General features: G+C 68.1%; 109 protein-coding genes, 5 tRNA genes and 2 pseudogenes (1 of these 116 running past the window's edge). 49 read left to right on the top strand and 67 right to left on the bottom strand.

The genetic code is table 11. From position 1 onward, the window contains the following. The 9 genes from ACWGKS_RS21555 to ACWGKS_RS21515 all read right to left on the bottom strand — a co-directional run. Positions 1-665, bottom strand: partial view of a PP2C family protein-serine/threonine phosphatase gene (locus tag ACWGKS_RS21555; RefSeq protein WP_358507122.1) — the 5' portion only. 562 nt of this gene lie to the left of the window's left edge; 665 of the gene's 1,227 nt are visible here — the first part of the coding sequence; the start codon lies at positions 663-665; the stop codon falls past the left edge of the window. 17 nt (positions 666-682) lie between these two features. Then, positions 683-3,004: a serine/threonine-protein kinase gene (locus ACWGKS_RS21550; protein WP_358507124.1), complete on the bottom strand. Its 2,322-nt coding sequence runs from the start codon at positions 3,002-3,004 to the stop codon at positions 683-685. Then, positions 3,001-4,227: a hypothetical protein gene (locus ACWGKS_RS21545; RefSeq protein WP_358507265.1), complete on the bottom strand. Its 1,227-nt coding sequence runs from the start codon at positions 4,225-4,227 to the stop codon at positions 3,001-3,003. The genes ACWGKS_RS21550 and ACWGKS_RS21545 overlap by 4 nt, the downstream gene beginning before the upstream one ends. Before the next feature lie 156 nt (positions 4,228-4,383). Then, the gene (locus tag ACWGKS_RS21540; protein ID WP_358507126.1) at positions 4,384-4,941 is read right to left on the bottom strand and encodes an AAA family ATPase; all 558 of its coding nucleotides are present in this window, start codon (positions 4,939-4,941) and stop codon (positions 4,384-4,386) included. A 97-nt stretch (positions 4,942-5,038) separates the two neighbouring features. Beyond that, positions 5,039-6,211 (bottom strand): macrolide family glycosyltransferase, encoded by a 1,173-nt coding sequence (locus tag ACWGKS_RS21535; RefSeq protein ID WP_358507128.1) that lies wholly within the window; start codon positions 6,209-6,211, stop codon positions 5,039-5,041. Positions 6,212-6,491: 280 nt separating this feature from the next. Continuing rightward, positions 6,492-7,349, bottom strand: coding sequence for an HdeD family acid-resistance protein (locus ACWGKS_RS21530; RefSeq protein ID WP_358507130.1), 858 nt, complete (start codon positions 7,347-7,349; stop codon positions 6,492-6,494). Positions 7,350-7,553: 204 nt separating this feature from the next. Continuing rightward, positions 7,554-8,840 (bottom strand): citrate synthase, encoded by a 1,287-nt coding sequence (locus ACWGKS_RS21525; RefSeq protein ID WP_358507132.1) that lies wholly within the window; start codon positions 8,838-8,840, stop codon positions 7,554-7,556. Between the two features lie 795 nt (positions 8,841-9,635). Next, positions 9,636-11,258: a peptide chain release factor 3 gene (locus ACWGKS_RS21520; RefSeq protein ID WP_358507134.1), complete on the bottom strand. Its 1,623-nt coding sequence runs from the start codon at positions 11,256-11,258 to the stop codon at positions 9,636-9,638. Positions 11,259-11,360: 102 nt separating this feature from the next. Beyond that, positions 11,361-12,053 (bottom strand): TetR/AcrR family transcriptional regulator, encoded by a 693-nt coding sequence (locus tag ACWGKS_RS21515; RefSeq protein ID WP_358507136.1) that lies wholly within the window; start codon positions 12,051-12,053, stop codon positions 11,361-11,363. A 135-nt stretch (positions 12,054-12,188) separates the two neighbouring features. Between ACWGKS_RS21515 and ACWGKS_RS21510 the strand changes: the two genes are divergently transcribed. Further along, complete coding sequence (locus tag ACWGKS_RS21510; protein WP_358507138.1) at positions 12,189-13,343, top strand: acyl-CoA dehydrogenase family protein; 1,155 nt, start codon at positions 12,189-12,191, stop codon at positions 13,341-13,343. Positions 13,344-13,396: 53 nt separating this feature from the next. On the opposite strand, the gene ACWGKS_RS21505 is transcribed toward ACWGKS_RS21510, so the two are convergent. Next, positions 13,397-14,212, bottom strand: a complete 816-nt coding sequence (locus ACWGKS_RS21505) for an SDR family oxidoreductase (protein WP_358507140.1) — start codon at positions 14,210-14,212, stop codon at positions 13,397-13,399. A gap of 96 nt (positions 14,213-14,308) precedes the next feature. Further along, positions 14,309-14,551, bottom strand: a complete 243-nt coding sequence (locus ACWGKS_RS21500; protein WP_358507142.1) for a hypothetical protein — start codon at positions 14,549-14,551, stop codon at positions 14,309-14,311. Between the two features lie 179 nt (positions 14,552-14,730). On the opposite strand from ACWGKS_RS21500, the gene ACWGKS_RS21495 reads away from it, so the two are divergent. Both ACWGKS_RS21495 and ACWGKS_RS21490 read left to right on the top strand, forming a co-directional pair. Then, positions 14,731-15,906 carry a sensor histidine kinase gene (locus ACWGKS_RS21495; protein ID WP_358507144.1) on the top strand — a complete coding sequence of 392 codons (1,176 nt, stop codon included), beginning with the start codon at positions 14,731-14,733 and terminating at the stop codon, positions 15,904-15,906. Then, entirely contained in the window at positions 15,903-16,604 is a 702-nt protein-coding gene (locus tag ACWGKS_RS21490) for a response regulator transcription factor (RefSeq protein WP_358507146.1), read from the top strand. Before ACWGKS_RS21495 ends, ACWGKS_RS21490 begins: the two co-directional genes overlap by 4 nt. A 9-nt stretch (positions 16,605-16,613) precedes the next feature. Here the strand turns inward: ACWGKS_RS21490 and ACWGKS_RS21485 are convergent, their stop codons facing one another. The 13 genes from ACWGKS_RS21485 to ACWGKS_RS21425 form a co-directional block, all read right to left on the bottom strand. After that, on the bottom strand, positions 16,614-18,377 hold the full coding sequence (locus ACWGKS_RS21485; protein ID WP_358507148.1) for a serine/threonine-protein kinase: 1,764 nt from the start codon (positions 18,375-18,377) through the stop codon (positions 16,614-16,616). Positions 18,378-18,614: 237 nt separating this feature from the next. Beyond that, positions 18,615-19,742: a cytochrome P450 family protein gene (locus ACWGKS_RS21480; protein ID WP_358507150.1), complete on the bottom strand. Its 1,128-nt coding sequence runs from the start codon at positions 19,740-19,742 to the stop codon at positions 18,615-18,617. Beyond that, a complete protein-coding gene (locus ACWGKS_RS21475) occupies positions 19,739-21,022 on the bottom strand; it encodes a cytochrome P450 family protein (RefSeq protein WP_358507267.1) in 1,284 nt (427 codons plus the stop codon). The genes ACWGKS_RS21480 and ACWGKS_RS21475 overlap by 4 nt, the downstream gene beginning before the upstream one ends. 198 nt (positions 21,023-21,220) lie before the next feature. Next, entirely contained in the window at positions 21,221-23,524 is a 2,304-nt protein-coding gene (locus tag ACWGKS_RS21470) for a heavy metal translocating P-type ATPase (RefSeq protein WP_358507151.1), read from the bottom strand. Positions 23,525-23,537: 13 nt separating this feature from the next. Beyond that, positions 23,538-23,720, bottom strand: a complete 183-nt coding sequence (locus ACWGKS_RS21465) for a hypothetical protein (RefSeq protein WP_358507153.1) — start codon at positions 23,718-23,720, stop codon at positions 23,538-23,540. Between the two features lies 1 nt (position 23,721). Beyond that, a complete protein-coding gene (locus tag ACWGKS_RS21460; RefSeq protein WP_358507155.1) occupies positions 23,722-23,931 on the bottom strand; it encodes a heavy-metal-associated domain-containing protein in 210 nt (69 codons plus the stop codon). A 268-nt stretch (positions 23,932-24,199) separates the two neighbouring features. After that, positions 24,200-24,799: a GNAT family N-acetyltransferase gene (locus ACWGKS_RS21455; protein ID WP_358507157.1), complete on the bottom strand. Its 600-nt coding sequence runs from the start codon at positions 24,797-24,799 to the stop codon at positions 24,200-24,202. A 226-nt stretch (positions 24,800-25,025) separates the two neighbouring features. Beyond that, positions 25,026-26,525: an alanine/glycine:cation symporter family protein gene (locus tag ACWGKS_RS21450; protein WP_358507159.1), complete on the bottom strand. Its 1,500-nt coding sequence runs from the start codon at positions 26,523-26,525 to the stop codon at positions 25,026-25,028. 132 nt (positions 26,526-26,657) lie between these two features. After that, entirely contained in the window at positions 26,658-26,945 is a 288-nt protein-coding gene (locus tag ACWGKS_RS21445) for a GNAT family N-acetyltransferase (protein WP_358507269.1), read from the bottom strand. A gap of 197 nt (positions 26,946-27,142) precedes the next feature. After that, positions 27,143-27,889, bottom strand: a complete 747-nt coding sequence (gene narI / locus ACWGKS_RS21440) for a respiratory nitrate reductase subunit gamma (RefSeq protein WP_358507161.1) — start codon at positions 27,887-27,889, stop codon at positions 27,143-27,145. Continuing rightward, positions 27,886-28,611 carry a nitrate reductase molybdenum cofactor assembly chaperone gene (gene narJ / locus ACWGKS_RS21435; protein WP_358507163.1) on the bottom strand — a complete coding sequence of 242 codons (726 nt, stop codon included), beginning with the start codon at positions 28,609-28,611 and terminating at the stop codon, positions 27,886-27,888. Before narJ ends, narI begins: the two co-directional genes overlap by 4 nt. A gap of 10 nt (positions 28,612-28,621) precedes the next feature. Continuing rightward, on the bottom strand, positions 28,622-30,307 hold the full coding sequence (gene narH / locus ACWGKS_RS21430) for a nitrate reductase subunit beta (RefSeq protein ID WP_358507271.1): 1,686 nt from the start codon (positions 30,305-30,307) through the stop codon (positions 28,622-28,624). 86 nt (positions 30,308-30,393) lie between these two features. Further along, the gene (locus ACWGKS_RS21425) at positions 30,394-34,077 is read right to left on the bottom strand and encodes a nitrate reductase subunit alpha (RefSeq protein ID WP_358507165.1); all 3,684 of its coding nucleotides are present in this window, start codon (positions 34,075-34,077) and stop codon (positions 30,394-30,396) included. A 173-nt stretch (positions 34,078-34,250) separates the two neighbouring features. On the opposite strand from ACWGKS_RS21425, the gene ACWGKS_RS21420 reads away from it, so the two are divergent. Continuing rightward, a complete protein-coding gene (locus ACWGKS_RS21420) occupies positions 34,251-35,444 on the top strand; it encodes an MFS transporter (RefSeq protein WP_358507167.1) in 1,194 nt (397 codons plus the stop codon). 25 nt (positions 35,445-35,469) lie between these two features. Here ACWGKS_RS21420 and ACWGKS_RS21415 read toward each other — a convergent pair whose 3' ends face one another. Both ACWGKS_RS21415 and ACWGKS_RS21410 read right to left on the bottom strand, forming a co-directional pair. Next, positions 35,470-36,195, bottom strand: a complete 726-nt coding sequence (locus ACWGKS_RS21415) for an rRNA methyltransferase (RefSeq protein ID WP_358507169.1) — start codon at positions 36,193-36,195, stop codon at positions 35,470-35,472. A gap of 79 nt (positions 36,196-36,274) precedes the next feature. After that, positions 36,275-36,349: transfer RNA gene (locus ACWGKS_RS21410), tRNA-Asp, on the bottom strand. Between the two features lie 98 nt (positions 36,350-36,447). On the opposite strand from ACWGKS_RS21410, the gene ACWGKS_RS21405 reads away from it, so the two are divergent. Continuing rightward, positions 36,448-36,855: an RNA-binding S4 domain-containing protein gene (locus tag ACWGKS_RS21405; RefSeq protein WP_358507171.1), complete on the top strand. Its 408-nt coding sequence runs from the start codon at positions 36,448-36,450 to the stop codon at positions 36,853-36,855. 77 nt (positions 36,856-36,932) lie between these two features. Here the strand turns inward: ACWGKS_RS21405 and ACWGKS_RS21400 are convergent, their stop codons facing one another. Continuing rightward, complete coding sequence (locus tag ACWGKS_RS21400; protein WP_358507172.1) at positions 36,933-37,748, bottom strand: alpha/beta fold hydrolase; 816 nt, start codon at positions 37,746-37,748, stop codon at positions 36,933-36,935. Between the two features lie 30 nt (positions 37,749-37,778). Then, a complete protein-coding gene (locus ACWGKS_RS21395) occupies positions 37,779-38,351 on the bottom strand; it encodes a hypothetical protein (RefSeq protein ID WP_358507174.1) in 573 nt (190 codons plus the stop codon). 119 nt (positions 38,352-38,470) lie between these two features. Between ACWGKS_RS21395 and ACWGKS_RS21390 the strand changes: the two genes are divergently transcribed. Then, positions 38,471-39,376 carry a PP2C family protein-serine/threonine phosphatase gene (locus ACWGKS_RS21390; RefSeq protein ID WP_358507176.1) on the top strand — a complete coding sequence of 302 codons (906 nt, stop codon included), beginning with the start codon at positions 38,471-38,473 and terminating at the stop codon, positions 39,374-39,376. On the opposite strand, the gene ACWGKS_RS21385 is transcribed toward ACWGKS_RS21390, so the two are convergent. The 7 genes from ACWGKS_RS21385 to ACWGKS_RS21355 form a co-directional block, all read right to left on the bottom strand. Then, positions 39,373-39,924 (bottom strand): hypothetical protein, encoded by a 552-nt coding sequence (locus ACWGKS_RS21385; RefSeq protein ID WP_358507178.1) that lies wholly within the window; start codon positions 39,922-39,924, stop codon positions 39,373-39,375. The two genes, ACWGKS_RS21390 and ACWGKS_RS21385, sit on opposite strands and share 4 nt — an antisense overlap. Positions 39,925-40,004: 80 nt before the next feature. After that, positions 40,005-40,841 (bottom strand): phosphoribosylaminoimidazolesuccinocarboxamide synthase, encoded by an 837-nt coding sequence (locus ACWGKS_RS21380; RefSeq protein WP_358507179.1) that lies wholly within the window; start codon positions 40,839-40,841, stop codon positions 40,005-40,007. A 7-nt stretch (positions 40,842-40,848) separates the two neighbouring features. Further along, positions 40,849-41,589, bottom strand: coding sequence for a GntR family transcriptional regulator (locus tag ACWGKS_RS21375; RefSeq protein ID WP_358507181.1), 741 nt, complete (start codon positions 41,587-41,589; stop codon positions 40,849-40,851). A gap of 147 nt (positions 41,590-41,736) precedes the next feature. Beyond that, positions 41,737-41,810: transfer RNA gene (locus ACWGKS_RS21370), tRNA-Phe, on the bottom strand. A gap of 23 nt (positions 41,811-41,833) precedes the next feature. Then, a tRNA-Asp gene (locus tag ACWGKS_RS21365) sits at positions 41,834-41,908 on the bottom strand. Positions 41,909-41,998: 90 nt separating this feature from the next. Further along, positions 41,999-42,071 (bottom strand) — tRNA-Glu (locus ACWGKS_RS21360). A 93-nt stretch (positions 42,072-42,164) separates the two neighbouring features. Next, positions 42,165-43,709 carry a metallophosphoesterase family protein gene (locus ACWGKS_RS21355; RefSeq protein ID WP_358507182.1) on the bottom strand — a complete coding sequence of 515 codons (1,545 nt, stop codon included), beginning with the start codon at positions 43,707-43,709 and terminating at the stop codon, positions 42,165-42,167. 93 nt (positions 43,710-43,802) lie between these two features. Here ACWGKS_RS21355 and ACWGKS_RS21350 point away from each other — a divergent pair, with 93 nt between their 5' ends. Continuing rightward, the gene (locus ACWGKS_RS21350) at positions 43,803-44,153 is read left to right on the top strand and encodes a metallopeptidase family protein (protein ID WP_358507184.1); all 351 of its coding nucleotides are present in this window, start codon (positions 43,803-43,805) and stop codon (positions 44,151-44,153) included. A gap of 336 nt (positions 44,154-44,489) precedes the next feature. Continuing rightward, positions 44,490-45,830, top strand: coding sequence for an MFS transporter (locus ACWGKS_RS21345; protein ID WP_358507186.1), 1,341 nt, complete (start codon positions 44,490-44,492; stop codon positions 45,828-45,830). 37 nt (positions 45,831-45,867) lie between these two features. Here ACWGKS_RS21345 and ACWGKS_RS21340 read toward each other — a convergent pair whose 3' ends face one another. From ACWGKS_RS21340 to ACWGKS_RS21310, 7 genes are all read right to left on the bottom strand, one after another. Next, positions 45,868-45,990 carry a hypothetical protein gene (locus ACWGKS_RS21340; RefSeq protein ID WP_263363335.1) on the bottom strand — a complete coding sequence of 41 codons (123 nt, stop codon included), beginning with the start codon at positions 45,988-45,990 and terminating at the stop codon, positions 45,868-45,870. Continuing rightward, complete coding sequence (locus ACWGKS_RS21335; protein ID WP_358507188.1) at positions 45,990-46,250, bottom strand: PspC domain-containing protein; 261 nt, start codon at positions 46,248-46,250, stop codon at positions 45,990-45,992. The genes ACWGKS_RS21340 and ACWGKS_RS21335 overlap by 1 nt, the downstream gene beginning before the upstream one ends. A 185-nt stretch (positions 46,251-46,435) precedes the next feature. Next, positions 46,436-47,041, bottom strand: coding sequence for a TetR/AcrR family transcriptional regulator (locus ACWGKS_RS21330; protein WP_358507190.1), 606 nt, complete (start codon positions 47,039-47,041; stop codon positions 46,436-46,438). Positions 47,042-47,277: 236 nt separating this feature from the next. Then, entirely contained in the window at positions 47,278-47,919 is a 642-nt protein-coding gene (locus ACWGKS_RS21325; RefSeq protein WP_358507192.1) for a response regulator transcription factor, read from the bottom strand. Further along, on the bottom strand, positions 47,916-49,181 hold the full coding sequence (locus tag ACWGKS_RS21320; RefSeq protein WP_358507194.1) for a sensor histidine kinase: 1,266 nt from the start codon (positions 49,179-49,181) through the stop codon (positions 47,916-47,918). The genes ACWGKS_RS21325 and ACWGKS_RS21320 overlap by 4 nt, the downstream gene beginning before the upstream one ends. A gap of 2 nt (positions 49,182-49,183) precedes the next feature. After that, positions 49,184-49,885: an ABC transporter permease gene (locus tag ACWGKS_RS21315; protein ID WP_358507195.1), complete on the bottom strand. Its 702-nt coding sequence runs from the start codon at positions 49,883-49,885 to the stop codon at positions 49,184-49,186. Continuing rightward, positions 49,882-50,838, bottom strand: a complete 957-nt coding sequence (locus ACWGKS_RS21310) for an ABC transporter ATP-binding protein (RefSeq protein ID WP_358507197.1) — start codon at positions 50,836-50,838, stop codon at positions 49,882-49,884. Before ACWGKS_RS21310 ends, ACWGKS_RS21315 begins: the two co-directional genes overlap by 4 nt. 180 nt (positions 50,839-51,018) lie before the next feature. On the opposite strand from ACWGKS_RS21310, the gene ACWGKS_RS21305 reads away from it, so the two are divergent. The 7 genes from ACWGKS_RS21305 (at position 51,019) to ACWGKS_RS21275 (ending at position 56,459) form a co-directional block, all read left to right on the top strand. Then, the gene (locus ACWGKS_RS21305; protein ID WP_452523652.1) at positions 51,019-51,318 is read left to right on the top strand and encodes a hypothetical protein; all 300 of its coding nucleotides are present in this window, start codon (positions 51,019-51,021) and stop codon (positions 51,316-51,318) included. A 6-nt stretch (positions 51,319-51,324) separates the two neighbouring features. Continuing rightward, a complete protein-coding gene (locus ACWGKS_RS21300; RefSeq protein WP_452523650.1) occupies positions 51,325-51,660 on the top strand; it encodes a GyrI-like domain-containing protein in 336 nt (111 codons plus the stop codon). A 194-nt stretch (positions 51,661-51,854) separates the two neighbouring features. Then, a complete protein-coding gene (locus ACWGKS_RS21295) occupies positions 51,855-52,679 on the top strand; it encodes a peptidoglycan recognition protein family protein (protein ID WP_358507199.1) in 825 nt (274 codons plus the stop codon). Between the two features lie 282 nt (positions 52,680-52,961). After that, positions 52,962-53,792, top strand: coding sequence for a CPBP family intramembrane glutamic endopeptidase (locus ACWGKS_RS21290; RefSeq protein ID WP_452456278.1), 831 nt, complete (start codon positions 52,962-52,964; stop codon positions 53,790-53,792). Continuing rightward, positions 53,789-54,955, top strand: a complete 1,167-nt coding sequence (locus tag ACWGKS_RS21285) for a sensor histidine kinase (protein WP_358507205.1) — start codon at positions 53,789-53,791, stop codon at positions 54,953-54,955. The genes ACWGKS_RS21290 and ACWGKS_RS21285 overlap by 4 nt, the downstream gene beginning before the upstream one ends. Further along, the gene (locus ACWGKS_RS21280; RefSeq protein ID WP_358507207.1) at positions 54,952-55,611 is read left to right on the top strand and encodes a response regulator transcription factor; all 660 of its coding nucleotides are present in this window, start codon (positions 54,952-54,954) and stop codon (positions 55,609-55,611) included. The genes ACWGKS_RS21285 and ACWGKS_RS21280 overlap by 4 nt, the downstream gene beginning before the upstream one ends. A gap of 104 nt (positions 55,612-55,715) precedes the next feature. Continuing rightward, on the top strand, positions 55,716-56,459 hold the full coding sequence (locus ACWGKS_RS21275) for an MBL fold metallo-hydrolase (protein WP_358507208.1): 744 nt from the start codon (positions 55,716-55,718) through the stop codon (positions 56,457-56,459). Here the strand turns inward: ACWGKS_RS21275 and ACWGKS_RS21270 are convergent, their stop codons facing one another. Next, positions 56,460-56,915, bottom strand: a complete 456-nt coding sequence (locus ACWGKS_RS21270; RefSeq protein WP_358507210.1) for an ester cyclase — start codon at positions 56,913-56,915, stop codon at positions 56,460-56,462. A gap of 131 nt (positions 56,916-57,046) precedes the next feature. On the opposite strand from ACWGKS_RS21270, the gene ACWGKS_RS21265 reads away from it, so the two are divergent. Further along, positions 57,047-57,958: a LysR family transcriptional regulator gene (locus ACWGKS_RS21265; protein WP_358507212.1), complete on the top strand. Its 912-nt coding sequence runs from the start codon at positions 57,047-57,049 to the stop codon at positions 57,956-57,958. Between the two features lie 26 nt (positions 57,959-57,984). On the opposite strand, the gene ACWGKS_RS21260 is transcribed toward ACWGKS_RS21265, so the two are convergent. Then, positions 57,985-58,614 (bottom strand): isochorismatase family protein, encoded by a 630-nt coding sequence (locus ACWGKS_RS21260; RefSeq protein ID WP_358507214.1) that lies wholly within the window; start codon positions 58,612-58,614, stop codon positions 57,985-57,987. Between the two features lie 124 nt (positions 58,615-58,738). Between ACWGKS_RS21260 and ACWGKS_RS21255 the strand changes: the two genes are divergently transcribed. Together ACWGKS_RS21255 and ACWGKS_RS21250 are read left to right on the top strand one after the other, a co-directional pair. Beyond that, positions 58,739-59,713, top strand: coding sequence for a GlxA family transcriptional regulator (locus tag ACWGKS_RS21255; protein ID WP_358507216.1), 975 nt, complete (start codon positions 58,739-58,741; stop codon positions 59,711-59,713). A gap of 315 nt (positions 59,714-60,028) precedes the next feature. Beyond that, positions 60,029-61,000: a peptidoglycan DD-metalloendopeptidase family protein gene (locus ACWGKS_RS21250; RefSeq protein WP_358507218.1), complete on the top strand. Its 972-nt coding sequence runs from the start codon at positions 60,029-60,031 to the stop codon at positions 60,998-61,000. A gap of 99 nt (positions 61,001-61,099) precedes the next feature. Here the strand turns inward: ACWGKS_RS21250 and ACWGKS_RS21245 are convergent, their stop codons facing one another. The 3 genes from ACWGKS_RS21245 to ACWGKS_RS21235 all read right to left on the bottom strand — a co-directional run bounded on the left by ACWGKS_RS21245 (position 61,100) and on the right by ACWGKS_RS21235 (position 62,533). Further along, positions 61,100-61,411: a hypothetical protein gene (locus tag ACWGKS_RS21245; protein ID WP_358507220.1), complete on the bottom strand. Its 312-nt coding sequence runs from the start codon at positions 61,409-61,411 to the stop codon at positions 61,100-61,102. A gap of 334 nt (positions 61,412-61,745) precedes the next feature. After that, positions 61,746-62,276, bottom strand: a complete 531-nt coding sequence (locus ACWGKS_RS21240; RefSeq protein WP_358507222.1) for a hypothetical protein — start codon at positions 62,274-62,276, stop codon at positions 61,746-61,748. After that, positions 62,276-62,533, bottom strand: coding sequence for a hypothetical protein (locus ACWGKS_RS21235; RefSeq protein WP_358507224.1), 258 nt, complete (start codon positions 62,531-62,533; stop codon positions 62,276-62,278). Before ACWGKS_RS21235 ends, ACWGKS_RS21240 begins: the two co-directional genes overlap by 1 nt. A gap of 187 nt (positions 62,534-62,720) precedes the next feature. Between ACWGKS_RS21235 and ACWGKS_RS21230 the strand changes: the two genes are divergently transcribed. The 4 genes from ACWGKS_RS21230 (at position 62,721) to ACWGKS_RS21215 (ending at position 64,484) form a co-directional block, all read left to right on the top strand. After that, entirely contained in the window at positions 62,721-63,560 is an 840-nt protein-coding gene (locus ACWGKS_RS21230) for a helix-turn-helix domain-containing protein (RefSeq protein ID WP_358507226.1), read from the top strand. A gap of 8 nt (positions 63,561-63,568) precedes the next feature. Further along, positions 63,569-63,760: a DUF397 domain-containing protein gene (locus tag ACWGKS_RS21225; RefSeq protein ID WP_358507273.1), complete on the top strand. Its 192-nt coding sequence runs from the start codon at positions 63,569-63,571 to the stop codon at positions 63,758-63,760. 31 nt (positions 63,761-63,791) lie between these two features. Continuing rightward, positions 63,792-63,980 (top strand): DUF397 domain-containing protein, encoded by a 189-nt coding sequence (locus ACWGKS_RS21220; RefSeq protein ID WP_358507228.1) that lies wholly within the window; start codon positions 63,792-63,794, stop codon positions 63,978-63,980. 252 nt (positions 63,981-64,232) lie between these two features. After that, the gene (locus tag ACWGKS_RS21215; protein WP_358507230.1) at positions 64,233-64,484 is read left to right on the top strand and encodes a DUF397 domain-containing protein; all 252 of its coding nucleotides are present in this window, start codon (positions 64,233-64,235) and stop codon (positions 64,482-64,484) included. Positions 64,485-64,623: 139 nt separating this feature from the next. On the opposite strand, the gene ACWGKS_RS21210 is transcribed toward ACWGKS_RS21215, so the two are convergent. The 7 genes from ACWGKS_RS21210 to ACWGKS_RS21180 form a co-directional block, all read right to left on the bottom strand. After that, positions 64,624-65,346 carry a DUF3159 domain-containing protein gene (locus ACWGKS_RS21210; RefSeq protein WP_358507232.1) on the bottom strand — a complete coding sequence of 241 codons (723 nt, stop codon included), beginning with the start codon at positions 65,344-65,346 and terminating at the stop codon, positions 64,624-64,626. A gap of 279 nt (positions 65,347-65,625) precedes the next feature. Next, positions 65,626-67,428 carry a S9 family peptidase gene (locus ACWGKS_RS21205; RefSeq protein WP_452523641.1) on the bottom strand — a complete coding sequence of 601 codons (1,803 nt, stop codon included), beginning with the start codon at positions 67,426-67,428 and terminating at the stop codon, positions 65,626-65,628. Positions 67,429-68,122: 694 nt separating this feature from the next. Beyond that, positions 68,123-69,439, bottom strand: coding sequence for an MFS transporter (locus ACWGKS_RS21200; protein WP_358507235.1), 1,317 nt, complete (start codon positions 69,437-69,439; stop codon positions 68,123-68,125). Then, positions 69,436-71,034: a zinc-binding metallopeptidase family protein gene (locus ACWGKS_RS21195; protein ID WP_358507236.1), complete on the bottom strand. Its 1,599-nt coding sequence runs from the start codon at positions 71,032-71,034 to the stop codon at positions 69,436-69,438. Before ACWGKS_RS21195 ends, ACWGKS_RS21200 begins: the two co-directional genes overlap by 4 nt. Before the next feature lie 103 nt (positions 71,035-71,137). Further along, the gene (locus ACWGKS_RS21190; protein WP_452523638.1) at positions 71,138-72,031 is read right to left on the bottom strand and encodes an Lrp/AsnC family transcriptional regulator; all 894 of its coding nucleotides are present in this window, start codon (positions 72,029-72,031) and stop codon (positions 71,138-71,140) included. 1,138 nt (positions 72,032-73,169) lie between these two features. Next, positions 73,170-76,574, bottom strand: coding sequence for a hypothetical protein (locus ACWGKS_RS21185; RefSeq protein ID WP_452523636.1), 3,405 nt, complete (start codon positions 76,572-76,574; stop codon positions 73,170-73,172). 57 nt (positions 76,575-76,631) lie between these two features. Then, complete coding sequence (locus ACWGKS_RS21180) at positions 76,632-76,964, bottom strand: trypco2 family protein (protein ID WP_452523634.1); 333 nt, start codon at positions 76,962-76,964, stop codon at positions 76,632-76,634. Between the two features lie 518 nt (positions 76,965-77,482). Here ACWGKS_RS21180 and ACWGKS_RS21175 point away from each other — a divergent pair. From ACWGKS_RS21175 to ACWGKS_RS21160, 4 genes are all read left to right on the top strand, one after another. Beyond that, complete coding sequence (locus ACWGKS_RS21175; protein WP_452523697.1) at positions 77,483-77,863, top strand: tyrosine-type recombinase/integrase; 381 nt, start codon at positions 77,483-77,485, stop codon at positions 77,861-77,863. Between the two features lie 531 nt (positions 77,864-78,394). Further along, a complete protein-coding gene (locus ACWGKS_RS21170) occupies positions 78,395-79,579 on the top strand; it encodes an AlbA family DNA-binding domain-containing protein (RefSeq protein ID WP_452523632.1) in 1,185 nt (394 codons plus the stop codon). Positions 79,580-79,835: 256 nt separating this feature from the next. After that, entirely contained in the window at positions 79,836-80,351 is a 516-nt protein-coding gene (locus ACWGKS_RS21165) for an SLATT domain-containing protein (protein WP_452523630.1), read from the top strand. Then, positions 80,348-81,196, top strand: coding sequence for an SMODS domain-containing nucleotidyltransferase (locus tag ACWGKS_RS21160; RefSeq protein WP_452523628.1), 849 nt, complete (start codon positions 80,348-80,350; stop codon positions 81,194-81,196). Before ACWGKS_RS21165 ends, ACWGKS_RS21160 begins: the two co-directional genes overlap by 4 nt. A 100-nt stretch (positions 81,197-81,296) precedes the next feature. Here ACWGKS_RS21160 and ACWGKS_RS21155 read toward each other — a convergent pair whose 3' ends face one another. The 7 genes and pseudogenes from ACWGKS_RS21155 to ACWGKS_RS21125 form a co-directional block, all read right to left on the bottom strand. After that, complete coding sequence (locus ACWGKS_RS21155) at positions 81,297-82,139, bottom strand: phosphotransferase (protein ID WP_452523626.1); 843 nt, start codon at positions 82,137-82,139, stop codon at positions 81,297-81,299. Continuing rightward, on the bottom strand, positions 82,111-83,016 hold the full coding sequence (locus tag ACWGKS_RS21150; RefSeq protein WP_452523624.1) for an aldo/keto reductase: 906 nt from the start codon (positions 83,014-83,016) through the stop codon (positions 82,111-82,113). The genes ACWGKS_RS21155 and ACWGKS_RS21150 overlap by 29 nt, the downstream gene beginning before the upstream one ends. Further along, positions 83,013-83,528, bottom strand: coding sequence for a hypothetical protein (locus ACWGKS_RS21145; RefSeq protein ID WP_452523701.1), 516 nt, complete (start codon positions 83,526-83,528; stop codon positions 83,013-83,015). Before ACWGKS_RS21145 ends, ACWGKS_RS21150 begins: the two co-directional genes overlap by 4 nt. A 48-nt stretch (positions 83,529-83,576) precedes the next feature. Further along, a pseudogene (locus ACWGKS_RS21140) lies at positions 83,577-83,875 on the bottom strand (JmjC domain-containing protein); the annotation flags it as partial. Positions 83,876-84,214: 339 nt separating this feature from the next. After that, a complete protein-coding gene (locus tag ACWGKS_RS21135; protein WP_017578987.1) occupies positions 84,215-84,355 on the bottom strand; it encodes a hypothetical protein in 141 nt (46 codons plus the stop codon). A 207-nt stretch (positions 84,356-84,562) separates the two neighbouring features. After that, entirely contained in the window at positions 84,563-85,453 is an 891-nt protein-coding gene (locus ACWGKS_RS21130) for a tetratricopeptide repeat protein (RefSeq protein WP_452523623.1), read from the bottom strand. 156 nt (positions 85,454-85,609) lie between these two features. Next, positions 85,610-86,131, bottom strand: a complete 522-nt coding sequence (locus ACWGKS_RS21125) for an ATP-binding protein (RefSeq protein ID WP_452523695.1) — start codon at positions 86,129-86,131, stop codon at positions 85,610-85,612. A gap of 227 nt (positions 86,132-86,358) precedes the next feature. Between ACWGKS_RS21125 and ACWGKS_RS21120 the strand changes: the two genes are divergently transcribed. The 3 genes from ACWGKS_RS21120 to ACWGKS_RS21110 all read left to right on the top strand — a co-directional run bounded on the left by ACWGKS_RS21120 (position 86,359) and on the right by ACWGKS_RS21110 (position 87,969). Then, positions 86,359-87,180, top strand: coding sequence for a helix-turn-helix domain-containing protein (locus ACWGKS_RS21120; protein ID WP_452523621.1), 822 nt, complete (start codon positions 86,359-86,361; stop codon positions 87,178-87,180). After that, on the top strand, positions 87,177-87,365 hold the full coding sequence (locus ACWGKS_RS21115; RefSeq protein ID WP_452523619.1) for a DUF397 domain-containing protein: 189 nt from the start codon (positions 87,177-87,179) through the stop codon (positions 87,363-87,365). The genes ACWGKS_RS21120 and ACWGKS_RS21115 overlap by 4 nt, the downstream gene beginning before the upstream one ends. A 100-nt stretch (positions 87,366-87,465) precedes the next feature. Then, a complete protein-coding gene (locus tag ACWGKS_RS21110) occupies positions 87,466-87,969 on the top strand; it encodes a DUF4265 domain-containing protein (protein ID WP_452523617.1) in 504 nt (167 codons plus the stop codon). Positions 87,970-88,231: 262 nt separating this feature from the next. Here ACWGKS_RS21110 and ACWGKS_RS21105 read toward each other — a convergent pair. Then, positions 88,232-88,307, bottom strand: a tRNA-Lys gene (locus tag ACWGKS_RS21105). A 334-nt stretch (positions 88,308-88,641) separates the two neighbouring features. Here ACWGKS_RS21105 and ACWGKS_RS21100 point away from each other — a divergent pair. The 5 genes from ACWGKS_RS21100 to ACWGKS_RS21080 all read left to right on the top strand — a co-directional run bounded on the left by ACWGKS_RS21100 (position 88,642) and on the right by ACWGKS_RS21080 (position 94,602). Further along, positions 88,642-89,727 (top strand): CdaR family transcriptional regulator, encoded by a 1,086-nt coding sequence (locus ACWGKS_RS21100; RefSeq protein ID WP_358507240.1) that lies wholly within the window; start codon positions 88,642-88,644, stop codon positions 89,725-89,727. Positions 89,728-89,797: 70 nt separating this feature from the next. Next, complete coding sequence (locus tag ACWGKS_RS21095; protein ID WP_358507242.1) at positions 89,798-91,042, top strand: glycerate kinase; 1,245 nt, start codon at positions 89,798-89,800, stop codon at positions 91,040-91,042. After that, positions 91,039-92,400 carry a GntP family permease gene (locus ACWGKS_RS21090; RefSeq protein ID WP_358507245.1) on the top strand — a complete coding sequence of 454 codons (1,362 nt, stop codon included), beginning with the start codon at positions 91,039-91,041 and terminating at the stop codon, positions 92,398-92,400. Before ACWGKS_RS21095 ends, ACWGKS_RS21090 begins: the two co-directional genes overlap by 4 nt. A gap of 151 nt (positions 92,401-92,551) precedes the next feature. Continuing rightward, complete coding sequence (locus ACWGKS_RS21085) at positions 92,552-93,805, top strand: DUF418 domain-containing protein (RefSeq protein ID WP_358507246.1); 1,254 nt, start codon at positions 92,552-92,554, stop codon at positions 93,803-93,805. Positions 93,806-93,876: 71 nt separating this feature from the next. Then, positions 93,877-94,602, top strand: coding sequence for a TetR/AcrR family transcriptional regulator (locus ACWGKS_RS21080; RefSeq protein ID WP_452523614.1), 726 nt, complete (start codon positions 93,877-93,879; stop codon positions 94,600-94,602). Between the two features lie 3 nt (positions 94,603-94,605). Here the strand turns inward: ACWGKS_RS21080 and ACWGKS_RS21075 are convergent, their stop codons facing one another. Together ACWGKS_RS21075 and ACWGKS_RS21070 are read right to left on the bottom strand one after the other, a co-directional pair. After that, positions 94,606-95,130: a GNAT family N-acetyltransferase gene (locus ACWGKS_RS21075; protein WP_358507249.1), complete on the bottom strand. Its 525-nt coding sequence runs from the start codon at positions 95,128-95,130 to the stop codon at positions 94,606-94,608. 179 nt (positions 95,131-95,309) lie between these two features. Continuing rightward, positions 95,310-96,050: a hypothetical protein gene (locus ACWGKS_RS21070; RefSeq protein ID WP_358507250.1), complete on the bottom strand. Its 741-nt coding sequence runs from the start codon at positions 96,048-96,050 to the stop codon at positions 95,310-95,312. Positions 96,051-96,373: 323 nt separating this feature from the next. Between ACWGKS_RS21070 and ACWGKS_RS21065 the strand changes: the two genes are divergently transcribed. The 3 genes from ACWGKS_RS21065 to ACWGKS_RS21055 are packed head-to-tail and all read left to right on the top strand — an operon-like array spanning position 96,374 to position 98,783. Beyond that, complete coding sequence (locus tag ACWGKS_RS21065; protein WP_358507251.1) at positions 96,374-97,276, top strand: ABC transporter ATP-binding protein; 903 nt, start codon at positions 96,374-96,376, stop codon at positions 97,274-97,276. Beyond that, entirely contained in the window at positions 97,273-98,034 is a 762-nt protein-coding gene (locus ACWGKS_RS21060; protein WP_452523611.1) for an ABC transporter permease, read from the top strand. The genes ACWGKS_RS21065 and ACWGKS_RS21060 overlap by 4 nt, the downstream gene beginning before the upstream one ends. Beyond that, a complete protein-coding gene (locus ACWGKS_RS21055; RefSeq protein WP_358507255.1) occupies positions 98,031-98,783 on the top strand; it encodes an ABC transporter permease in 753 nt (250 codons plus the stop codon). The genes ACWGKS_RS21060 and ACWGKS_RS21055 overlap by 4 nt, the downstream gene beginning before the upstream one ends. Here ACWGKS_RS21055 and ACWGKS_RS21050 read toward each other — a convergent pair. Both ACWGKS_RS21050 and ACWGKS_RS21045 read right to left on the bottom strand, forming a co-directional pair. Next, the gene (locus ACWGKS_RS21050) at positions 98,725-99,480 is read right to left on the bottom strand and encodes a response regulator transcription factor (protein WP_358507257.1); all 756 of its coding nucleotides are present in this window, start codon (positions 99,478-99,480) and stop codon (positions 98,725-98,727) included. The genes ACWGKS_RS21055 and ACWGKS_RS21050 overlap by 59 nt on opposite strands. A gap of 24 nt (positions 99,481-99,504) precedes the next feature. Next, positions 99,505-100,683, bottom strand: coding sequence for a sensor histidine kinase (locus ACWGKS_RS21045; protein WP_452523608.1), 1,179 nt, complete (start codon positions 100,681-100,683; stop codon positions 99,505-99,507). Between the two features lie 83 nt (positions 100,684-100,766). Here ACWGKS_RS21045 and ACWGKS_RS21040 point away from each other — a divergent pair, with 83 nt between their 5' ends. The 11 genes from ACWGKS_RS21040 (at position 100,767) to ACWGKS_RS20990 (ending at position 110,008) form a co-directional block, all read left to right on the top strand. Then, on the top strand, positions 100,767-101,273 hold the full coding sequence (locus ACWGKS_RS21040; protein ID WP_358509724.1) for a DinB family protein: 507 nt from the start codon (positions 100,767-100,769) through the stop codon (positions 101,271-101,273). Between the two features lie 279 nt (positions 101,274-101,552). Next, a complete protein-coding gene (locus ACWGKS_RS21035) occupies positions 101,553-102,353 on the top strand; it encodes an ABC transporter ATP-binding protein (RefSeq protein WP_358509727.1) in 801 nt (266 codons plus the stop codon). Further along, complete coding sequence (locus ACWGKS_RS21030) at positions 102,350-103,273, top strand: ABC transporter permease (protein ID WP_358509730.1); 924 nt, start codon at positions 102,350-102,352, stop codon at positions 103,271-103,273. Before ACWGKS_RS21035 ends, ACWGKS_RS21030 begins: the two co-directional genes overlap by 4 nt. Positions 103,274-103,292: 19 nt before the next feature. Beyond that, positions 103,293-104,387: an ABC transporter substrate-binding protein gene (locus ACWGKS_RS21025; RefSeq protein ID WP_358509733.1), complete on the top strand. Its 1,095-nt coding sequence runs from the start codon at positions 103,293-103,295 to the stop codon at positions 104,385-104,387. A 103-nt stretch (positions 104,388-104,490) separates the two neighbouring features. After that, on the top strand, positions 104,491-104,913 hold the full coding sequence (locus ACWGKS_RS21020) for a hypothetical protein (protein ID WP_358509736.1): 423 nt from the start codon (positions 104,491-104,493) through the stop codon (positions 104,911-104,913). A gap of 196 nt (positions 104,914-105,109) precedes the next feature. Continuing rightward, positions 105,110-105,913 carry an ABC transporter ATP-binding protein gene (locus tag ACWGKS_RS21015; RefSeq protein WP_358509738.1) on the top strand — a complete coding sequence of 268 codons (804 nt, stop codon included), beginning with the start codon at positions 105,110-105,112 and terminating at the stop codon, positions 105,911-105,913. Continuing rightward, positions 105,910-106,764, top strand: coding sequence for an ABC transporter permease (locus ACWGKS_RS21010; RefSeq protein ID WP_358509741.1), 855 nt, complete (start codon positions 105,910-105,912; stop codon positions 106,762-106,764). Before ACWGKS_RS21015 ends, ACWGKS_RS21010 begins: the two co-directional genes overlap by 4 nt. 29 nt (positions 106,765-106,793) lie before the next feature. Then, positions 106,794-107,888, top strand: a complete 1,095-nt coding sequence (locus tag ACWGKS_RS21005) for an ABC transporter substrate-binding protein (RefSeq protein WP_358509743.1) — start codon at positions 106,794-106,796, stop codon at positions 107,886-107,888. A gap of 25 nt (positions 107,889-107,913) precedes the next feature. After that, on the top strand, positions 107,914-108,990 hold the full coding sequence (locus tag ACWGKS_RS21000) for an LLM class flavin-dependent oxidoreductase (protein WP_358509745.1): 1,077 nt from the start codon (positions 107,914-107,916) through the stop codon (positions 108,988-108,990). Beyond that, complete coding sequence (locus ACWGKS_RS20995) at positions 108,987-109,673, top strand: cysteine hydrolase family protein (RefSeq protein ID WP_358509748.1); 687 nt, start codon at positions 108,987-108,989, stop codon at positions 109,671-109,673. Before ACWGKS_RS21000 ends, ACWGKS_RS20995 begins: the two co-directional genes overlap by 4 nt. A gap of 80 nt (positions 109,674-109,753) precedes the next feature. Continuing rightward, complete coding sequence (locus ACWGKS_RS20990) at positions 109,754-110,008, top strand: DUF2795 domain-containing protein (RefSeq protein WP_358509904.1); 255 nt, start codon at positions 109,754-109,756, stop codon at positions 110,006-110,008. A 16-nt stretch (positions 110,009-110,024) separates the two neighbouring features. Here the strand turns inward: ACWGKS_RS20990 and ACWGKS_RS20985 are convergent, their stop codons facing one another. After that, the gene (locus ACWGKS_RS20985) at positions 110,025-110,975 is read right to left on the bottom strand and encodes a fatty acid desaturase family protein (protein ID WP_358509907.1); all 951 of its coding nucleotides are present in this window, start codon (positions 110,973-110,975) and stop codon (positions 110,025-110,027) included. 376 nt (positions 110,976-111,351) lie between these two features. Between ACWGKS_RS20985 and ACWGKS_RS20980 the strand changes: the two are divergent. Further along, positions 111,352-111,554, top strand: a pseudogene (locus tag ACWGKS_RS20980) (iron ABC transporter substrate-binding protein); the annotation flags it as partial.

Raw genomic sequence — 111,554 nt, 5'->3', positions numbered from 1 at the left:
TCACGGGGGTCTGCGCCCTGGCGCAGACGTTCGGCGAGCACGGTCGCGCCCGTCTCCGCGGTGACCCTGGAGGCCTCGTCCGAGCGGGGCGAGCTGGACACTCCGTCGCAGACCACCGCGACGACGGCGCCCGCCGCGTGCGGGGCGTCGTCCTCGATCACCCGGATGGCCATGGCGTCCTCGTTGCGCTTGTGGCGCAGCCCGCGATCGCTGACCCCGAAGACCGTCCCGGCGCGTACCTCGACGTGGTCGCGGCCGGTGGGCTGGAGGAATCCGCACTTCTCGCAGTAGCCGTCCACCACCCGCCCGGGGCACCACACGCACTGGCCGGGGTCGGCGGCCACGACCGGTTCACCGCCGGGGGTGGGAGGGCGCCACTCGGGGGCCACCTTCGGCGAGACCGGTGCCGGACCGGTCCGCGGGATCACCGCGTCGCGGCGGATGGGTTGCGTGGCCTGCGCGTCGACCTCGTCCACGTCGGTGCCCGGGGAGACCCCGGCCATGCTCTCCTGGGGCGCGGTCGGTACCGAGTCGGGTGCCGTGGCCTCCGGGTTCGGCACGGGGGTGTGCGCCTCCACGGGCAGGTTCCGGCCGCAACCCTCACAGAAGGCGTCGCTCGTCGACACCGTTTCGGCGCAGGTGGGGCAGGTCCGGACCATCGTCATCGCCGTTCCTTCTATCCTCACAGCAGGGTCACGGGACGTAGGGAGTTCGCCTTGTCGATGAGCTCGTAACGCTCCATGACGTGACCGGTCCGTTGGGCCAGGGACCGGTAGCGGCGTTCCAGGTTGGCGCGCACCCCGTCCTCGGTGAGCTCGTCTTCGAGAAGTAGGCTCCCCCGTGGTGGGGCCCCGCCGCCCCGGAGCCATTCCAGGGCGGACTCCAGGACCCGTACGGCCAGTCGGTCGACGGACTCGCTGTCCAGACCGATCCGGCCGAGCCTCTCCCCCGCCCTGACCAGGCCCATGCCGTCGCCGGTGCCCCCGGCCAGCACGGAGATCAGCGCGGTCTGGGCGTGGACGTACATGCTGGACAGTTCGGGGACGGTGTCCAGCACCTCGATGGCGCCGGTCCGGTCGTCCTGGGCGAGCCGGATCCTGGCCAGGCCGAACGCGGCGCTCACGTAGGAGTGGTCGGTGGTCCACACCGTGGCGTACCGGCGGGCGGCGACGTCGTGTTCACCGGTGCGCTCGCAGGCCAGGGCGAGCCCGAGCTTGGGCGCGGCCTCCCCGGGCAGGTGGGCGTACAGCTCGGCGAAGTGGTCTCGGGCCTCGTGGAACCGGCCGGTGCTCAGCTCGGCGACCGCGAGGTACCACATGGTGCGCCAGTCACCGGGGACCGCGAGGCTGAACCGTTCCAGTACGTCCAGCGACTCCTTGTAGCGGCCGACCGTCATCAGCGACCGGGACAGCATGAGCAGGGTCTCCGGCGAGGGTGCCCTGGCCGACCGCAGGATCGGGATGAGTTCGTTCGGGGCCATGCCCACGTGGTTGCGCAGGTGTTGGGCCGCGGGGTCGAGCTGGTCGATGAGCGGTGAGGGCAACAGCGCCGCGGCCTCGATGGGGCCGGGCGGGGACAGCATCCGGTCGGCGTCGTGTGCGCCGGACTCGGGCAGCCCGGTGAAGGTCTCTCCGCCGAAGAGCGCGGAGGCCGCCGGGTGGGGCGTCCCCTCGATCTCCGCGAGCACCTCGCGCAACACACCGGTGAGCTGGTCGGCCATGTCACCGGCGTCGTGGAAGCGCGCCTCCGGGTCGTGGTGGGTCGCCCTGCGCAGTAAGCGGTCGTAGGACTCGAACCTCCGCAGCAACGGCACCTCGTGCCGGGGCGGAAGGTCGTGCGGGTGTTTGCGGATGAAGCCGAAGTGGAAGCTGAGCACCGCCAGGGCCCGCCCCACCGAGTACAGGTCGGCGCTGACACTGGGGCCGGGGCCGCGCAGCTCTTCCTCGGGAACCCGGTACCCGGGTGTGGTGTAGACGGGGCTGAGTCCGTCGTCCATGCGTCGGACGCCGCCCAGGTCGATGAGCTTGATCTGCTCCTCGCTCTGGATGACGTTGTCCGGTTTGAAGTCGCAGTACAGCAGCCCCTTGGAGTGCAGGTAGCCGAGGGCCCTCAGGCACTCCAGCCCGTAGGCGATGACCTGTTCCAGGGGCAGGACGTCCTCGCTCGTCCCCTGCTCCCGGCGCTCGATGAGCAGCTCCCGCAGCGACTTGCCGCCCACGTACTCCATGACGATGTGGCCGCCGGGGATCCCGGTGCGCGGGTCGGGATGCTGAGAGAAGTTGATGATCTTGACGATGTTGGGGTGCTCGACCTCGGAGAGGAAGGCGCGTTCGGCCGCGGCCGCCTTGTGCGCCTCGGCGTCACCCGCGTTGAGCAGGCCCTTCAGCACCACCCAGCGGTTGTTGACGTTGCGGTCCCTGGCCAGGTAGATCCAGCCCAGCCCGCCGTGGGCCAGACAGCCGAGCACCTCGTACTGGTCGCCGACCACCTCGCGTTCGACCAGTTTGGGGGTGAAGGAGAACTGGGTGCCGCACTGGCGGCAGAAACCCTCGGTGCGGCCCGGTTGGTCGCCTCTGGTCCGACCGACCCTCTCCGAGCAGTTGCCGCAGAAGCGGTTCTTCTCCGACACGACCGGGGCGGTCATGATCGCCTCGGAGGGGTCCTTCGCCGGCACCAGCGGCACCTGGACCATGCCCAACCCGAGCATGCCGCGTCGGGAGCCGGCGCTGGAGGTGCGTCCGCTGCGCGAACCACCGCTGGAACCCGAGATGCTGCCCGGGCCGGAGCGCCCCGAGATGCGGACGTTGCCGGAGCTGATCGGGTGTGAGTGGACGGCCCCCTCGATGTCCGCGGGGCTCCCGCCCGAGGGGCCGTTCCACGGGGGAACGGAGGGCCCCGGTCCCGGGGTGCGGGTGGTCGGCGCGTCCATGGGCGCCAGACCGCACACACCGCAGAAGCCGTCCTCGATCAGCCCCGAGCAGCCGGGGGAGGCGCACTCGTTCATCTGTTCACACCGCCGTCCTGGGTTCCGACCGAGGGGGTCTCGGTCCCCACGAGTTCCTGAAGCGCCCTCTGGTAGGCGGACAGCGCCACCGTGGCGGCCCGCAGGTCGCAGGGGGCCTTCCACAACTCCCAGTGCGCACGCCCATGGGGTTCGACAAGTCGTTCGTGTTCGGCCAGGCCCAGGCGCACCGCCCGGGCGCGGAAGGCGTCCAGGCGCCCTCTCAGTTCGGCCCTGCGTTGGAGGAGGCCGCCGAGGTTGCGTTCCCGGTCGCGCGCGTCGTCCCCGGACTCGTGCACGGAGCGCTGTAGTTCCCCCAGGCGCGCGCCCAGGGCCCGCCACCGTCGCCGGGACCGCAGTTCGTCCATCTCGGCGATGGCCGCGCGCAGCTCCGGGACCGGGTCGGGGACGTCGATGGCCGCCGGGGAGGAGATCTTCGCGACCACACGGACACGCAGGTCACGGGAGCGCAGCACCACCTTCTCGACGTCGTCGATGGCCGAATCGAGCCGGCTCACGCTCTCGTCGTAGGCGTCGCGCATGCGCAGGGCGTCCCGGAGTTCACCCCGGGTCCGGTCCAGGATCGAACGCATACGGTCCAGGTCGAGGGTGTCCACGCCACCGTCGGCGACCAGCGACAACGGGTCGCGGCGCACGGTGTTCCCGACCCGTTCCAGTTCGGCGCGCAGGTCCTCGTACTCGTCGTCGGGAACCTCGACCATGTCCGCGAGCGTGCCGACCTCCCGCCACATCGCGTCGAGTTCGTCGAGCCGCGGGTGGAGGGCGTCCCAGGCGGTCTCCACCGCGGAGACGACCTCCGTGATCGCCTCGTAGTCGGCGGTCATCCGGGCGATGGCCTCGGCCAGGGTGATGTTCTCGGTGCCCGGGTCGAGCAGGCCGCGTTCGCGCAGGGGGACCTCGGCCAGGGGCAGGGTCACGGACTCGCCCATGAGCAGTCGGGTGAGCTCGGCCTGGGAGTCGGCGACTCCGGACTCGCGCAGGCGCGCGGCGTGTTCGACCACCGATTCGAAGGCGGCGTGGGTCGGCCACAACCGGTGGGCGTGTACGTCCGCGGCCTCCCAGCGACCGCGGGTCCCACCGTTCAGTTCGGCGCCACGGAGCAGGCGGTACACCGTGTGCCGGTCGAGATCGGCCAGGTTGAGGGAGATCCGATCGACCTCACCACGGACACGATTGAGCGCGTGGTCGATCCCTTCCCAGCTCATCGGCGGCATGCCGAACCCCGACGCGTGCGCCACCTGCCGAATCACCCCCACCCTGTGTATAGAAAGAGTGTGGCGGCGACCACCCCGATCCACAAGGGACTTCGCGTTATACGGCCACGTACGGCCACAACCACGGCACGGACGTCCTCACGAGCATCACAGCGGCCGACTCGCCGCGTCCGTTTCGAGGGTCTCCAGGACGAAACGGGCACGATCGACGACCGACGCGCGGGGCAACAGAACCGTCTCGTACCCGCACGAGGGGTAACCCTCCCGCATCGCGGCGAAGGTGCGTTCGGCCTCCTCCGGCGACTGGTGTCGTTCGGTGTCCCCGGCGTAGATCTCCGGCCAGGGCGGGGCGAGGAAGACGCGGTGGTGGTAGCGGAACAGTCGGGCCGCCTCACGCACGTGTTCGGGGACGCGCCGACCCCGTTGGAGGAAGTAGCCGACCATGTCGGGCACTCCCCGGTCACAGAAGACCAGGCCCTCCCGGCCGGCCGCCTCCCGGTGCGAACGCATGTCCCACGAGAGCATCAGCTCGACGAACAGGTCCTCGTCACGCCAGGACAGGCCTGGACCACCGATCGCCCGCTGGTCGCGGATGATCGCCCGCCCGGCCTCCACGGTGCGTCCGTGGCCGAGCCCGGCGAGGTGGTCGATCAGCGTCGTCTTGCCCGAACCCGGTCCTCCTGTGACGACGACGAGGTGGTCCATGGGCACTGCCCCTTTCGATGGGTACGGACACGGCCGGTGCGCCGCCCGCGAGGACGGCGCACCGGTCGGTGTGGGGTCGGGTCCGATCAGGTCGGACCTAAGGAATCGCGGCTTCGATGAGGTCGGCCGCGTAGGGGCTACCGCTGCGCTGGAGTCGGCCGCTGATGTCGGCCAGTCGGCGCGCGACCTCGGGATCGCGGGTGAGGTCGAGCAGCGCGTCGCGCAGTACCTCGGCGGTGGCCGCCTCGGTGTCGATCCGGCGGGCCACCCCCAGTTCCTGGAGGCGGTCGGCGTTGTCGAACTGGTCCACCGCCTGCGGCACCGCGATCATCGGGGTACCGGTGTGGAGACCCTCACTAGAGCCTCCCATACCCGCGTGGGTGACGAAGGCGTCCGCCTGCCGCAGGATGTCCAGTTGCGGAACCCATCGGCGGACCTCGACGGTGTCGGGGACCTCCCCCAACACGGACGGGTCGACGTACTCACCGATCTGGAGGACGGTGCGCCACCCGGGCAGGTCGCCGAAGGCCCGCACGCATTCGCGGTAGAAGTCCGGTCGTTCCGTGTAGGCCGAACCCAGCGACACCAGGACGACCTTCTCCGCGTCGGCCGGTCGGGTCCAGGTTCCCTGGTCCGCACGCTCGCCCAGGCAGGGCCCGACGAAGGTGACCGTGTCGGCCACCGTGTCGGCGAAGGGCTGCATCTCGCGTGGGATCATCGCCAACGCCCGATCGGGTTCACCCGCGAAGCCGGCGTGGTCCAGCCCCTCCACCCCGTTCTCGACCAGCCAGGCGTCGAACTTGGCGAAGTGTTCCTCGGCCCCCGGTTGTTCGCGCAGCCAGACCATGACGGTGTCGGCGTGGTCGGCCCAGCCGACGTAGGTCGGAGACAGCTGGATGGTGGGGATCCCCCACTCGATCCCCATGACGCGGGCGGTGTACCCACCGATGTCGTAGAGGAACAGGTCGGGACGGTCCTCCTCATAGGCCTTCCGAAGCACGGGCAGGCTGTTGATGGCGTCGTCGAGGAAGATGTCCATCCCCTCGATCGGATCGTCGCTCCACTCCTCGTCCCCCGTGGGCAGGGTGGTGGTGAAGGGGACGAGCTCGGCGCCGGTGGACTCGATGAGCTCACCGATCCGACCGACGGGGTCGTTGGCGTAGGTGACGCGGTGGCCCCTACGGACCAGTTCGCGGATGATCTCCAGGCTTGGCAGGACGTGGCTCACCGCGGGGACGCCGACCATGGCGATATGGGCACGACGGGTCATGGTTCTCTCCTGAGACTGTCTACGGGTAGGACTATGAGGCGCCGGTCCTCGGAAGGGGCGGCGCGGAGGCGTCGAGGACGCGGGGTCCTACTGGTAGAACAGCTGCTGGAAGGCCATGGCCCCACTGTAGGGGACTCCCCTCCGTCCCGTCCTCCCGTTTTTCCGGGCCCGCGTGGAACTGGTCGGCGGCGCGAAGGGGCCGAGTCGGTCGTCCCCGAGAATCAGGTCGGCCGACTCGGCCCTCTCCCGGCCGGCGCGGACCGACCTGGGATCCTTCACGTTACGGAGTACCGGTGTCCTCCGGCGGGTCCTTGGGCGCGCGGTGTTTGCCCACTCGCGGGGCGGCGGTCTCGTCCTCGTACACGGAGGCCTCGGTGGCGCCGGCCGGATCACCCCGGTAACCGTCGCGGTAGCCGTCCGTGTAACCGTCGTCGAAGGCGCTGACATCGTGCTCGTCCCCCTCTGCGGTGGGGCCGTCGGCGAGCAGGTCACCGCCCTCGGGCTCCCCGGCGTGCCGCGGCCCGGACTCGTAGGTGGTGTCCCCCTCGGCGAACGCCTCATCCTCCTCCGACGAAGCGGTCGCGGTGCCCGCGCCCCTGAGCCGCAGGCCCGCGATCACCAGGGCGATCCCGAACACGATCGCGTAGACGCCGACCACGGCGACCATCGCCAACGCGCCCAGCCCGGGCCAGAGCCACAGCAGCAGACCGAAGATCACCGACAGCGCCCCGGCGAAGATCAGCAGCCACTCAGAGGTCATCTGCGCGCGCAGTCGTATCGCGGTGATGATCTCGGCGATACCGGTGACGATCGCCCATGCCCCGATGACGAAGACCAGGGCGACCACCGCGACGGTCGGCCAGATCAGGGCGGCCACACCCAGCAGGATGCCGAGCACCGACTGGATCACCAACGGAAGACGGGTGCCGGAGGCCGCCCGGAAGGCTGCGAACCCCAGAACGACCCCGTCCACCAGCGCGAAGGCACCGAAGACGAAGGCCAGGGCCACCGTGGTGACCCCGGGCCAGATGAGCGCCACCAAGCCGAAGATCACGGCGGCGGCACCGCGAACGACCACGACCCACCAGCTTCGGCTCAGCTCACCGAGCATGTCACCGGCCGACTCGTACCGGACCATAGCCGGGCCCCCTCCCTCGCGCGGCCCGCGCCGTCCGGGGCCGCTTCGTTGCCACTTCTCTCAACGTCGCATACCGATGACAGAAGGTACGCAAAGCGCAAGGAAAGGGAGGTTCTACACCGTTCCTTCTTCGTGGCGCGCACATGGGAACGCCCGCCCTCGTCGGTGACGTGGGCGGGCGGTCGAGGTGCTCTCGGGCGGGTGTCAGCCCTGGCCGGGGTATCGGCGCTCGTTCGAGCCGATGTAGTGCTGGCGCGGGCGCGCGATCCGGAAGGCCGGGTCGTGCAGCTGCTCGCGGTAGTGGGCGATCCAGCCGGGCAGGCGGCCGAGGGCGAACAACACGGTGAACATGTTGGTCGGGAAGCCCATGGTGCGGTAGATGACGCCGGTGTAGAAGTCGACGTTCGGGTACAGCTTGCGCTCGGTGAAGTACGGGTCCTGCAGCGCGGCGGCCTCAAGCTTGAGGGCGAGTGCGAAGAGCTCGTCCGGGCTGTCGTGCCGGTCCAGGATCTGGCTCGCCAGAACCTTGATCTCCTTGCTGCGCGGGTCGAAGTTCTTGTAGACCCGGTGCCCGAAGCCCATGAGACGCATCTCGCGGGCCTTGACCTTCTCCAGGAAGTCCTCGATGGAGATGCCCGAGTCGCGGATCTCCTCCAGCATCTCCAGCACGGCCTGGTTGGCACCGCCGTGGGACGGGCCGGACAGGGCGTTGATGCCGGAGGCGACGCTGGCGAAGATGTCGGCCTTGGCGGAACCGACCACGCGCACGGTGGCGGTGGAGCAGTTCAGCTCGTGGTCGGCGTGCAGCACCAGCAGCATGCCGACGGCCTTGTTGAACAGGTCGCCCAGCTCACCGGTGGGGGCCTTGTCACCGAAGGTCATCCGGATGAAGTTGTCGACGTAGTCGAGCGAGTCGTCCGGGGCGATCGGGGTCTCACCGATCGAGTTGCGGTAGATGCGGGCCGCGATCGTCGGCAGCTTGGCCAACAGCCGGATCGTGGCGAGCTCTACCTGGTTCTCGTCCTCAGGGTCCGCGCTGTCCTCGTAGTACGCGGCCAGAGTGTTCACGGCGCCGGCGATCAGTGCCATGGGGTGGCCGTTGCGGGGCATCGCGTCGATGAGCGTGCCCATGTCGGCCGGGATGTCGGCGTTGTCGCGCAGCTTGTCCGAGAACTCCTTGAGCTGTCCGGGCTCCGGAAGCTCCCCGTAGATCACGAGGTAGGCGGTCTCAAGGAAGGTGCTGTGGACGGCGAGGTCCTCGATCGGGTATCCGCGGTAACGCAGGATCCCGGCGGCCCCGTCGATGTAGGTGATCTTCGAGCTACACGAAGCGGTGTTGCCGAACCCCGGGTCCAGGGTCGTCATACCGGTCGACCCCAGCAGGGTCTTCAGCTCGATGGTGCTCTCACCCTCGGTACCGGTGAAAACCGGCAGCTTCAGCACGCCGCCCTCGTAGTGGAGCTCCACCGTGCGCTCTTTGTCATCGCTCATGCCCGAGGTCAACCTTTCCAGGCGGGGGATACGTGAGGTACGTCGAACGCAGGGCGATCCGCCGCCGCGTTCTTGATTCACTCGTTATTGTTCTGTTTTGTTAAACGCCAGTTAAGCAAAATCATATAAGTTTCACCGATTCACGAACAGGTGACATGCAACACATACCCAGACGTGCACAGAATTATCAGAGAGTGAAGATTTACAGACTTTGCCGAATGTCGTTAACAGCGTGATCGCCCTGAGACCTCTACGGGAGACGGCGGGGTTCTCCCACCCGTCTTCCGTCGGCCTCCTGGACAGGTCCCCTGGGCACTCCGAAACCCACCCGAACCGGTCCAACGGGGGTGCCCTTCACAGATCCGGACAGACCCGAACAGAACTCGGTGCGGCCAGGTGTTCGAACGCGCCCTAGTGGCCTGAGATCAGGGTACCTTCGCCCTGATCACAGGGGTTGACGCGGGGTGCCTCCGACTCGGTGATCTTGGCCTCTGTCACCGACTCCGGCGGCACCGACCACCCTCCAGGGTCTGTGTCCCTACCCCTGAAGGGGTCGGAGTATGTGCCCCGGGAACGAGACTTCACAGACAGTCCGCGGCGCCCGCTCCCGACCGGGACGAACGCCCCTCGGAGAAGCCCGCCGAGGGCCCGATACGGAAAGCCGATGGAGCCGGAACACGGGACCGAAGTCAACAAAGGGTGACCAAGATTAACCCGGGGTAAACGAAACAAACGCTCTTTGTGGGAAAAGCGGCCTCCTGTTGGAAACCGGTACTCCGGCGATCGACGGTGGTCCTAACCTTCGTCGACGCCGCCGGCCAGCAAAGGCTCCATGAACAGCGACGGGTGGTCGCGCTCGATGACCTTCAATCGCCACTTGTTGTGCACCAGCACCAACAGCTCACCATCGGAGCGGCGACGCAGCACCTCGGCCCCGGAGAGCCCGTGCAGGGTCGGCCCGGACACGGCGTCGGTGCGTCGAGCCACGGAGTACTCCAGCGGCGAGGCCTCGATGGGGCTGCGGAACTCCTGCTCCATGCGGTGCTTGACCACGTCGAACTGCAGTGGTCCGACCGCCGCCAGCACCGGGGCCTGCTCACCGCGCACGTCCGAGGTGAGCACCTGCACCACGCCCTCGGCGTCGAGCTGGGCGATCCCCCGCTGGAACTGCTTGTACTTGCTCGCGTCCAAGGCCCGCGCCACCACGAAGTGCTCCGGCGCGAAGCTGGGGATCGGCGGGTAGGACACCTTGGGACCGTCGTAGAGGGTGTCCCCCACCGCCAACGCCTGGGCGTTGACCAGGGCGATCACGTCGCCCGGGTAGGCCGTGTCGATGGTGGAGCGATCCGAACCGAAGACCGCCTGGGTGTACTTGGTGGCGAAGGGACGGCCGGTGGAAGCGTGGGTGAGCACCATGCCGCGCTCGAACCGACCCGAGCTGACCCGGACGAACGCCATCCGGTCGCGGTGGTTCTTGTCCATGTTGGCCTGCATCTTGAAGACCTGGCCGGAGAAGGGACGCTCCACCTGGCGGGGCCGATCCTGGTCGTCGACCTTGGCCGACGGCGCCGGGGCCAGGCCCACGACCGCCTCCAGCAACTGACCGACACCGAAGTTGGACAGCGCCGCGCCGAACAGCACCGGGGAGGACTCGCCCGCCATGAAGGACTCGTGGTCGAAGTCGGCGCCCAGCGCCTCCAACAACTCGATCTCCTCCTTGGCCTGGACCCAGGCGTCCTGTTCGACCTCGGCGGCCCGGTCGTCGTCCATGACCTCCTCGATGGCCTTCTGAGCACCACCGGGGGTCCGGGTCAACTTGGTGTAGGTACCCGAGGCGCGGTCGATCAGGCCACGGAAGTCACCGGCGATGCCGACCGGCCAGTTCAGCGGGGTGGGGCGCAGTCCGATGCGCTGCTCGATCTCGTCGAGGAGTTCGAGGGGTTCGCGCCCGGGCCGGTCCCACTTGTTGACGAACGTGAGGACCGGCATCTTGCGGGCCCGGCACACGTCGAAGAGCTTGAGGGTCTGCGGCTCCAGGCCCTTGGCCGAGTCCAGCAGCATGATGGCGCAGTCGACGGCGGAGAGCACCCGGTAGGTGTCCTCGGAGAAGTCTGCGTGGCCGGGGGTGTCCAACAGGTTGAGGACGTGGTCCCGGTAGTCGATGCGCAGGGCGGCCGAGGTGATGGAGATCCCGCGGTCCTGCTCCATCGACATCCAGTCGGAGGTGACGCCCTTGCGGTCGCCCTTGCCGTGCACGGCTCCGGCGGACGAGATGGCCGCGGCGTGCAGCGCCAGGGCCTCGGTGGTCGTCGACTTACCGGCGTCGGGGTGGGAGATGACCGCGAAGGTCCGCCGACGTTCCGCCTCGTGTGCGACCTCGGACCCCTGTTTGTCCGTGCCCGCCGTGTCCACGCTCATTCCCGTCGTCGCCTCGCCTCGTCTGATCTCCCGTTTTTCGGCCCCATACAGCCTATGCCCGCATGGGCGTGCCGAGGACAGCGGTCGAGGTGCCCCGGGTTCCTACCCGCGCTCTCGGACCGCCTCCGTCACCCGGCGCGCCAGTTCGGCGGGATCGGTGCCCCCCGGGTAGACGGCCACCACGATCCGGTCCCGATCGGAGGTGACCTCGCCCGGCTCCTCGAAGAGGGGGGCTGCCAGGGCGCGGACCCGTTCCATGGCCTCGTCGAACCGCCGCCACGCACCCTCGTCGTCCGGATCGCGAAGCCAGCCGCGCAGGACGTGGTTGTGCGCCGCGATGACGGCGGAGGCCACCACCTCCACCTCCAACGAGGGGCGTCCGCCGCCGGTGGCCTCGGCCAGGTGACGGCTGAAGGCCGCCTGGTAGCGGGCCGTCATGGCCACCTCCCGGTCGCGCAGCCGCGGGTGGGCGCGCACCAGTCGGTAGCGGGGCACGGTGATCTCGGGGTCGCGCACGTACCCCTGGAAGACCAGGCGCGCGGCGGCCAGCACGGAGTCCGTCGGCGACTCCGGGGAGGCCTCCATGTAGCGCACCACCGTCTCGAACAGTTCGTCGTGTTCGGCGAAGAGGACGTCCTCCTTGGAGCCGAAGCGGCGGAAGAGGCTACGTCGGCTCACCCCGGTCGCCTCGGCTATCCCCGCCATCGTGGTGGCGTCGTATCCGGCTTCGGTGAACAGGCGTACCGCCGCCAGCACCACGGCCCGGGTACCGCCACCATTGCGTTCGACCATCATCCGTCTCCTCTTCGCCGAGGACGACCCCCTTCCGGAGGATCACCGCCACCGGTCGGTGTACTTCATCGCCTCTACCCCCTACTCTGGCACTGAATGCCAGACATCGGCACCTAGTGCCAGACACCGGGGAAGATCATGAGCGACTTCGACCTTTTCAAGACCAGCGAGGAGCACGAGGAGCTGCGTGAGGCGGTGCGCTCCGTCGCGGAGGACAAGATCGCTCCGCACGCCGCCGAGGTGGACGAGAAGTCGGCCTTCCCGCAGGACGCCCTCGACGCCCTCACCGCGACGGACTTCCACGCCGCGCACATCTCCGAGGACTACGAGGGCATGGGCGCCGACGCGCTGGCGACCTGCGTCATCATCGAGGAGGTCGCCCGTGTGTGCGCCTCCTCCTCGCTGATCCCCGCGGTGAACAAGCTCGGCACCATGCCGCTGATCCTGGGTGCCTCCGAGGACGTCAAGCGTCGCTACCTGACCCCCGTGGCCCGTGGCGAGGCGATGTTCTCCTACGGCCTGTCCGAGCGCGAGGCCGGTTCCGACACCGCCTCCATGCGCACCCAGGCCACCCCCAAGGGCGACGACTGGATCCTCAACGGCCAGAAGTCGTGGATCACCAACGCCGGGGTGAGCGAGTACTACACGGTGCTCGCCGTCACCGACCCCGAGGGCAAGCGCGGCAGCAACATCTCCGCGTTCGTCGTCCACGCCGACGACGCCGGCTTCACCCTGGGCGAGCCCGAGCGCAAGCTCGGCATCAAGGGCTCCCCCACCCGCGAGCTGTTCTTCGACGACGTGCACATCCCCGGTGACCGCATCGTCGGCGCGCCGGGCGAGGGCCTCAAGATCGCGCTGCGCACCCTGGACCACACCCGCGTCACCATCGGCGCACAGGCCGTCGGCATCGCCCAGGGCGCTCTGGACCACGCCGTGGCCTACGTCAAGGAGCGCAAGCAGTTCGGCAAGTCCATCGCCGACTTCCAGGGCATCCAGTTCATGCTGGCCGACATGGCCATGAAGCTGGAGACCGCCCGCCAGATGGTCTACGTGGCCGCCGCCAAGTCCGAGCGGGGCGACGAGGACCTGCCGTTCTACGGCGCGGCCGCCAAGTGCTACGCCTCCGACGCCGCCATGGAGATCACCACCGACGCCGTGCAGCTGCTGGGCGGCGCCGGCTACGTGAAGGACTTCCCGCTGGAGCGCATGATGCGCGACGCCAAGATCACCCAGATCTACGAGGGCACCAACCAGATCCAGCGCATGGTCATGGCCCGCCAGCTCCTGAAGTAGGCAGGACCCGAACCCTCGGAGCCCCGGACGGCCGACCGTCCGGGGCTCCGGTGTCAGTTGACCGCCTCGCGGACGAACTTGGCCATGGGGACGGCGTCGCGGCCCAGGGCCCGACGGACGTCCTCGGTCACCTTGGCGGCCCGGCCGTCGGCGATGGCGCGGAAGCGCTCGTTGAGGGTGTCCACGTACCGCTCCGACCAGCCCATGTCCGTCGCGCGGAAGTAGAAGCCGGCCTCGTCGACCTTCTTGTACCGCCACACCGGGCTCTCGGTTCCCTTCGTCCCCTTCACCACCTCGCGGAAGGTGACCGGGACGGGACCGGTGAGCGTGTACTCGCGCTCGTGGTGCGCGTCGTCGGTGAGGGCGGCCACGACGGTGTCGGCGACGTCCCGGGCGTCCACGAAGCTGACGGCGGCGCGCTTGGACACCGGCAGTTCCAGCCGGCCGTTACGGGAGCGTGCCAGACGGGCGAACACGCCCTCGGTGAAGTCCTGGTCCAGCCAGTTGGGACGCACGATGGTCCATCGACCGAACAGTTCGCGGACCTTGGACTCCAGGCGACGCTGCTCGGAGTCGGGCGGACCGTCCTCCACGCCCATGGCGGTGACCAGGACGGCGGTGCCCACCCCCGACTCGGACGCCTGCTGAAGGAAGGCCTCCGCCCGCTCGGTCAACCCACTGGCCATGGGCACGGACACGAACAGGCTCTCCACGTCCTCCAGCGCCGGTTTCCAGCTACCGGTGTCCGTCCAGTCCAGACGGACCTCCCCGTCCCTGGAGGCTCCCACGGCGGGCAGGCCGCGTCTGCGAAGCTCGGTCAGGACACGTCGGCCCACCTGTCCGGTGGCTCCGGTGACCAAAGTGCTCATCGGGTGTTCTCCCAGCTTCACGCGCGGGTGCTCCGCCTGTTGACGCTACCTAGTCGCGCGCGTGAAACGAGCGTGAAACCACGTGATCGATGGGATTCACGTGGCTCTTCGGGGCCGGGAGAGCGCTTCGGTCACCACGATGAGCAGGATCCCGACGGCGGACAGCCCCAGGTTGGCCAGGATCGCGTTCTCTTGGAACCCGGGAACCTGTTCCACGACGAACCGGTTGAACGCGTTGAGCACGATGCCCAGGATCGGTTGGGTCCAGAGGTGGTCGATCACCCCGCTGATCCCCATGACGGTGAGCAGGAGGCCGACGCCCTGCAGTGACTTGCGCATGGTCCGAATCTAGGCGCGGTGTCCCCGCCGGAGGATCGGGCACGGGCATGGAACCGGGGAACCAAGGTCTTGGCCGTGGCCCGAGGCGTTCGACCAAAGTATCGCTCGGCCGATCTTCGGTACCGAGTCCGCTCGGCGACGCCCGACCCGCGCTCGCGCGCTCGTAGACTCCGGAGGCGATGAACGACACGACCCCGTCCCGGCAGCGGCACCGGCGCAGCGCGCGCGACTGGATCGTGGACTCCCTGATGTTCCTGATCGCCCTGGGCTTCGGGCTGCTCGGCGCGGTGACCCTCCCCGAGGACCCGACACCGCCTTCGGTCCCGGAGCCGTTCCGGGTGGCCGACCAACTCATCGCCCTGGCGTCCTGTACGGCCCTGTGGTGGCGACGCCGGTGGCCGATCCGGCTCGCGGTGGTCCTCGTGGTGCTGTCGGCCATCTTCCCCCTGGTGGGCGGGGCCATGCTCGCGGCCCTGTTCTCCCTGTGCGTGCATCGGCCGCCCAAGGTGGGCCTGTGCGTGCTGGGCCTGAGCTTCGTGGCCTCCTTCGTCAACGTGTCCCTGCACCCCGAGCCCCACGCCCCGTTCCTGTTGATGTTCCTGCTCAGCGCGGTCTTCCAGGGAGCCGTCGCCGGGTGGGGGCTCTCCGTGCAACACCGACGTCAACTCTTCGAATCGCTGCGGGAGCGAGCCGTGCACGCCGAGGCGGAGGCGGAGCTTCGGGCCGAACACGCCCAGCACCGGGTCCGTGAGTCCATGGCCCGCGAGATCCACGACGTGCTCGGGCACCGACTGTCCCTGCTGAGCGTGCACGCCGGCGCCCTGGAGTACCGGCCGGACGCCCCCGCCGAGGAGGTCGCTCGTTCGGCCAAGGTCATCCGAGAGAGCGCCCACCAGGCCCTCCAGGACCTGCGCGAGGTGATCGGGGTGCTGCGCGCACCGGTGGGCGAGCTGCCCCAGCCCACCCTGGCGGACCTGGCGCAGCTGGTGGAGGAGGCCCGCGACGCCGGGGTCGTGGTGGAGTTCGTCGACGAGCACACCGGCCAGGTACCGGAGCGCACCGGGCGCACGGCCTACCGGATCGTCCAGGAGGCGCTCACCAACGCCCGCAAGCACGCTCCGGGGGCCGACACCTCCGTGCGGATCTCCGGGGCACCGGGAGAAGGCCTGAGCGTGTCGGTGACCAATGGACCATCCGCCCCGGCCTCCGAGGACGGAGCGTCCACCGCGGCGGGCTCCGGCCAGGGGTTGATCGGTCTGTCCGAACGGGTCTCGTTGGCGTTGGGAGACCTGGAGTACGGAACCACCGAGAACGGCGGTTGGAACCTCACCGCCTGGCTACCGTGGACGGTATGAGCGAACGGGACGAACAGCGACGGATCGGCGTGGTGATCGTCGACGACGACGCCCTGGTGCGGGTCGGACTGGTGATGATGATGGGCGGCGCCCCCGACGTGCGGGTGCTGGCCGAGGCCGAGGACGGCGGTCAGGTGGAGGAGCTGGTCCGCGAGCACTCTCCCGACGTGGTGCTCATGGACATCCGGATGCCCACCGTGGACGGGCTCACCGCCACCGAACGGCTCCGGGCCGTGCCGGACGCGCCGGAGGTGCTGGTGCTCACCACCTTCGACGCCGACGAACACGTGCTGCGGGCCCTGCGCGCGGGTGCTGCCGGGTTCCTGCTCAAGGACACCCCACCGGAGGAGATCGTGGAGTCGGTCCGTCGGGTGGCCCGTGGTATTCCGGTGCTCTCCCCCGCCGTGACGCGACGGCTCATACACCGGGTGGCGCACGGCGACCACAGCGAACGGGCGGACCGGGCCCGACGCCGCCTGGCCCTGCTGAACGCCCGCGAGACCGACGTGGCGGTGGCGGTCGGCGAGGGCCGCTCCAACGCCGACATCGCCGCGCGCCTGTTCCTGAGCGTGCCGACGGTCAAGACCCACGTGTCGAGCGTCCTCACCAAGCTGAAACTCAACAACCGGGTGCAGATCGCGCTGTTGGTGCACGAGGCGGAACTGCTGGACTCCGACGGCGAGCGAGACCGGGACTGAGGCTCGGGTTCAGCCGGCGGGTTCGAAGGTCTCGGACACGCGGTCCAAGAGCGCGTGGTTGATCGCCGGGTCCTCCGGGCTCACCAGGAACAGCGCGTAGCCCTTGTCCTCGGTGTGGAAGCCCCGGTTGATGGCGTGCATCTCCCCGTTGCGCCCCTGAAAGGTGAACTCCCAGTCGGCGGCGCTGACGTAGTCGTCGACCCAGCCGCCTTCCAGGTCCTCGATCCCGATCAGCGAGTAACCGGAGAAGTTCCGGCTACCGGTCGGCTCGAAGTCGCGCCAGTCGTCGCCGGCGTCCGGGTTGGGGTTGTCGGTCTGGTCGACCAGCAGGTACCCGCCGTCGGGGTTGCGGAAGTAGACCATGTGCCCGTCGCGGTCGATCTCCCAGTCCTCGGGGACGTCGACGGCGAATCCGCTGGAGTCCTCGTGCCGGGTGAGGAAGTCCCAATCGTCCTCTTCCCCCTCTTCGGCTTCCCCTTCCTCCGAGGCCTCCGCGTCGGCCGCCGAGGGTTCCTCCTCCGGCTCGCCCTCCTCGTCGCCCCCGGCGGCGGCCCCATCGGCCTGGTCGGAACCCGGGTCCTCCCCGGCCTCCGATCCCCCGGTGGTCGCGGCGACGTCGCCGGGCCGGTTCGCGCTGACGTAGACGGTGGTGATCGCCGCTCCGACCAGCAGGACGAACGCGAGCGCCGCGGCCACCAGCACTCCGGCGCGGGAGCGTTTCCTCCCGTCACCACGCGGCCTGTTCGACACCGCACCCGACGCGGCCGGGGCCGCGGGCTCCTTCGTGGGGGTGGACGCGGCGGCGTTGACCGTCCGGTCGACCGTGCCCGAGCTCGTCACCGGGTTCCACTCCGGCTCCTCCTCGTTGGCGGTCTCGGAGGGAGCGTCGTCCGCCGGCACGGGCGCGACCAGGGCGGTGGCGGCGAGCGAGGGAGAGGCCCTCTCTCCGTCGCGGACGCCGAGCAGCAGGGAACGGACCTCGGTGACCGTCGGGCGGTCCTCGGGTCGCTTCTCGCACAGGGCCTCCAGGATCGGCCGCAGCGCCCCCGCGTTGGGGGTCTCCGGGAGGTCCTGGGTGACGATGGCCGTCAGGGTGGCCATCGGGGTGGGCCGGTCGAAGGGCAGGGTTCCCTCCACCGCCTGGTAGAGGGTGATGCCCAGGGCCCACATGTCCGAGGCGGGGGTGGCGGAGCGACCGTGCGCGATCTCCGGCGCGAGGTAGCTCGGCGAACCGATGAGCAGGCCCGTGCTGGTCAGGTGGGTGGAGCCGTCCAGGTGCGCGATACCGAAGTCGGTCAGGACGGCCCGGTCGTTGCCCGCGATGAGCACGTTTCCGGGCTTGATGTCGCGGTGCACGATGCCGTGGCCGTGCGCCTCGGCCAGGCCGGCGGCCATCTGCTCGCCGATGCTCGCGGCCCGCTCGATCGAGATCGGCCCCCGGTCCCGGATGACGTCACCCAGGGACGGGCCGTCGACGAGTTCCATGACGATCCACGGGCGGCCGTCCTCCTCGGCCACGTCGAACACCGTGATGATGGTCGGGTGGCTGAGCTGGGCGGCGCTGCGCGCCTCGCGGAGCATGCGGGTGCGCAGGACCTCCACCTCGTGCGCGGGGAGGTTGGGCGGGGTGGTCAGCTCCTTGACCGCGACCGGTCGGTCGAGCAGGGTGTCCGTCCCACGCCAGACGCGTCCCATTCCACCCTCGCCGATGACCTCGTCCAGACGGTAGCGGTTGACCAGGACACGGCCGGGGTCGGCTTCCGAACTGTTCATGTTTCGCATTCCTCGGGAGGGTCCGTGCGGGACGGGCAGGAGCGTGAGCGGGGGTGGGGCGCGGGTGTGGGGGACCAAGACGAGTGTAGGAGCCGCAGGGCCCGTTCGTGTGCTTCCCCGAAGGTGCGAACAGTGTCCCCACCAGGCGACAGATCCGGCCAAATCACCCTTGACGTGCGAAGGACCCGCCGGGATCCACTTGGCCGAATCCCGGCGGACGAGGAGTCCTCGGACGTGTTATCGCAGGTCGTGAGCCGCCCCGGGGCGGCGGCGAAGCCGTACCGGCAGGGCCTCGACCCCGGCGCCGATGATGGACGGCGACGCGGTCAGCTCCGCCTCGTCGACCGCGAGGTCGAGTTCGGGGAAACGCTCGAACAGGCGCGGCAGGACCTCGTTGACCTCCACGCGGGCCAGGTTCGCGCCCAGGCAGTAGTGCCTCCCATGGGAAAAGGTCAGGTGCGAGGAATCCTCGCGTGTGATGTCGAACTCCCCGGCGGTGGCGCCGTAGCGTTCCTCGTCCCTACCGGCCGAGGCGTAGCCGATCAGCAGCGGTTCCCCCGCGGGGACCTGGACGCCCGCCAGGTCGATGTCCTCGGTGGTGTAGCGCATCGGCACGAACTCGCCCGGTCCGTCCCAGCGCAGGACCTCCTCGATCGCCTTGGGCCACTCGACCTCACCCTTGCGCAGTAGTTCGAGTTGGCCGCGGTGGGTGGTCAGGGCCCGCACGGCGTTGGTGATGAGGTTCATCGTGGTCTCGTAACCGGCGCTGATGAACAGCACCAGGTTCCAGATGAGCTCGTCCTCGGTGAGACGGTCCTCCTCGTCCCGGGCCGCGATCAGGGCCGTGGTGAGGTCGTCCCCGGGTTCGGTGCGCTTGGCCGCGACCAGGTCGGTGAGGACCCCCCACATCTCGAAGAAGACGCCCATCGCCTCTTCGGGGGTGACGCTCTGGTCGAAGAACACCCCGGCCAGCCGGTGCAGCTTGGGCCGGGTCTCCTCGTCCACCCCGAACAGGTCGCTGATCACGGTCAGCGGCAGGGGCCGGGAAACCAGGGACTTGAGGTCGACGGTCCCGTCCTCGGACTCGGCCGCCGCGCGTTCGAGGTCGTCGAGCAGGGACTCGACGATGCCCACGATCGCCGGTCGCAACCTCTCGACCCGGCGCGGGGTGAACGCCTTCGACACCAACCTGCGCAGCCGGGTGTGGTCCTCCCCGTCCTTGGACAGCATGTTCTCGTTGATGATCCAGGAGATCAGCGGCCAGTCGGTGGGGATCTCACCGGCGTTGAACGCCTTCCAGTACTCCTTGTTCTTCTGGACGCGCGGGTCGGCCAGTGCTTCACCGACCGCCTTGTGGGTGGTCACGACCCACGCGTCAACCTCACCAGGAAGCTCGACAGGGACGACAGGGGCGACCTTCCGGAGGTGGGCCGCCTGGGCTCGGAGGTTTCCGGGGGCGAGTCGGACTCGTTCCAAGGTGTTCCTTCCACTCGGGGGGTGAGAGGGGCTTTCGGAGGGAAACTCACGGGAAGTCGGACGGGCGCCCAGGACAGGGCGGACAGTCGCCAACGCAGATCCTCCGAGGGCACGGCCTGGCGCAGCCCGGGGAGTCGGTCGAAGAGGGTGCGCAGGGCGATCATCGTCATGGTGATCGCCTCCTCGCGGGCCGGACAGCGATGGGCGCCGGCACCCCAGGCCACGTGGGCCCGGTTGCTCGTGTCCACCATCTCCGCCGCGTTCTCCTCCACGTAGAAGCGGTTGGCGGCCGCGAAGCCCAACAGGATCGGCGATCCCTCCTCGATCACACGGCCGGCGCCCAGCGGAACGTCCACCCGTGGATAGATGACCGGGTAGTTGGTGATCGGGGGGTCCTGCCACAGGACACGGTCGATGGTGTCGGTCAGGACGGTGGGTGAGGGGGCGCGGTCGCCCGCCAGGTTGGGGTCGGCCAGGAGGGCGCGCACACCCGAGTCGATGAGGTCGGCGGTCGGCTCGTTGGCCGCGGCCACCACCAGGAGGAGCTGCATGATCACCTCCTCGTCGCTGAGCGCGGCGCGGTGCTGGATCAGCCTCGTGGTGAAGTCGTCGCCTGGTTCGCGGTGCTTGGCGGTGACCACCTCGGACAGGGCGCGCTCGGCCTCGGCGTTGGACCTCTCGGCGTCGACGCCCAGCCAGAGGTTGCGCATGGCCTCGACGAAACGCACCCCTTGGTCGTGGTCGAAGCCGAAGAGGTCGTTGATGACCAGGAGCGGCAGCATCCGCGCGTACTCGTTGAGGACGTCGGCCTCACCGCGTTCGCAGAACTCGTCGATGAGTCCGTTCGCGTACCGTTCGGTGGCCTCGGCGAACCGCCGGGAGGTGATGGCGCCGAGCCCGTCGGTGATGGCTCTCCGGTAGCGCTGGTGCTCACTGCCGTCGACGAAGAGGGCGTTGGGCCGCGGGGCCATCATGGGCAGCACCGAGGCGTCGACGCCGACGCGGCCCTCCTTGAAGTCCTTCCACAGGCGGGCGTCGTGCCCGAACCTGGTCTCGTCCCTGGACCAGGAGATGAGGGTGGCGTAGTCGGTGACCAACCACCCGTGCACACCGGGTTCCAGTTCCACCGGGACGACGGGTCCGTGGTCGTCCCGCATCGCCGCGTACACGGAGTACGGGTCCGGGTGGGGTTCGTCTTGGTACAGCTTGGCTCGTGGGCATCCGGAAGACACGGCGGACCTCTGCTGGGGGGTAGACAGCGGAGCACGACCGCGTCGTCACGCTCCAGGGTTCCGCGTGAACACTAACCTCTCTCCTCACGGGTGACGAGGAGGTGGGTGCGCCCGCCTCGGGCGCACCCCACGTCATCAGCCGTTACGCGGTCGGCTCTCGTCCGGGTCGAGCGTGTCGTCGCTCAGCGGACGGAAGCGGCGCAGCCTTCCGCTGTTGCTCACCACGAACACGCTGGACAGGGCCATCGCCGCGCCCGCGAGCATCGGGTTGAGCAGACCCGCGGCGGCCAGCGGCAGCGCGGCGGTGTTGTAGGCGAACGCCCAGAACAGGTTGCCCTTGATGATCCCGAGCGTGCGGCGGGACAACCGGACCGCGTCGGCGGCGGCCCGAAGGTCGCCACGGACCAGGGTCAGGTCACCGGCCTCGATCGCCACGTCCGTGCCGGTGCCCATCGACAGTCCCAGGTCGGCCTGGGCGAGGGCGGCGGCGTCGTTGATCCCGTCGCCGACCATCGCCACGACGCGTCCCTCCGACTGGAGTCGGCGGACCTCCGCGACCTTGTCCTCGGGCATCACCTCGGAGATGACCTCCTGGATGCCGACCTCGGCGGCGACGGTGCGGGCCACGGCCGCGTTGTCACCGGTGAGGAGGATCGGGTCCAAACCCAGGTCACGGAAGCGTCGGACCGCCTCGGCGCTGGTGGGCTTGACCGTGTCGGTCACGGTGAGGACCCCCCGTGCCCTGCCGTCCCAACCCACGGCGACGGCGGTGCGCCCCTGCGACTCGGCCTCCTTGAAGGCCTGTTCCAGCTCGTCGGGCAGCTCTTGGGACCACTCGGCCAGCAGGGCGGCCCTGCCCACCAGGACGGCGTGGCCGTCCACGGTCCCCTGGACGCCCCGGCCCTCGATGTTGGCGAAGTCCTCGGGGGTGGGCAGGTCGCCCACGCGCACGGTGGCGCCGGTGGCGATGGCCCGGGCGATGGGGTGTTCGGAGGCCGATTCCAGGGCTCCGGCCAGTCGCAGCACCTCGGCCTCGTCCTCGCCGTCGCCGACGGTGACGTCGGTCAGGGCCATCTTCCCGGTGGTGACGGTGCCGGTCTTGTCCAGCACCACGGTGTCGACCCGTCGGGTGCTCTCCAGTACCTCCGGGCCCTTGATGAGGATGCCCAGTTGGGCGCCGCGACCGGTGCCCACCATGAGGGCCATCGGGGTGGCCAGGCCCAGCGCGCACGGGCAGGCGATGATGAGCACGGCGACGGCGGCGGTGAAGGCGGCGCCCACGGAACCCCCGGTACCGAGCCAGAAGCCCAGGGTGGCGACCGCGATCATGATGGCCACCGGAACGAACACCCCGGAGACCCGGTCGGCGAGGCGCTGCACCTCGGCCTTGCCGTTCTGTGCGTCCTCGACCAGACGCGCCATCTGCGCGAGCCGGGTGTCCGAACCGACCCGCGAGGCGCGCACGACCAGTCGGCCGCCGGCGTTGACGGTGGCGCCCACGACGGCGGACCCGGGCGAGACCTCCATCGGCACGGACTCGCCGGTGAGCATGCTCATGTCGACGGCCGAGGTGCCCTCTTCGACCTCGCCGTCGGTGGCGATCTTCTCGCCGGGACGGACCACGAAGCGGTCGCCGACGGCGAGCCGGTCGACCGGGACGAGTTCCTCACGTGCCGCGGCGCCCTGGCCGCGCAGCACGGTGACCTCCTTGGCGCCCAGTTCCATCAGGGCGCGCAGGGCGGCGCCGGCGCGGCGCTTGGAGCGCGCCTCGAAGTACTTCCCGAGAAGGATGAAGGAGGTGACGCCCGCCGCGACCTCCAGATAGATGTTGGCCGCTCCGTCGGTACGGGCGATGGTGAACTCGAAGGGGTGTGTCATCCCCGGGACCCCGGCGGTACCGAGGAAGAGTGCGTACAGGGACCACAGGAAGGCGGCGGCCACACCCAGGGAGACAAGGGTGTCCATGGTCGCGGTGCCCAGCCTGAGGTTCTTCCAGGCGGCCACGTGGAAGGGCAGGGCGCCCCACACCACCACCGGGGCGGCCAGCGCGAGGGAGGCCCACTGCCAGTACGTGAACTGGAGCGCGGGGATCATCGCCATGAGGATGACCGGGACGGAGAGCAGCATGGAGACCAGCGCGCGATCGCGCAGGGCGCGCGTGGGGTCGTCCGGTTCGGCCGCTTCCCGTCCCGGTTCCGCGGTGGGCGCCGTGGCGGTGTAGCCGGCCTTCTCGACCTGGGCGACCAGGTCGTCCAGCGAGGTCGGCTCGCCCTCGAAGGTCACCCGGGCCTTCTCGGTGGCGAAGTTGACGGTGGCGGTGACGCCCTCCATCTTGTTGAGCCGCTTCTCCACCCGGTTGGCGCAGGCCGCACAGGTCATCCCACCGATGGCCAGTTCGACCGGCGCGGATCCGGTGGACGTCGTTCCACCCTTGTTCATGTCCCGCTCCAGGTCATCTCTGCTGTTCCTCGTCGACGTGGTCCCGTGCGTCGTCGGGCGCGTGCTCCACGCTCTGGCTCGGAGGGCCCTCGCCCTCGGGCAGCACGGGACCGACGATGGAGCCGGCCCCGAAGGCCGCCGCGAACACGACCACGAGGCCCACGGTGTAGAGCCCGAGTTTCGTGGTCACGCCCATGTCAGCTCGCCACCTCGTAGCCGGCCTCGTCGATCGCGGCGCGCACGGCGGCGTCGTCGATCGGCCCCTCTCCCGTGACGGTCACCTTCTTGCTCTCCAGGTCGACCTCGACACCGGTGACGCCGGGGACGGCGCCGACCTCCTCGGTGACCGAGCCGACGCAGTGTCCGCAGCTCATTCCCTCGACGGTGTAGACGGCGGTGCCGGCCATGTGTGCCTCCTCGTGTGTTCGTACGTGAGTCGCTCCAACTGAGACCAAGATACCCCCCTGGGGTATACGATTGTCAAACGTCCGTGACGTCCCCTCCGGCACGCGGTCGCCAGGTTACCCCAGGGGGGTACCAAGGAAAGGCAAAGCCCCACCTCGAAAAGGACAGGCCCCCCGGGTGGCCGGACGACACATCATCCGACACCCGAGGGGCCCGTCGCACTCGCTCGGCGCATACCCTCCCCCGGTTCCCCGAGGCGGGTCGCCGGAGCTAATCGGCCTTCAGCTCCAGGCGGGCCACCACCCGCTCGCTCAGGTGATGTGGGGCCAACGTGAACCCGGATCGACGGAACATCTCCACGGTGCCGGTGTAGACCTCGGCGCTGGGGGCGCGGCCGCCGGCGGTGTCGACCGGATAGGCCTCCAGCACTCGGGCGCCGTTGGCGCGCGCGTACTCGATGGCCCCGTCCAGAAGACGACTGCCCTGCCCACGTCTACGGCGGCGCGGCGGCAGCCAGAAGCAGACCAGGGACCACACCCCCGGCTCCTCCGGGTCGGCGGGGCGCAGGGTCCGGGAACGAGACAGTCGGATGAAGTCCTCCCGCGGGGCCACGGACACCCAGCCGCAGGGGCCGTCCTCGTCGTAGGCCAGCAGCCCGGGCACCCGCCCGTCCAAGGTGAGCCGCTGCAACTCTTCCTTGTTGTCGCGACCACGCATGGACCGCTCACAGGAGACGCTCGCCGTGTGATCCTTGGCCCGCCTCCGAAAGAACGTGCACCAGCAGTGCCCGTAGGCTCCCGTCGGACCGAACAGGTTCTCCAGGTCGTTCCACCGCTCGGCGGTGGCGGGCTCGATTGAGACGATGGACATCGGACTCCCTCGCGAGACACAACTCTGACCGCCACATGTGATGAAGCACACTAGCGGTGATCCGCTGTGACCGAAAGAACACAGATGCCCGATAACGCCTACTGTTAGGGGTTTATGCGCATTTTCAACAGAATCGAATGGCAACCAGAACGCCGTGGGGCGCATCCAAGACATCTCGGATGCGCCCCACGGAACGTCGCACCGGCGTTTCGAGGTCCGGTGGGCGTCAGGAGTCGACGGGCTCCTGTTCGCGCCGAGCCGTTCCCTCCTCGGGTGCCCAGCACTCCACGCCCCGCACGTCCGGCAACCGGTCCCGAGTGAAGACCGGGTCGATCCCCTGGCGACGCTGCTCGTTGTAGTCCTTGAGCAGGCGGCAGGCGATCACCGTCAGCGGGGTGATCGCGATCAGGTTGACCAGCGCCATCAGACCCATGGTCGTGTCCGCCAGGGTCCAGATCAGGTCGATCGAGCCCAGGCAGCCCAGGAAGGTGGCGACCAGGAAGACCACCTTGTACACGAACAGGACGGTCCTGTTCTCGCTGAGGTACTCGATGTTGGACTCGCCGTAGTAGTAGTTGCCGAGCACCGAGGTGAACGCCACCAGGAAGATGATGAGCGTCATCAGGTGCAGCGCCCACGGGCCCAGCATCGACATCAGGGCCATCTGGGTCATGTCACCCTCCAGCACACCGTCGAAGGTGCCCTGGTAGCCCAGCAGGACGATGAAGGCGGTCACCGAGCAGACCACCAGGGTGTCCACGTAGACGCCGAGGGTCTGCACCAGGCCCTGCTTGACCGGGTGGGTGACCGAGGCGCTGGCCGCGGCGTTGGGCGCCGAACCCAGACCGGCCTCGTTGGAGAACATTCCTCGCCGCACGCCTTGGATGATGACCACGCCCAGCGCCGCCGCCGCGAACTCGCCCAAGCCGAAGGCGTTCTCGATGATCGACATGAACATGCCCGGCACCAGCTGCCAGTTCATCACCATGATGATCAGGCCGATGACGACGTAGATGGCGGCGAAGACCGGGATGAGGGCCTGCGCGGTGTTCGCGATGCGGCGGACGCCACCGAAGATCACCAGGCCGGTGAGGAACACCAGCAGCACACCGATGATGGCGGAGAGGACCGGACCGGTCGCCACACCCAGTTCCCCGGCCGAGTTGGCGACAGTGTTGGTGATGGTGTTGCTCTGCACCGCGTTGAACACCATCGGGAAGGTGATGATGAGGATGACCGCGAACACGATGGCCAGCCAACGCTGTCCGAGGCCGCGTTCGATGTAGTAGGCGGGGCCACCTCGGTACCCCGCGGGGTGGCGGACCTTGTACAGCTGCGCGAGCGTGGACTCCACGAAACTGGCGCCGCACACCACGATGGCCATCGCCCACATCCAGAAGACGGCGCCGGGACCGCCCAGGGAGATGGCGATGGAGACGCCGATGATGTTGCCCGTACCGATCCGGGCGGCGGCGGAGATGAAGAAGGCCTGGAGTGAGGAGACCGCCTTCTTCCCGTCCGGCGCGACCTCGGGCTTGCTCTTCAGTACCCGGAACATCTCCGGGAACATACGGAACTGCACGAGGCCGGACCGGATGGTGATGTAGAGGCTCACCAGGATCAGGAGCGGGATGAGGATCCACGCCCAGAGGAAGTCGTCGTTGAAAACGCCGACCATCTCGGTGAGCCGAGCGTCCAGGGCGGGCGCTGCGTCTGCGAGTATCACGAGGGTGGGGCTCCTTTGCTCCAAAGAACGGACAACCGAAACCCCATGCCCGCACAGTGGGACAGAACACCGCACCACGCGCAATGACGCACGATGGTGACCGTTCCGTTACCGACGTCGGGAACCCCGGGTTCAGCCCTCGTGCACCAGGTCCGCGTAGTCCGGGTTGCGCTCGAAGAAGGTCTGAGCGAACGGGCAGATCGGCACGACCTTCAGGTGGCGCCCACGGATGTGGTCCAAGGACTCCCTCATCAGCGTGCTGGCCACGCCCCGCCCCTCGAACGCGGACTCCACCTCCACGTGCGGCAGGGCCAGCACCCCTTCGGCGATCAGGTGGTAGGCGGAGAACCCGACCACCTCGCCGTCCGCGCTCACCTCGTACCGCGAGCGCTCCGGCACGTCGACGACGGTCAGTTCCATTGCCACTACCCCAAGTTCGCGCGTTCGTCGCGCACCTGTCGTGCGCGTGATGGGTCCCACAGGAGAACACGTTCCCATACCCACCACACGCCCACACATCGGGTCACCGAACGGGTCGGTGACCTCCCGGGCCCGCCTCGGTGCCCCCACCGGGGCGGGCCGGAGCGTCGGTGCGCGCCCGTGGCGACCCTGCCCGATCACCAACCGCGTCGGGTGGCCCGCTCGGCCTGACCGGCGGCGGCCGGGTGCGGGTCCCGCGTGCGGTAGACGACGTAGGGACGGAACAGGTAGCCCACGGGTGCGCTGAAGGCGTGCACCAGGCGGGTGAAGGGCAACAGCGCGAAGAGCCCCAGCCCCACGAGCGCGTGCAACTTGTAGGGAGCGTCGGCGGCGGCCATGGCGTCCACGTTCGGCCGCAGGATCCAGATCGACCGGAACCACGGCGACACCGTTTGTCGGTAGTCACCGGTGTGCCCGCCCGAGAGCTCCACGCCCGCGAAGTACAGGGTCATCCCCAGACCGGTCACGATCGCCGACACCAGCACCACGTACATGAGCTTGTCGTTGCGGGTGGTCGCGCTGAACACCGGCCCGCTGGTGCGCCTGCGCCAGATCAACAGGGCGATCCCGGAGAGCGTGCAGAACCCGGCGATCGCCCCGAGCGACAGCGCGCTCACGTGGTAGAGCCCGTCGGAGATGCCGATCGCCCGGGTCCAGGACTCCGGGATCACCAGCCCGACCACGTGCCCGACGATCACCACCAGCAGCCCGAAGTGGAACAACGGGCTGCCGATCCGCAGCAACCGGGACTCGTACAGTTCCGAGGAGCGCGTGGTCCAGCCGAACCGGTCGTAGCGGTAGCGCCAGATCAGTCCACCCACGACGAGCACCAGCACCACGTAGGGCAGCACGCCCCACAGCAACAGGTCCACGGAATCGTTCACCGCTTCCTCCCGCTCACGTCCGTCAACGGAAGCGGGACCCGTGGCCGCGCACCGTAGGGCTCCATGCCCACGTCCTCCGCGGGCGGTCCCTCCGCGGCCAACCGGCGGGCCCGTTCGGCGTCGGCCCGGCGGGGCGCCGGGAGCGTGTGCCGGATCGCCTCCACCACACGTACGTAGGGCGTTCCGTGTTCGCGCAACGCCTCGAACAACAGGTCGAGACCGGCCCGGTGGTTCACCAACAGTTCCTGTCCCACGTCGGAGTCGCCCCTGGCCGTGAACTCCAGCATCACGGCGAGGTGGTCGGGCAGCTCACGGGCGTGCACCCGCCAGCCGCACTCCGCGTAAGCCCGTTTGATCTCCGCCAGGGCGTGGCCGCGGCGTCGGGTGTCCCCGTCGGTGTAGTAGGTCATGTGCAGGGCCCTGCGGCGGCGCAGGTCGAACACGTCCACGTAGTGCGCGCACAGGTCGAGTTCCGGCGTGCTGGAGGCGTGTTCGCAGAACTCCAGCAGTTCGGTCCGGGCGGGGCCCTTGGGCAGTTCGGCGACGGCGCGCGCCACCAGTGGGAGTCGTTCGAAGAATTCCTGGTCCGGGTAGCCGAGCAGGACCGAGGCGGACTGGTGGGTCACCGCCCGCCTGTGGGTCCGGCGCGCCTCACGTCCCGCGCCCAGCCAGCCGGCCCGCGCCCCGTCGTCGTTGTTCGTACCGTCGGTGGTGGTGCTCATGATCGACCCCTTACACGGGACCGGGGTTCCCGCCCCGCCCGTTGTCGGTACCGTCGTCCTTCTGGGGTGGAAAGAGTCCGTCGGGGCGGCCGTTGCCGTCCCAGTTCAGCAGGTTCACGCGTCCGTCGGTGACGGAGTGGTGTTCGCCGGTCTGCCGGTCCTGGAGCGCGTGGAAGGTCTCCACCGTCGCCTCGTTCGGACGTCCCGACGCCTCGCCGAAGGGCACCTCGCCCATCCCGCCCATGCCGGGGCCACCGTCGAAGTCCAGACTGCAACCGACCTCGTCGATGACGCCGCGGTCGGCCTCATTCACCCCGTAGGCGGTGGGGATGACGTAGCGCTCGTCGTACTTGGCCAGGGCCAGTAGCCGGTACATGTCCTCGATCTCGGTGCCGGTCATCCCGACCGCGGTGGCGATGGACTCGTCGCGTTCCTGACCGAGGTTGATCCTGCGCATGTAGGAACGCATGGCGGCGAGCCTGCGCAGGACCAGGTCGACCGGAGCGGTGTCTCCGGCGGTGAACAGTTCGGCGAGGTACTCGACGGGGATGCGCAACGCGTCGATGGCGCCGAACAGGTTGCCGTGCTCCTCCGCGTCGTGCCCGGTCCGGGTGAGGGTGTCCACCACCGGCGACAACGGCGGGATGTACCAGACCATCGGCATCGTGCGGTACTCCGGATGCAGCGGCAGCGCCACCCGGAACCGCTTGGCCAGCGCGTAGATGGGCGAGCGGGCCGCGGAGTCCATCCAGCGGTCCGGGATGCCGTCGCGGCGGGCCGCGGAGCGCACGGCCGGGTCGTTCGGGTCGAGGAAGACCCCCAGTTGTGCCTCGTAGAGGTCCTTCTCGTCCTCGACCGCGGCGGCCTCACCGACCCGGTCGGCGTCGTAGAGGACGACCCCCAGGTAGCGCAGCCGGCCCACACAGGTCTCGGAGCAGATGGTGGGCATACCCACCTCCACGCGCGGGTAGCAGAAGGTGCACTTCTCGGCCTTGCCCGTCTTGTGGTTGAAGTAGATCTTCTTGTACGGGCAGCCGGTCACGCACATGCGCCAGCCCCGGCAGCGGTCCTGGTCGACGAGGACGATGCCGTCCTCGGCCCGCTTGTACAGGGCGCCGCTCGGGCAGGTGGCCACGCACGTCGGGTTGAGGCAGTGCTCGCAGATGCGCGGCAGGTAGAACATGAAGGTGTCCTCGAAGGACAGCTTCACCTTGTCGCCGAGTCTGCGCACGATCGGGTCCTGCGCGGCGAGTTCGGGACCACCGCCCAGGTCGTCGTCCCAGTTGGCGCTCCACTCCACCTTCATCGGTCTGCCGGTGAGCGCCGAACGCGGGGACGCCACCGGGAAGTCGTCGCCCAGGGGCGCGTTGATCAGGGTTTCGTAGTCGTAGGTCCAGGGCTCGTAGTAGTCCTGGATCGACGGCATCAGCGGGTTGGCGAAGATCGTCGCCAGGCGCTTGATGCGCCCACCGGAGCGCGGGACCAGTTTGCCGTTGGGCCTCCGTTCCCAGCCGCCCTTCCACCGTTCCTGGTCCTGGTAGGTGCGCGGGTATCCCTGCCCGGGTCGGGTCTCGACGTTGTTGAACCACGCGTACTCGACCCCGCTCCGGTTGGTCCACGCCTGCTTGCAGGTGACCGAGCAGGTGTGACAGCCGATGCACTTGTCGAGGTTCATCACCATGGCGACCTGCGCCATGACCCGGCCGATCGGCCGCTTCCCCTCGTGTCCCGTCTCCGCCCGGGCAGAGACCCCCGCCGGTCGGGGTGGTCGGGTGTCCGCCATCAGTAACGCACCTCCGTCGTCCGTTTCCGCACGACCGTGACCTCGTCGCGCTGGTTGCCCGTCGGGCCGAGGTAGTTGAAGGCGTAGGTGAACTGCGCGTACCCGCCGATGAGGTGTGTCGGCTTCACGAGCAGTCGGGTGAGCGAGTTGTGGATGCCACCGCGCCTACCGGTGGTCTCCGTCTTGGGCACGTCGATGGTGCGTTCCTGGGCGTGGTACATGTACACCGTCCCGGTCGGCATCCGGTGCGAGACCACCAGACGTGCGGCCACCACACCGTTGCGGTTGATCGCCTCGACCCAGTCGTTGTCGACGGCCTCGATGGCCTTGGCGTCGGCCACGCTCATCCAGATGGTGGGACCACCCCGGGACAGGGTCTGCATGAGCAGGTTGTCCTGGTACTCGGAGTGGATCGACCACTTGGAGTGCGGCGTCAGGTAACGCACCACCACCCCCAACCGCCCGGTCGGGCCGATCCGTGGTTCCCCGAAGAGACGGCCGACGTCGAGCGGCGGCCGGTAGACCGGCAGGGCCTCGCCGAACTCGTGCATCCAGTCGTGGTCGAGGTAGAAGTGCTGGCGCCCGGTGAAGGTGTGCCAGGGCTTGTCGTGTTCGAGGTTGATGGTGAAGGGCGAGTAGCGGCGGTCCGACGACTCCTTGCCCGACCACTCCGGGCTGGTGCCCACCGACGTGGGCCCGCGCTTGGCGTCGTCGAAGACGACCCGGCGACCGGCGGCGTGGTCGATCAACTCGTCCATGTCGGTGCCGGTGCGCGCCGCCAGACGCTCGAAGCCCTGGGCGGCCAGACGACCGTTGCTGGTGCCCGACAGCGCCAGGATCATCTCGCAGACCTTGACGTCGGTGTCCAGGGAGGGCCGCCCGTCGGCGACACCGCCGCGCACGACGCCGTTGCGTTCGCGCAGCCACTCCACCTCCTTGTCGGGGGTGAAGAACACCCCCTTGACCGGGAGCCCCTTGCCCTCGGCGAGTGGTCCGAGCGAGGCGAGCTTCTGCGCGATCGCCGAGTAGTTGCGGCGGACCGGCACGATCCCCGGCATCGTGCTCCCCGGGACCGGGCGCTCCCCCGTGACCTTCCAGTCCCTGGGCACCCCGTGCGCCTGGGCCAGCTCGCCCGGGGTGTCGTGCTGGTGGGGCACGGCCACCAGGTCGGTGACCTCACCGAGGTGGTCGGCGGCCATCGCGCTGAAGACCTTCGCCAGGGCGTGGAAGGTGTCGAAGTCGGTGCGCGTCTCCCACGGTGGGTCGATCGCCGGGTTGAAGGCGTGCACGTAGGGGTGCATGTCCGTGGTGGACAGGTCGTGCTTCTCGTACCAGGTGGCGGCCGGCAACACGAGGTCCGACAACAGGGTGGAGCTGGTCATCCGGAAGTCCAAGGTGAGCAGCAGGTCCAGCTTGCCCTCGGGGATCTCCTCCCGCCAGGTGACGTCCGCGGGCCGGTGTTCGGGACCGGCCGGTTCCGCCTGAAGGTTGGAGTGGGTGCCGAGCAGGTGCTTGAGGAAGTACTCGTCGCCCTTGGCCGACGAACCGAACAGGTTGGAGCGCCACAGGGTGAGGGTGCGCGGCCAGTTCGCCGGGTCGTCCGGGTCTTCGACGGCGAACCGGAGGGTGCCGTCGACGAGCTGGTCGACGACGTACTCCGCGGGGTCCCTGCCGAGTTCGACGGCCTCCTTGCCGAGCTGGATCGGGTTGCGGTCGAACGTCGGGAAGGACGGCATCCACCCCATTCGGGCCGAAGCCGCCACGAGGTCCGCGGTGTGCTGTCCGCGCACCCTGCCCGGGCCTAGCGGCGACATGAGCGCGTCGGCCCGGTAGGTGTCGTAACGCCACTGGTCGGTGTGCGAGTACCAGTAGGAGGTTCCGGCCATGAACCTCGGCGGGCGCGCCCAGTCGTTCCCGGACGCGTACGTCGCCCAGCCGGTGGCGGTGCGGCACTTCTCCTGACCCACGTAGTGCGCCCAACCACCGCCGTTGACCCCCTGGCAGCCGGTGAACAGCAACAACGCCAGGAAGGCGCGGTAGGAGTTCTCACCGTGGAACCACTGGTTGGTGCCGGCGCCCAGCACGATCATGGCGCGGCCACCGCTGGCCTCGGCGGTGTCGGCGAACTCGCGTGCGATGCGCACCGCGCGTTCCGCGGGCACCGAGGTCAGTGTCTCCTGCCAGGCCGGGGTGTAGGCGGCGTCGGGATCGTCGTAGCCGGTGGGCCAGGTGCCGGGCAGCCCCGGGCGAGACACCCCGTACTGGGCCAGGACCAGGTCGAACACGGTGGTGACCAGGCGTCCGGCGACCCGACGGATCGGAACGCCCCGGATGTCGACCTCGGCCGAACCATCCGGGGTGTCGAACCGGGGCAGCGCCACCTCGGCCACCTCCTCGCCCTCGCCGTAGAAGGTGAGTTCGGGGATCCGGCCCTCCAGGTCCAGGTTCCACCTGCCCTCGCCGTCCTCGCCCCAGCGGTCACCGATCGTGCCGTTGGGGACCACCGGGGCGTCCTCGCCCTCGGGCCACAGGAGCGGCTTCCAGTCCGCGTTCGCGGTGGCGTCGCCACCCGGCAGGTCAGCGGCGGTGAGGAACTTGCCGGGTACCCAACGACCGTCGCGTTGTTCCAGGGCCACCAGGAAGGGCAGGTCCGTGTAGGCGCGCGCGTAGTCCAGGAAGCCCGGCGTGGTCCGTTCAACGAAGCGTTCGCGCAGGATGACGTGGCCCATCGCCATGGCGAGGGCGCCGTCGGTGCCGGGGTGCGGGGCCAACCACTCGTCGGCGAACTTCGCCGCGTCGTTGTAGTCCGGGGAGACCACGACGACCTTCTGCCCTCGGTAGCGGGCCTCGGCCATCCAGTGGGCGTCCGGGGTGCGGGTGACCGGGACGTTGGAACCCCACAGCATCAGGTAGGCGGCGTCCCACCAGTCCCCCGACTCGGGCACGTCGGTCTGGTCGCCGAACACCTGGGGAGAGGCGACGGGAAGGTCGGCGTACCAGTCATAGAAGGACAGCATGGAGCCGCCCAGCAGGTTCACGAAGCGCGCGCCGACACCGTGGGAGACCATCGACATCGCCGGGATGGGCGAGAAGCCGGCGATGCGGTCCGGGCCGTACTTCTTGATGGTGAGCACGTGGGCGGCGGCCGCGATCTCCAGGGCCTCTTCCCAGGTGACGCGGATCAATCCGCCCTTGCCACGCGCCCGCTGGTAGCGGCGGCGTTTCTCCGGGTCGGTGGTGATCTCCTCCCACGCGAGCACGGGATCGCCTAGGCGTCGCTTCGCCTCGCGGAACATCTCGACCAGGACACCGCGCGCGTACGGATAGCGGACCCGGGTCGGCGAATAGGTGTACCAGGAGAACGCGGCGCCGCGCGGACAACCCCGGGGTTCGTACTCGGGCCGGTCCGGACCCACCGAGGGATAATCGGTCGCCTGGGTTTCCCAAGTGATGATTCCGTCTTTGACGTACACGTCCCAAGAACAAGAACCGGTGCAGTTCACACCGTGCGTGGAACGGACCACCTTGTCGTGGCTCCAACGATCGCGGTAGAACACATCGCCTTCACGTCCACCATGCCTGACCTGCGCACGGTTTCCGTCGAGAGGCTCGGAACGGGTCAGATAGTTCCCCATCCGCAGGAGCGCGTCACCCGCCCCGCCATTTTTGCCCTGCGTCGCCATAAGGAAGACACTCCATTTGCCGGCCCGTTACCGCAGCGATGAGGAAATCCCGGAAAATCACTTCCAGCATCGACCACATTCCGTTAATAAATATGCCTGCCACGGGAGTGAAGTCACGTTTCCCACACCGATTCGGGCGACAATCGCAGAATCCGATACTTGGAGGAGCCGCAATGCGCGCGGAAGCCGATGAGACGACCGCCCGTTCCGGGACAGCGGGTACCAACCTCGCGCTGGCGACGGCGGCGTTCGCCCTGACGTTCTGGGCCTGGAACCTGATCGGCCCGCTGTCGCGGACCTACAGCGAGGAGCTGGGACTCTCGCCGACCCAGACGTCGATCCTGGTCGCCTTCCCCGTGCTGGTGGGTTCGCTCGGGCGTATCCCGGTCGGCACCCTGACCGACCGCTACGGCGGTCGGCTGATGTTCACGATCCTCTGTTTCCTGAGCATCGTTCCGACGTTCCTCGTCGGGCTCTCCTCCCACTCCTACGGCATGCTGTTGGTGTGGGGATTCTTCCTCGGTATCGCGGGAACCTCGTTCGCGGCCGGCATCCCGTTCGTCAACGCCTGGTACCGGCCGAACCGGCGCGGGTTCGCCACCGGTGTGTTCGGGGCGGGCATGGGTGGCACGGCGCTGTCCGCCTTCCTGACGCCCCGCCTGGTGGAGGCCCTGGGGCTGTTCACCACCCACCTGCTGATGTGCGTGGCTCTCGCGGCCATGGGCGTCGTGATGTGGGTCTTCGTCCGTGACGCGCCGGAATGGCGACCGCAGACCGCGCCGGCGCTACCGCGCATGCGCGAGGCCCTGAGACTGAAGGCGACCTGGCAGGCGTCCGGCCTGTACGCACTGGTCTTCGGTGGTTTCGTGGCCTTCTCCACCTACCTGCCGACCCTGCTCACCACCGCCTACGACTACGCGCAGACCGACGCGGGCATGCGCACCGCCGGATTCGCGTTGGCGGCGGTGATCGCCCGTCCCGTCGGCGGCATTCTGTCGGACCGGATCGGCCCGGTGAAGGTCTGCCTGATCTCGTTCTTCGGCACCTGCGTGTTCGCCGTGGCGCTGGCCCTGCACCCGCCCGCGGAGTTCCCGGCCGGGTTCACGTTCGTGCTGATCGCCGTGTCGTTGGGGCTGGGTACCGGTTCGGTGTTCGCCCTGGTCGCCAAACTGGTGGAGCCCACCCGGGTGGGCACGGTCACCGGCCTGGTCGGCGCGGCCGGCGGGCTGGGAGGTTACTTCCCGCCATTGCTCATGGGCGTGGTCTTCCAGGCCACCGGCGCCTACACGCTGGGTTTCGTCCTCCTGGCCGTGGTCGCGCTCCTGGTCGCCCTGTACACCACACGCGCCTTTCGCGACGTGTCTTGACGGGCCCCGCGTCATCGGGGCGGGTTCAGATCCCGGTGAGGTCGCGGGCACGGACCAGGACCGCCGAACGGTTGCCGACCTTGACCCGTTCCAGCGCGCGCACGCCCTCGGGCAACCGCACCCGGCGCGTGCGCGCGGTCAGCACGACCACGGAGCGTTCCGGCAGTACCCGCCCCATCGAGGAGAGCAGCCCGTGGACCGGGTCCTGCGGGATGTCGCCCTCCCACCGGGTCATCTCGCCGTAGGGGACGTCGGTGACCACGAGGTCGGCGTCCACCGGCTCGGTGAGGGTGAACACGTCGGCCACGGCCGACTCGTGCGGGAGGTCGCCTCCGGTGACGGCCAGTCCCGCGGCGAGGTCGCGGGCGGCCTCGGCGCGTTCCACGTAGGCGACACGGCCGAAGTCGAGGGCCGAACGGCGTAGCTCGCGCTCGCGTTCGGCCATCCCTTCGGCGGTGAGGAGTTCGAGATTGCGCGCGGCGATGGCGACGGCGTCGGGGTCCACGTCCGAGGCTCGTACGTGGACCAGCAGGTCGCGGTGGAGTAGGCCCAGGACCGTGACCAGGTAACCGCTGCCACAGCAGGGGTCCCACAGGCGGGCCCGCTCGTGGCCGAGGTGCACCATGGCGCGTTGGAGGAGTTCGCTGGCCAATCGGACGGGGAAGCCGGGGAACCCCGGCGCCGACCGCAGAACCTGTCCACTCGCCAGCGCGGAGTGGTCCGTACGCTCGATGGCGTACCGGTAACTCACAAACGTCCCCCGTCCAGACGACAACGTCCCCACAACGCCGAAGGCCCGGTGTCTGAGGGACACCGGGCCTTCGATGATGCGGTCCTGACGGGATTTGAACCCGCGGCCTCCACCTTGACAGGGTGGCGAGCACTCCTAACTGCTCCACAGGACCTCGTTGCGTTCACAACTCTAGCGCGACTTCGGAGTACTTCGTACCGCCGTCGCCCTAAAGTGGTTCGAAAGTACCCGCGACCGACGAGAGGACCTTGCGTGAGCGAGCAGTCCGCCCCGCTTCCCACCGGCCCCGACTCCACGCGGGTGGACCGTTGGCTGTGGGCGGTGCGCCTCACCAAGACCCGCTCCGATTCGGCGCAGGCCTGCCGTGGCGGGCATGTTCGTGTCAACGACCGACCGGCCAAACCGGCCACGACGGTAAAGGCGGGCGACCAGGTGCGCGTACGACTGAACGGCGTCACCCGGATCGTCGATGTGACGCACGTCATCGTCAAGAGGGTCGGGGCGTCCGTCGCGGTCCGCTGCTACGAGGACCGCACCCCGGCCCCACCGCCGGAGGCCCGAGGGCCGGTGATCCGGCGCGATCGCGGCGCCGGTCGGCCCACCAAGAAGGACCGTCGCATGCTGGATCGGTTGCGGTCCGACTTCCCCCCGCCCGCCTGAGCCCTCAGGAGCCCCCTTGTCCGGTATCTCCCCCGCCCTCTTGGCGTCCGGGCGCGACGCCGCCCTGCCCCGCGCCCTCACCCTGGTCCGTTCTCTCCGTTGAGCCAGGGGAGCGGGTGTTCGGCGAGGAAGTCGCGGACGGCGTCGGTCGCCTTGGGCGCCGCCTCGTGCAGGTAGCCGTGGCGGACGCCGGGCAGGACCAGCAGCCGGGCGTTCGGGACGCGTTCGGCGAGCAGTTCGGCGTTGGCCACGGGGGTGAGCTCGTCGTCCTCACCGTGCATCACCAGTGTGGGCGCTTGGACGCGCGGCAACAGCTCCCAGCCGTCGTGCCTCATGCTCGCCTCGTAGTGGCGGCGCTGGGCGCGCAGCGGGTTGCGCGGCACGATCCGGGACACCGTCTCGGGGTTCGCGTCGGCCCACGAGGGTGAGTAGAACAGGTGCGCGATGAGGCCACGCCCCTCCTCGGTGTTGGCCTTGCGCAGGGCGATCGACGCGTGGTGCGGGCGCTCGACCTCGTTGCTCCCACCCGGCGCGGTGGCGCCCAGGACCAGCGCACCGACCCGGTCGGGCGCGATCGCGGCGAGTGTCTGGGCGACCTTGCCGCCCATGGAGAAGCCGTAGACGTGGGCGCGCTCCACCCCTTCCCCGTCCAGGACGGCCAAGGCGTCGTGGACCAACAGCTCCATGCTGTAGGGGCGGTCGAGGGGAACGTCGCTGCCGCCGCTGCCGCGCATGTCCATCAGGATCACCCGGTGACGCTCGGCCAGATCGGCGTACACCCCCTCCCACATGGTGTGGTCGAGGGACTGTCCGTGGATGAGTAGCAGCGGCTCACCCGATCCGTGGACGTCGTACCGAATGCGGGTTCCGTCAGCGGCGGTCGCGTGGTTCACGCCAACGGACACTACCCGACAAAGCACGCCTCACGAGCGGCGTGGGGACCGAGAGACCACGTGGTCCTCGTGCCAGGAACGGTAGGCCGCCCAGCCGAGTACCGCACTGGCCACCAGCATGACGAACACTCCGGACGCCGGCGCCACATCCTCCCCCGGAACGCCCGCCCAGAACCAGGCCACGAAGGACAGGAACGGGACCAGGCCGCACAGCACCATCAGCGTCACGAGCCGGAAGCCGTTCTGCTCGAAGTGACATCCCACCGCGAACCCGATCTGGAGCAGGAGGAGGGCGAGACTCAGGAAGAAGAGGCCGTGCCCCTCGGCGAGCGCTCCCCACAGCACGTCCCAGCCCGTCGCGTAGCCGGACGGATCCAGCGCGCCCACTCCTGCGTCGTTGTAGACGCGGAACCCCCCTCCCTCACGGATCCAGGGCAGGGCCGGAGACAGGAACAGGGCGACGGTGCCACCGAGGAGCGCGGCGGCCGTCGTCCGATCCGACGGGGCGTCACCGTTCAGCCTCTGCAAACGCATCTCCAAGCGGTTGACCCGAACGCGCAGGCGCTCGGTCTCGCTCGGCTGATCCTGGCCGTTGGATCTCACGGAGGGGTCTCCTCGACTCGTCGGAAATGGTCCGTCCACGATCTCGTGTCCGGTGACCGCGAACCAAACCACCCCGGACGAGCATCTCCCCGGATCCCACCATCGGGAGAGGAGCGCGAATGCACACACCCGTCATCGCCGCCGACTCCGACCAGGGGCCTCGGGAACACCAACAGGACGCGTACGCGCACCAGGTAGCCGACGCCTCCGGCGGCTGGCGCGCGTCCCTGGCCGACGGCTTCGGCGAACACCCTCGCACCCGTGAGGCCGCCGTACTCGCCGCCGTCACCGCCATAGAGGCCGGCGGCGAGGCACTGGACGCCGTTCTCGCCGCCACGAGTGCGATCTCCGACGCCCATCCCGGAGCCGACTGTGTGATGGTGCACGCGCGCCAGGACGCCCCCGACGACCCCATCGACGTCGCCTGGGTCGGCGACTGCAGACTCTGGACCTGGTCCCCCGGCGACGGGTTGCGCCGGCACACCCACGACCACACCTTCGGGCAGCGGTTGCGGGACCGGTGGGTGGCGGACGACCTGGCGCGGGCCGGCGACAACGCGCTCACCACCTCGGTCGCCACCGCGGCCCTCGCCGACATCGGCACCGCGACCGCTCCCCCCGCGAAACTGGTGCTGTTCACCACCGACGGGGTCCACGACTACGTCGACGAACTCCTGCTGGCCGAACTGGTCACCGACCACGCGCACACCCCGGACGTCCTGGCCCAGGTGTTGGTGGACGCCGCCCGGGAGGCCGAGAGCGGCGACAACGCCACCGCTATGGTCATCCGGCTGCCGCTCCCGGAGTCGCCCTACCTGTCCCGACAAGAGGTGCTGCTGGACGGCCTGGCCCACGTCGACGGGTTCGACGACGACCAACCCATCCTGCGCCGGCTCGCCGAGGACCGCGCCGTGGGTATCGCCTGCGACCGGTTCCTGCTGCGCGACGGCACCACCTACTGGTGCACGAAGGACTCCGACCACACCGACCACCACGTCAGCTGGCACGGAGTCACCTGGAGCTAGTCGTCCGGCTTCGCGAGGGCCGCGCCCGTTCCGACCAGCAGACAGGCCAGGAAGGCCACCACCGCGCCCGGCCCGGTGACGATCGAGCTCTCGGAGTCGGTCGGCCAGAGGATCAGCAGCAGGAACGGCGTCGGGAACGCGCACACCTGAACGACGACGTGGAGGCGTCCGTCATCCATGACCAACGCGTACAGGGTCAGCGCCAGGATCAGCACGACCGCGACGAAGACGGCGAGGATCGCCCTGGTGTCGGTGATGGCGGCCCCGAACATCTCCCATCCGGTCATCAGGCCCCGGGGCTCCAGCCGCAAGGGAAGATCCTCAGAACCCAGGGTCGGTGAAACGTCGAACCCGGACCCGTCCTTGCGCGGACCGCGCAGCCACGGCAACGCGAGCGAAACGAACAGCACCACGGCACCGACCGCCATGGCGACCGTGCCCAAGCGGAGTCTGCGTTCGTCCGCGTCGAGCCGCCACGTCAGTCGTTCCAGCCGATCCAGCCGCTCGCGGAGCTCCCGGAGTTCGTCGGAGCCTTCCCGTTTCGCCATGGGACCTCCCGTAGGTCAAGGGTCTTCGATCAGGAGATCCCCCTTCGACCCGTTCGGTTCTCGGACCTGGCCTTCCGACATCACGATTCCCAGCGCTCGCCGGTGATCCGCTCGTAGACCTCGATGTACCGGGCCCGGGTCGCTTCCACGATCTCATCCGGGATCTCAGGGCCGGGCGGCGTGCGATCCCAATCGGTCACCGTGCTCGACCAGTCCCGCACGAACTGCTTGTCGAAAGCGTGCTGGGGCCCGCCCGGCGCCCAGTCGTCAGCGGGCCAGAACCGCGAGGAGTCGGAGGTCAGCACCTCGTCGGCGAGCACGAGGGTGCCGTCCGCCGCGCGGCCGAACTCCAGCTTGGTGTCGGCGATGATGATGCCGCGCTCGGCGGCGATCTCGGCGCCACGCTCGTACACGTCCAGGGTCACCGTGCGCAGGCGGTCGGCGGTCTCCTGGCCGATCTCCTCGACGACGTCCGCGAACGTGATGAACTCGTCGTGTCCTTCGGTCGCCTTGGTCGTGGGGGTGAAGATCGGCTCGGGGAGCTTGGACGCCTCCACCAGGCCCTCGGGGAGTTCGATCCCGGAGACGGTGCCCTGCTTCTCGTACTCCTTCAGTCCCAGACCGGCGAGGTAGCCGCGGGCGATCCACTCCACCGGCAGCATGGTGAGCTTTTGGCAGCGCACGGCACGGCCGGCCCATTCCTCGGGCACGTCGGTGGCGGAGACGACGTGGTTGGGCACCAGGTCGGCGAGCTGCTCGAACCACCACAACGACAACTGCGTGAGGATCTTGCCCTTGTCGGGGACGGGGGTGGGCAGCACGACGTCGTAGACGCTCACGCGGTCCGAGGCCACCAGGATGAGGTCGTCACCATCGGCGTAGACGTCTCGCACCTTGCCCGAGTGCAGCAGTTCCATGTCGCTCCTACCTGGAGATCTCGTAGTCGTAGGTGGTCCAACGGCGGGCGACGGAGACGGACCGGCCGAACTCGATCACGTCGCCCTCGGCGTCGAGCACCCAGTTCTGTTTGCGCAGTACCGGGGAGCCCTGCGGGATGTTCAGCGCCGCGGAGTCCTCTTGCGAGGCGACATCGGCACGGAGTTGGTCCTTGCCGGCGGCGGGGGCGAGCCCCGTGGTCTCCTCCACGTACTTGGGGGTTCCCTGGGCCAGCCGTTCCACCTCCAGCAGCAGTGGAGCCTTGGCCGCCAGCTCGCCCTTGAACCAGGACGTACTGACCGAAGAGGGCACGTCGTCTCGGAAGGCGACCCTCCGGCGCCGGATGACGTTGGTTCCCACCGGAACGCCCAGGGCGTCCGCGATCGCTTCAGGGGCCGGCACCAGCTCGGCCGCGTGGATCTCGGCCCGCTCGTGGTCCGCGTAGATCCTGCCCTGGAGGCTGTGCACCACCCGGTCCCGGGCGCTGGCCGCCGCCTGGTCACGGGTGACGATGGTCCCCCGGCCGGGTTCGCCCCGAACCAGACCTTCGGCCTTGAGCACCCCGACGACCTTCGTCGCGGTGGCGAGCGAGATCTTCCACTTGGCGCTGATGGTGCGCACCGAGTCGATCTTCTCCCCGTCGGGGAGGGCACCGGACTCGATCTCGGCCCTGATGTGCTCGGCGACCTGCAAGTAGGGCGGATCGGTGCGTTGAACCTGAGGGGACACGGCCGGCTCCTTGATGGCGAACACGGCAAGCGTACTAGAACGCTAACGTTCGCGATCTAGGACGCCCGAAAGACGATCGATCCTCGCTCAACGCCAAAAAAGCCCGGAGCCAAAGGGCTTCCGGGCTTTGATGCTGGTCGTGATGTGTGGCTAGGGGCGGGGTCGAACCGCCGACCTTCCGCTTTTCAGGCGGACGCTCGTACCAACTGAGCTACCTAGCCGCGGCGCCGATCGGCGACGCTTGCGGTCCTGACGGGATTTGAACCCGCGGCCTCCACCTTGACAGGGTGGCGAGCACTCCTAACTGCTCCACAGGACCTTGTTCAGTTGTCACACCGAGCTGATCGGGCCCGGTGTCTCGCTGCGGTTTCCATTCTGCCAGACGCCCGGCAGTGGTCTGACCGCTTCGTACCCCCAACGGGATTCGAACCCGCGCTACCGCCTTGAAAGGGCGGCGTCCTGGGCCGCTAGACGATGGGGGCCCGTGTAGACGTCCCAAGCATAGGGGAGAATTCCACCAACGCCAAAATGAATGTCCGAGCCGGTCCGGGCCCACATCGCTCAGGGCTTCCGGGTCAGGGCGTGGGTTCCTCTTCCTCTTCCTCCTCGGTCTCGGGCTCATCACCGACGACCCGGTCGGGGTCCTCCTCGATGTGCCGCTCGACCTGCGCGGAAGTGAGTCCGACACCGCCGAGGTCGATGTCGTCGCGCGCCTGGAGGCGGCCGGTCTCGGCGTCGAAGTACAGCACGGACGCCTGGTAGGGCGTGGGCCGGTCCGTGCCGTGATCGAGCCCACTCAACCCGGCACCACCCGTCGAACCCTGGACCAGGAACCTGGTGCCCTCCTGTGTGAGCTCGGTGGACCGCATGTGCTCGTTGCCCGCCAGGGCGAGGGGCACCACCCCGTCGAACGGCCGCGCTTGGACCTGGGTGTGCAGGACCGCGACGTCGACGTCGGTGTCGCCGCCCTCGACCGAGGCCGCCTGCTTCTCCCCGAGCTCCCTCACGTCGGCGTCGTCGGGGTTGAGCCGGGTGGCGTCCGGAACGAACCTGGGGTCGCCGGCGCCGAAGAAGGTGAGTCCGCCGACCTCCTCGGTGTCCCCGTCCAGGACCACCGCGTTGGGCTGGGCCTCCACCGCCCGCTGGGTGCCCACCGAGTCGTGCTGGCCGCGCACCCACACGTAGGGCACGTCGAGCCTGCCGATCTCGTCGGCGAAGACGTCCTCCGCCGCGCTCCCGCGTTCGGTGAGGTCGCCGGAGTCCACGATCACGTCCACCCCGTACTGCTCCCGCAGGGTGCCGATGATGCTCCACGAGGCCGGGTTCAGCTGGATGTCGGACACGTGCAGCACCCGGATGACCGATTCGTCCTCCTCATAGACCGGCAGTGACGAGGTGGCCTGGTAGATCATCGCCACGTTGCCGACGAGTCCGGCGAGCTGTTCCTGGTACTCGGTGAACTGCCCGACGACGTCGTCGACGCTGCCGACCACGGCCGGGGCCTCCCCGATGAGGCCCGTGAATCGCGGTTGGACGATGGCGCTGGGGTTGAACGTCAGAGCCGCCACGCCCCCGAGCCCCGCCAGGACGACGACGGAGGTCACGGTGCTCGCCAGGGCCCGCCAGGCGTTACGGAACAGCAGCAACCCCATCAAGGCCGCGCCGAGGGCCGCCGCGAGGAGCGAGCGCAACACCAGGGCGGTCACGCCGCTGGTGAGGTCGGCTCCGATGCCCGCGGCCATCCTGTCGATGGCCTCCGGGTCGGTGAACATCTCCTGGGCCGCGGAGCTGCGGATCTCGGTGATGGCCGCCTCGATCCGCAGCGGAGCGGCGTGGGTGTCGAAGGCCAACTGCCCGAGGGGGGCGACGTTGACCACCGTCTCCCCGTGCCACTGGGGGCTCAGCGAGAACGTGACGTCCGCGGGGCCGATGGGGGTGACCACCTGTCCGCCCAGCGCCAGGCCGAGCCAACCGCCGAGGAGGCCCGCCACGACGACGCAGCCCCAGCGCCACAGACGCCCGGTGCGCCATCGCGCGAAGGCGGCGCGTGAACGTCCGAGGCTCGCACGGGAGCGGTCGAGGGCACCACGGAGGTCGAATGCGCGGATCTGTGACAACACACCCCCATCATGCCGTCGTCACGGGCCGTTCCCAATGCTTCATCCCGACCAGAGTGTTATGTCTCTTCCTCGCGGCCACCCGAAGGCGCCACAATGACGTGTGTGGTTGAACTGACGCGCAGGGACTTCGAGGAACTGGTGGCCGACGCCCTGGACCAGATCCCGCCCGAGCTCTCCCGACTGATGGACAACGTGGTCATCACGGTCGAGGACGAGTCTCCGGAGGGGCTGCTCGGGTTGTACGAGGGGATCCCGCTCACCGAGCGGGGCGACTCCTACTTCGGGGTGTTGCCGGATCAGATCTTCATCTACCGACGCAACATCTGCGCGATCGCCGAGACACCGGACGAGGTGGTCCACGAGGTGCTGGTGACCGTGGTCCACGAGATCGCGCACCACTTCGGCATCGACGACTCGCGTCTGACCGACCTCGGCTGGGGGTGATCGGTCGGGGGTGATCGGTCGGCGCTACGTCGGAACGCCGTTCCAGGGGGACCACAGACCGTCGACGGAAAGGCCCCCGGGAAAACTCCACTCGCCTCCGAATCGGCGTTCCAGCGCACCCTTTCCCACCCCATTTCACATGGAGCGACCTGGGAGAACAATCCGCGCGTAGACTCGCCGGCACATCGCCGAATCCCATTCGGTGGCATTACCCGGAGCAACGAATCAGATACGAATTTCCCCGAACGACTTGCCAGGCCGCCCACCATCCGGAACCGTTGGTCATTGGGACACGACACAGCGTGATTTCAACCCTGTAACAGTAGGGAGTGCCCCGTGGGCAATCCGAGCATCGACGATGCCCCCGACAACGAGGACCACGAGTCCTCGGCGGCTCAGGAAGCCCGGGAAGACGACTGGCGGAGCAGTTACCGCGACGTCATGGCCATCGGTGAGTTCCGCTCCATGTGGCTCGCCCATGCCCTGTCCGTGGTCGGCACCAACCTGCTGAACATCGCCACCTCGCTGCTGGTCTACCACGTGACCGAGTCCGCGTTCGCGGCCGGAATCACCCTCGCGCTGAACTTCCTGCCACCGCTGATCGGCGGCCCGCTGCTGTCCGGACTCGCCGACATCCTGCCCCGTCGCCGGGTGATGATCGCCTGCGACGTCCTCAGGGCGGCGGTCATCGTCCTCATCGGTGTCCCGGGCATGCCGGTCTGGGCGATCTGGGCACTGATGTTCTTCGTGGTGCTGCCGGGGATCCCCTTCGCCGCCGCACGCGCAGCGCTGCTCACCCAGATCATCCAGGGCGAGCGCTACGTCGCCAGCACCACGATCATCCAGCTGACCGCCCAGCTCGGTATGCTCCTCGGCCTCATCGCGGGCGGCGTGATCGTCTCGTTCATCGGCCCCAACATCACCGTGATGGGCACCGGCCTGTTGTTCGCGCTGTCCGCGCTCATCGTGCTGTTCGGCGTCCGGGCCCGTTCCCTGCCCGAACCGGAGGGGGACGCCGGTGGCGCGGAGGCGCCCAAGCGTCCCGGCCTGCTGTCGATGTTCAGGGACGGCGCGAAGCTGGTCTTCACCGACGCCAAGTTGCGCACACTCGTCCTGCTCGCCTGGCTCGCCGGACTGTACGGAATCCCCTACGGTCTGGCCACACCCATGGCCGACGAGGCGGGTGCCGGCGCGACGGCGACCGGGTTCATCATGGCCGGCGCGTCGATCGGCGCCCTGTTCGGTGGTCTGATCCTCACCCGTCTGGTGCCACCACCGACGCGGATGAGGCTGCTCGGACCGCTCGCCGTATTGACGTCGGTGCCGCTACTGCTGTGGTTCTTCGAGGCGCCACTGTGGCTGATGGTGGTCGCCCTGGCCGTGTGCGGAGCGGCGGGTTCCTACCAGTTCGTCGCCAACGCCGCGTTCGTGCTGTGCGTGCCGCAGGAGGGGCGCGCACAGGCGTTCGGGCTCGCCGCCTCCGGACTTCAGGTGGTCCAGGGGATCGGCATCCTGCTCGCCAGCTACTTCGTGGAGTCCTTCGGCACCGGTCCGGTCATCGCCTGGGCGGGTGTGCTCGGTGTTCTGAGCGCCGCGGTCCTGGCGGCCCGGTGGTCCCGGATGGCCGGGCAGACGATCGCCCGCATGGAGGCGACCGAGTCGGAACGCTCCCCCTAGGAGGAGCGCCCGCCTCCGTCGTCCCCGGCCGTGTCGATCACTGTTCCCCCGAACCGTGGTCCGAGGCGTGGTCACGAACCTCCTCGGTCTCGTGCTCCTCGCGCGGGCACCGGGGGTCCCTCCGGTGCCAGTCCGGGTGTGCCCTCAAGGTCCACATCATCAGTTCTGGCTCTCCTTTCCCTGGAAGTTACGGACGATCTGCTCCAGCAGCGAACGCTGCTCGCTCTGCGACGGCATGATCAGCCAGGCCACGATGTAGACGAACACACCGCTGAAGCCGAGCAGGGTGAAGACGGCGAAGAGGACGCGGATCAGGGTGGAGTCGATCCCCGTGTAGGCGGCGATACCGCCACAGACGCCGGTCAGGAAACGGTCGGATTCGCTGCGTTGGAGTCGCTTGCTCCCGAAGTTCTCGCTCATGGTTCCAGCGTGCCCGTTCCTTGCGACAGTTCCCATCGGGGACAGCCCTGGGCGTCCCCTGACTTCCACCCCCGGCCCTCAGGGGGAGGGTCCTCACCGGAGCGAAAACCCCATAAATGGGACGAAACGTGACGCAAAGGCGTTCCATGACTTGAGCCACACCCCCGGAAAAGAGGGGGCCGGGATCAGTCCGTCGGCCCGAAGGCCTCGCCCAGGTTCACGAACGCCTTCCGGAACAGGTCGCGCGCCGCCTCGATGTCCCCGGCGTCCCCGTAGGGGACCCGCTTCACGGTGTGCCGGGTGACGGACATGGCCGCGCCGGCGATCACCTGGGAACGGAAGTCGTCCTCGGGCGCCCCGGTGCGCTGGGCGACCGCGGTGGCCAGCCCCTGTTCGGCGCTATGGAGGCGACCGAGGAAGACGGGCAGCAGTTGGGGCTCCCGGTCCAGGAGTTCCTTGCGCTGGGTCGCCTCGGCCCGGTGGGCGGCGAGGCCGCCGGGGCCGGCCAGGGAGTTGATGAGGAGGTGGACGAGGTCCTCGGAGAAGTCGCCCGTGGGGCCGCCCGCGATGAACTCCTCCCGGTCCGCCTCGTCCGGGCTGATGGGGGCGTCGCCGATGAGGGCGTCCTCTTTGGTGGCGAAGTAGTTGAAGAAGGTACGGGCGGAGACGTCGGCCGCGGCCGCGATCTCCTCGACCGTCACCTTCTCCAGTCCGCGCTCCAGGGTGAGCCGGACCGCGGCGCCCTGGAGGGCACGCCTCGTGGCCTGCTTCTTTCGCTCCCGCAGCCCCATCGGACCTCCTTGCACACTGCTGATTTTTTCAGGACGCGCAAATATTCTCAACGTGTATTTTTTCACTCGGTCCGACACACGTCGATGAACGTACACGACCCCGCCACCACCCCACCGTCACCGACGCCGACGTGGTCCACCCTGATCGCCCTGGACCGGGCGATCCACGTCGACGAGGACGCCACCGTCCACGGCCGCGCCCACCCCGACGTCCCCTCCCTGGGCTCCGATCGAGGTCAGTCGTCCGACACGTCGAGCAGACCTCGGCGGAAGCCCGCGGCGACCGCGGCCGCGCGGTCGTTGACCCCGAGCTTGGCGTAGATGTGGAGCACGTGCGTCTTTACGGTGGCCTCGCTGACGAACAGGCGGGCCGCGGCCTCCCGGTTGGTGGACCCATCGGCGATGAGCCGGAGGATCTCCAACTCACGGTCGCTCAGGGACACCGAAGGCGAGCGGACCCGACCGACGAGTCGGGTCGCCACCGATGGGGAGAGGACCGTCTCCCCACGCGCGGCCGAACGGACGGCGCGGGTCAGTTCCTCGGGCAGCGCGTCCTTGAGGAGGTAGCCGGTGGCCCCGGCCTCGATGGCCGGGCCGACGTCGCCGTCGGTGGCATAGGTGGTCAGCACCAGCACACGGGACGGAACGCCCAGTCGGGCCAGTTCCCGGATGGCCTCGACACCGCTCGTGCCGGGCATGCGCAGGTCCATGAGGATCACGTCGGGCTCCAGCGACCGGGCCAGTTCGACCGCCCGCGCCCCGTCGGAGGCCTCTCCGACCACGTCGAACCCCGGGTCCGCGGCGAACATCCCCCGGATGCCATCGCGGACCACGGGATGGTCGTCGGTGATGAGAAGGCGGATGGGTCGGTCGGTCACCAGGGTTCTCCTTCGGAAGCGGCCGGAACGACCACGGAGATCGCCGTCCCGACACCGGATTCGGACTCGACCTCCAGGATCCCGGACAGGCCGGACACGCGCTGCCGCATGGACGTCAGACCGAACCCGCCGCGCGCGTGGTCGGACGCGCCGTCGAGACGCGGCGAAGGACACCGCTCGGGATCGAAGCCCACGCCGTCGTCGCGCACGTCCAAGGCGACCACGTCCTCCATGTACGACAGGGTCACCCCGACGCGTTCGGCGTCGGCGTGCTTGGCCACGTTGGCCAGTGCCTCCTGCACCATGCGGAGCAGGGCGGCCTCCACCTCGTCACGCAGGGGCCGGGTCTCCCCGGTGGCGGTGAAGTCCGCGCGCACCCCGTACAGGCGCGACCAGCGGGCGGTGAGGTCGGACAGGGCCTCGGGCAACGCCGCCGACTCCAGGGGCGCGGGGCCGAGCGCGTCCACGGACCTGCGCGCCTCCGTCAGGTTCTCGCGGGCCAGCCGCAGGGCGTTGTCGACGCGGGGCCGCCACTCCCCCGGTTCCCCCGCCCGCTCGGCGGACTGGAGCTGGGTGATGATCCCGACGAACCCTTGGGCGAGGGTGTCGTGGATCTCCCGGGCGATGCGTCGGCGTTCGTCGAGCACACCGGCCTCGCGCGCCTGGACCACCAGTTGAGCGTGCAGCCCCTCGTTCTCCCGGATGGTCTCGCGCAGTCGTCGCACCATCTGCTCGCGTTCGGCGCTGCGTTGCTCGGTGACCTCGCCCAGGTGGCTGAACACCACGACCATCACGACGATGGTCACCACGAACGACAGGCGCAGGAGGAGCGGGCCAGGGGCGAGGGTCAGGGGCCCGCCCATGTACGCGTCGACGGTCACCAGAGCGGTGGCGAGCACCCCCAGGTACCGCCAGGCGTCCTTGAGGAGCCACCAGGAGTACACGTAACCGATGAAGCCGAAGAACCCCGCGAACCAGACGCTGACCACACCGAGCACCGCGATCATCACGATCAGCGCGGCGACGAAGGCGGTCACCACACCCGGTCGGTCGACCCACCCGTGCCGGCGACCGCTCAGCATCCACACCAGCAGGGCGGCGAGCGCCACCAGAGCGAGTGTCCGCGGGCTCGGCCACCGTACGTCGCCGGTGGTGAACGCCAGCACCGTGGAGGCGGTCAACAGGGCGAACGGAGCGACGGCGATGAGCCGCCCCAACCGACGCTCCCGCAGGTCGAGATCGCGCTCCGAGGTGTTCTCCATGCTCACTCCCAGCGGAAGTACCTGGCCGCGAGGGCGCTGAGGACCACCGCGTACGCCGCCATGGTGATCAGGGGCAGCGGTTCGAGGGTCCCATTCGACCAGGCCGAGTGGAAACTCTCCCGCATCGCGCCCAACGGGGTGAACCGTCCGGCGACCGCCAACGGTTCCGGCATGTACTCGGGGGGCTGCATGAGGCCGGCGAGGTAGGTCATGGGGAAGAAGAGCAGCACGCCGAACCCGTTGGCCGACCGCCCGTTCGGGGCGAGCGCCGCGAGGAGCAGACCGATGGCGAAGGTCGACGCCACACCCAGGGCGAACGCCACGGTGAAGGCGGTGCCCGAGGGAGCGACCGCCCCCAGGAACCCCGTGCCCACCACCAGCAGGAGCACGACCGCCAGCACCGTGAGGACGAGCTGGAGCAGGATCTGCACGATGAGCAGGTTCCCCGGGCGCACCGGGGTGACCGAGAGCCGGCGCAGGATCCCGTGTTCGCGGTAGGTGGCCAGGGTGGTGGGCAGCAGGTACACGCCCACCATGGCGATCGCCATGGTGACCGCCATCGGCAGCAGGACCGTGTCCCCCTCGGTGATGGAACCGCCGAACGCCAACAGGATGAACAGGGGGATGAGCAGGCTGAACACGGCGCCGGGTTCGCGGACCAACAGCTTGGTCTCGACGGTGGTGAGCTTGGTGAGGCTCTTCATGATCCGTCCCCGTTCTCCGCGTTCTCCGCGACGCGGAAGGAGTGCCCGGTCAGGGCGATGAAGGCGTCGTCGAGGCTGCGGCCGTCGATGCGCAGATCGGCGACGAGGAAGCGTTCGCGGGCCAGGGTGGCGGTGACCTCGGTGGCGAAGTCGCCGCGGCCCACCAGTTCGACCCGGTCACCGGAACGGGAGACCGAGCCCACCCCCGGCAGGTTCCCGAGCAGGGCCTCCGGTTCCGAGGCCCGTGAAGCTCCCACGTCCATCAGCCGGAACCCCATCCGGTACTCGGGGTCGACCCCCTCGATCAGCCCCGCGAGGGTGTCGAGGGCGACGACGCGGCCACGGTCGAAGACCGCCACCCGGTCGCACAGTTCCTCCACCTCGTCCATGAAGTGGCTGACGAGTACGACCGTCACCCCCTCGGCACGCACCCGTTTGACCAGCTCCCAGGTGGTGCGGCGGGCCTGCGGGTCGAGTCCGGTGGTGAGTTCGTCCAGGAACGCGACCTCGGGGTCACCGACCAACGCCAGGGCGATGAACAAGCGCTGCTTCTGGCCACCGGAGAGTCTGCCGAAGCGTGTGTGGCGCTGCTCGACGAGTCCCCACCGTTCCAGCAGCTCCCGCCAGTCCCTGGGGCGGGAGTAGAAGGAGGCGTACAGATCCAGCGCCTCCCACACCTTGATGGTCTCCGGGAGTCGAGTGTGCTGCAGCTGCACACCGATGCGTTCGCGCAGCTCCCGACTCTGTTCGAAGGGGTCGGATCCGAGCAGCCGGATCGTGCCGGAGTCGGGGCGGCGCAGGCCTTCCACACACTCCACGGCGGTGGTCTTGCCCGCGCCGTTGGGGCCGAGGATCCCGAACACCTCTCCTTCCTCCACGGAGAAGGAGACCCGGTCCAGGACCACGTGATCGTCGTACTTCTTGACGAGTTCGTCGACTTCGATGACTGCCATGCCCACAAGCCTGGTCGGCGCGGGCCTCTCGTGGATCGCCCGCGCGGCCCCTGTTCGGCGCCGATACGGCGGATCCCCGGCATCCACCGTTCGGTGGATGCCCACGAACACGATCGAATGTCGTGGCCCCGCCGTACCCTGGCCCCAGGCAGTGGCTCAGCGATCGGGTCGGGGTGTTCGATGGCAGGCAAGACCGACTTCAAGAAGACCTTCGACGGTTACCGCGCGCGACGGGACCGGTTCAGGATCCTCGACCTTCCGGACCTGAGCTACCTCATGGTCGACGGCCATGGTGATCCGAACACCTCCCCCGCCTTCGCCGAAGCGATCGAGGCTCTCTACCCGGTGGCGTACAAACTGAAGTTCGCGAGCAAGCGCGACCTCGAACGCGACTACGTAGTCCCGCCCTTGGAGGGCCTGTGGTGGGCGGAGGACATGGACGCGTTCACCACCGAACGGGACAAGTCACGCTGGAGCTGAACCCTGATGATCATGGTCCCGGACTGGCTCGACTCGGACGCCTTCACCACCGCCGTCGCACTGGCCGGGGCCAAGACCCCGCCGGCACGCCTCGACGACGTCCGGTTGGAGCCCCTCTCCGAGGGCCGCTGCGTCCAGACCCTGCACGTCGGCCCCTTCGACGACGAGGCGGAGGTGCTCCACCGGATGCACCACGAGTTCGTCCCCGAACAGGGCCTGCGCATGGTGGGCAGGCACCACGAGGTCTACCTGGGTGATTTCCGTCGGGTCGCTCCGGAGAAACGGCGCACCATCCTTCGACAGCCGGTGACCACCTCAGCACCAGGAGCCACCGGAGAATAGGGCTTCGCTGGAGCCCTCAGCGGATCCTTCGGGCCTCGCTACAACATCCGAGGAAATTCGGCCATGGGGGCAACCGGTGAATTCTCTGACCGGAACCGGTCACCGGAATTCACGGCTCGACCCTTTGCGCGTCAAGCTTCTCCATGTTCTTTTATGAACTGGTAAGTAATTAACGACGATCGCGAAGGACACCCATGACCAACATCCCCCGGTCCGGTCTGAACAGGCGTTCCCTCCTGCGCGGGGCCGCCCTCACCTCGGGCGCGGCCATCCTCGGAGGCTCCCTCGGCACACTGGGCGCCACCGCCGCCTCCGCTCAACCGGGCAACCCCATCCAGGCCGCCGCCCCGGAGCTCTACTGGCGCGGCGCCTGGAACGCCCGCGCACCTCGCTCACCCATCCAGGTGCTGGCCAACGCGCCGACCTACATCGTGGTCCACCACACCGCCACGCCCAACAGCACGGACTACTCGCTCGACCACGGACTGAACCTGTCCAAGTCGATTCAGAACTACCACATGGACTCCAACGGCTGGATCGACGCCGGCCAGCAGCTCACCATCAGCCGCGGTGGGTACGTGATGGAAGGACGCGACCGCACCCCGGAGGCCATCGCGGCCGGTCAGCACGTCGTGGGCACCCACGTGGCCAACTACAACAGCTCGGCCATCGGCATCGAGAACGAGGGCACCTACACGAGCGCGAGCCCGACCCAGGCCCTGACCGACTCCCTGGTGGAGACCCTGGCCTGGCTGTGCGGCGCCTACGGGCTCAACCCGAGCGCGATCGTCGGCCACCGGGACTTCAACGCCACCGCCTGCCCCGGTGACGTGCTGTACGCCATGCTCCCCGACCTGCGCAACCGGGTCACCCAGACCATGGGGGCGCTCGACATCCCCATCGCCGCCGCTCGTGCCCCGGGCGAGGACGGCCCCACCTACCCGACGGTGCCCGACGACGAGCCGAGCCACGAGTTCTACCACGGTCCCCTCCGAGGCGCGGACGACATCTCCCACTAGCCGACACCCCATGTCGGGGACGTAGAGGACATCACCCCGTTCGGTGTCGCTCTCGCCCATCCCACGGTGCCCACCGTCCCCCGGTGGGCACCGTTTCCCTTCCCACCCGGTTCCGCTGTACGCACGGACTCTGCGCGGCGCCCCGCGCCCACCGACCGCCTGTCCCCCATGAGAGCCACACGCAAGTGTCCACCGCGTGGTGACGACCCCGAAAGCCCGCATCCGTAGCGTTTTCCCCACAGCCGCGGTGATCCGTCCGTGGACTCGGTGAAGGGGAAGAACATGAAGCTGTTCCTACAGCTACTGGCCGTCATGGTGGCCGGTGTCGTCGGTGGTCAGGCCGTCATGCTGGTCGAGGGCGACCCATGGCTCACCCTCGGGCTGGGCCTGCTGACAGCGGTGCTCACGCTGGCCCTCTACCGGTGGGTGCTCCGCCTGACCAAGGATGTGACCGTCACGGACGTGACCCGCGAGGGTGTCTTCGCGGGTCTTGGCGGGGGGACGCTGGTCGGTGTCCTGCTGTTCGCGTGCGTCATCGTCAACATCGCCTTCCTCGGCCACTACAAGGTCGACGGCATGGGGTCACCGACCGGCGCGGTGGGCTTGTTCGGTTTCATGGCCGCCGCCGCGGTGACCGAGGAGGTGCTGTTCCGCGGCGTCCTGTTCCGGTTCATCGAGAGGGGCGCCGGAACGTGGATCGCGGTGGTGGCGTCCTCGGTGTTGTTCGGCCTGTGGCACCTGCCCAACCCGAACGCGAGCCTGTTGGGCATCGCCATCATCACGGTCGGGGCCGGTGGCCTGCTCGCCGTCGCGTACGTGGCCACCCGCAGCCTGTGGCTGCCCATCGGCATCCACTTCGGCTGGAACTTCGCGGCCTCGGCGATCTTCAGCACCGAGGTCTCCGGAAACGGCACCCCCGCGGGCCTGCTGGACGCCACCACCTCGGGGCCACTGCTCATCACCGGCGGCGACTTCGGGCCGGAGGCGAGCCTGTACTCGCTGGTGTTCCTCGTACTCGCGACGGTGGTGTACCTGTGGGTCGCCCGTCGGCGCCGGAACCTGGTGCCCATGCGTCGTTCCGATCGCGTGGCCGCCGCTACACTCACCGGATGAGCGCTCTTCTGCGCGTCCCCGAGCTGTGGCGCCGGCTCGACGTCACCATCCGGGACCTCCCCCTGGTCCTCCTTCTCTTCGTCCCCTCGTTCATGCCGATGTTCTTCAACTACGGCACGCAGGTCGGAGGGGTGCCGGACCGGCCCTTCGACGCCATCGCCGTCGTGGTGATCGCCCTACAGAGCTTCCCGCTCGCCCTTCGTCGGCGGTGGCCCACGCTCTGTCTGACACTGATCGCGGTCGGCTTCGCCGTCGACCAGCTCCTCGGCTACCACACGGTCGCCGGCACCGGCCTGGCCATCGCCGTGCTGAGCGCGGGGGTGCACCTGGAGCGGCGGCGACGCCTCACCGCGCTGCTGTTCTCCCTGGCGTACCTGCCGTTGGCGGTCGTGCTGTACCAGATCGGCACCGGTGAGCCGGTGAGCGAGTTCGTGGTGTTCTACCTGGCGGTGGCCCTGGTGTGGGGCATCGGTTCGTGGGTGCGCTCCACCCGGATCGCCGAGGCCGAGCGCCGTCGCCGGGTCGCCCAGGACGCCTTGGCCGCCGAGCGGGCCCGCATCGCCCGCGAACTGCATGACGTGGTGACCCACCACGTGACGGCCATGGTGGTGCAGACGGAGGCGGCCCGGTACCTGACCGCCGCTCCCGACCGTCTCGACCAGGCTCTCTCCTCGGTCACCGACACCGGCCGTCGAGCCACCTCCGACCTGCGGCGCCTGCTCGAACTGATCGACCCCGACCACGGCACCGATCAGGGCGCCGAGACTCGCATGCCGCATACCGGTGTTCTGTCGGAGCTCGTGGAGCACACCCGCGAGGCAGGTCAGCCGGTGGAGTTCTCCGAGGAGGGCACCCCCGCCGAGTCGTCGGGCAGCGCCGACTTCGTGGCCTTCAGGGTCGTGCAGGAGGCCCTGACCAACGCGCTCAAGTACGCACACGGCACCCCCACCTCGGTTCGGGTGCGCCACGGAAAGAAGGAGATCACGGTGCGGATCGACACGGACGGGTCCGGGACTCAGGTCTCGTCCACGGGTGGGAGCGGACGGGGTCTGACCGGCCTGCGCGAACGCGTCGAGGTGCTGGGCGGCGACTTCAGCGCGGGTGAACGTGACGGTGGCGGTTTCGCCGTGGAGGCTCGCGTGCCCGTGGGAGGCCGCTCATGAGCGAGACCATCCGGGTCCTGGTCTGCGACGACCAGATGCTGATCCGTACCGGTCTGACCACCGTCATCGACGCCCAGCCGGACATGGAGGTGGTCGCCGAGTGCGGTAACGGCAAGGAGGCGGTCGACCTCTGTGCCAGGTCGAAGCCGGACGTGGTCGTGATGGACGTGCGCATGCCGGTGCTCGACGGCATCGAGGCAACCCGTCTGTTGGCCGGGGTCGGGGTGGCCGAGCCGACCAAGGTGCTCGTGGTGACCACGTTCAACCTGGACGAGTACGTGTACGAGGCACTGCGCGCGGGGGCCAGCGGTTTCCTGCTGAAGGAGGCGCCACCGGCGCAGCTGCTGCACGGGATCCGGACCGTGTCCACCGGCGCGGCGCTGCTGGACCCCGAAGTGACCCGGAGGCTCGTGGGCACGTACGCCGCCCGAGTCCGACCGGTCGATCGGGATCAGAAGGACACCCCGTTGACCCCCCGCGAGCTGGAGGTGCTGCGCCTGATGGCGGAGGGTCTGTCCAATCGGGAGGTCGCCTCCGCGCTCACCCTGAGCCAGGAGACGGTGAAGACCTTCGTGTCACGGATCCTCACCAAGCTGAACCTTCGTGATCGTGTGCAGGCGGTCATCTACGCCTACCGTCAGGGTCTGGTGGCCTGACCCGTTCGGGCACGGTGACCGCTCCCCGAGAAAAACGACGGGGGCGCGACTGTACGCGTGCGGCACCGGGTAGTCGAACAGGCCCGGAGCGCAGGAGGTCACCCGTGAAGATCGGCATGGTCACCGACGGCGTCCACGTCGTCTCCCACGCACACGTCAACTGCTACCTCGTGGAGGACGACGACGGGGTCACCCTCGTCGACGCGGGTCTTCCCTCCATGTGGCCCATGGTCCTGCGGACCCTGGAGCGATGCGGCCGCACACCGAAAGACGTGCGCGCCCTGGTCCTCACCCACGGCCACTTCGACCACGTGGGGTTCGCCGACCGGGTACGGCGGGAGTTGAGGGTGCCCGTGTTCGTCCACACCCGGGACGAACGTCTGGCCGCCCACCCGTACAGGTACACACCTCAGCGGAATCGCTTTCTCTACCCCCTCACCCATCCCCGGTCCCTGCCGGTGTTGGCGCGGATGAGCCTGGCGGGAGCCCTGAACGTGCGAGGGGTGGAACGGGTCGAGCCGATGACGACCGGCACCGCCCTGCCGGTACCCGGGCGGCCGGTGCCCATCCACACCCCCGGCCACACCGACGGTCACTGCTCGCTGCACCTTCCGGGTCGCGGCACCGTCATCAGTGGCGACGCCCTGGTCACGCTCGACCCCTACACCGGTCGTTCGGGCCCCCAGATCGTGGCGTCCGCGGCGACCAAGGACACCCACCAGGCGCTGGCGTCCCTGGACGCCCTGGTCGCCACGGACGCGACCCTCGTCCTGCCGGGCCACGGCCTTCCCTGGGCCCGGGGGATCAGGGCGGCGGTGAGCCGAGCCGTGGACGTGGGCGAGCACTGATCAGGAGGGATCGGCACCGAGCCGGCGCAGGAAGTCGAGGTTGTCGTACTGGACCCATTCCTCGGCCAGCAGACCGTCCTCGTCGTAGCGGAAGAAGTTGATCAGTTCGAGCCGCATCGGCTTTCCGGTCGGCTCGATGGGTCCGATGGGCGAAGCGTCGAAGCGGGCGGTGAACACGCCCGACATCGACGTGCGAGCGGCGATGAACGCGCCTTCGGCGACGAGTTCCCTGCGCTCACAGGCGAACCCCTCGAAGGCGCCCCGCATCGCCGCGAAGAACGACCTGAGCTCCACGTACCCCATGTCGCCGTCCGGTCCGTGGAAAACGAAGTCCTCCGCGAAGTACCGGTCGAGCTTCTCGTCGTCGGCCACCGCGATGGCCTCGCGACCGATGCGGACCAACGCCCGAGAGCGCTCGTCGTACCTGGTGTCGTCGGGCGAGATGAATTCACTCATGGCGGGTGTCCCTGTCTCTGGTGCTTCTACCGTCGATGGTTCCAACACCTCCCCGCCATAGGGCTAGTCCCTAACTGATATGCAGGTCTTCGTCGATATCCATAACCTTTCCGCATGGCTAGGCTGGGGCGATGCCCGACATCTCGATGAGTTCACTCCGTGTCGTACGCGCCGTGGCGACGCATAAGTCCCTGAGCGAGGCCGCCCGGGTCCTCGGGTACTCCCAACCGGCGGTCTCACGCCAGGTGGCCGCGGCGGAGGCCGCCGTGGGCAAACGGCTCTTCGTCCGCCACCCGCGCGGTGTGTCCCTGACCCGTGCGGGCACCGTGGTCGCTCGATTCGCCACCGAGACCCTCACCCGACTCGAACACCTCGAACAGAGCATCGACGAACCGGCCTCCGACCGGGAACTGCGGTTGCGGGTGGGGGCCTTCCCGGCCGCGAACGCCGCCCTGCTCCCACGGGCCCTGGCCCGTCTGACGGAACAGCACCCGAGGTTGGCCTTCACGTTGGCCGAGGCGTCGTCCCCGGCCCTCGTTCAACAGGTCTCCGCCGCGCGCCTCGACGTCGCGGTCGTCGCCATGGGGCAGGGCCTGCCCCAGGCGGCCTTGGAAGGCCTACGGACGACCCCTTTGGAGACCGGCGAGCTCTGTGTCGGTGTACCGACCGGGCACCGACTCCACGGCACGTCCCGCGTCCCCCTCGCGGAGATCGCGAACGAGCCGTGGATCGTCGGGCGGGGATCCCGCGAAGAACCACGCTTCGGTGCCTGGCCGACACTCGCCGACCCCGTCGTCCGATGCCGTGCCCGCAGCTGGACCGCCCGGCTCGGCCTGGTCTCCGCGGGGCTCGGGATCTGTCTCCTGCCGGAGATGCTCGCGCCCTCGGTACCCGCGGGCGTCGGCGTCGTACGCGTCGATGACCCCACGTGGCTGGGCCGGTCGGTGTTCGCCGTCACCCCGTGGGAGACCACCGAACTCCACGAGCTGGTCACCGGCTCACTTCGCGAGGCGGCCTCGGCCATACGCGAGGAGACGCCCTGACCCGCCCCCGTGCGTGATGGCGTGGGTCAGTGGGCGGCGCGACCCTTGCCGGCGGTGGTGACCAGGTCGCTCTTAGGGAGCTCCTGCCCACCGGAGACGGCCTCGGCCCACGCCTCGGTGTCGGCGACCGCGGCCCAGTTCGAGTGCAGCAGGACCATGAGGGTCTCGTGCACCTGCCGGGCGTTGACGCTACCGGCCTCGTTGGACATGTGGATGGCGCCGGTCGCGTCGGAGAGGACCTCGATCGCGAACCCGAGCCGTTCGGCGTCGGCGGCGCTGCCGAGGACGCAGTTGTTGGTCATGTAACCGACCAGGGTGACCGTGTCGATGTCCTTCGCGCGCAGCCAGTCCGTCAGGTCGGTGTCGGCGAAGACGCTGGAGAGGTTCTTGGTGACGTGCTTGGCCGCGTTGCCGGTGCGGGCCCTCACGTCGGGCTGGAGTTCGTATCCGGGGGTACCGGCCACGAACGCCGGGGCGCCCTCGGGGTACTGGTGTCGGACCACGACCACCGGCACGTCGGCCCGCTCTGCCACGTCCAGGCTCTGGAGGATCCGGGCGAGGGACTCCTCACGGGGCGGGTACTCGATGTTCAGCGGGCCGTCGAAGTACTCCTGCTGGACGTCGACGAGGACGAGGGCTCGGCGCGGAGCGGACATGGTGCTCTCCTTCACGTTCGGGTCGATGCGAGGCGGACGACGCCTCCGATTCCGATCCTCGCCCTCCATGACGGGGTAGCGTGAGTGGCATAGATGCACATCTTCGATGGAATCAGGACAACCCATGCGGATCGCCATTCGCGTCTTCGACGGGATCACCACGTTCCACCTCGCCGCGCCACTGCTCGTGTTCGGGGAGCTGTCCCGTCGGTACCCGGACACGGGCTGGAGCATGGAGGTGTGGAGCGACGACGGGCGCCCTGTTCGCTCCGAGGAGGGGGTCGGCGTGGGCGACCTGCACGGCCCGGCCGTCGCCGAGCGCGCCGACCTGCTCGTCTTCCCCTCCTGGCCGGTCCACCTCCCAGAACCCGAGCCCGGGTTGAGAGATCTGATCCGCGCCGCGCACTCACGGGGAGCGGGGATCGTCGGGCTGTGCCTGGGGTCCTTTCCGGTGGTGGGCAGCGGGATCCTCGACGGACGTACCGCGGCCACGCACTGGACGGCGGCGGAGGAACTGGCCGCACGTCATCCCGCCGTCCGGGTGAGCCCGAACGCGCTGTACCTGGACCACGGGGACGTGCTCACCTCGGCGGGCACGGCCTCCGCGCTGGACGCCTGCCTGCACATCGTCCGTTCCCGGCTCGGTTCGGAGGTCGCCGCCACCGTCGCCCGACACCTCGTGATCGCGCCTCATCGAGAGGGTGACCAGGCCCAGTACATCGATCGTCCTGTTCTCGACGATCCCGAGGAAGGGGCCATCGGCGGGACGATGGCGTGGGCGTTGGAGAACCTGGACGAGCGTCTGTCCGTGGAGGTGTTGGCCGGGCGCGCGAGCATGAGTCCCCGCAACTTCTCGCGCCGCTTCCGCGAGACCACGGGGGTGAGTCCGGCCCGCTGGGTCCTGACCCGTCGACTCGATGAGGCCCGCAGGTTGTTGGAGACGACCGACCGGCCCATCGCCCACGTCGCCGCGGCCTGCGGGTTCGCCAGCCCCGTCACCTTCCGGCAGAACTTCACCGCGCGCTACGCGACCACGCCCACGTCCTACCGGAACCGCTTCACCGACCACGTCGAAGCCCCCGTCGAGCATTCCGTGTAGTCGATGCCCCGGCCTCCGAGGTGGGGCTTGCACGTGTCCCTCCTCGTTGTCGCGCCCCCGCGCACATGTCGAACGCGCCGGGTTTCCGGACGCTAGGGAGTTCCCTCACCCCAAAATGGGAGGGAACCCTACATTCTGGGACATTTTTAGGAAAAACGGTCCTTGCTTTTGCCGAAGTCGTGCCAGGAGAAAACAGGAAAAAAGGGAGAAACTCTCTGGTCAGGTCGAGATCAGGTGCCTACCATCCCAACCCAGAAGGAAATTTTCCCTGAGTTACCCCTCACAAGTAGATAGCTTTCCTTTCGGAGGTCCCCCATGTGCGACTCCTGCTCGGCTTCAACCCCCGCTCCGAGCGGAGCCGAAAAGTCCCCCAACCCTCTGAGCCGCCGCGCCCTGTTCGGCACCGGTGTGGGTGCCGCGATCGCGGTCGCCGGTATCGCCGGTGCCACGCCGGCACACGCCTCGGCAATGAACGGCGCCTGGTGCAACCCCGCCCTCGGCTACTTCCCCAACGGAGGCCACTACGGCGCGCCGCGCGGCAATGTCACCCACGCCGGGCAAGACGTCACCAACTCCAGTGGCACGGCCGTCTACGCGGCGGCGGCCGGAACCGTGATCCGCCGTTCCTGGGGCGGTGGCCTTCCCGGCCGCACCGGCAACGGCATCGTCATCTCCCACGGCGGCAACGTCTACACCTACTACGGTCACTTCGACGCCTACCGGGTCGCGCTCAACGCCTCGGTCTCGGCCGGGCAGCGCATCGGCGACATGGGCACCACCGGCAACGTCACCGGACCCCACCTGCACTTCGAGACCCACACGGGTGGGTTGGGGCCGACGACCAACCCGGTGCCGTTCATGACCGCGCGAGGCGTCGACCTGGGTGGTGGCTGGCCGAAGATCGACCCGGAGTCCAACGGGGCTCGGGTCCGGGCCATTCAGTACCTGATGAACCAGCGGGGAAGCTCGCTGGAGATCGACGGCTACTACGGGCCCGTGTCGGTCAACGAGGTCAAGGCCTTCCAACGTGGCCAAGGGTTGGTCGACGACGGTCAGGTGGGCCCCCTCACCTGGCCTCACCTGATCTACACGCTCGACCAGAGCTCGGCCGATGGATCCCACGTGCGCGGGCTCCAGCAGGTGATGAACAAGCGAAGCGCCGGGTTGTTGGTCGATGGCAACTTCGGCCCGGTCATGCACTCCGCGGTGCGCACCTACCAGAGCCTGAACCGTCTGGTCGTCGATGGTGAGGGCGGACCCATCACCTGGAGAGCGTTGGTGGGCTGACCGGCTCTTGCCAAGCGTCGGTCGATTCCGTGAGTGATCGGGCCGGCGGCACCTCGAACACGTTCGAGGTGCCGCCGGCCGCGGTTCTGGTGCCCGTGGTCAGAGCAAGAACCCGACCGCCTCGACTACCGCTTGGCCTATTGCCGCCACAACCGCCGCTCCCGGGAGCAAAACCACGTTGATGGCCAGAGCGGGCACGCTCCGCCTCCGGCGCGGGGCCCGATGACGGCCCCGGGGCTTGGCTGAGGCCATGCCGGGGAGATCGGTGAGGAATGCCTCGTCGGCGGCCCTTGCCTCCCTGCTCTCGCGGGCTTCCCTCTCGGCTTGTCCCCTCCGTTCACGAGCCACGATCATCCAGTGCGGGAGCGGGCCGTGTTCAAGCATGTAGGCGACCCGGGGGTTGTCGGGCATCTGCCGGAGCAGCCGTTCCTGCCGGGCCTGGTGCGATTCCGGCCGGGGGTTCACGGGGCGGAAGGGGCCAGGTCGTGGGGTGGTCGGGCGGGCAGATCCCGGCCGGGAGAATCGCTGCCCCCGAGGTGCGGCCAGGACGGAGCGCACCCTGTTATTCGCCGCTGTCATGCCCGGCCCGTCGCGGAAGGGGGCCGAAGATGTGGTGAAGGTGTGACTCTGAGTCCGGGCATGCGGCACAATGGCCATGTCGGCAACTTTCTCTTCGAATCCGGGTTGGTTGACGGCCTGCTCTGGGGGTGTTCATGCACCCGCCAGAGCTTTTTCGTTGGGGGCCTCAGGCCGCGTCCGGCGGCTCGGGGTCGAACCGGGTGGAGGTGCCCAGGTGGCGGTGGGCGAGCCGACGCAGGAGTTCGGTGCGGCTAGGAGCGGTGATGCTTTCGAAGCGGTCACCCTCCCCGGCCCAAGTGAGCGGGCGGCGGGCCACGTATTTCTCCTGGGGCGGCCGGCCCTCGATGGTCAGGTCCCAATGCCGGTAGATCAGGGCGCAGAGAACTCGTTCGGGGATGGGCAGTTCGCCGTCCGTTGAGTCCTGGGCCGGTGCTGGACGTGGAACGACCATCCGAGGGCCGGCCGTGTCGACGCGGCCGGGCGTGGGGTGGTCGGCGACGGCCTGGTCGATCAACCGCGTGGCCAGCTCGGCATCCCCTTCCTGGTGGGCGATGCGCAGCGCGTCGCCAATGAGCGGAAGCCGGTTGCGCAGGGTGTGGGAGTACCAGTCACCGAGCTGCCCGGGGGTCAGGTGCGGCGGCGGGCGCAAGGCGTCTTCGACGGTGGACAGCAGGTTTCCGGTGTGGGCGTCGAGCATCAGATCGCCACCTCCAGCCGGTGGAGTCCGACGAGCGCGGCGGGAAGGACTTCCGAGGGCACGGCCTCCAGCGGCCGACGAGGAGCCGGGATCAGTGGCGGACGAGGCGAACGCGGTTGGTTTGTCTCGGCAAGGGTTCGAGGAGACGAGGCGTAGATACGCACCCGTCCGGCCTTACGGGGGCAACGGTGGTGGATCGGCTCGGCGGCACGATGGCGTACGTACGTCGGCTCGGACAGGTTCAGGTAACGCGACATGGCGCGGCTCCTGGCGCTCAGGGTTCCGGGCGGTTGGTCCGACCGGGATTTCAAGTTAGCCTCATCATGGAACCTGAATTTCCGATTTTCGAGACTAAGCTGAAATCCGGTCCGGGAAATCCCGGAATGTCTAGTTCAAGACAACCAGGATCTAGGATTCGAATCGCGACCAGCTACTTGGAGAGAGATGACGACGCAGCGCTACAGCCCTACTGTCCGCCGCCGACGCCTATCCGATGAGCTTCGACGCCGTCGCGACGCCGCGAGGATGACCCTTGACGAGGCTGCTCCAGCTGCTGAGATGTCACGGACCACGATCAGCAACATCGAATCGGGTGTGAAGAAGCGCCCTCAAGTTCACGAAGTCAGGGCCTTGTTGGACGCCTACAAGGTGACCGAGCAGCAGGAACGTGAGGAGATCCTGAACCTGGTCAGGCAGTCGCGCGAGAGTGGCTGGTGGTCCAGGTACCGGGACGTTCTCAGTGGAAAGTTCATCGGGTTCGAGGCTGAGGCACACGTGATCAGTACTTGGGAACCATTGGTGATCCCTGGCCTGCTTCAAGTCCCCGAGTACTCCCGCGTCCTGGCCAGAGCGGCGAGAGTCGGAGACGAACACAGCATTCAGCGCGCTGTTGATGCCCGACTCGAACGGCAGCGCATCCTCAACAGCGACCCACCAGAGTTGTGGTCGGTGTTTTCCGAGGCGTCACTACTCGCGTTGTCAGACCACCCTGAGGTACTGGAAAGACAAGTCTCCTACCTGCTGGATGCGGCGCAGGCTCCGACGACCACCATCCAGATGACTCCTGCTTACCGGCTGACACCAGGACTCGGCGGACCCTTCGTCATCATGGATTTCCCCGAGGCAGTCGACCCGACGATCGTCTTTCTGGAGACTGACACCGACGGGTTGTACCTGGAGGAACCGGACGAGGTGGCGCGTTACCGCAACACCTTCGGCCATCTGCGCATCGCGGCCCTCACCCCGGATGAGACCGTGGCACGCCTGACAGAAATGATCACCTAGGGACGATGATGAACTCGACTATCCCCGCCTCCGCTTTCCGTAAGTCTTCCTACAGTCAGCCCCAGGGGCAGAACTGCGTTGAGGTCGCAGACCTGCCAGGTGCCTCAGCGATGCGGGATACCCAGAACCGGCAACTTGGCCACTTGGCGTTCTCTTCCTCGGAGTGGGCTGCGCTTTTGAGCGCTACGGTCAAGGAGTAGCAGGGCAGCCGAATCCCCGGAGAGGGCACCCATGAGCCTAATTCCCACCCTCGACACCCTCGACTTCCGCACCTCCAGCTACAGCGACCGCAGTGACTGTGTCTCCGTTGCCGACGTCCCCGGAGGCGCTGTGGTCCGCGACTCCAAGCACCCTGAGCGCGGCCACCTTCCGTTCCCAGGGACGGAGTGGATCGCGCTGCTGCGCATCACTCGACCCTAGAAAAGAGGGAGCCCCACAAGAGTGAGGGCTCCCTTCGCTTGTTCCCGCGAACACTACGCCCTGCCTATAACTCGTTCTTCGACGAGTGCGAGCTCTTCCGTGCAGAGTGGCAGGGAGCAGGATTCGCCGACTCTTTGGTGGCCACAGCTGGTCAGGGGTTCGGGACGTTGTCCTTCTGAACCTGGGACGTAAGCGCGAGCAAGGTTGGGTACGAGCCGAAAGGCGCCCCTACCTCCAGCGAAGGACTCACACGTGCGCACCCACACCGAAGAACTCACGTTCCACAAGAGCAGCTACAGCACTACTGCGCAGGAGTGTGTCGAGGTCGCTTGCTTCCGGAAGTCGTCCTACGGCGGCTCAGGCGACAACTGTGTAGAGGTCGCCGATCTCCCGGTCGGCGCAGCCGTGCGCGATACCCAGAACAGGCATCTCGGACACCTCTACTTCGGGAACAGCCACGAGTGGCAGGCCCTCTTGGCCGTGGCCCGCTCCAGCGGGCAGTAGGGCTGAACAGCACCTGACCGACCGCACCTTGGATCGGATCGCCTGTTCGGCCCCGATCCACCACGGAGACGACGAACACCGCGCCACCCACCGTTCGATGGATGGCGCGGTGTTCGTCAGGTCGGCCCTGCGCGCTGGTCTATGCACTGGTCGGTGCGGTGGCGGTCTCGGCGGTGTCGTTCTTGCGCAGACGCTTGGTGGAGCGACGGAACGCCCACACGATCACCACCGCGCCCACCGCCGTCAACGGAAAGCCCGTCACCGTGTCGGCGACCGCGAGCCAGGTCGTGGAATCAGCCATGTAGAGCCACTGCCGCACGACGAACCGGCCGGCGAGCATCACCATCACCGCGAAGGTCGCCAGATCGTGCACCAGAAGCACGCCCCGCTCCTCACGCCAGGGGTTCTCACCACCATGGACGGCGTTCCAGATGACCCCGGTCAACGGCCGACGAACCACCAACGTCACCAGCAGGATCACCGCCCCCACCAGCGACGCCCAGATCCCGATCAGGAAGAAGTCGTTGGCCGACCCGGTCGCGGCCGACACACCACCGGCCACAGCCACACCGAAGACCCCGCCCAACGCGGCCATGACCTGCTCACCACGCCACAGCCGATACACGGCCAACAGCAGGGCCACAGCGATCGCGGCCCCGATCGCGGCCAACAGTGAAAGGAAGGGGACTGCCATCGCGAAGACCACGACCGGCAGAACGGAGTAGATCATCCCCGAGGTGCCACCCAGGCCCTTGAGCACTTCCTGCTTGATGTCCACCGGCTGCTCGGAGTGCGCGTCCCGCACCTCCTGCGCGTTCCGGTCTTCCTGCTCGAAGTTCGTGATCGCGGTCTGGTGACTCATGGGGGCTTCTCCTGCCTTCGAAAGTTTTGAAAGGGGCGGTTCGGCCTTTAAGCGGTTGCTCCTCTGTTCTCCTTCTCTTGTATTCAAGCCGTTGGGGCGTTGGCCCGGCAGTGCCCTCACGTCAACACCCGCGCATGACATTCCTGGGGGCGCACCCATGACGTGGTGTCACTGGTCTTGGCTCCGCCCCTGGTCATCACGCTCCGCCCACACGCGAACACCCGGACGGGTGGAGCCGTCCGGGTGTTCGGTTCTTCGCGGGCGCTCAGCCCTGATCGGCTAGCCCTGTTCGGTCCGTCCTCCCAGGTGCTCGGCGAGGAAGCGCTCCGCGGAGTCGAACATGGTGATCAGGTTCTTCGGGTGCACGAACCCGTGCCCCTCGTCGTCGAAGACGATGTACTCGATGTCCACCCCGCGAGCGCGCAGCCCTTCGGCGATCTGGTCGGACTCGGCCCGCACGACGCGGGAGTCGTTCGCGCCCTGGACCAGCATCAGCGGTGTGCGGATCTCGTCGATCCGGCTGATCGGCGAGCGGGCGAGCATGTCCGCCTCCTGCTCCGGGACGTCGGGGTCGCCGACGTAGCGGTACCAGTTGTTGGCCAGCGCGGGACGGACGAACTCGGGCTGGGTCCGCATGTAGTTCGCCAGGTTCGAGACGCCGACGTAACCGACGGCCGCGGCGAAGCGGTCCGGAGTGAAGGTGACCCCCACCAGCGTCGCGTAGCCGCCGTAGGAACCACCGAAGATCGCCACCCGCTCCGGGTCGGCGTAGCCCTGCGCCACCGCCCAGTCCACGCCGTCGATCAGGTCGTCGTGCATCTTGCCCGCGAACTCGCCGATCGCGGCCTCCATGTGGGCCTTGCCGAACCCGGTCGATCCACGGAAGTTGACCTGGAGCACCGCGTAGCCACGGTTGGCGAGCAGTTGCACGGAGTGGTCGAACCCCCAGCTGTCCCGGGCCCACGGCCCGCCATGGACCAGCAGCACCATGGGCAGCCCTACGGGGTCCAGCCCTACGGGAAGTGTGAGGTAGGACGGCAACTCCAGTCCGTCGCGCGCGGTGATCGTGACCGGCCGCATCGGTGCCAACGCCTCGGGGTCCAGGTGCGGGTAGGGCCGGAACAGCAGCCGGCTCTCACCGGTGGCGTGGTCGTAGAACCAGGTCACCCCGGGGTCGCGGTCGTGCGTGAAGGTGACGACCCACCGCTGTCCGCTCTCGTCGGTGGACACGGCGGAGAGGTCTCCCTCGGACAGCTTCTCCAGGTTCTCCAGGACCTCGGCGAAGTGCGGGTCCAGTGCGTGGATCACCTGCCGTTCCCCGAGGTAGCGCACCCCGAGCAACTCTCCCCGCCGGCCCTGGATCAGCGGTGGGGGGAGTGTGGGGAAGACCAGGGACCGGGTGTCGATGTCGAGGGTGGGGTGGCTGTCGACCTCGGTCCCCTCTCCGGTGGCCAAGTCGACCCGCACCAGCCGGGTACGGTCGGTGCCCAGGTGGGAACCGATCCACATCCCGGTGCCGTCCGGCGTGATCGTGGTCGGGAAGACGCCCAGGGGGTAGTCGGTGCCGTCGAGCCACTCGCTCTCCTCGGCCATTTTGAGGGCCGCCAGGTGCTCGGGGTCCTCCTCCATCGACACGATCTCCCCGGAGGCGATGTCCAGCTCGTGGGTCTCGATGCCCCCGGCCGCCCTGCCGATCACCAGCTTCCTCTTACCGGGGCGCCCGGCGACGGGCTCGAAACCGATAACCCTGCCTCCGGGGAACGGTGTGAGGTCGACCGTGTCAACATCCGGAGAATCCAGGTCCACGCGGTACAGGTGCCAGTTCTCGTCACCGCCGACGTCCTGGAGGTAGAGCAGCCAACGGGGGTCGTCGGCCCACTCGTAGCGGATCACGCTGCGGGTCTCGTCGTTGGTCACGCAGCGCGGCTCGGTGTCGGTGTCCAGGTCCTGGAGCCAGACGTTGAGTTGGTTCCTCCACGGGGCCAGAAAGGCGACCTGGGTGCCGTCCGGCGAGATCAGGGGCCGGGTGCGCTCCGGTGAGCCGAACATGTCCTCGACCGAGATCAGGGTCGGCAGTGCCATGTCGTTCCTCTCGTTGGTGTCTGGAAGTCGCGGTCCGGAGCCGGCGGCGCCGGGCCGACCTCGGGCCCGGGACGCTCCGGCTCGACCACCGCGTCCACGACACAGTCTTTTGCGCGTCGCGTGTGTCCAAAAGTGATGCCGCGTCATGACTTGGACTCCACGAATGTCACGGGCGGGAGATGACACACCGCTACTGGGCGACGCACGGGTCGAGACGGGAGAATCGTGGGGGCGGGGCACCACCGCGGGCACCCTTGGTTCGCGGTCGGTCTGATCTGGACAGGCCCTCCGTGCCAGGACCATGCCGTCCCCTGCGGGAGTACCGCTTCGGCGCCGACTCGGGAGATGCTTCAGCGCCGCTATGTGTACGGCTCCGCGACCACCGACGCCCTGCTCGGTGAACCCGACCATGTATCCATAGGCCCGCTAGGAGCACGCATAGAGGTGCGGCGAAGCCCCTGGCACGCGAAAACCCCAGGTCGAGAGCGCGTTGAACACGCACTGGCCTGGGGTTTTTCTGGCGCCCCCGGGGAGCGAACCCTGAACCCATGGACGAGAAGTCCACGGGACCGGGGGATTTCGCGCCGCTATGTGGCGGTTTGTTCCAGCCTGGCCGGGCCCTGTCGTGTTACCGGAGACCCACCGGCGAGGGCCGGTCTCCACTGAGCCCGGCCCCGTCCGCGGACGCGCACGGCTACGCTCCCGCGTTCCGTTCGACGGCGTCCATGTGGTGCCCGTATCGGGAGAGCCCTCTGTTGCACACCGCTCCCAGAACACACATGGCCACCAGGTAGCCCACGACCGACCACGCCGAACCGGTCAGGGCCAGCAGACCCGTGGCGACCAGCGCCGACATGGAACCGAAGATCATGGCGCACAGCTGGTAGGTCAGCGAGATACCCGTGTAGCGGGTGCGGGCGGGGAAGGATTCGGCCAGGACCGAGCCCACGAGACCGTAGGAGCCCGCCATGCCGATGCGGACGACGCACATCACGCCCCAGATGAGCACGACGCTACCGGTGGCCATGAGTCCGAACAGAGGAATCGACGCGACCGCCACCAGAAGCATGCTCCAGCCGATCACCCGGCGCGCGCCCACCCGATCTCCCAGCAGAGCCAGGACGGGGACGGAGAGGAACTCCGCGAGCGAGGCCACGGTGATGGCGTTGAGGAGCATGCTCTCGGACAGGCCGAGGTCCACGGTGCCGTAGGTGATCACGAAACTGGTGACCACGTAGTAGCCCCCCACGCCGACCGAGAGAAGGCCGATACCCATCAGGATCTGGCGCCAGGAACCACGGACGGCCTCGACCGCGGGACGCTGTGAGACGCCCTCGGTGCGCTGGAGTTCGGTCATGACCGGTGACTCGTCGACCTTCATCCGGATGGCCAGGCCGATGACGACCATCACCGCGCTCAAGAGGAAGGGGATGCGCCAGCCACCATTGATCAGGAAGTCCTGCCCGATCAGGCTCAGCAGGGCGAACGACCCGGTCGCCAACAGGGAGCCGGCGGAGGAACCGAGCTGGGCGAACGAGCCCAGGAAGGTGCGACGTCGCGCGGGGGCGTGCTCGACGGCCACCAGCACCGCGCCACCCCACTCGCCGCCGACGGCGAACCCCTGGAGCAGTCGCAGGGCCACCAGGATCACGGGCGCGGCCATGCCGATCTGCTCATAAGTGGGCAGCAGACCGATGAAGAAGGTGGCCACACCCATCAGGAGCAGCGTGGTGACCAGGATCTTCTTGCGTCCGACCCGGTCACCCATGTGCCCGAAGACCAGAGCGCCCAGGGGCCGGACGAAGAACCCGACCGCGTGCGTGGCGAAGGCCGCCATGACCCCGATGAACGGGTTCTCGCTGAGGGGGAAGAAGAGGGGGCCCATCAGGAAGGCCGCGGCGATGGTGAAGACGTAGAAGTCGTACCACTCGACCGTGCTGCCGATGAAGGATCCGATGGCGGCCCGGCGCGAGGAGCTGGTGACCTTGGCGGAGGATGTGGTGGCGGTCATCGACTCTGCACCGTCCGTCCGTGGTCGTCGGTCTCGAAGGAGACCGCGGGGGACCAGGCACCGGTACCGCTGTCGTAGTCGGGCCAAGGCAGCTCGGTGGGCGGGAGGAAGTCCGCGGGCAGCAGGGCCGGGGTGTCGCCGCGCTCGGCGCGACGCCGGTCGAACTCCTCCTTGGCCCGGGCCAGGGTCTCGGGGTCGCGCAGCAGATCCAGCAGGGTGCCGGCCACGGTACGCCCGGCGGTGTCGATGGTGGGGTCGATGGCCTCGGGCATGCCGCCCAGGGCGTTCATCACCCAGGACGGGTATCCGGGCGACCCCTGGGGCACCTTGAGCGCGGGGCGGGCCACGTAGAAGCGCACCGTGGGGGCGTACCAGGTCATCTCGACGTAGTCGTCGCTGGTCCAGTTGGTCTGCCAGGACGGCATGTGCTCACGCAGCGACCGCTCGGCCTCCCTCGGCTCGATCAGGCTCTGGCACTCGTCCAGGAAGGGGTCTTCCATGGGTTCGAAGCCCAGGCTCTTCTGGATCATGCGCGCCGCCTCGACGGCCTCGGGGCCGTAGGTCGGGGCGCCGACCTCCGCCAGGTTGCGGAACGTGGCCTCCGCGAGGGTGTGGTTGGTGATGCCCGGACGGTTGCGGGCCACCCAGCGTGTGGACAGGCGTGCGTGGGAGGCCTGGGCGGCGTGCTCGGCGTTGCGGTCCAAAACGGTGAGCACGCGTTCGGCCATGTCCAGGTCCGGGCAGCGCCACGAGTACTGGATGGAGGCCACTCGTGCGGGGAGGTTGTCGGCGGTGGCCTGGCCTCCGGGGAGCAGAGCCTCGGTCAGGGACCAGCCGCCGTGCGAGGGCAGCATGGACTCCTGGGTGGTCTTGGTCAGTGAGTACATCGTGAACAGGGCGGCGTTGGCGCCCGGAGCGCGTGCGGAGGAGTGCGAGGCCGGGATGGGACTGGCTTCGTCGGCCGCCAGCCAGGTCTCGGGTTCATCGCAGATGAAGGTGTACACGCGGCTGTAGTAGGAGCCGCACTGGGTGTCCCACCGCGTGGTGTTGCACAGGGGGAGCATGTAGAAGGGGTGGAAACTGATGATCGCGTCGACGTCGTCGTAGTAGCCGCGTAGACCGTGGACGACCTTGGATCCCTGCACCTTCTCCGCGGGCTCGCCGGTGTAGCGCAGGGTGCCGCCGATTCCGTTGCGCTTCATCGCGTCCTGGGCCGCGAGCAGCCCCGCCAGGGTCGACATGCCCAGGGCGGAGTGGGGGTCGGTGTGCCCCGGCGCGAACTCGCTCTGCCCCTCGCGCGGCTCACGGTTGGCCACCGGCGCCTGGGAGTTACCGGGAACCGCGTCGTACTCGGCGTAGGTCAGCAGGGTGGGGCCGGGGCCGTTGCTCCAGGTGGCGGAGAAGGCCGTCGGCATGCCGCCGCTGCCCTCCTCGACCTCGAAGCCGTGTTCGCGCAGGGTCCGCACGTACCAGGCGCTCGAACGGTACTCACGCCAGGCGGGTTCGGCGTAGTCCCAGATGGTGCGGTGCCACTGTGACAGGTGGTCCTTGTGGGCATCCATCCAGGCATGCGCGTCGCGTTTGGCGGTGTCCATAGGTGTTCTCCTCCGATGTGTCGAGCAGCACAAATAACGCGTCGACACATTGGAAGGTATCTAGTGGATGAAAAGTTTGGCAAGACCTATCTCTGCAAAGTTTTCAGCTACCAAAGTCGGTTTCATAGGTTTCTTTGGCCAGGTGTAGGTGCATCCACGACTCGATCAGCCTCACTCCGGGCGTCGATCGGAGCCGATCCAACTCTTGGAGCACCTGATCCAGGGAGGCGCCCACCACGGTGCCCACCGCGTCTCCGCGCCCCATGCACCGCGCCAGGAACACCGTCGACTCCGACCTGGCGATACCCGAAAGGGCCTCGCCCTCGGGATCGTCGACCGCCAGCAGGAAACCGCAGAGGAACTCCACGCCCAGGGCGCCGGGCACGACCATGGCGCCCACGTGCACAACGCCCGCCTCCACGAGCCTGAGCACACGAGCACGCGCGGCGGGCGCGGACAGACCGGCGCGCACGGCCAGTTCGGAGAAGGGCATCCTGCCGTCCTGCTGGAGTTCCCTCAGCAGTACGTGGTCGGTCGTGTCCAGCTCCGTGGGCGTGTAGGGGCGTTCCGCCTGGAAGCGGTCACGCAGGATCGCGCTGTAGACCAGGGTGTCGACGTCACGCACCATCGGTAGCGCACGTATCCGCCCCACCACGTCGGCGAGCCGTTCCATCCCCGTGGTGCGCAGTTCCGCGGTCAGGGGATACCGGCCCGCCGCCACCGCCAGGTAGACCACGTCCGGGACCTGCGACAGGGCGCTCGCGGCCTTTTCGGCGGAGCCCTCGATGGCCACCGACACATGTCCGACCGTGGTGATGTCGGTGACCTCGGGCCTGACGACTCCGCGGACCCGGATCCGGCCACTGTCGAGCAGCTTGTTCGTGCGCATCCGGGCCGCGGTGCGGGAGAGTCCGACCTCCCGCGCCAGGGCCTCGTAGCTGGCGCGTCCGTCGCGCTGGAGCAGGCGCAGCAATCTCAGGTCCGTGTCGTCGAGCACTATGGTGTCCCATCCAGCCTCATGTCGGTCTTACGGGCTCCACAGTGCCGGCCCGAAGCGTTCACCGCGTGCCCTCGACCTCCCTCGAACCCGTATACGGGCCGCCATCACCGGCGAGACGGCCACGAAAACGCTCTGGCCCCACCTCCTCGCGATCGTTCTCACGTTCGCGGTGCTCTTGGTCGGCCGGCCGATCGGTTCCTCCCAGAGCGAGGAGCAAGGGGCCGTCGATGTGGTCCTCTACGCGGGTGGGGCCGTGGCCCTGGGCCTCGTCTGTGCCGCGAGCAGGGCGGAGCGATAGGAGGCGGTCGCCGAACGAGCCGAAGAGGAGCGCTGAGCCGGATCTCTCTCCGATCTCCGGCCGAAGCATCCGCCGACCGGGCACCCCGTTGGCGCGTTATCGGAGACATCTCGCGCTTCCTACGGGTTCCCACCGGCCGAGTAACAACGAAGGGCGTCCCTCGAAGATGAGGAACGCCCGGTTCGGGAAGAGTGAGCCCCCGGGGGATCGAACCCCGAACCCACGGATTAAAAGTCCACGTGATGGCGGGTTTTTTGTCCTGATATTTGGGATTTTGTTCTGTCCTGCCCACGCGAGGTTGTGCCACCAGAGACCACGGACGACCACCGCAGACTAGGGGGTTTCGGAACACCGGAGCCACAACGGAGCCAATTCGGTCCCTGTCGGAACGCGGTCAAAATCCGCTGGGTACTCGAGGCCGTCATTCCCCAACCTCCATGGGGCGATCACGAGAGCACGCTCATCACTTGCGGGCATGTCCTGGTGAGGGCACGGAGTCTCTCGCGCGAACTTTGGTCTGAGTCTGGTGAATTTCTCCCGGCACGTGCAGGCGGCACCAGCAAAACGGACGAGGCTCGCCCGGTGTTTGGGTAGTCCCCATACATGCGCGGTTCACACGCGAGAGCGTCGGATTAGAAGCCCACGGGAAATACGCTGTACTGCCACATATGTACCGCTTTGTTTCTGGTCGTCCGGGCGCCGTCGTGCCACCGGAGACTACACAAGACTACCCCGTGTTGTGGGGTCACGGTAATGCGGAGCACGAACGGAGGATTTCCGGCGGTCCCTGAGGTGCGGATTCCAGTCCGCTGGTACCTCAATATTTTTCTCGCTGAGTCAGCCCCTGCGACCGCCGTCCAGCCCTTTCAGCCACGCGAGTACTTGATGTGATCGCTCCAACTCGCCTTGATGGACAGCGGGCCGCGCTTCCGCGAGAGCACTCCTAATCTGGATGGCTTCGGAGATGGTCTCCAGTGCCTCTTGTTGTCGTCCAGTATCTCCCAAATGGACAGCTTGGTTGTTTAAGGAATCGGCAAGCTCGGGCAGGTAGGCGTCGGGCCATTGCTCGGCCAGAGATCGGTATTGGCGGACGGCTTCAGTGATCACCTGCAAAGCATCCTCATGCCGCCCCAAGCTTCTCAGACTGTTGGCTTGGTTGTTCAAGGAAGCGGTGAAGTCGGGCAGGTAGACATCGGGGTGTTGTTGAGCGAGTTGGCTGCGGATCACCGTGGCGTGTGTGACGGCATGGAAGGCTTCGCCATACTTCCCCATGGTCGTTAAGAGGCCGGCCTTATTGTCTAGGGATGTAGCGAGGTCGGGAGAATGGGCGTCGGGGTTTTTTTCGGCGAGTTGGTTGCGGAAGTCCACGGCGTGGGTGATGGCGTGGAGGGCTTGTTCATACCTGCCAATTTTTCCAAAGTAGACGGCCTGGTTATTAAGGGCGGAGGCAAGGCCAGGGAGGTAGGGGGCGGGATGATGCTGGGCGAGGGTTTGATAGTGGTCAAGGGCGTGGGTGACTGCCGTCAAAGCGTCTTTATATCTTCCAAGGCCGCCCAGGGAGACGGATTTATTATTCAAGGCGTCAGCCAAGTCAGGATAATGAATGTCGGGGTGTTGTTGAGCGAGTTGGCTGCGGATGTCCACGGCGCGAGTAATGGCATGAAGCGCTTGTTTATGTCTGCCCAATCTGCTCAGGCTGCTGGCTTGGTTGCTCAATGCTCCAGCGAGATCTGGGAGATAGAGGGCAGGGTGCTGTTGTGCCAGGGTGTGGTAGCGCTCGACAGCTTCGGCGACGGTTTGCGCAGCTTCTTCGTACTTGCCAAGGCGGCCTAAATGGACGGCTTTATTGCTTAGGGCGGCGGCCAAGTCAGGATGATGAATGTCGGGGTGTTGTTGAGCGATTTGGCCATGGACATCGATGGCTTTTATGATGGTTTCCAGCGCCTGTCCGTGCCTGCCCACGTATCCCATGAAGGTGGCTTGGTTGCTCAAGGCCCCGGCGAGATTGGGAAGGTAGAGGGTGGGGTGCTGTTCGGCGAGGGTTTGGTAGTGCTCGACAGCCTGAGTTGCGGCTTGCATAGCTTCTTCGTGCCTGCCTAGCGCACCCAAACGTACGGCCTGGTTATTTAGAGAGCCAGCGAGTTGGTAGAGATTGGCGCCCGGGTTCTTTTTCGCTCTTGTTCGATCGTATTCGACTAAGCGGTCTCCCAGGTGTAACGCCCATTCTCTTAGTCGATGACTGAAGGAGGGAATTGCATTGTGTAGGTCGGTGAGAACTTTTTCATTCGTATCGGCGGCAGTGGTTACTTGCTCCAAGGCCTGAATGAGGGGAGAAGGATATTCGCACTGGGTGGCTACGGTGACGGTTGCCGGGCCTAGTGTTTGAGGATGGCGTGTACACATGGCTGTTAGATGATTGTTCAAAGATGTACCGAAGGCAGGATGAGCAGCTGCGCTGGCATATAGGTTCACCAGCCGTTTAGCGCCTGCTGCGCGGATACTGTCGAGAAGGGGATCGAAGAGGCAAGGAGTACGCACGAGTTGTTGGCCGATGAAGTATTCTAAGAGCAGGTCTGGCTGCAACCGGCTCCACAATCCTTCCTCCTCTTGGGGATACAAGTCGGCGATCCAGCGGCGGACCTGGTGTTTCAGCGCGACAGTCTGGCCGTCCAGTGATGCGACGTTTGTCACGAGCACATCTGCGTCCTCGGTGGTGTCTGCGCCTAGGGTGAACGCCGCGGCCAGCACGTCCCGCAGAGGCTGCTCCAGTTCCGGTGCGTCTAGTCCTCTAGCGACGGCTGTGTGTCTCCAGTACTGGTATTCGTGGGCCAGCACCCTGCCTTCTACTGCTGTGTCAGGGGTGATGGCAGTGGAGGGCTGGCTGGCATCCAGCAGGTCGGCCAGGGCACGCATGTGCACGCTCAGGACTGTGTCCCATTCTGTCCCGGACAGGTCAGGGTCCGGGAGGTCAGCTGTGATCTGATTCCAGGCAGCCTTGACGGGAGTGCGGACAGAGGGCAGGGCTTGGGCGAGGTGGGCCAGGGCGGTTCGGTACTCGTGTTGGCGATTGACCATACGAGGTGCCAGTGGTAGCAGCGGGAATTGTTGCGTGATGTCGGCCAGGAGGTATCTGGTGTCGGTGTTGACCTGATCCCACCACTCGCCCACCGTGCGTGCCAGGAGAAGCAGTCGGATCGACGGACTTCCCGGGGGCCGGTCGGACAACCTGAGAAGGCAGGCCAGCTGTGCGGTGCGGCTTTCGGCGTAGTCCACTACGAGCAGCAAGGGAACGGTCACGTCCTTGATCACCGATAGCTCTTCAACAGTGGGCTCGGCCTTGAGCCACACTGTGGCCCACCGCCGCTGGCGGTCAGGATCGCAGAGCTTCTCAGTGAACTCGTAGGCCAGTCGGGTCTTGCCCTGCCCACCTGGGCCGTGGACCACGACCGCCGCGACCGGCTCATCGTCAGCACACCACCCAAGGAGAGTGTCCATGAGTTCGTCGCGGCCGTGGAAGGCCACGACCTGGCGGTGGGCTTCCAACAACGAGGCCGGTGACATCCTGCGTAAAGAACCAGGCGTGTGGGCCAGGTGCGAGAGTTCGACCGGCGCTGAGGCCTGAGACACACCGTGGTCGTCGAGGACGGCGCAGAAGGCGGGGTCGTGGTGCAGTACATAGGCAGGCACAGCCTCCACCGCCGCGTGGTCGCGGTGGGCGGGGGCGGTGGCTACCACCCCCACGACCAGGTCGCCGCACATCAGGGCGGCCCCGGACAGCCCACCCCACGGCGAGCCTTCGGCGCCCCACTCGGGTGGGTGGGCGGTGATGTCCATGACGTACCGGTCACGCATGATCCCGGTCCCTGGGTTGATGTTCCCGGAGAGTTGGGCGGTCTCGATCGAATGGCCTTGGCGTTGGACGAGGTCGGGGTAGCCCCAGGTGTGACACGGTGTTCCTGGTTGTTCGGTAACCAGCCGTCCCCATCGTGTGTGGACAGGGGGTGGGGTCCAGTTGGGGTCGGTGATCTCGACCAGGGCGGCGTCGTCGCGTTCGTGCGGGGTGCCTCGCCAGGCCACTCGGCCGGCGTAGGTGTGGTCGTCGGTGACGGTGAAGAACGAGACGTCGCCGCCGACCTGGGGGACGGCGTGGGCTGAGGTCAGCACCAGGCGGGGTGCGATCACACTTCCGGACCCGGTTCCGATGGTGCTGGTGATGCGGGCGATGTGCTCGGCCGTGGGCATCGGTGCTTCCTCAACAGGCGCGGGTCAACACAGGACAAGAGCAGCGGTGCGGACGGATTAGCGTCCGATACGTCCAGACCGGTCACCGGGGTCGGCGTGCTGTCGGGTGCTGTTGATGGACACGTCCCCGTTGGGGCTGGTGTTGCTGCGCGGGGTGAGGGTGAACGACACCCGGTGGGAGTGGGTGCGCCCGGCACCGGCCTCGGCTTCCCCGGAGACGATCCACGCGGCGACCTTGCCCTTGGCCTTGGCATCGACGCGGAAGGCGACCTCGAACTCCATCCCGATCGGCCCGACGTCGAAGGCCAGGTCGGCGTCCTCGGCCTGTTTGATGGCCTCGGTCAGTTCGTCGCGCAGGGTCTGGACAGCTTCGGTGAGCCGGAGTTCCACACGGTCTCCTTGAGTGGTGAGGGGCAGGAACTGGTGTACCGATCCTAGAAGGAGTGAAGGTGTCCTGGTGGGGTTTGTGTGTTGGTGGCCGTTCACGGCCACTGGTGCCAATTCCACGTGCCCGCTGGTGCTCCAGGAGACGGATGCTTTCGTCTCTTCTTCGTCATGCCCGGATGCGGAGGGCATAGGTGGGGTGGGGGGTGGTGGCCATGGTGTCGGGGGATGAAGCGTCGGTATTCAAGCGGTGTGGATGTCGGGCTGACCAAAAGAAGCTTCTGGGGCGGAGCTGTCCGAGGTTGGGAAGGCGTGGGCATGGGAGCTGGTACTTCCCGGTGGACCTGCCGCGTCGTGACGGGGTACGCAGGCGAGTCAGGCGAGGTGGGTTCGCCTCGAGTGGTGCGGCGAGTGTGGCTGCCTACCGGCTGGTGAATCCGTGTGCGGAGCAGAGGAGTGGGCGGCTGCTCACGGTGAGGCAGTGGCTGGGACTGGGCTCATGCACGGACATTCGGCGATTGACGGTGCGCAGTTACCTGGTGTTCATCAGTATCAAGGGAGGCGGCCTGGCCCTGGGCCGGCTGAGCCGCCTATTCCGGAATCTGCACACGGAGAGCGGACTGCCACCGGTACGGCTGCACGATTTGCGGCATGGCGCGGCCACGTTCGCGCTGGTGGCCTGGGTGGACCTGAAGACGGTGCAGGCGATGCTGGGACACGCGAGCATCGTGTTGACCGCGGACACGTACACGAGTGTGCTGCCCAAGGTCGCCCACGAGGCGGCGGCGCTGGTGCTGCGCGATGCCCGGTCGGCACCATGCGCTCCGACATCGAAGGAATCGGATGGGGCCCACACGGGTCCCACCACGGCAACGCCTGCCGGGGATCGGTGGGCGTTGTTTTAGATGGGAGCTGGTAGGGGCCCAAGGGGATCGAACCCCGAACCCGCGGATTAAAGTCGGCGGGATGGCGGGGGTTTCGCTCCGCTATGTAGTGATTCGTTCCGGCCTGTCCGGGCGCTGGCGTGCCACCGGAGACCACGGAAGTCCACCGTTGAACAGGGGGTTCCGGAACACCGGAGCTGCAACGGAGCTAATCCGGGCCCCTCAAGAACGCAGACAAAATCCGCTGAATCCTCGAAGTCGCCCTGCCTCAAGCTCTACATGGTGCTCACGAGAGCGTGGTAACCAACGCAGGTGTGCCCCGGAGAGATTCTGGGGTCTTTACTGCGCGAATGGGGGTGAGTCTGACCAGTCTCTCCCGGCTCGTGCAAGTTGTACCAGCGAACCGGACGAGCCGGACACAAGTCGCCTGAACCTGCGGTCAGTGACGAGACCTGCAGCGCGAGGGTCACGCCTGCTCCACGCCGCAGCTCCAACGGTCGTTGTCGTGGGAACACATGCCGGTGCGTCAGTGCTCGCTGGTAGAACAGCATTATGACGAATCAGCCTGAACCTTCGAGACACCAGAAGGTCAGCGCGGCAGCGCAGCAGATGCTGGCGCTCGGCGAATCGGGTCGCTTTGAGTTCAAGCGTGATGTTGACGCCGTATCGGTTGGCCTGCTTGCTGCTCTCGCCAACTGGGTCGCCGCTGATCCGGCTCGCCAGGTTGCCCACCTTCTTGTCGGCGTGGATGAGGTCGAGGACGAGACCACAGGCCTGGTGTACGGGCGACCGTTCGGCTTGTCGAAGGGTCTCGACAAGGCTGTTTCCCGGATCCAGGACGTGGCGAGCAAGACGCGACCTATCCCGGTCGATGCCTTCATCGTGGAGGAGGGAGTCCTCGAAGAGACGCCGTTTGTCCGAGTCGAGGTGCACCCGACTATGCCGCCGCATTTTGATGACCAGGGTCGGCGCCAGACTCGCCAAGGTCGGTCTACGAGGGCACTGACAGACGATGAGTTGTTGCGTATCTACCTTGACCGTGAAGCAGGAAGTTTTGCTGCGCGCTTCCGGCAGGTCAGCGACGAATTGCGCTCAGCTGTCGGTGCTGTGGGGAGCCAAGTTGATCAGATTGCTGAGGGGATCGAAAAGCACGTTTCCGCGCCGATCTTGGAGTTGACCAGCACCACCCACGAGGCCGCCGAGGCCGCAGAGTCCGCTTCGTCTGCTGCCGACTCTGCTGCTTCCTCAGCTGACTCCGTCTCCTATGAAGTTGAGCATGTGCAACGCCTGGTGCGCCAGCTTCGGGAAGTTGTGGAAGACATCCAGGACGACTCCACCCAGAATTTGGCGTACCGGGTCATACGGCTGCGGCGGAAGGTGTGGTGGAACTTCACTGTTGATACCTGGGAGCACAACTCGAAGCGAGCAGACGGTCTGGAGGCTCGGCTCCGTGACCTTCTTTCGGTCGATGTATCTCTCGATGCCGATCGCAACTTTTGGGAATTGCGAGTCTGGCAAGACCTGCTTAAGGACCGCCGCGCGCAGCGCGGTGAGCGGGGTACACAGAAATGGTGGGACGCGGCGATCCGCGAAGTCGTCTCTTTCATGGAGAATCCTGCGTACGCCGCGCCCGAACTCCCGGATCTCCGCAGTGCTCTCAAGGCCGATTTCGACCACGAGGTCGATCACCCCGAGAGCGCGACGAATGTGTTCGGTGGACTGTTGGAGAACTCGTGAGCACCGCTCTAGGCATCCGTTGTTCCCCAGCGCAAGCACGAACCGTGCCAGCGGAAGCCTTCACAGCAAGTCCTTCGTATGCGCCCACACCCTCATGCGATGTACATCGAATCGCTGGGATATCGAGACGCCGCTCTCTCCGTTCGCCCGGGCAGTTCGGATAGCGTGGTGTTTCCTGTGTTTTTCGGATCACTGTCAAGGAGGGCGCGCTCCGACTTTGGTGGTGCCGAGGAACCAGGCGATCGAGGGGATGGGCATGACGGATCCTGCTGGTGTCGCACAGCGCGAGGAGATCCGCGTCGAGATTGTTCGGGTCCATGAGAGCGCCGTGTTCTCCGCTCAGGGCCAGTTCGAGGCCGCCAAATTCTGGCGGATGCTCCACTGGGGCATCGGCGCGCTCACAGCGGGCCTTAGCACCACGGCAGCGGTGATCACGTTCGCTGCGGATGCCCAGATCTGCTCGGGCGTCCTGGCTGTGGCGGCGGCCATCGCGGCTGCGGTGCTGACCGGCACTCGCCCGGATAACCTCGCTCAACGGGCGCAGAACAGCGGCAACGCCTACACGACACTGCGCAATGATGCTCGGCGGCTGCGCCACATCGGGGTACCGGCTGACCCCGTGCCGGAGCTTCGAGATGCGCTGACCGAACTCGCCGCCCGCGCGTCCGAGCTGGATCACGCCGCGGATCCGATCCCACGCTGGGCGTACCGGCTCGCCAAGCGCAACATCGAGCGCGACGGTGGCCAGACCTTCGAGGCTGACCGCACATGACGGGGGCGACCGGGCAATCGACCCTGGTATCGATTATCCAGGCCATGACGCCTGATGAGGAGGCCCGGAGTACCGCCGCTGGCCACCGCGCCTCAATCGAGTCCTGGCTCAAGCAGGACCTGAGGATCATCCGCATGCGCGAGACCGGCTCATGGCACCACGGCACCGCGATTAGCGGCAGTAGCGACGTCGACTACTTCGTGACGATGCCAAGCACCAGGCCGACGGACTCATGGACTGCTCTGGAGACCGTGCGCGCGTCGCTCGCCCGGGGCCTCACCGATTGCTGGGTGCGCATCGACCGCCCTTCCGTGCGTGTGACCTACTTCGACGGCGGACCTGCTGTGGAGATCACACCGGCGTACTACAAGGCAACCGACGACTACGACATCCCAGACCCCGCAGGGACGGGTTGGATCCGCAGCAACCCCGCCGTCCACCTCAACTACGTCAACCGTGCCCAGCGTGATACTGATGGCAAGGCGAAGGATTTGATCCGGCTGGTCAAGACGTGGAAAGCGTGGAACTCCGTGCCGATCTCCTCGTTTTATCTCGAGATGCGCACAGCACAGTACGCCTTGGCGAACACGATCATCATTTACGACTGGGACCTCCGCAACCTCTTCAAGGGCCTGGCCGATGGGGACCTGCGTGAGATGAACGATCCCACCAACTACGGCCGGCGCATCGCGGCTGGGGCACACAGCCTCGCTGACTCGATCTCGGCGAAGTACGCGATCGAGGAGGCCGCTCATTTCGCTGCGCTCGCGAAGGACGCGTCCGATGCGGAGGATCACGCCGTTGCTGTCCAGCACTACGTCCGGCTCTTCAGCATGCAGCCTTAGCTCCATGTCTCGTATCGGGTGTGCTGGGGGCTCTGCTTTGTGCCTGCGCATGAATCAGGCCACTTAACCAGGATGATCAGATGAGGCCAGCCCAGTGCGGCTACTGCGGAACGAGTACCTCGCTAGCGAGCTGTTCCGCGTAAAGTTTCAGCCGGGTGTGGACGTCGTCGCGCTCGGAGGCCTGGATGATCTCGGCGCAGATCACCAGTTGGGCCAGGCGGCCGTGCTCGGTGTTCAGTACGTCACCGAACACCTCGCGCACCTTCGCGGCGGTGGCTGGGGCGGGCAGGGCGTAGGCCAGCAGGACGGCCGCGTCGTATCCGGCCGGGGCGGCTCCCCACCCCTCCCAGTCAAGGACTTCCAGCGGGGCGCGGGTCAGGTTGGCCCAGTGCAGGTCTCCGTGAGCCACTTCCCAGCGGTGCACGGTCAGGTCCTCTCCGGCCAGCTCGGGGATGAACCGGGGGATCCGGTTGATATACGCCTGCGTCATCACCTCCCGACCCGTTGGCACCGAGGTAGCGCGAACCTCTTCCAGGCAGGCGCGCAGGTTCTGCCACCACTGGACCTCCACCGGAGCCGTATCGGACAGGTCCGGCGTCGGTGAGAGAACCTGACCGCGAAGGCGCGTCCACAGAGTCGCTTGGAACGCGCCCTCCTCCTCTTGCCAAGCGTGCTCGCCGAGCATCACCGGGCGCGGGACCGCCTCACCGAGCAGCGCGTCCGCGAGCGCGGCGCCTTCCCAGATCTTCCCCTCCGGCCGAGGCACGACCATCAGCCGCAGCCAGGCCGGGAGCCCATCGGCCACGGTCACCGGGCCGCTCAGCGTGCGTCCGCCCACCCCGGAATGCAACGAGACCTCAGCAGGGGCGCAGACTCCGAGATGTTCGGCCGCCTGGTGCCATTGCCTGGTCAGGTCAGGGGGCAGGTGGGTCGAGGAGGTCACAGAGTTCCTTGAGTCGGTGTTCGGGCACAGGTTCACGGATCGCTTCGGCGGCCTGCGCGTAGTGCGTGCTGTTGGTGGTACTGATCAGGACCCCTGTCAGGCCTGGCGCTGACGCGGCGACCTTCAGCGCGACCTCAACGGGGCCCGCTCCGGGCTGCACCGATTCGGCCAGCTTCGGGGTGATCAGCGGCAACAGTTCGCCGCCGTGGAAGGGGGCCGAGGCCCACACTCCCAATCCTGCCTGGCTGGCCTGGGCGATGGGGCCGCTTCCTTCCAGGCTCTGGCGGACGGGGGCGATCTTCACCATGGACACAGGGAGCTGGATCGCGCGGAGCCCGTTCTCGGGTCGGCCTGCGGCTTCCTCAGCGAGGCGGAGCAGGTCGGCGACGGTGAAGGCCCCGGTGTCGAACCCGCTCCAGGTGGCAACGCCGTACCCGCCGATGGCCCCCGAGGCGTACAGCTCCTCCAAGACGACGAAGGCGGACCGTAGGCGCTGGTGGAGGTCGCCCCGCTCTTGGTGGTGGTGTTCGGGGTTGTGCAGGTACACCAGGTCGGGCCTTCGCCGGAGTTCGGTGCGCGACATGGCGACCTGGTAGCGCACGTAGTCGGGGGCGATGCTGTGCCCGAGCTCGGCATCCTCCCGGGAAAGTGCGCCGCTGGTGAGCGCCACCCGGGCCTGGCCACCGGTCATGTAGCCGACCTTGGTGGAGAGGCGGAGCCGGGGATGTTCACGCAGCACGGGCGCGATCGCGGCTTGGTGCGAGCCGCCTCCGTACACGGGTGCGGTGTCGATGAGGGGGCATCCGGCCGAAGCCGCGATGCTCACCGAGGTGGCGGCGTCGCGGCTCCGGTAGGTCCCCATGCCGAGGAGGGTCATGCGGTGCCTTCCCAGGCCAGCGCACCATCGTCCATCAACCTGCGTAGCAGTCCCAGAAGCGCCTTCTCCGAGATGTCGGGCACCAGCTCGTGCAGTTCCTTCACACAGGTGGGCCCGTTGCGGTTCAGGTGGGCGATCGCCGGGGCGGCCTTGGCCGAGAGGCGCCAGCGTCGTCCCTGCGCGGCGTAGACCACTTCGTCCCCCGCCTGGGTGTGTTCGGAGGTGACCGTGCCTCGCGGGGAGGCGAACCGGACGACGGAGGACAGCGTCAGGTCGCCGGTGACCGCGACCGGCAGGCTGAACACCGGACGTGCCGCAGAGGTCTCGTCCTGGCTTCGCCAGTATTCCTCCACCACCTCCGGAGAACGCAGGCGGTCCGACACCAGCTTGGAGATGCGCCGGACCCAAAGCGCGTGCTCATCAGACGCACGCGGAACGTCGGCCCTGATCTCGTCATGCTCGACCAGGTCGTTGACCATCCAGCGCAGGAAGCTCACCCCGGTCGTGGTCACCAGACCGCAGGTGAGGTGCAGGCTCGGCTCGCCTTCGGAGGCGGCGACCGCGTGCCAGCATCCTCGGGGGACGTGCAGGATGTCCCCGGGGCCAGGACGAACTCGTCGATGATCTCCGTGGGTTCCTTTTCGGCGAACTCGACGTCGTCATGCAAGGGGGCGAGACGGGTGTTGCCGTAGATGCGCCACCGTTTGCGCCCCGACACCTGAAGAACGATGACGTCGTGGTCGTCCCAGTGGACTCCGAAACCCTCCCTGCTGGTCCAGGAGGCGTAGGCGTTGACCTGGATTCCGGTCCTGAGCCAGGCCTCCAGTTCGCTGATGAGCCGTCCGATCGGCAGGTGCATCTCGTCGATGGCGTCCAGAACCAGCGTCGCGCCCTCTTTGAGCTGCTGCTGGAACAGGTGAGGGACGGGCTGGTTCCAGTCGGGCATCCGTCGGTACTGCCGAAGCCGGGTGTAGGAACCGGCGTCAACGACCCCTCCTGCGGCGAGCCGCATCCTGGGGGAGTCGAGCCTCTGGTGTGCGAGCAGTGTGTTCAGGTCCGACCAGTTCAGCAGGTCGGCGAAGGCCTCTCGTTCGCCTTCGCCGGCCGGGTAGCGGCGGTGTTCGCGGCCGAGCACCTGGGCGGGGAACTGGTCCCCGCCCAGACGGCCGCTGATCAGGTCAGCGGTCAAGGTGTGCTCCTAGTACAGGCCGTTGTCGTTGGTGTCGCCCCTGCCGGTGCTGCCCCCGTCGGAGGGCTGCTCGGCGCGGGACCGGACGGCCGCGATGTCCTCCACCGCGAGGACCAGCTCGTCGTCGGCGTACTGCGTGGTGCTGTCCATCAGGATCTCCTCATACCTAGTTGGATTCGGGGGTGCGCTCTGCATGGGGCGGTGCTCGTGCTCGGACCATGCGTCCCTTCCTGGGCTTCGCGCTGCTTCCCTGCCTGGGCAGTGGTGGTTTCTCAAGACCGACCGGGGTTCAGGCGCTTCTCGGTCGCGGCATCCACGTATCGCTGGGCCAGGGGCCTCGCCCCGCTTCGGCGGCGTTCAGGCTCCTGCCGTGACCGGCTTCGTCATGCGGGAGAGCTCTTCGACGTCGGCGTGGGCTCCGATCGACTCGGCCAGACCGACGATGTCCTGGAGTACGAGTTGAGCCTCGTTGGGCCGTCTGATTCCTCGAAGAGCGGTCACCAGGCTCCGGCCCGTGCGGACCTGTTGGTAGACGTCGCCGGTGACGCGGAACCAGTCGTAAGCGTGCTCCAACGACTTGAGCGCCTGATGGTGGTCCTGTTCGGCGAGGTAGGTCTCACCGACGCGACGCGTCGCGAGAACCACGCCCCGCTCCCGTGCTTGCCCGGAGAACATGTCCCGGGCCATGGAGGCGTGCTCGCGGGCCTTGGACGGGTTGCCCTTCTTCATCTCCACCATGCACAGGGCTTCCAGGCAGGAGGCCTCCCCCAAGACGTGGCGCCCCTTGATCCAGAGGGCTCGCGCCCGCTGGAGGTAGGCCTCGGCGACGCCGATGTCCTCCAACCAGATGTGGCACTCACCCAGACCGGCGAGCATCCGAGCGTGTGCGGTGGGACCGCACCCGCGGGCGGACTCCTCCGCGACCTCGTGCGAGATCCTCCAAGACCGGAAGTCCTTGCGAACGCGGAAGAAGGACTGTGTGGACTCGGCGTACTGCCAGGACTCCTCGTGGCGGCCGAGGGCGTTCGCGATGCGGATGCACCCTCGGATGATCGAAGCGGAGGAGTCCATCCACTGGAGCGCGTCTTCGTAGGAGCGGAACACGCTGCCCTGCTCAGCAGCGGAGTAGTCCGCGAGCCGCCACCGGCGGGGATTGATCCTGTGGTCGGCCTCCTGCGCAATGGGCAAGTAGGTGTCGATCAGCTCGCCGGTCACTCGGTCGGTGTCGTCGAGGGTTGGGGCACTCACCAGGGTCCTTCCGGGTCGTTGTGGCTGGTGGGCGCGGCGGTGCGGGGCGCGCTTTGCAAAGGGGAGGAGCGCTCACCGCTTACGGGGGCGGCTTCACCGCACCGCCGCGCCGGATCGTGAGGTGTACCGAGGCGGGGATTCTCAGGGGCTCGTGTTTCACCAGCGGCGAAGGTCAGCGCGGTCGATGACCGCCCAGACGGTCAGGGGTTCGCCCCTGACGCCTATGACCCCGGTCCGTCGGCTGAACGCCTGCACCAAGGTCAGCCCCCGGCCGTGCTCAGCGTTCGGGCAGTTCCCGCTCCAGTCGGGGAAACCGGGCCCGCCGAACACCTTGGGACCGGAGTCGGTGACGGCGATCCGAATGCGGGAGACGTCGAGGAACGCGATCCGAACGGTGACGAGTCCCCCCGGTTCTCCGGACGCGCTGTGATCGAGCGCGTTGGTCACGAGTTCGCTCACGACGATCTCCAACCCGGAGGCCTCGTGTCGGGGTAGGCCGGTGACCAGACGCACCCAACGCCGTGCCCCGGAGACACAGAGCTTCGTGGATGAGCTGAACACCGAGGCGTGACGGCGTCCCCGCGTCTTCCTCAGCTCACCGGTTGAGTAGCCGGACAGTCGTTTGGGCAACGGCGGCACTGTTGCTGCGAGCAGTTCGCGGACAGCCACTTCAACCACTTCCAAGGTGTTTCTCCTCTGGGCTCCCGTGGTCCTTCGCGTGGTGCCACGTTTAGGTGACCAGTGGATTCGTCATGATGACGACCTTGATGCGAGTGGTTCGAGTGTGTCTATACTCTTCACTCTTTCCTCAAGTTCGTTGTAGAACTTGGAGGGGATCGAATCCTGGTTGATTTCCTGCCGAAGCTCCTCTCAAGGAGCCGTTGAAACCACCAATAGGAGCACGAATGGGCCTGAAAAGGATCAGCCCCGCTTGGGAGAAATACGGCTCTGACGTGCGTAAGTGGAGGAAAGCGACAAGGCTTACCCTCAAGGACCTATCGCCCAAGGTGGGTTTGTCCGAGTCGTCCCTCTCCTACATCGAGAACGGCAAGATGGCGCCGCAGCAGGACCACGCCGAAGCCATCGACGACACACTCGGAGCCGAGGGGAAGCTCATGCTCTCCTGGGACAAGTGCCGGGGCGAAGGGCTTGTCCCCACCGGTTTCCGAAAGACGGTCGACCTTGAGAAGGACGCTCTGGAACTGCGCTTCTACAACCCCGTGCTCGTGCCTGGACTCCTCCAGACAGCCGAATACGCGCGTGCCCTGTTCGTGGCGGATCTGCCCCAAGCGGACGAAGTCAAGATCGAAATGCTCGTTGAACAGCGCATACGCAGGCAGAAAATATTCAACCGAGTTGAACGGCCGATAGTATGCGTCGTCTTGGAGGAGTCGGTCCTCCGCCGTGGCGTAGGCGGCCCATCGGTCATGTCCGCGCAGTTGGATCACATCGCGGCTCTGATGGAGAAGCGGTGGATCCAGTGCCAGGTGCTACCTCGTAACGCGCCCAACCAGCCGGGGCTCGCTGGCGGCTTCCGAGTGATGGTGCTCGAGATGCAGACGCTCGTGGCTGCGGAGCACGCCTTCGACGAGGTACTGATCGACGAGTCGGAGCAGGACCTGATTCGTAGGGCCGTCAGCGTCTACGGGAGACTTCAAGGAGAGGCCCTGTCCCCCCACGACAGCCTGGACCTCATCCGAGATTTGCGACGAGCGGGAGAATCATGAGCCACCGTACTTGGCACAAGAGTTCCTACAGCGGTAGCAGCGGTGCGGAGTGCGTCGAGGTCTCGGAGGGAGAGACCGTGCTTGTGCGCGACACCCAGAACAGGGAGCTCGGGCACCTCAGCTTCACCCCGGCGGCGTGGGAGACCTTCCTGGGCGACGTGAAGGCCGAACAACGCCGCGCCTGACGGAGCGAACACGCCGGGGACCGCTCGGAGCATTTTCCGGACTCAAGAGCAGACGTACTTGCGTTCGATGCTTCAGGGTGAGTGCGCGATCATTTGGACCATGACTTCCATGCCCCCACCCGAGACCACCACTGCTGAGAACGGTCGGATCAAGGTGTGGTACCGGTTCGTGCCGCGAGAAGGCTGGCTTCCTCATGACACTGAGGGGTTGTGGGCCACGCGACTGAGCTGCGATACCGCCCGCCTGGAGAACGTCCCCTTCTTGCAGGACGGAGTGGCCGAGGGCGAGATCGTGCGGTTCGTGACGGACGCCGATGGCCTCCACTGGGCGAGGGAGCGGGTTGAGGCATCGGGTAACTGCACCATCCGGGTCCTGCCCGTCCCCTCCGGCCCGCTGGGGCGAAGCGCTCGGGCTGTGCACGAGCTGCTGTCACCGTTTGGTCTGGGTGGTGAGGTCTTCAGCGAGGAATTCCCGCTGGTCGCCTTCACCGTGCCCGCCGATGCAGACTTTGGCGGACTCAAGGCGTTGCTCGTCCGCGGCCAAGAGGACGGGTGGTGGCACTTCGAGGTCGCCTGTGCCACCGACGCGTGGCGCGACGGGTAGTCGCGCAGCCAGTAGCTCCTTCACCACGCTGCCTCCCACACTACGGCTCTGGGGTACCGACCACATAGGTCGAGGCCGGAGGCGGAGCGCCGCTCCTGGGAGACGCGGAACTGGGGCTGTCCGAGGCTCGCGGAGCGAGATACTCGGCGAGGCGGAGTCATAGGCGAGACTGGGGAGCGCGCATGGAGCGAAAACCGGCTCCCGGACGCGCGAAAACCCCAGGTCGAGAGCACGTTGAATACGCACTGACCTGGGGTTTTGCTGGTGAGCCCCCGGGGGATCGAACCCCGAACCCACGGATTAAAAGTCCGTTGCTCTGCCGATTGAGCTAGAGGCCCGTGACCGTGGTCCTGGATCCTTGGCCAGACCACAACCGCAGACAACTGTACCGCAGCGCGGAGGGTTCCCGATGTCCTGCCAACGCCGACGGAGCAACGGATTCGCTCCGGCTCGGAACCCGAGCGCCATCGCCTTCGCCTTCCCTGGCCCGCCTGACGTCGACCTCTCGTACGTACGACCCCCGCGGGACCGAGGCCCCGCGCCCCGCCGAGGGAAGAGCGTGTACGGGGCCGGTGATCCGGGCGGGTGGCCGCGGTGCCTTTGGGGGTCGGCCTCCAGGAGTTCGGGGGTCGATTCCTCCCGTCCCCTGACCGGCACCAATACCCTTGAGGCATGCCCGAAGACCGGCGACGGGCACCCCTGAGCAGCGAGCTCGCCCAGCGGGTGGTCGACCTCATCGCACCCACGATCAGCCACAACATCAACGTGATGGACGAGCACGGGACGATCATCGCCTGCCTCGACCCCTCCCGCGTGGGCAGCCTGCATCGGGGCGCCCAACGTGCCATCTCCGAGCGGCGCAGGGTCCTGGTCACCACGCCCGAACCCGACACCTCCGACCGTCCCGGCGCCAACGAACCCCTCTTCATCAACGGAGAGCTACGCGGCGTGGTGGGGGTGACCGGCAGCCCGCACGAAGTCGAACCCCTGGCCCGGGTGGTCGCGCTGACCGTCCAACTCCTCATCGCCCAGGAGCTCGAACAGGACGCGGTGAGCCGGCGGCACACCGAGGCCCGGGACCTCATCGCGTCCTTGAGCTCCGGCACCACCCGCGGCGAAGACGCCCTGGCCCGCCTCATGGCCGCCGGGCTCAAACCACCGTGGTCGCTGGCCCTGTGGACGGCGCACACCCCACGGCAGGACGGCGGCGCCTCCCCACCATCACCGGCCGAGACCGCCGTGACCAGGGTGAACGGCAAAGGATCCCGACGAGCCGCGGTACTGCACGGCGCCCTGTGGGTGATCGGTTCGGGCCGCACGCCGGCACCGAACGGTCTGGGACTGTCCTCCAACAGCCGCCACACACAGACCCCGTTGACCGACGACGTCGAGACCCTCCTGTCCTACGCCGAGGAATCCCGGGCACTGTGCCGGTACGCCGCCCTACTCCCGAGCCTGGAGGAGCCCGAAAGCTGGTCCCGGGAGGTCGCGGTGGCGGTGGCCCACCTGCCCCGCCGTTCCCTGACCCGGATGGCCGCGACGGCCACCCCACTGACGAAGGGCCAGCGCCGCACGGTCGAGGCCATGGCGTCCTCCGCCTCCATGCGCGAGGCCGCCGACACGATGTACGTCCACCGCAACACCCTGCTGCAACGAGTGGAGCGGATCCGGACCACGACGGGGTTGGACATCCGTCGCCCGGATCACCTGACCACACTGCACATGTGTCTCTACGCGGAGACGGCACTGGGCATTTAGCACATAGACCCCGAACAAAGGCGCAGGAAGACTGGGCGCTACGCCGTCGAAATGCACCGAACGGGATTCTATGATCTGCGTCATGTCCAAGGAGTTGCACGAACATGACGAGTCGGCCGTCGCACGCGTCGCGGTGATCCCCGACTCGTTCAAGGGCAGTGCGTCCGCCGTCGAGGTGGCCGAGGCCATGGCCCAAGGTGCCCGTGAGGCGTTCGCCGAGCAGGACCTGGCCGTGACCGTCCACACCCTGCCCTTCGCCGACGGCGGCGAAGGCACCCTCGACGCCCTGCTCGGCGCCTGGGGCACCGACGCCCTCACGGTGGAGACCACCGACGCGCTCGGTCGCCCCACCCGCGCCCGATTCGGCGTCTCCGACGACGGCCGGACCGGCGTGATCGAGGCGGCGGAGGCCAACGGCCTGCCCGGTGTCTCCGACGTCGAGCTCCGACCGCGCGAGGCGAGCAGCCGGGGCGTGGGCCGCCTGGCCACCGAACTCCTCGACCGCGAGGTCGAGGAGATCCTGCTGTGCATCGGCGGTTCCGCGTCCACCGACGGCGGCACCGGCATGCTCGGCGCACTCGGGGCGCGCTTCCTGGACGCTGAGGGCTCTGAACTCCCCGACGGGGGCGGCCACCTCCAGAACCTGGCCGACGTGGACCTGTCCGGGCTCGACCCGCGCGCCCGCGAGGTCCGGTGGCGGATCGCCTGCGACGTCACCAACCCGCTGGTCGGAGAACGGGGCGCCGCCGCCGTCTTCGGACCGCAGAAGGGCGCCGGCCCGGAGGACGTCGAGGTGCTCGACGCCGGGCTCGGCCGGCTGGCCGACGTGCTGGCCGATGTCACCGGCTCGTGCCTGCGAGACGTGGAAGGCATGGGCGCCGCCGGCGGTATGCCCGCGACCCTTTCCTCGATCCTGGGCGCCGAACTCCTCCCGGGTTCTCGGATGGTGGCCGAGGTGCTCGACGCCGAACGGCTGCTGGGCGCGGCCGACCTGGTCCTGACCGGTGAGGGCCGGTTCGACAGTCAGTCCCTCGGCGGGAAGGTGGTCGACGCGGTGCGCCGACTCACCCCCGCCCACGTGCCCGTCGTGGTGATCGCGGGCAGCGTGTCGGTCACGGCGGACGAGCTCCGCCGTTCAGGGGTCACCGCGGCCCTCTCCATCGCTCCGGGCCCCCGGACGCTGGAGGAAATGCGGGACGAGGCCCTCCCGGAGATCACCTCGACGGCCTACCAGTGCTGTCGTCTCCTCACCCACCCCGGACCCCCGAGCACCGTGCGACCCGTGCCGGGCACCACTAAGGAACCACGACCGTGACCGATCTCCTCATCCTCGTTCTCCTGGTGGCGGGCATCGTGCTCGTCACCGCTCGTTGGAAGGTCAGCCCCTTCCTCGCCCTGATGGGCGCCGCCATCCTCGGTGCCTTCGCCTTCCGTCTGCCGCTGGCGGACATCGTCACGACGGTGACGGAGGCGTTCGGCGGCACGCTCGGCAACATCGGCCTGGTCATCCTGTTCGGCACCATGATCGGTGTGATCCTGGAGCGCTCCGGCGCCGCGATCGCGATGGCCGAGGCGTTGATCAAGGTGATCGGCACCCGGTTCCCGAACCTGACGATGTCCCTGATCGGTTACATCGTCTCCATCCCGGTGTTCTGCGACTCCGGTTACGTCATCCTGAACTCGCTGCGCAAGGCCATCACCGTGCGCACCGGGGTCTCCGCGCTGGCCACCTCGATCGCGCTGATGACCGGTCTGTACGCCACGCACACGCTGGTGCCGCCGACCCCGGGTCCGCTGGCCGCCGCGGAGAACATCGGCGTCACCGACAGTCTCGGGCTGATCATCGCCCTCGGTCTTCCGGTGGCGGCCGTGGCCGCGATCGCCGGTCTGATCTACGCGAGCACCTTCGCCCGCAAGGAGTTCACCCCGATCCCCGCCTCCAGCGAGGAGGAGATCGACACCCGCTCCTACGACGAGCTGCGTGAGAGCTACGGCAAGCTGCCGAACGCCTTCCTCGCGTTCCTGCCGATCCTGCTGCCGCTGCTCCTGATCTGCTTCGGTTCGTTCGTCAAGCTCCCCTCGCAGCCGCTCGGCGGCGGCACCCTGTTCGAGGTGGCCTCCTTCCTGAGCACCCCGGTGATCGCGCTGATCATCGGCTTGGCCGCCGCGTTGACGCTACTGCGCGGCAACGGGAAGCTGACGAGCTTCAACGAGCAGATCAACGACTCGGTGACCATCGCCGCCCCGATCCTGCTGATCACCGGTGCCGGCGCGGCCTTCGGTGCGGTGCTGGCCGCCTCCCCGCTGACCGACTTCCTCGCGGACAACCTCAGTGGCCTGGGCATCGGCCTGGCCGTGCCGTTCCTGATCGCTGCGGCGCTCAAGACCGCGCAGGGTTCGTCCACGGTGGCGATCGTCAGCACCTCGGCGCTGCTCGCCCCCATGCTCGGTTCGCTGGGCCTGGACTCCACGATGGGCATGGTGCTGTCCGTGCTCGCGGTGGGCGCGGGCGCGATGGTGGTCTCGCACGCCAACGACTCCTACTTCTGGGTCGTCTCGCAGCTCAGCCGCATCCCGGTGGCGACCGCCTACCGGACCCTCACGGTGGCGACGGCCATCGAGGGCCTGGCGGCCTTCGCGACGATCATGCTCCTGAGCGTCTTCCTGTTGTAGGAGAGAGGACCGTGGGGCCCGGGTGGTGATCCACCCGGGCCCCTTTCGCTTGTCCGCATGCGGTCACGCCGATGGTCTTGAAGGTGTTCCATCCACCGACCTATAATCCTGAACAGCGTTCAAAGATACATGCGAGAGTCGGGGGACCGGGATGACAGTGGGTAGCGCGGCAGGAACCGCCACCAAGAAACGACTACTGGCGCCGGACTTCGCCCGGGGCTCGATGCTGCTGATGATCGTGCTGTCGAACACGGCGCTCTTCCTCTACGGGGGCACCCACGAAGGATCCGTCAACTTCCCCGACCCCACCACGGCGGCGGACAGCGTCACCCAGTTCCTGATGATCGCGCTGCTGGACGTGCGCTCCTACCCGCTCTTCGCCTTCCTCGTCGGGTACGGGCTCGTGCAGGCCCTCAACGGCCGCTTGGCCCGCGGCGCCTCGAACTCGGAGGCGCACGCCGTCATCCGGAGCCGCAACCGGTGGCTGCTCCTGTTCGGGTTCGTGCACGCGTCCCTGTTCCTGGGCTCGGAGGTGCTGGCCGCCTACGGGATCATCGGCCTGGTCCTGTGCTCCCTGTTCCTCGGCGGAAGCGAACGGCGGCTGCGCGGCGGGATCATCGTCGGCGTCACCCTGCTGTCGTCGGTGTTCGTCCTGGCGGTCGCCACCCTGGTCACGCTCCTGGTGGTGGACCCGTCCGGTCCCACCATGGCGACGCCACCGGACGAGTTCGGCGGGCTCAACGGCAGCGGCGAGGAGAACTACCTGGCCTCGATGGTGGTCCGGCTGATGTCGTGGGTGTCGCTGCTCTTCATCAACTCGTTCGGCGTGGTGCTGCCCACCGCGATGCTCATCGGGTTCTGGGCGGCTCGGAACCGCGTCATCGAGGAACCCGAGCGCCACCACCGGCTGCTGCGCAACACCGCCCTCTTCGGTATCACCCTGGGTCTGTCCGGGTCGCTCCCGGCGGCCCTGCACCACGTGGGCGCCTTCGAGGTCGCACCCTTCTACGGGCTCTCCAGCGCCGTCTTCGGCGGGATGGTCTGGACCAGCGGTCTGGCTCAGGGCCTGGGCTACGCCGCGCTGTTCGTCCTGATCTCCACCCGGTTGGAGCGCCGGGGCCGGCCCCCGGTGGTCATCACCTCCGTGGCGGCCCTGGGCAAGCGTTCGCTGAGCGGCTACCTGACCCACTCGATCATCATGGCGCCGATGCTGTCCGCCTGGGGTCTGGGGCTGGGCGGCTGGTTCACCAACTCCACGATGGCGCTGTACGCCATCGCGTTGTGGCTGTTCACGGTGGTGATCGCCACGCTGATGGAGCGCCGGGGAGTGCAGGGACCCTTCGAGCGGCTGCTGCGCCACCTCACCTCCCGAAAGGCGCCGACGCGGGTCACCGTCGGGGGGTGACCGGTGCCGCGTCGGTCGGGGTCCACCCGTGACGAGGCGGTCCTTGGCCGACGCGGCGCTAGATTGGGCTGATGGTCATGACACCTGGAACGGAACCGGCCCGGGGGCCCGAGGGCCCGGGTCGACGCACCCCCGGGCCCCGTCGACGCTTGTCCACCGAGCTCATCGTGGACACCTCCATCGAGTTGGTGAAGGCCGACGGACTGAGCGCGCTCACCATGCGCGCCCTCGGCGAACGTCTGGGGGTGGCTCCCGGGACCCTGTACACCTACGTCAAGGGGCGCCAGGCCCTGGAGTCCCTGATCCTGGACACGGTGGTGGCCCGGGACGGACTCCCCCACGAACACCCCGGCACCTGGTTCGAGAAGCTTCAGGCGTGGGCCCGAAAGGACTGGGTGACCTTCCGGGAGGATCCGTGGGTGCTGGAGTTGCGCCTGTCCGTGCGCGAGTACGGCCCGTCCATGCTGACCTGGCTGGACTCGGCACTGCGGATCTTCGATGGCACCGACCTGGGCGCGCAGGCCCGGCTGGACATGATCGACACCTTGGACGCCTACGTGCGCGGGGCGGCCACCGTCGCCGTGCAGTCCGCCTTCGCGGAGGGGGTGGGCGACCCGATGAGCGACCGGGGTCAGGAGATCGAGGCGGCCTACCGGAACTCCGAGACCCTTCAGTGGGCCCTGGCCGAAGGGGGGATCCTGTTCGGTGGAACGGGGTTCGAGTTCGGACTGCGTTCCCTGATCGCCGGGTTCCGGGCCATCGCCGAGGAGGAACCGGCCGCCCGAGAGGACCGGTGAGTCTCAGGGCCGCCAGTCCCGGTTGATCCGGTGGAAGAGGTGGTGGTCGCGCCACTTCCCGGCGATGCGCAGGTAATCCGGGGCGACACCGAACCGGGTGAAGCCGTTGCGCTCCAGCACGCGTTGGGACGCGGTGTTCTCCGGGAGCGTCTCGGCCTGGAGTCGGTGCAGGTTCAGCTCGCCGAAGGCCCGTTCGACCGCTTCGGTGACCGCCTTGGTGGCGATGCCGCGCCCGTTGCTGTCGGCCGCCACCCAGTAGCCGATGGCGGCCGATTGCAGTCCCCCGCGGGTGATCCCGCTCAGGTTGAGCCTGCCGACGATACGCCCATCGTCGACGATCACGAGCGGTAGGCGCCGTCCGTTCCCATGGTCGGCGAGGGCGCTCCCCAAGAGTGCGCGCTGCACGGGAAGGGTGAAGTGGTCGTCGTCGTGCAACGGCTCCCAGGGAGCGAGGAACCTCCGGTTGCGGACCAGCAACGCGGTCAGTTCCTCCGCGTCGTTCACCGTCACCAGCCGGGTCGTCTCCACGGGCGCTCCTAGGTCAGATCGCCGGCCCCTGGGTTCCGATGATCTTGCTCGTAGCGCCCATTTGGGCGCCCAACATGGCGCTGCGAGCAAGATCATCGGTAGGGAGCCCGGCGCTTGTCGGAACACCGGACTCTAGCGCCTGCCCTCAGGGACCGCCTTCTGACTCCGTGAGCAGGATGTCAGCCCTCTGCCTTCCAAGGGTGATAGCCGGAAGCGTCGGCGATCTGGGTCACCGGGATGACGGGCTGTCCGGAGTCGCTGAGCGCGACCTTCCAATCGCCGGCCTCCCAACGCAGATCGGTGGTCACCGAGGCGAAGACGCCGTTGCTGCCTTCGACCGCCAGGTCGATCCGAGATGCGTTGGGCGCATAGCCCTTGAGGTTGTATCCCACGATGGTCAACCGGATGTCGGCGTCCGACTCGGGAGCGTTGTTCTCCAGGTCTTCCAGGACCAGATCACGGCCTGGGCCTTCGGCGACCTGTTCCTCGTTCAGTTCTTGGACCAGCAGGGGGTCGGTACCCATCGCCATGACGTTGGCGGCGGCCATCAATGCCCCTTCCGGCGAGTGGGCGTAACACTGGCGAAAACCGCTATCGGTGATCTGTCCGGGGCCGACATCCGCCGAGGTGGGCGCGTGCATGGTCCCCACGAACTCCCACTCGACTTCGGGTGGGCTGTCGATCGTGGTGTGGTCTCCTCCCGGCAGGCCGCACATGCTTGCGTTCTCATCGGGAACGGTGGATGCCTCTGGAGAGGGAGTGGGCGTAGTGGCCGATTCAGCAATCTCCGTGGCGTTGTCTTCGGGCCACAGATTGACGACCACGACGACCAGAGCACAGATCACCGTCAAGGTCACCAACGCGGTCGAGACGATGAACAGGCGTGAGACGGTGACGGTTTTCTTACCGGCTTCGAACACAGGGGGATCCTTGGGGGTTGCCGGAGAGCAGGAAGGTGATCAGGCCGGTGGCCGAGGCCATCAAGCCGGCCCGGGCATCCACCGCCCTTTCCACACCAAAAACGAATAATACTGACGGCTATGACGCTCCGACGTCGAGGGGGCACTAAGCGCAATTAAGCCCACCTCGGGGCTCCCCGACATCCGTCTGCCTGCTCGCCGGCTCAAAAGCCACGCCAGGGCTTGACCAGGCGGTCGCACCCCCAAGGTCCTCCTTGAGGACGACGGTGGTCTCCTCCCACGGGTAGACGACTTCGACCCGGTCGGAGAACCACACTGCGACCGTGTCCAACGCGATCATCACCCATGACCTGAAGAAGACCTACGGAAAGCGGACGGTCGTCCACGATCTGCACCTGCGTGTGCCGCAGGGCTGTGTCTACGGCTTCCTGGGACCCAACGGTTCCGGGAAGTCGACCACGATGAAGATGCTGCTGTCGCTGGTGCGCCCCACCGCCGGCGAGGTCCACGTCCTGGGCCGCCCGATGCGACGTTCGACCCGCCGTGAACTCCTGGGCGAGATCGGTTCGCTGATCGAGGCCCCACCGGCCTACGGCCACCTCACAGGCGCCGAGAACATGCGGCTGGTGCGACACCTGCTGGACCTGGACCAGGGACAGGTCCAGCGAGCAGTACAAACCGTCCGCCTACAGGACCACCTCGACAAGCGTGTGCGCGAGTACTCCCTCGGGATGCGACAGCGCCTGGGCATCGCCATGGCGTTGGCCCGAGAGCCGCGCGTGCTGATCCTCGACGAACCCACCAACGGTCTCGACCCCGCCGGGATCGAGGAGGTGCGGGACCTGCTCACCCGGCTGACCGAACGGGGGATCACCGTGATGGTCTCCAGCCACCTCCTGGGCGAGATCGATCGGACCGCGAGCGTCCTGGGGATCCTGGCCGGCGGACGCATGCTCTTCCAAGGGACCCGGGAGCAACTGTTCTCCCGTTCCACCCCCGACGTACTCGTCGACACCCCGGAACCAGAGCGCGCGACCACCCTGGCCGGCCGATGGAACGCGGTCCGAGACGGAGACCGCGTGCGCGTCCCCGGACTCGACCACGCCGCCACCGCATATTTGGTGGATCGGCTGGTCCACGAACGGATCCCCGTCCACGGAGTGCGGCGGGAGGAACAGTCCCTGGAGGACGTGTTCATGGATCTGACCGGGGGGCGGGGTCTGTGACCGGTCGAGTCGTGGTGGCCGAGTTCGCCAAGATGCGACGCCTGCGCACCCTGCCCGTGCTCGCCGTCATGGTCGTCGGCGTGGTCGCTTTCTCCTCGTTGACGTTCACCGCCCCCGGTCTCCTGGACGCGGTCGACGATCCCCACGCGCGCCCCTGGCAGTGGCTGCTCGGAGGGCCGGCGTTGGCGGTGGCCCTGATCTCGCCCCTCCTCTTGGCGATCGTGGCCGGACGGCAGGTCGACATCGAGCACCAGGGCAACGGCTGGTTCCTCTCCCAGACCTCGGGGGTGACCGCGGGCGGGTTGTGCCGCGCCAAGTTCGTCGCCACGGGTTCACTGGTGGCCGGAGCGACACTGACACAGAGCGCGCTGGTGGCCGCCCTCGGTTGGTCGGTCGGTATCTCCGTCGACTTCCCCACGGGGCAGTGGCTGGGCCACACCGCCTCGGTCCTGGTGATCAACCTGGTGCTGCTCGCCTTGCACATCCTGCTGTCGGCACGCGTCCCCAACCAGCTCGTGAGCCTGGGTGTCGGTGTCCTGGGCACGTTCGTGGCCCTGACCGGAACCGGACTGCCCCCGTGGATCGGCCACCTGCTGCCCCCGTGGAGCTACTACGGGCTGGTCATACCCGTGGACCTGACCGAAGTCGGTGTGGTCGATCTCGACCCGCACCATCCGAGCGTGATCGTCCTGGGTGTGGTGGGCGGGGCCGGGTTTCTCGCCCTCACCCGGCTGTTCGACCGACAGGAGGCCCGATGACGAGAACGATCCGTGCCGAACTCGTCAAACTGCGACGCTCGCTGAGCTGGGCCGTGGTGGTGTTCCTGCCACTGATGGCCGTGGTCACGGGCGTGGTCAACACCCTCGTCTCCGGGCAGCCGCCGGGCGACGGTTGGCACACCCTGTGGATGCGGATCGTGGTCTTCTACGGTCTGTTTCCGTTGGCCGCGGGGGTGGCCGTGCTCGCCGCCCTGGTGTGGCGGGTCGAACACCAGGGCGGCAACTGGAACGCGCTGATGGGGCGCGTCACCTCCAGCCTGGACATCGTGGTCGCCAAGACGGCAGTGACGGCCGCGTTGACGGCGGCCCTTCAGATGGTCCTGGTGATCGGCGTGATCGTGGCCGGGAAGCTGGTGTTCGACCTGCCCGGGGGCCTACCGCCCCGATACCTCGCGGTCAGTGTGGTGATCGTCGTGGCCTGTCTCCCACTGGCCGCCCTACAGTCCGGCCTGTCCATGCTGATGCGGTCCTTCGCGGCCCCCGTCGCCGTGGCGCTGGCGGGGGCGACCGTCGGCACGCTCCTGCTACTGACCCGGTTGGAGACCCCGGCGCTGCTCCTGCCGTACGGCCTGGTGAGCCGGGTGACCCAGGTGGGGACCGGCGCCTTCGTCGACGATGGCTCGGTCGCCCTTCCCACGTTGGGCGTCCTTGTGGCCGTGGCCCTCGCGCTCACGGTCGCGCTGGTGGCCGGTGCGGCGGTTCTCCTGGACCGACGCGACGTCCACTGACCCGTCCCCCTCCACCAGGCTCGATCAGACCGACTTCGTAGGCCAGGACCACGCTCTGGACGCGGTCACGCAGGTCGAGTTTGGTCAGGATCCGGCGCACGTGGGTCTTGACCGTCGTCTCGGACACGTACAGTCGGCCGGCGATCTCGGAGTTGGAGTACCCACGGGCCATCAGCACCAGAACCTCCCGCTCGCGGGGCGTGAGGGAGTCCAGGGACCCGTGACGGTCCTCCTCTCCCCCGGGCAGGTGGTCGGCGAACCGATCGAGGAGCCGTCGCGTGGCGCTGGGGGCGACCACGGCGTCGCCGGAGTGAACGGAGCGGATCGCCGACAACAAGGCGGAGGACGGCGCGTCCTTGAGCAGGAATCCGCTCGCCCCGGCCCGCAGCGCCGCGTAGACGTACTCGTCCAGGTCGAAGGTGGTCAGCATCAGCACCCGCGGGCCCCCGGCCGTGGCACGGAGCCGGCGGGTGGCCTCCACCCCGTCCATGCGGGGCATCCGCACGTCCATGACGACGACGTCGGCCGCGACGGTCTCCAACAGACGCAGGGTCTGAGCCCCGTCCCCGGCCTGGCCCACGACCCGCATGTCGGGTTGGGAATCCAGGACCATCTGGAAACCCGTCCGCACCAACTCCTGGTCATCGACCAGGACGACGCGGATCGTCTCCCGGGGCTGCTCGTCCGGTGCGTTCACTGCTCTCCTTCTCTGCCTCTCGGCTCACCCGGTGTCGGAACGCAGCGGCAGTGACGCCACCACCTCGAAACCTCCGTCGGCGCGGGGCCCCGCGCGCACGCTACCGCCGTACACCGAGACCCGCTCGCCCATACCGATCAGACCGTGACCACCGTCGCCGTCCACCGCCGCGACGGCGGGCTCACCACCCCCTCCGTCGTCGCGGACGCTCAACTCCAGGGCGTCCTCGCCATAGCGCACACGCACCAGGACCCGGCCCACGTCGGGGCCGGCGTGCCTGAGCGTGTTGGTCAGGGCCTCCTGGACCACGCGGTATGCGGCGAGTTCCATCCCGGTCGACAGTTCGCATCTGCGTCCGTCGACGGTGTACTCCACCGGCAGGCCCGCTTCGCGTACCCGTTCGACCGCCTGTGCCACCTGCTCCAGGCCGAGCCGCGGTACGTACTCCTCCTCGTCGTCCTCTCGGAGGACGCCGAGTATCCCGCGGACCTCCGCTAGAGCCGACCTTCCGGTCGCCGCGACGGCCCCCAGGGCGTTCTTGGCACGCGCGGGGTCCTGGTCGATCGCGTACGTCGCGCCCTCGGCCTGGACCACCATCACGCTCAGGTTGTGCGCCACGACGTCGTGCATCTCGCGGGCGATGCGCTCGCGTTCCTCGGCCACCGCGACCCGCGCGCGAGCGTCCCGCTCCCGCTCCAGCCACCGCGCCCGTTCCTCCAGCCCTGCGAAGTGGCGCCGCCGCACCTTCGTGTAGAGCCCCACCACCCAGAAGAGCAGGATGAGACAGGAGTACAGGGCGAAGGCGTCCCAGTCGTCCCAACCGACGTACTCGGACCGCAGGAGGGCCACGAGGAGACCGGCTTCGACCACCACCAGCGCGACGGTCGCCCGGACCGGATCACTGAGTGACGCGACGGTGTACAGGGCCACCAGGAGCGCGAGGTCGGCGACGATCAACCCGACCGGCGAGAGCATCTGCACCGCGGCGACGACGGCGATGACCGTGAACACCGTCATGGGGAGGGTCCGCCGCAGCACCAAGGGCAGCAGGAGCGCGAACGCGAGGGCCGCGTAGACGGACGAGGGATCCGCGTCGCCGGCACCGAGATGGGCGCTCGCGGTCAGCAACAGAAGGGGAGCGACGCTGATCGTGTCGACCAGCACCACGTGTTCTCCCAGCCACTTCCTCACTCTGTCGAACACCCTCGACATTGTAGGTCCCGGTGCTTCGGCCGCCCCGGGGAAAAGAACTTTCCCGCTTCGGAGCCGCGTGAGAGGTTGGGCGCATGCCTGATCCTCGACGTGACCTGCTGCGCGACCAGTACGACATGACCTGGGCGCTGTTCGAGTACCACCTGGAACGCCTGGATCCGCAGGACCACCTCTGGGAGCCCGCTCCGCTCCGCTGGACCGTGCACCGACAAGCCGACGGTCGGTGGCACCCGGACTGGGCCGAGACCGAACCCGACCCGATCCCGGTACCGACCATCGCCTGGATCACCTGGCACATCGGCTGGTGGTGGTCGGTCACCCTCGACCACGTCCTGGAACGCCCGGTACGGGAACGCACCGAGGTGACCTGGCCGGGCGAGGAGCGGGCCGTGCCCTGGCTGCGCGAGTTGGGGGCGGAGTGGCGCGAGGCCCTCGAAGGGATCGATCTGGACGCTCCCACGGCCTTCCCCTGGCCGGAGGGACGGACCCGGGCGGACACGGCCTGGTGGGTCAACGCCGAACTCATGAAGAACGCCGCCGAGATCGGGCAGCTGCGGATGCTGCGGGCCGCCCGGGGGTGACTCGTCGGACCCTCGATCCACCTCGGCCCGGGATGGTCGAACGCGGCCACGTCGGCCGGGCGACCTCCGGTTTCGCACCCCGCCGCCCCAGGTGAACAAGGGCACAGCGGCGGTACGGAAGAAAACGCGGTGAACTATCGTCACTCAAGTGGGGACCTACCGGCGGGTATGAGGGGCCCTACGGCCCGTCCGTACCCGCCGAGGACGAACACCTGGAGAGTGCACAGTGCGACACCACACCCGGGCCGGGGGCGCCCGGCCGACCGCCGTGGAGCCACGGTGACCGCCGGGATCGAGGTGCGCGGCCTCACCAAGAGTCACCCGGGCGCACGCCCGGATCGCCCCGCGCTCCAGAACATCGACCTGGAGATCCCCCACCGCCAGTTCGTCAGCCTCATCGGCCCCAGCGGCTGCGGCAAGTCCACCCTGTTGCGCATCCTCGCCGGGTTGGATCACCCCGACACCGGACAGGTCTCCCTGCTCGGCCGGAGCCCGAAGCAGGCGAGCCGACGCAAGGCCATCGGCCTGGTCTCCCAGACCCCGGCCCTGCTGCCCTGGCTCACCGTCCGTCAGAACATCGCCCTGCCGGGGAAGGTCAACCGCCGCGCCGGTTCGGAGATCGACTCCCCCGACGAACTGCTGCGCGCCGTCGGGCTGGAGGAGGCCGCCGGCCAGTACCCGCACGAACTCTCCGGCGGCATGCTCCAACGCGTCGCCGTGGCCCGGGCCCTGGGCCTGCGCCCTGACGTGCTGCTGATGGACGAACCCTTCTCCGCCCTCGACGAGTTCACCCGCGAGGCCCTGCAGTACCAACTCCTGGGCCTGTGGCAGCAGCGGGCCACCACGGTCGTGTTCGTGACGCACTCCGTCCGCGAGGCGGTCGTGCTCTCCGACCGGATCGTCGTGATGTCGGCCCGCCCCGGTCGTATCCACGAGGTCCTCGACGTCGACCTGCCCCGCCCCCGTGACCGGAAGGTCGTGAAGGGGCCGCACATGCACGATCTGGAGGACCGGGTCCGCGCCTCGTTGCAGAGCGCGTGGAAGGCCGGCGCCGCCCCCGACGACCTCGTTCCGCTGTGAGAGAGGAGGCGGGCATCGCCACCCGCGTCACCGACGAGGCCGACGGCACCGGGGACCTCGGTTCGACACCTCCGACCCCGGTTCCGAACGCCACGGTCCCACCCGTCCCGGAGGGCACGCCCGCCGCGCCCGCGCGCGGCGCCCGTCGACGTTCGGTCCTGCACCCCGCCACGTGGCTGCCCGCCACCGTGGTCCTGGTCGTGCTCGGCCTGGCCTGGTCCGCGGTGGCCGAGGCGCACCCCTACATCCTGCCGGGGCTGGGCGAGGTCGGATCCGCCCTGGTCGGCGACCCTCCGCTGTTCCTGGAGAATGCCTGGGCGACGCTGAGCATCGCCCTGGTGGGCGTGGGCGTGGGCGCGGGCAGCGCGTTCGTGCTGGCCCTGCTGATGTCGGAGATCCCGATGGTGCGCCGGGCCGTGATGCCGTTCGCGGTGGTCCTGAACGTGACCCCGGTCGTGGCGATCACGCCGGCGCTGGTGGTCGCGTTCGGGTTCGGAATGGCGCCGAAGGTCATCGTCACCGCGATCATCACGTTCTTCCCCGTGCTGATCAACGTGGCCACCGGCCTGCGTTCGGTGCCCCTCCCGGTCCTGCACGTCTTTCGCACCCTGAACGCCTCCCGCTGGGAGGTGCTGTTGCGACTGCGCGTCCCGAGCAGCCTGCCCTACACGCTGGCCGCGCTGCGCGTGGTGGTTCCGTTGTCCCTGGTGGGAGCGGTGGTCGCCGAGTTCGTGGCCGCCGGTTCCTCGGGCGGCCTCGGCACCATGATCCGCAACTCCGCCTCCACCGCGCGCCTGGACCACGTCTACGCCGGGGTCGCCTGCCTGGCGGCCATGGGCGTGCTCCTGCTCACCCTGGTCACCCTGGTGGAGAAGCGCCTGCTGTTCTGGCACGACTCCCGACGCCCCACCCGTGGATGAAACGAAAGAGAACCAGCCGATGCCCGTCCCCGCTCAGCAGCGGTTCCGCCTCCTCGGACCCGCCGCGGTCCTGACCGCCGCCGCCCTCCTCGCCACGGCCTGCGGCGAGGACGCCGACACCCCCGAGGTGGCCGTCGCCATCGACCAGGAGCGGTGCGACGTCAACCGGGAGTCCGGGCCGATCACCTTCGTCACCGGCTACCACTACCAGGCCTCCGTCACCCAGCTGGAGGTCATCGCCGCCGATGCCCTCGGGTACTTCGACGCCCTGTGCCTGGACGTGGAGATCCAGCCCGGCAACGGCGACCTGATGGGCAACGCCCAACTGGTGTCCGCCGGGACCGCTCGGTTCACCGCGATGAGCAACGAGGCCGAGGTCCTGCAGGCGGACACGCGCGACCACGAGGTCATCGGCGTCGCCACCTACGGGCACGTGCCGATCTCCACGCTGCTCACGGGGACCGGCGTCGACGACCTCACCGAACTGGAGGGGCGGACCCTGGGCCACCAGAGCATGCTGCCCGCACCCGTGGAGGCCATGCTGGTCGAGGCCGGCGTGGATCTCGAAACCATCGAACAGGTCGAGGCCGGATACGACCCCTCCGTGCTCCCGCGCGACCAGGTCCAGGCCCTCACGGGTTTCCGTTCCAACGAACCGCATCGACTCGACGCCCTGGGTAAGGAGTACACCCAGTGGATGCCCGAGGACTTCGGGGTGGTCGGCTCCTTCGGGGTGATGGTGACCGACCCCGTCTGGGCGGAGGAGAACCCCACCGCCACCGAGGACTTCCTCCGGGCCGTCGGCCACGCGTTCGACCACTGTCAGGACGCCGCCGGGGCATGCGTGGGGTACGCGGCCGAACTGGACCGGGCGGGCTACGACACCGAGCACAACCTCAAGGTGTGGGACACCGAGCGCGAACTCGTGGCCTCCTCCACCCCCGATGGTGAGCCTCGGGGCTTCGTGGACCTCGAACTGACCGAACGGGAGGCGCAGACCCTGCTGGCCAACGGCGAACTCGACGAGGTCCCCGATCTGGGACCCCTCTTCGACACCCGTTACCTGGAGGCGGTCCACGAGGGATCCGAGTTGGTCTGGCCCGGGGCGAACTGAGGGTCCGGGCGGCGACGACCCTTACCGGCATACCCCGGGCACCGGCGATTCACATGAGCACAAGGGCGACACGGCAAGCTTTCCGTGCACTACCGTCCCACTCATGACAGAACCGACGCAGACCCCCTCCGGCCACCCCACACCGCCCGTCCTGAACATGATCGAGGCGCTCTCCGCCAAGTGTGGAACGCCCCTGGCCCCACGCCGCTTCACCTTGCCCGACGGCGTCCGGGTCGGCGTCGACGGGGCCGACCGCGACCCGCCCAGGGTGCTGGTCCAGGCCACCCGCGCCGGCGGGCGCGTCAAGTCCGCGCATCGCAACAAGGTCATCGCGGACGCCTTCAAACTCATCTGGTTACGGGACGCCCACTTCCCTGACGCGACGTTGATCCTCGCGCTGAGCCCGGATCTCTCCCACCTCCTCAGCCAGGGAAGCTGGTTGTCCGCGGCCCTCGAACAGAGAAGGATCCATACGGTTCTGGTCGGCGATGATGAAGGAAACCTTCCGCGCGATATCAGTCCGTGACCACCCGTTCACCGAACGGCAATGAAGCACTCCTACCTTTGACGGGTCAACGACCCCGCGGGCCGCTGACGTCCCATGCGCTTCCGCCCGCACTCCCCTTGACGTCCTTGGGACCCCCTACCCGAGCACGCCCCGGAGGGTGCATGGAAACGCATGCCCAGATGAAGAACGCTCCGCCCACCCGGGTGGACGCACTGTGACCAGCGATGACATCGAGATACGCCACCTCACCAAGCGTTACCGGGGTGGAGCGTCCGACCGGCCCGCGCTCCAGGACATCGACCTGGAGATCCCGCACCGCCGCTTCGTCAGCCTCATCGGCCCCAGCGGTTGCGGCAAATCCACCCTGCTGCGGGTGATCGCCGGGCTCACCGTCCCCGACCACGGCCACGTGTCCCTCTTCGGCCGTACGCCCCGCGAGATGTGTCGACGCAAGGCGATCGGCCTGGTCCCCCAGACCCCGGCCCTGCTGCCCTGGCTGAACGTCCGCCAGAACATCGCCCTGCCCACCATGGTCAACCGCCGACGCGGAACACCACCCGAGTCCACCGACGACCTGCTGCGCGCGGTCGGGCTGGAGGACTCCGCCCGCCGCTATCCGCACCAGCTCTCCGGCGGTATGAGCCAGCGGGTGGCCATCGCCCGCGCCCTGGGCCTGCGCCCGGACGTGCTGCTGATGGACGAACCCTTCTCCGCCCTCGACGAGTTCACCCGCGAGGCCCTGCGCATGCAGCTCCTGGAGTTGTGGCAGCGGCGGGCCACCACGGTCGTGTTCGTGACGCACTCCGTGCACGAGGCGGTCGTGCTCTCCGACCGGGTCATCGTGATGTCGGCCCGACCCGGCCGCATCCACGAGGTCCTCGACGTCGACCTGCCCCGCCCCCGAGACCGGGAGGTCGTCTCGGCCTCGCGCACGCGTGAGGTGGAGGGCCGGGTCCGGGCCTCCTTGCACGGCGCCTGGAGCTCCGGAATCACCGCCACGGAGTCGGTGGCGTCATGAGCACCGAGGTGATCGGCCCCTCCTCCACTTCCCCGTCCCCGGAACCCGCACGGGACACGACCGAACGGCGCCCCCGCGCCCGTTCCGTGTTCCACCCCTTCGTGTGGCTGCCCACGACCGTCCTCCTGCTGATCCTCGGTGCGGTGTGGGCGGCGGTGGCCGAGGCGCACCCCTACATCCTGCCGGGGCTGGGCGAGGTCGGAACGGCCCTGGTGGAGAACCCGGCACTGTTCCTCGGGAACGCCTGGTCCACCCTGGGCATCGCGCTGACCGGTGTGGCCGCGGGCGCGATCTCGGCCTTCGTCCTCGCGGTCGTCATGTCCGAGGTCCCGGTGGTCCGCCGCGCCCTCATGCCGATCGCGGTGGTCCTCAACGTGACCCCGGTCGTGGCGATCACGCCCGCGCTGGTGGTCGCGTTCGGCTTCGGGATGGCCCCCAAGGTCATCGTCACCGCGATCATCACGTTCTTCCCGGTCCTGATCAACGTGACGACCGGCCTGCGTTCGGTCTCCCCGACCGTGTTGCAGGTCTTTCAGACACTGAACGCCTCCCGTTGGGAGGTCCTGCTCCGGCTACGGCTCCCCGGCAGCCTGCCCTACACGCTGGCCGCCCTACGAGTCGTCCTGCCGCTGTCCGTGGTCGGCGCGGTGGTCGCCGAGTTCGTGGCCGCCGGTTCCTCCGGAGGCCTCGGCACCATGATCCGCAACTCCGCCTCCACCGCACGCCTGGACTTCGTCTACGCCGCCGTCACCTGCCTGGCGGCGATGGGACTCACCATGCTCGCGCTGGTCACGGCGATCGAAAGCCGGGTGCTGTTCTGGCACGAGTCCCGACGACATCCCTCCGGATGACCCCCCACAGAGAACGGAAGACCCCCTACATGACCCTCCCGAGCCATCCGATCCGCCCCGGACGCCTCACGGCGGCCCTCCTCACCGGCGCACTCCTGACCTCGGCCTGCGGCCAGGAAGCACCCGAACAGGACGCGGCCGCGGCCGTCATCGACGACGACCGCTGCATGGACAACCAGCGGGCCGGGACGATCACCTTCGTCACCGGATACCACTACCAGGCCTCCGTCAGCCAGCTGGAGGTCATCGCGGCCGACGCCCTGGGACTGTTCGAGACGCTCTGCCTGGACGTGGAGATCCAACCCGGCAACGGCGACGTGATGGGCAACGCCCAGTTGGTGTCGGCCGGAACCGCGCAGTTCACCCCCGCCAGCAACGAGGCCGAGATCGTCCAGGCCAACGAGCGCGACCACGAGGTGGTGGGCATCGCCACCTATGGGCACGTGCCCATCTCCACCCTGCTCACCCAACAGGGCGTGGACGACCTGACCGAGCTGGAGGGCCAGACCCTGGGCCACCAGAGCATGCTGCCCGCACCCGTGGAGGCCATGCTGGTCGAGGCCGGGGTCGACGTCGACACCATCGAACAGGTCGAGGCCGGATACGACCCCTCCGTGCTGCCGCGCGACCAGGTCCAGGCGCTCACTGGTTTCCGTTCCAACGAACCGCACCAGCTCGACGCCATGGACGAGAAGTACACCGAGTGGTTGCCCGAGGACTTCGGGGTGGTCGGTTCCTTCGGGGTGATGGCCACGAACCCCGAGTGGGCCGAGGAGCACCCCACCGTCGTCGAGGACTTCCTGCGCGCCGTCGCCCGGGCCTTCGACCACTGCTCGGAGAACGGCGAGGAGTGCGTCGGGTACGCCGCCGAGCTCGACGAGGCCGGATACGACACCGAGCACAACCTCAAGGTGTGGGACACCGAACGCGAACTCGTGGGCGGCTCCACCCCGGACGACCAGGTCAACGGTTACATCGACCTCAGCATGACCGAGGACGAGGTGGAGATCCTCAAGGACAGCGGCGAACTGGACTCGGTCCCGGACCTGGAGCCCATGTTCGACCCCCGTTACCTGGAAGCGGTCCACGTGGCCACCGAGGTCGTCTGGCCCGGCGACGAGTGAACCCGAGAGGAACCGAGGTACCACGATGACGAATCTCAGGGCTCCCGGAACCGAGTACGGGATCTTCCTGCCCATCGGCAGCGGCGGCTGGATCGTGTCCGAGACGGCGCCCCACCCGGAGGCGACCTACGCCTACAACCGCCGCTCCGCGACCCTCGCCGAGGAGCACGGCTTCGACTTCGTCATGTCCATGGGCAAGTGGCGCGGCTACGGTGGCGCCACCGGGCACTGGGACCACACCCTGGAGTCGATGACGATGATGGCGGGGCTGGCCGAGGCCACCGAACGGGTCGGGGTGTGGGCGACCGTCCACACCAACCTCTTCCACCCCGCCCTGGCCGCCAAGATGTTCACCACCCTCCAGGAGATCAGCGGCGGACGCGCCGGGATGAACATCGTCGTCGGTTCCTACGCCGACGAGTTCCGGCAGATGGGGCTGTGGCGTGAGGACCTGGAGCACGCCGACCGCTATCGGTACACCGAGGAGTGGGCCACGGCGCTGCGCCGGTTGTGGACCGAGGACTCGGTGACCCTGGACGGCGAGTTCTTCGACCTGAGGGACTGCCGTTCCCTGCCGCACCCCACCGCGCCGCCGACCATCATCGCCGCCGGTCGGTCCCCGGCCGGGCTGGACTTCCAGGCCCGGCACTGCGACGGGTCGTTCCTCACCGCCCACGACCTGACCGGGCTCCGGGACGCGTGTCGGCGGGTCCGTGCCGGGGCGGCCCGCCTGGGTCGCACCATCCGTACCTACTCGATGCTCACCGTGATCATGGACGACACCGACGCCGCCGCGGAGGCCCGTCGCCGTGAGTACGGCCGAGGCGCCGACATCGAGGCCATCGTCAACATGAAGCGCTCCTGGGGGCTGCCCGCGGACAAGGCACTGTCGCTGACGGCCGAGCGCCCGGAGGACGAGGCCTTCCAGACCCCCTTCGTGACGGGGTCGCCCGGCACGGTGGCCAAGAGGATCAACGAGATGGTCGAGGAGGCCGAGCTGGACGGTCTGATGCTGATCTTCCCCGACTACCACGCGGACCTCGCGGCGTTCGGCGAACGCGTGATGCCGATGCTGCGGTCCACGGCGGGGGCGCCGGCGTGAGTCTCGACGTCGTCGACGTGTCCGGGCGCTCTCGCCCGGTCCCGTCGGCGCGGGAGGAGGCGGCGTTGGTGGTCGTGGACGTCCAGCGGGACTTCGGCGACCCCGAACATCTCCCCTGGTTGGACGAGGAGGCACGGTCCCGGGTGTGGGACGCCGTCACCCGGATCTCCTGGCTGGTCGAACGGGCTCGCGCGGCCGACGTGCGGGTGGTCTGGGTGCGACTGGAACAGGATCCCGAGTCCCCTTGGTGGTCCTCGCTCTGGCTCCGAGGTCTGCTCGACGCGTCCACCGCCACGCGGCTTCCGTTGGAGCCCTGCGTGGCCGGGACCCCCGGCGCGGACTGGTTCCGGGTCTCCCCCGCCGGCGGGGAGGACGTGGTGGTCAAGCGACGCTATTCGGCCTTCCACGGAACCGGCCTGGACGCGCTACTGCGTTCACGGGGGATCACCTGGTTGGCGGTGTGCGGGCTGACCACCGACTGCTGCGTGGACGCCACCGTGCGCGACGGTTTCCAGTCGGGTTACCGCACCTTCCTGGTCGCCGACGCCACCGCCTCCTACCTGCGCGAATCCCAGGAGAGCACCTTCTCCGTACTCGCGAAACACGCGGCGTCGGTGGTCACGGCCGACACCATGGCTCAGGTCTGGGAACACACGCGATTGAGCAGTGACGGCGCAGGGTAGCCCCACTCTGCCAGTGCGGGTCCGGTCGATTCCGCTCCTCGGGGCGGCGCGTCCGGGCCCTTCTACCGTTGGGGGCGGTGATGGGTGTCGAACGCGGCCTTGCGGGGCTCCGGAATGTTCTGGAAGGCGTACGGTTCCCGGTGACACGGGACACGGTGGTGAACGCCGCGCTGGACGCGGGGGCGGACGAGGAGATGGTGAGCGCCCTGCGGGCCATGCCGGCCGCCGAGTTCAACGAGGCGAACGAGATCCTGCGCGCGGTGCCGCTGCCGGACGCCGAACCGGACTCGCACACCGAGTCGGCCCGCGCCCGAGAGCGCGACCGACACGATTGAACCGGGTTCCTCGACTTCAGGTGGGGGCGCTCCCGCGCAGGGGGGCGCCCACTCGGTACAGGTGGGTGATCGCCTCCGCGTGCGAGCGGACGAACCCCGTCTCGTGGTACGGGATCCCGATCTCCGCGCAGTAGTCGCGCACGATCGGCTGTGCCTTCGCCAGGTGCGGGCTGGGCATGTTCGGGAACAGGTGGTGCTCGATCTGGTAGTTGAGCCCACCGAGCGCCAGGTCGGTGAAGGCCCCGCCCCGGATGTTGCGCGAGGTCAGCACCTGCTTGCGCAGGAAGTCGAGTTTCTCGCCCTTCTTCAGGGTCGGCATCCCCTTGTGGTTGGGCGCGAAGATGCAGCCGAGGTAGACCCCGAACAGGCCCTGTTGGATCGCGATGAACGCGACCGCCTGTAGCGGGTCGAGGACCACGAAGACCACTCCGAGATAGATCACGAAGTGGGCGCCCAGCAGCACACCCTCCAGAACGCGGTGCTTGGTGGAGGGGCGCAGCAACGCGCGCACGCTCCCGTAGTGGAGGTTGAGCGCCTCCAGCAGCAGGACCGGGTAGAAGAGGAAGGCCTGGTAGCCGCCGAAGAACGCCGGGAGACCCCGGGCCTGTTCCGCCTGGTCCTCGGACCACACGAACAGGTCCGCTTGCACATCGGGGTCGAATTCCTCGTGGTTGGGGTTGGCGTGGTGTCGGGTGTGCTTGTCCTGCCACCACCCGTAGCCCAACCCGATCCCGAGGTTCCCCACGAGTCGGCCCACGCCCTCGCTGAGGCGACGACCGTTGAAGATCTGTCGGTGCGCGAGTTCGTGGGAGACCAGCCCCACCTGGCCGAACACCACCGCCAGGGCGACGGCGGTGACCAGTTGCCACCATGACGGTCCGATGAGGACGAAGGCGGTCCATCCACCGACGTAGGCCAGGAGGATGAGCGTCAACCGGATCGCGAAGTAGGCGGGCGTGCGTTCCATGAGTCCGGCTTCCCGAACCCGCAGGGAGAGCCGCGAGAAGTCGCTGCCCCTCCTGCTCTTCGTCGGTGCCGTGGTGCCTTCTTGCATGGGACCGCTCTTTTCCTGGTGGAGCCGGAGTCGACCGGTGCCCTCCGACGGTAATCGGTGTGAGGGCGCGAATCCATGGCACCCGTACGTCACACAAGAGGGGTACCTGCACCCCTGATTCTTGGTGGATCGTACTTTGCTACCCGCGAGTTACCCGAACTTCTCCGACGAAGGCACAGGTCAAAGCGGTGCAAAGTGAGGAGAAGGTCTCAAAACTGCACTCCGTTGAGCATTCGATACTGAAGTTAGGTTAGGCTCCCCTACATCAAGAACTCGTAAGGAGACCTCCATGAAGTCCGTCCCCCGTCCGTTCGCGGCGCTCTCCCTCACCCTGGTGTCCGCCCTGGCCCTGACCTCCTGTTCCACCGGTCAGGAAGAGACCGAGGACACCGCCGCGGCGAGCGACACCGTCGAGGTCGAGGACAACAACGGCACGCAGACGGTCGCCGTCCCGCCCGCGTCGGTGGTGGCGCTCGACAACCGCACCTTCGA

The organism is Nocardiopsis sp. NPDC055879 (assembly GCF_053615935.1).
The sequence above is the reverse complement of the archived record's forward strand: the minus strand, read 5'-3'. Positions and strand labels throughout refer to the sequence as shown.

What these genes read in the sequence shown, in the direction of transcription:
- ACWGKS_RS21525 (WP_358507132.1), bottom strand. Translation starts at nt 8,840, where the DNA reads ATGAGCGATGACAAAGAGCGCACGGTGGAGCTCCACTACGAGGGCGGC.
- ACWGKS_RS21245 (WP_358507220.1), bottom strand. Translation starts at nt 61,411, where the DNA reads ATGCCCGACAACCCCCGGGTCGCCTACATGCTTGAACACGGCCCGCTC.
- ACWGKS_RS21310 (WP_358507197.1), bottom strand. Translation starts at nt 50,838, where the DNA reads ATGGCAGTCATCGAAGTCGACGAACTCGTCAAGAAGTACGACGATCAC.
- ACWGKS_RS21340 (WP_263363335.1), bottom strand. Translation starts at nt 45,990, where the DNA reads ATGATGTGGACCTTGAGGGCACACCCGGACTGGCACCGGAGGGACCCC.
- ACWGKS_RS21235 (WP_358507224.1), bottom strand. Translation starts at nt 62,533, where the DNA reads ATGTCGCGTTACCTGAACCTGTCCGAGCCGACGTACGTACGCCATCGT.
- ACWGKS_RS21520 (WP_358507134.1), bottom strand. Translation starts at nt 11,258, where the DNA reads ATGAGCGTGGACACGGCGGGCACGGACAAACAGGGGTCCGAGGTCGCA.
- ACWGKS_RS21330 (WP_358507190.1), bottom strand. Translation starts at nt 47,041, where the DNA reads ATGGGGCTGCGGGAGCGAAAGAAGCAGGCCACGAGGCGTGCCCTCCAG.
- ACWGKS_RS21545 (WP_358507265.1), bottom strand. Translation starts at nt 4,227, where the DNA reads ATGAGCTGGGAAGGGATCGACCACGCGCTCAATCGTGTCCGTGGTGAG.
- ACWGKS_RS21485 (WP_358507148.1), bottom strand. Translation starts at nt 18,377, where the DNA reads ATGAACAGTTCGGAAGCCGACCCCGGCCGTGTCCTGGTCAACCGCTAC.
- ACWGKS_RS21195 (WP_358507236.1), bottom strand. Translation starts at nt 71,034, where the DNA reads ATGGACACCGCCAAACGCGACGCGCATGCCTGGATGGATGCCCACAAG.
- ACWGKS_RS21085 (WP_358507246.1), top strand. Translation starts at nt 92,552, where the DNA reads ATGACAGTGGGTAGCGCGGCAGGAACCGCCACCAAGAAACGACTACTG.
- ACWGKS_RS21515 (WP_358507136.1), bottom strand. Translation starts at nt 12,053, where the DNA reads ATGATGGTCGAACGCAATGGTGGCGGTACCCGGGCCGTGGTGCTGGCG.
- ACWGKS_RS21380 (WP_358507179.1), bottom strand. Translation starts at nt 40,841, where the DNA reads ATGGAACTGCTGCACTCGGGCAAGGTGCGAGACGTCTACGCCGATGGT.
- ACWGKS_RS21010 (WP_358509741.1), top strand. Translation starts at nt 105,910, where the DNA reads ATGAGCACCGAGGTGATCGGCCCCTCCTCCACTTCCCCGTCCCCGGAA.
- ACWGKS_RS21465 (WP_358507153.1), bottom strand. Translation starts at nt 23,720, where the DNA reads ATGGGCGTGACCACGAAACTCGGGCTCTACACCGTGGGCCTCGTGGTC.
- ACWGKS_RS21120 (WP_452523621.1), top strand. Translation starts at nt 86,359, where the DNA reads ATGGGCCTGAAAAGGATCAGCCCCGCTTGGGAGAAATACGGCTCTGAC.
- ACWGKS_RS21205 (WP_452523641.1), bottom strand. Translation starts at nt 67,428, where the DNA reads ATGGCACTGCCGACCCTGATCTCGGTCGAGGACATGTTCGGCTCACCG.
- ACWGKS_RS21020 (WP_358509736.1), top strand. Translation starts at nt 104,491, where the DNA reads ATGACAGAACCGACGCAGACCCCCTCCGGCCACCCCACACCGCCCGTC.
- ACWGKS_RS21170 (WP_452523632.1), top strand. Translation starts at nt 78,395, where the DNA reads ATGACGAATCAGCCTGAACCTTCGAGACACCAGAAGGTCAGCGCGGCA.
- ACWGKS_RS21350 (WP_358507184.1), top strand. Translation starts at nt 43,803, where the DNA reads ATGACGTGTGTGGTTGAACTGACGCGCAGGGACTTCGAGGAACTGGTG.
- ACWGKS_RS21385 (WP_358507178.1), bottom strand. Translation starts at nt 39,924, where the DNA reads ATGGCGAAACGGGAAGGCTCCGACGAACTCCGGGAGCTCCGCGAGCGG.
- ACWGKS_RS21540 (WP_358507126.1), bottom strand. Translation starts at nt 4,941, where the DNA reads ATGGACCACCTCGTCGTCGTCACAGGAGGACCGGGTTCGGGCAAGACG.
- ACWGKS_RS21255 (WP_358507216.1), top strand. Translation starts at nt 58,739, where the DNA reads ATGCGGATCGCCATTCGCGTCTTCGACGGGATCACCACGTTCCACCTC.
- ACWGKS_RS21285 (WP_358507205.1), top strand. Translation starts at nt 53,789, where the DNA reads ATGAGCGCTCTTCTGCGCGTCCCCGAGCTGTGGCGCCGGCTCGACGTC.
- ACWGKS_RS21000 (WP_358509745.1), top strand. Translation starts at nt 107,914, where the DNA reads ATGACGAATCTCAGGGCTCCCGGAACCGAGTACGGGATCTTCCTGCCC.
- ACWGKS_RS21150 (WP_452523624.1), bottom strand. Translation starts at nt 83,016, where the DNA reads ATGACCCTCCTCGGCATGGGGACCTACCGGAGCCGCGACGCCGCCACC.
- ACWGKS_RS21320 (WP_358507194.1), bottom strand. Translation starts at nt 49,181, where the DNA reads ATGGAGAACACCTCGGAGCGCGATCTCGACCTGCGGGAGCGTCGGTTG.
- ACWGKS_RS21165 (WP_452523630.1), top strand. Translation starts at nt 79,836, where the DNA reads ATGACGGATCCTGCTGGTGTCGCACAGCGCGAGGAGATCCGCGTCGAG.
- ACWGKS_RS21535 (WP_358507128.1), bottom strand. Translation starts at nt 6,211, where the DNA reads ATGACCCGTCGTGCCCATATCGCCATGGTCGGCGTCCCCGCGGTGAGC.
- ACWGKS_RS21420 (WP_358507167.1), top strand. Translation starts at nt 34,251, where the DNA reads ATGCGCGCGGAAGCCGATGAGACGACCGCCCGTTCCGGGACAGCGGGT.
- ACWGKS_RS21335 (WP_358507188.1), bottom strand. Translation starts at nt 46,250, where the DNA reads ATGAGCGAGAACTTCGGGAGCAAGCGACTCCAACGCAGCGAATCCGAC.
- ACWGKS_RS21390 (WP_358507176.1), top strand. Translation starts at nt 38,471, where the DNA reads ATGCACACACCCGTCATCGCCGCCGACTCCGACCAGGGGCCTCGGGAA.
- ACWGKS_RS21530 (WP_358507130.1), bottom strand. Translation starts at nt 7,349, where the DNA reads ATGGTCCGGTACGAGTCGGCCGGTGACATGCTCGGTGAGCTGAGCCGA.
- ACWGKS_RS21315 (WP_358507195.1), bottom strand. Translation starts at nt 49,885, where the DNA reads ATGAAGAGCCTCACCAAGCTCACCACCGTCGAGACCAAGCTGTTGGTC.
- ACWGKS_RS21160 (WP_452523628.1), top strand. Translation starts at nt 80,348, where the DNA reads ATGACGGGGGCGACCGGGCAATCGACCCTGGTATCGATTATCCAGGCC.
- ACWGKS_RS21110 (WP_452523617.1), top strand. Translation starts at nt 87,466, where the DNA reads ATGACTTCCATGCCCCCACCCGAGACCACCACTGCTGAGAACGGTCGG.
- ACWGKS_RS21460 (WP_358507155.1), bottom strand. Translation starts at nt 23,931, where the DNA reads ATGGCCGGCACCGCCGTCTACACCGTCGAGGGAATGAGCTGCGGACAC.
- ACWGKS_RS21490 (WP_358507146.1), top strand. Translation starts at nt 15,903, where the DNA reads ATGAGCGAACGGGACGAACAGCGACGGATCGGCGTGGTGATCGTCGAC.
- ACWGKS_RS20990 (WP_358509904.1), top strand. Translation starts at nt 109,754, where the DNA reads ATGGGTGTCGAACGCGGCCTTGCGGGGCTCCGGAATGTTCTGGAAGGC.
- ACWGKS_RS21040 (WP_358509724.1), top strand. Translation starts at nt 100,767, where the DNA reads ATGCCTGATCCTCGACGTGACCTGCTGCGCGACCAGTACGACATGACC.
- ACWGKS_RS21455 (WP_358507157.1), bottom strand. Translation starts at nt 24,799, where the DNA reads ATGTCCATCGTCTCAATCGAGCCCGCCACCGCCGAGCGGTGGAACGAC.
- ACWGKS_RS21550 (WP_358507124.1), bottom strand. Translation starts at nt 3,004, where the DNA reads ATGAACGAGTGCGCCTCCCCCGGCTGCTCGGGGCTGATCGAGGACGGC.
- ACWGKS_RS21025 (WP_358509733.1), top strand. Translation starts at nt 103,293, where the DNA reads ATGCCCGTCCCCGCTCAGCAGCGGTTCCGCCTCCTCGGACCCGCCGCG.
- ACWGKS_RS21305 (WP_452523652.1), top strand. Translation starts at nt 51,019, where the DNA reads ATGGCAGGCAAGACCGACTTCAAGAAGACCTTCGACGGTTACCGCGCG.
- ACWGKS_RS21095 (WP_358507242.1), top strand. Translation starts at nt 89,798, where the DNA reads ATGATCTGCGTCATGTCCAAGGAGTTGCACGAACATGACGAGTCGGCC.
- ACWGKS_RS21210 (WP_358507232.1), bottom strand. Translation starts at nt 65,346, where the DNA reads ATGAGTCACCAGACCGCGATCACGAACTTCGAGCAGGAAGACCGGAAC.
- ACWGKS_RS21185 (WP_452523636.1), bottom strand. Translation starts at nt 76,574, where the DNA reads ATGCCCACGGCCGAGCACATCGCCCGCATCACCAGCACCATCGGAACC.
- ACWGKS_RS21265 (WP_358507212.1), top strand. Translation starts at nt 57,047, where the DNA reads ATGCCCGACATCTCGATGAGTTCACTCCGTGTCGTACGCGCCGTGGCG.
- ACWGKS_RS21230 (WP_358507226.1), top strand. Translation starts at nt 62,721, where the DNA reads ATGACGACGCAGCGCTACAGCCCTACTGTCCGCCGCCGACGCCTATCC.
- ACWGKS_RS21280 (WP_358507207.1), top strand. Translation starts at nt 54,952, where the DNA reads ATGAGCGAGACCATCCGGGTCCTGGTCTGCGACGACCAGATGCTGATC.
- ACWGKS_RS21270 (WP_358507210.1), bottom strand. Translation starts at nt 56,915, where the DNA reads ATGAGTGAATTCATCTCGCCCGACGACACCAGGTACGACGAGCGCTCT.
- ACWGKS_RS21225 (WP_358507273.1), top strand. Translation starts at nt 63,569, where the DNA reads ATGAACTCGACTATCCCCGCCTCCGCTTTCCGTAAGTCTTCCTACAGT.
- ACWGKS_RS21055 (WP_358507255.1), top strand. Translation starts at nt 98,031, where the DNA reads ATGACGAGAACGATCCGTGCCGAACTCGTCAAACTGCGACGCTCGCTG.
- ACWGKS_RS21470 (WP_358507151.1), bottom strand. Translation starts at nt 23,524, where the DNA reads ATGAACAAGGGTGGAACGACGTCCACCGGATCCGCGCCGGTCGAACTG.
- ACWGKS_RS21290 (WP_452456278.1), top strand. Translation starts at nt 52,962, where the DNA reads ATGAAGCTGTTCCTACAGCTACTGGCCGTCATGGTGGCCGGTGTCGTC.
- ACWGKS_RS21295 (WP_358507199.1), top strand. Translation starts at nt 51,855, where the DNA reads ATGACCAACATCCCCCGGTCCGGTCTGAACAGGCGTTCCCTCCTGCGC.
- ACWGKS_RS21260 (WP_358507214.1), bottom strand. Translation starts at nt 58,614, where the DNA reads ATGTCCGCTCCGCGCCGAGCCCTCGTCCTCGTCGACGTCCAGCAGGAG.
- ACWGKS_RS21135 (WP_017578987.1), bottom strand. Translation starts at nt 84,355, where the DNA reads ATGGACAGCACCACGCAGTACGCCGACGACGAGCTGGTCCTCGCGGTG.
- narH (WP_358507271.1), bottom strand. Translation starts at nt 30,307, where the DNA reads ATGGCGCAGGTCGCCATGGTGATGAACCTCGACAAGTGCATCGGCTGT.
- ACWGKS_RS21425 (WP_358507165.1), bottom strand. Translation starts at nt 34,077, where the DNA reads ATGGCGACGCAGGGCAAAAATGGCGGGGCGGGTGACGCGCTCCTGCGG.
- narJ (WP_358507163.1), bottom strand. Translation starts at nt 28,611, where the DNA reads ATGAGCACCACCACCGACGGTACGAACAACGACGACGGGGCGCGGGCC.
- ACWGKS_RS21250 (WP_358507218.1), top strand. Translation starts at nt 60,029, where the DNA reads ATGTGCGACTCCTGCTCGGCTTCAACCCCCGCTCCGAGCGGAGCCGAA.
- ACWGKS_RS21200 (WP_358507235.1), bottom strand. Translation starts at nt 69,439, where the DNA reads ATGACCGCCACCACATCCTCCGCCAAGGTCACCAGCTCCTCGCGCCGG.
- ACWGKS_RS21115 (WP_452523619.1), top strand. Translation starts at nt 87,177, where the DNA reads ATGAGCCACCGTACTTGGCACAAGAGTTCCTACAGCGGTAGCAGCGGT.
- ACWGKS_RS21505 (WP_358507140.1), bottom strand. Translation starts at nt 14,212, where the DNA reads ATGAGCACTTTGGTCACCGGAGCCACCGGACAGGTGGGCCGACGTGTC.
- ACWGKS_RS21500 (WP_358507142.1), bottom strand. Translation starts at nt 14,551, where the DNA reads ATGCGCAAGTCACTGCAGGGCGTCGGCCTCCTGCTCACCGTCATGGGG.
- ACWGKS_RS21510 (WP_358507138.1), top strand. Translation starts at nt 12,189, where the DNA reads ATGAGCGACTTCGACCTTTTCAAGACCAGCGAGGAGCACGAGGAGCTG.
- ACWGKS_RS21445 (WP_358507269.1), bottom strand. Translation starts at nt 26,945, where the DNA reads ATGGAACTGACCGTCGTCGACGTGCCGGAGCGCTCGCGGTACGAGGTG.
- ACWGKS_RS21005 (WP_358509743.1), top strand. Translation starts at nt 106,794, where the DNA reads ATGACCCTCCCGAGCCATCCGATCCGCCCCGGACGCCTCACGGCGGCC.
- ACWGKS_RS21220 (WP_358507228.1), top strand. Translation starts at nt 63,792, where the DNA reads ATGAGCCTAATTCCCACCCTCGACACCCTCGACTTCCGCACCTCCAGC.
- ACWGKS_RS21495 (WP_358507144.1), top strand. Translation starts at nt 14,731, where the DNA reads ATGAACGACACGACCCCGTCCCGGCAGCGGCACCGGCGCAGCGCGCGC.
- ACWGKS_RS21100 (WP_358507240.1), top strand. Translation starts at nt 88,642, where the DNA reads ATGCCCGAAGACCGGCGACGGGCACCCCTGAGCAGCGAGCTCGCCCAG.
- ACWGKS_RS21300 (WP_452523650.1), top strand. Translation starts at nt 51,325, where the DNA reads ATGATCATGGTCCCGGACTGGCTCGACTCGGACGCCTTCACCACCGCC.
- ACWGKS_RS20985 (WP_358509907.1), bottom strand. Translation starts at nt 110,975, where the DNA reads ATGGAACGCACGCCCGCCTACTTCGCGATCCGGTTGACGCTCATCCTC.
- ACWGKS_RS21080 (WP_452523614.1), top strand. Translation starts at nt 93,877, where the DNA reads ATGGTCATGACACCTGGAACGGAACCGGCCCGGGGGCCCGAGGGCCCG.
- ACWGKS_RS21240 (WP_358507222.1), bottom strand. Translation starts at nt 62,276, where the DNA reads ATGCTCGACGCCCACACCGGAAACCTGCTGTCCACCGTCGAAGACGCC.